The sequence below is a fragment of the Noviherbaspirillum sp. FW303-A3 genome (assembly GCF_058788695.1).
This window is the reverse complement of the sequence record NZ_JBYTAZ010000001.1, coordinates 4,872,451-4,987,793: the sequence shown is the minus strand read 5'-3', so window position 1 is coordinate 4,987,793 and position 115,343 is coordinate 4,872,451. Positions and strand designations below refer to the sequence as shown.

99 protein-coding genes, 1 tRNA gene and 1 pseudogene (2 of these 101 only partly in view) are annotated in these 115,343 nt (G+C 60.7%); 29 read left to right on the top strand and 72 right to left on the bottom strand.

Going from position 1 to position 115,343, the window contains the following annotated elements; translation table 11 throughout:
• From hemE to AC3WOY_RS23835, 25 genes are all read right to left on the bottom strand, one after another.
• Nucleotides 1-864 carry the 5' portion of a uroporphyrinogen decarboxylase gene (hemE, locus tag AC3WOY_RS23955; protein ID WP_492428380.1) on the bottom strand. The gene continues 246 nt to the left of window position 1, outside the view, so 864 of the gene's 1,110 nt are visible here — the first part of the coding sequence; its start codon is at nt 862-864; its stop codon lies beyond the left edge, outside the window.
• Nucleotides 865-1,007: 143 nt separating this feature from the next.
• On the bottom strand, nt 1,008-2,264 hold the full coding sequence (locus AC3WOY_RS23950) for a ligand-binding sensor domain-containing protein (protein ID WP_492428378.1): 1,257 nt from the start codon (nt 2,262-2,264) through the stop codon (nt 1,008-1,010).
• A gap of 11 nt (nt 2,265-2,275) precedes the next feature.
• Complete coding sequence (locus AC3WOY_RS23945; protein WP_492428376.1) at nt 2,276-3,376, bottom strand: ligand-binding sensor domain-containing protein; 1,101 nt, start codon at nt 3,374-3,376, stop codon at nt 2,276-2,278.
• Nucleotides 3,376-3,681, bottom strand: a complete 306-nt coding sequence (locus AC3WOY_RS23940; RefSeq protein ID WP_492428374.1) for a c-type cytochrome — start codon at nt 3,679-3,681, stop codon at nt 3,376-3,378. Before AC3WOY_RS23940 ends, AC3WOY_RS23945 begins: the two co-directional genes overlap by 1 nt.
• 82 nt (nt 3,682-3,763) lie before the next feature.
• Entirely contained in the window at nt 3,764-4,324 is a 561-nt protein-coding gene (locus AC3WOY_RS23935) for a tetratricopeptide repeat protein (RefSeq protein WP_492428372.1), read from the bottom strand.
• A gap of 40 nt (nt 4,325-4,364) precedes the next feature.
• Nucleotides 4,365-5,762 (bottom strand): sigma-54-dependent transcriptional regulator, encoded by a 1,398-nt coding sequence (locus AC3WOY_RS23930; RefSeq protein ID WP_492428370.1) that lies wholly within the window; start codon nt 5,760-5,762, stop codon nt 4,365-4,367.
• Between the two features lie 10 nt (nt 5,763-5,772).
• Nucleotides 5,773-7,314, bottom strand: coding sequence for a HAMP domain-containing sensor histidine kinase (locus tag AC3WOY_RS23925; RefSeq protein WP_492428368.1), 1,542 nt, complete (start codon nt 7,312-7,314; stop codon nt 5,773-5,775).
• Nucleotides 7,315-7,356: 42 nt separating this feature from the next.
• Nucleotides 7,357-7,938 carry a TlpA family protein disulfide reductase gene (locus AC3WOY_RS23920; RefSeq protein ID WP_492428366.1) on the bottom strand — a complete coding sequence of 194 codons (582 nt, stop codon included), beginning with the start codon at nt 7,936-7,938 and terminating at the stop codon, nt 7,357-7,359.
• Between the two features lie 27 nt (nt 7,939-7,965).
• Nucleotides 7,966-9,087 carry a cytochrome c biogenesis protein CcsA gene (gene ccsA, locus AC3WOY_RS23915; protein WP_492428364.1) on the bottom strand — a complete coding sequence of 374 codons (1,122 nt, stop codon included), beginning with the start codon at nt 9,085-9,087 and terminating at the stop codon, nt 7,966-7,968.
• 170 nt (nt 9,088-9,257) lie between these two features.
• The gene (locus AC3WOY_RS23910; RefSeq protein WP_492428362.1) at nt 9,258-11,225 is read right to left on the bottom strand and encodes a tetratricopeptide repeat protein; all 1,968 of its coding nucleotides are present in this window, start codon (nt 11,223-11,225) and stop codon (nt 9,258-9,260) included.
• A 48-nt stretch (nt 11,226-11,273) separates the two neighbouring features.
• Entirely contained in the window at nt 11,274-12,086 is an 813-nt protein-coding gene (gene ccsA, locus AC3WOY_RS23905; protein ID WP_492428360.1) for a cytochrome c biogenesis protein CcsA, read from the bottom strand.
• The gene (locus tag AC3WOY_RS23900) at nt 12,087-13,055 is read right to left on the bottom strand and encodes a cytochrome c biogenesis ResB family protein (RefSeq protein WP_492428358.1); all 969 of its coding nucleotides are present in this window, start codon (nt 13,053-13,055) and stop codon (nt 12,087-12,089) included. It abuts the gene before it with no gap.
• A gap of 22 nt (nt 13,056-13,077) precedes the next feature.
• Nucleotides 13,078-15,681, bottom strand: coding sequence for a cytochrome c3 family protein (locus AC3WOY_RS23895; protein WP_492428356.1), 2,604 nt, complete (start codon nt 15,679-15,681; stop codon nt 13,078-13,080).
• The gene (locus tag AC3WOY_RS23890; protein ID WP_492428354.1) at nt 15,681-16,805 is read right to left on the bottom strand and encodes a 6-bladed beta-propeller; all 1,125 of its coding nucleotides are present in this window, start codon (nt 16,803-16,805) and stop codon (nt 15,681-15,683) included. Before AC3WOY_RS23890 ends, AC3WOY_RS23895 begins: the two co-directional genes overlap by 1 nt.
• On the bottom strand, nt 16,747-17,727 hold the full coding sequence (locus AC3WOY_RS23885; RefSeq protein ID WP_492428352.1) for an NHL repeat-containing protein: 981 nt from the start codon (nt 17,725-17,727) through the stop codon (nt 16,747-16,749). Before AC3WOY_RS23885 ends, AC3WOY_RS23890 begins: the two co-directional genes overlap by 59 nt.
• Before the next feature lie 3 nt (nt 17,728-17,730).
• Complete coding sequence (locus AC3WOY_RS23880) at nt 17,731-18,141, bottom strand: c(7)-type cytochrome triheme domain-containing protein (RefSeq protein ID WP_492428350.1); 411 nt, start codon at nt 18,139-18,141, stop codon at nt 17,731-17,733.
• 8 nt (nt 18,142-18,149) lie between these two features.
• Entirely contained in the window at nt 18,150-18,728 is a 579-nt protein-coding gene (locus AC3WOY_RS23875) for a c(7)-type cytochrome triheme domain-containing protein (RefSeq protein ID WP_492428348.1), read from the bottom strand.
• Between the two features lie 3 nt (nt 18,729-18,731).
• Entirely contained in the window at nt 18,732-19,658 is a 927-nt protein-coding gene (locus AC3WOY_RS23870; protein ID WP_492428346.1) for a hypothetical protein, read from the bottom strand.
• Nucleotides 19,655-20,593, bottom strand: a complete 939-nt coding sequence (locus tag AC3WOY_RS23865) for a hypothetical protein (RefSeq protein ID WP_492428344.1) — start codon at nt 20,591-20,593, stop codon at nt 19,655-19,657. Before AC3WOY_RS23865 ends, AC3WOY_RS23870 begins: the two co-directional genes overlap by 4 nt.
• Entirely contained in the window at nt 20,590-21,585 is a 996-nt protein-coding gene (locus AC3WOY_RS23860; protein ID WP_492428342.1) for a c(7)-type cytochrome triheme domain-containing protein, read from the bottom strand. Before AC3WOY_RS23860 ends, AC3WOY_RS23865 begins: the two co-directional genes overlap by 4 nt.
• An 8-nt stretch (nt 21,586-21,593) precedes the next feature.
• The gene (locus AC3WOY_RS23855; RefSeq protein ID WP_492428340.1) at nt 21,594-22,046 is read right to left on the bottom strand and encodes a c(7)-type cytochrome triheme domain-containing protein; all 453 of its coding nucleotides are present in this window, start codon (nt 22,044-22,046) and stop codon (nt 21,594-21,596) included.
• Between the two features lie 41 nt (nt 22,047-22,087).
• A complete protein-coding gene (locus AC3WOY_RS23850; protein ID WP_492428338.1) occupies nt 22,088-24,130 on the bottom strand; it encodes a hypothetical protein in 2,043 nt (680 codons plus the stop codon).
• Nucleotides 24,131-24,177: 47 nt separating this feature from the next.
• On the bottom strand, nt 24,178-25,236 hold the full coding sequence (locus AC3WOY_RS23845) for a peptidylprolyl isomerase (RefSeq protein WP_492428336.1): 1,059 nt from the start codon (nt 25,234-25,236) through the stop codon (nt 24,178-24,180).
• 158 nt (nt 25,237-25,394) lie between these two features.
• Nucleotides 25,395-26,291, bottom strand: a complete 897-nt coding sequence (locus AC3WOY_RS23840; protein ID WP_492428334.1) for a cytochrome c3 family protein — start codon at nt 26,289-26,291, stop codon at nt 25,395-25,397.
• Between the two features lie 346 nt (nt 26,292-26,637).
• Complete coding sequence (locus AC3WOY_RS23835; RefSeq protein WP_492428332.1) at nt 26,638-27,762, bottom strand: 6-bladed beta-propeller; 1,125 nt, start codon at nt 27,760-27,762, stop codon at nt 26,638-26,640.
• A gap of 204 nt (nt 27,763-27,966) precedes the next feature.
• On the opposite strand from AC3WOY_RS23835, the gene AC3WOY_RS23830 reads away from it, so the two are divergent.
• The 7 genes from AC3WOY_RS23830 (at nt 27,967) to AC3WOY_RS23800 (ending at nt 39,101) form a co-directional block, all read left to right on the top strand.
• Nucleotides 27,967-29,103, top strand: coding sequence for a c-type cytochrome (locus AC3WOY_RS23830; RefSeq protein ID WP_492428330.1), 1,137 nt, complete (start codon nt 27,967-27,969; stop codon nt 29,101-29,103).
• A gap of 3 nt (nt 29,104-29,106) precedes the next feature.
• Entirely contained in the window at nt 29,107-30,150 is a 1,044-nt protein-coding gene (locus AC3WOY_RS23825) for a c-type cytochrome (RefSeq protein ID WP_492428328.1), read from the top strand.
• A gap of 228 nt (nt 30,151-30,378) precedes the next feature.
• On the top strand, nt 30,379-30,687 hold the full coding sequence (locus AC3WOY_RS23820) for a c-type cytochrome (protein WP_492428326.1): 309 nt from the start codon (nt 30,379-30,381) through the stop codon (nt 30,685-30,687).
• Between the two features lie 145 nt (nt 30,688-30,832).
• Entirely contained in the window at nt 30,833-33,547 is a 2,715-nt protein-coding gene (locus tag AC3WOY_RS23815; protein ID WP_492428324.1) for a putative bifunctional diguanylate cyclase/phosphodiesterase, read from the top strand.
• Between the two features lie 303 nt (nt 33,548-33,850).
• A complete protein-coding gene (locus AC3WOY_RS23810) occupies nt 33,851-35,488 on the top strand; it encodes a methyl-accepting chemotaxis protein (RefSeq protein ID WP_492428322.1) in 1,638 nt (545 codons plus the stop codon).
• 239 nt (nt 35,489-35,727) lie between these two features.
• Entirely contained in the window at nt 35,728-38,925 is a 3,198-nt protein-coding gene (locus AC3WOY_RS23805; RefSeq protein ID WP_492428320.1) for an EAL domain-containing protein, read from the top strand.
• The gene (locus tag AC3WOY_RS23800) at nt 38,925-39,101 is read left to right on the top strand and encodes a hypothetical protein (RefSeq protein ID WP_492428318.1); all 177 of its coding nucleotides are present in this window, start codon (nt 38,925-38,927) and stop codon (nt 39,099-39,101) included. The genes AC3WOY_RS23805 and AC3WOY_RS23800 overlap by 1 nt, the downstream gene beginning before the upstream one ends.
• A 48-nt stretch (nt 39,102-39,149) precedes the next feature.
• Here the strand turns inward: AC3WOY_RS23800 and AC3WOY_RS23795 are convergent, their stop codons facing one another.
• The 22 genes from AC3WOY_RS23795 to AC3WOY_RS23690 all read right to left on the bottom strand — a co-directional run bounded on the left by AC3WOY_RS23795 (nt 39,150) and on the right by AC3WOY_RS23690 (nt 61,954).
• Nucleotides 39,150-40,802 (bottom strand): methyl-accepting chemotaxis protein, encoded by a 1,653-nt coding sequence (locus tag AC3WOY_RS23795; protein WP_492428316.1) that lies wholly within the window; start codon nt 40,800-40,802, stop codon nt 39,150-39,152.
• Between the two features lie 353 nt (nt 40,803-41,155).
• A complete protein-coding gene (locus AC3WOY_RS23790; RefSeq protein ID WP_492428314.1) occupies nt 41,156-41,497 on the bottom strand; it encodes a c-type cytochrome in 342 nt (113 codons plus the stop codon).
• Nucleotides 41,498-41,528: 31 nt separating this feature from the next.
• Nucleotides 41,529-42,152: a cytochrome b/b6 domain-containing protein gene (locus AC3WOY_RS23785; RefSeq protein WP_492428312.1), complete on the bottom strand. Its 624-nt coding sequence runs from the start codon at nt 42,150-42,152 to the stop codon at nt 41,529-41,531.
• Nucleotides 42,149-43,567: a cytochrome c3 family protein gene (locus AC3WOY_RS23780; protein WP_492428310.1), complete on the bottom strand. Its 1,419-nt coding sequence runs from the start codon at nt 43,565-43,567 to the stop codon at nt 42,149-42,151. The genes AC3WOY_RS23785 and AC3WOY_RS23780 overlap by 4 nt, the downstream gene beginning before the upstream one ends.
• A 121-nt stretch (nt 43,568-43,688) precedes the next feature.
• Nucleotides 43,689-45,944, bottom strand: a complete 2,256-nt coding sequence (locus AC3WOY_RS23775) for an MtrB/PioB family decaheme-associated outer membrane protein (RefSeq protein WP_492428308.1) — start codon at nt 45,942-45,944, stop codon at nt 43,689-43,691.
• 17 nt (nt 45,945-45,961) lie between these two features.
• Nucleotides 45,962-46,909 carry a DmsE family decaheme c-type cytochrome gene (locus tag AC3WOY_RS23770; RefSeq protein ID WP_492428306.1) on the bottom strand — a complete coding sequence of 316 codons (948 nt, stop codon included), beginning with the start codon at nt 46,907-46,909 and terminating at the stop codon, nt 45,962-45,964.
• Between the two features lie 393 nt (nt 46,910-47,302).
• Nucleotides 47,303-47,671, bottom strand: a complete 369-nt coding sequence (locus tag AC3WOY_RS23765; protein ID WP_492428304.1) for a c-type cytochrome — start codon at nt 47,669-47,671, stop codon at nt 47,303-47,305.
• 60 nt (nt 47,672-47,731) lie between these two features.
• A complete protein-coding gene (rquA, locus tag AC3WOY_RS23760) occupies nt 47,732-48,484 on the bottom strand; it encodes a rhodoquinone biosynthesis methyltransferase RquA (RefSeq protein WP_492428302.1) in 753 nt (250 codons plus the stop codon).
• 231 nt (nt 48,485-48,715) lie between these two features.
• Nucleotides 48,716-50,809, bottom strand: coding sequence for an MtrB/PioB family decaheme-associated outer membrane protein (locus tag AC3WOY_RS23755; protein WP_492428300.1), 2,094 nt, complete (start codon nt 50,807-50,809; stop codon nt 48,716-48,718).
• A 19-nt stretch (nt 50,810-50,828) separates the two neighbouring features.
• A complete protein-coding gene (locus AC3WOY_RS23750; protein ID WP_492428298.1) occupies nt 50,829-51,773 on the bottom strand; it encodes a DmsE family decaheme c-type cytochrome in 945 nt (314 codons plus the stop codon).
• A 74-nt stretch (nt 51,774-51,847) separates the two neighbouring features.
• Complete coding sequence (locus AC3WOY_RS23745; protein ID WP_492428296.1) at nt 51,848-52,201, bottom strand: c-type cytochrome; 354 nt, start codon at nt 52,199-52,201, stop codon at nt 51,848-51,850.
• A gap of 495 nt (nt 52,202-52,696) precedes the next feature.
• Complete coding sequence (ccmI, locus tag AC3WOY_RS23740; RefSeq protein ID WP_492428294.1) at nt 52,697-53,944, bottom strand: c-type cytochrome biogenesis protein CcmI; 1,248 nt, start codon at nt 53,942-53,944, stop codon at nt 52,697-52,699.
• Complete coding sequence (locus tag AC3WOY_RS23735; RefSeq protein ID WP_492428292.1) at nt 53,941-54,411, bottom strand: cytochrome c-type biogenesis protein; 471 nt, start codon at nt 54,409-54,411, stop codon at nt 53,941-53,943. The genes ccmI and AC3WOY_RS23735 overlap by 4 nt, the downstream gene beginning before the upstream one ends.
• A complete protein-coding gene (locus AC3WOY_RS23730) occupies nt 54,404-54,931 on the bottom strand; it encodes a DsbE family thiol:disulfide interchange protein (RefSeq protein WP_492428290.1) in 528 nt (175 codons plus the stop codon). The genes AC3WOY_RS23735 and AC3WOY_RS23730 overlap by 8 nt, the downstream gene beginning before the upstream one ends.
• A gap of 13 nt (nt 54,932-54,944) precedes the next feature.
• On the bottom strand, nt 54,945-56,924 hold the full coding sequence (locus tag AC3WOY_RS23725) for a heme lyase CcmF/NrfE family subunit (protein ID WP_492428288.1): 1,980 nt from the start codon (nt 56,922-56,924) through the stop codon (nt 54,945-54,947).
• The gene (gene ccmE / locus AC3WOY_RS23720) at nt 56,925-57,440 is read right to left on the bottom strand and encodes a cytochrome c maturation protein CcmE (RefSeq protein ID WP_492428286.1); all 516 of its coding nucleotides are present in this window, start codon (nt 57,438-57,440) and stop codon (nt 56,925-56,927) included.
• Entirely contained in the window at nt 57,424-57,618 is a 195-nt protein-coding gene (gene ccmD / locus AC3WOY_RS23715) for a heme exporter protein CcmD (protein WP_492428284.1), read from the bottom strand. Before ccmD ends, ccmE begins: the two co-directional genes overlap by 17 nt.
• A complete protein-coding gene (locus AC3WOY_RS23710; protein ID WP_492428282.1) occupies nt 57,615-58,397 on the bottom strand; it encodes a heme ABC transporter permease in 783 nt (260 codons plus the stop codon). Before AC3WOY_RS23710 ends, ccmD begins: the two co-directional genes overlap by 4 nt.
• Nucleotides 58,398-58,805: 408 nt before the next feature.
• The gene (gene ccmB / locus AC3WOY_RS23705) at nt 58,806-59,474 is read right to left on the bottom strand and encodes a heme exporter protein CcmB (protein ID WP_492428280.1); all 669 of its coding nucleotides are present in this window, start codon (nt 59,472-59,474) and stop codon (nt 58,806-58,808) included.
• Nucleotides 59,468-60,103 carry a cytochrome c biogenesis heme-transporting ATPase CcmA gene (ccmA, locus tag AC3WOY_RS23700; RefSeq protein ID WP_492428278.1) on the bottom strand — a complete coding sequence of 212 codons (636 nt, stop codon included), beginning with the start codon at nt 60,101-60,103 and terminating at the stop codon, nt 59,468-59,470. Before ccmA ends, ccmB begins: the two co-directional genes overlap by 7 nt.
• A 222-nt stretch (nt 60,104-60,325) precedes the next feature.
• Nucleotides 60,326-60,997, bottom strand: coding sequence for a Crp/Fnr family transcriptional regulator (locus AC3WOY_RS23695; protein ID WP_420477037.1), 672 nt, complete (start codon nt 60,995-60,997; stop codon nt 60,326-60,328).
• A gap of 399 nt (nt 60,998-61,396) precedes the next feature.
• Nucleotides 61,397-61,954, bottom strand: a complete 558-nt coding sequence (locus AC3WOY_RS23690; protein WP_492428276.1) for a c(7)-type cytochrome triheme domain-containing protein — start codon at nt 61,952-61,954, stop codon at nt 61,397-61,399.
• 270 nt (nt 61,955-62,224) lie between these two features.
• Here AC3WOY_RS23690 and AC3WOY_RS23685 point away from each other — a divergent pair, with 270 nt between their 5' ends.
• From AC3WOY_RS23685 to AC3WOY_RS23675, 3 genes are all read left to right on the top strand, one after another.
• Nucleotides 62,225-62,692 (top strand): hemerythrin domain-containing protein, encoded by a 468-nt coding sequence (locus tag AC3WOY_RS23685; RefSeq protein WP_492428274.1) that lies wholly within the window; start codon nt 62,225-62,227, stop codon nt 62,690-62,692.
• Between the two features lie 274 nt (nt 62,693-62,966).
• Complete coding sequence (locus AC3WOY_RS23680; protein WP_492428272.1) at nt 62,967-64,373, top strand: bifunctional enoyl-CoA hydratase/phosphate acetyltransferase; 1,407 nt, start codon at nt 62,967-62,969, stop codon at nt 64,371-64,373.
• A complete protein-coding gene (locus AC3WOY_RS23675) occupies nt 64,370-65,560 on the top strand; it encodes an acetate/propionate family kinase (RefSeq protein ID WP_492428270.1) in 1,191 nt (396 codons plus the stop codon). Before AC3WOY_RS23680 ends, AC3WOY_RS23675 begins: the two co-directional genes overlap by 4 nt.
• 219 nt (nt 65,561-65,779) lie before the next feature.
• Here the strand turns inward: AC3WOY_RS23675 and AC3WOY_RS23670 are convergent, their stop codons facing one another.
• Nucleotides 65,780-66,997: a polyhydroxyalkanoate depolymerase gene (locus AC3WOY_RS23670; protein WP_492428268.1), complete on the bottom strand. Its 1,218-nt coding sequence runs from the start codon at nt 66,995-66,997 to the stop codon at nt 65,780-65,782.
• 166 nt (nt 66,998-67,163) lie between these two features.
• Nucleotides 67,164-68,876: a methyl-accepting chemotaxis protein gene (locus AC3WOY_RS23665; protein WP_492428266.1), complete on the bottom strand. Its 1,713-nt coding sequence runs from the start codon at nt 68,874-68,876 to the stop codon at nt 67,164-67,166.
• A gap of 36 nt (nt 68,877-68,912) precedes the next feature.
• Here AC3WOY_RS23665 and AC3WOY_RS23660 point away from each other — a divergent pair, with 36 nt between their 5' ends.
• Nucleotides 68,913-69,221 carry a hypothetical protein gene (locus tag AC3WOY_RS23660; RefSeq protein ID WP_492428264.1) on the top strand — a complete coding sequence of 103 codons (309 nt, stop codon included), beginning with the start codon at nt 68,913-68,915 and terminating at the stop codon, nt 69,219-69,221.
• Nucleotides 69,222-69,366: 145 nt separating this feature from the next.
• Nucleotides 69,367-71,577, top strand: a complete 2,211-nt coding sequence (locus AC3WOY_RS23655) for a malate synthase G (protein WP_492428262.1) — start codon at nt 69,367-69,369, stop codon at nt 71,575-71,577.
• Nucleotides 71,578-71,655: 78 nt separating this feature from the next.
• Here the strand turns inward: AC3WOY_RS23655 and AC3WOY_RS23650 are convergent, their stop codons facing one another.
• Nucleotides 71,656-72,108: a protease complex subunit PrcB family protein gene (locus AC3WOY_RS23650; RefSeq protein ID WP_492428260.1), complete on the bottom strand. Its 453-nt coding sequence runs from the start codon at nt 72,106-72,108 to the stop codon at nt 71,656-71,658.
• Nucleotides 72,109-72,120: 12 nt separating this feature from the next.
• Entirely contained in the window at nt 72,121-73,608 is a 1,488-nt protein-coding gene (locus AC3WOY_RS23645) for a S8 family peptidase (RefSeq protein ID WP_492428258.1), read from the bottom strand.
• Nucleotides 73,609-74,458: 850 nt separating this feature from the next.
• On the opposite strand from AC3WOY_RS23645, the pseudogene AC3WOY_RS23640 reads away from it, so the two are divergent.
• Nucleotides 74,459-75,484 (top strand): annotated as a pseudogene (locus AC3WOY_RS23640) (malate synthase G); the annotation flags it as partial.
• Nucleotides 75,485-75,607: 123 nt separating this feature from the next.
• Here the strand turns inward: AC3WOY_RS23640 and AC3WOY_RS23635 are convergent.
• Complete coding sequence (locus tag AC3WOY_RS23635) at nt 75,608-76,816, bottom strand: cyanophycinase (protein ID WP_492428257.1); 1,209 nt, start codon at nt 76,814-76,816, stop codon at nt 75,608-75,610.
• Between the two features lie 178 nt (nt 76,817-76,994).
• Between AC3WOY_RS23635 and AC3WOY_RS23630 the strand changes: the two genes are divergently transcribed.
• The 3 genes from AC3WOY_RS23630 (at nt 76,995) to AC3WOY_RS23620 (ending at nt 79,317) form a co-directional block, all read left to right on the top strand.
• The gene (locus tag AC3WOY_RS23630) at nt 76,995-77,360 is read left to right on the top strand and encodes a hypothetical protein (protein WP_492428255.1); all 366 of its coding nucleotides are present in this window, start codon (nt 76,995-76,997) and stop codon (nt 77,358-77,360) included.
• Nucleotides 77,353-78,147, top strand: coding sequence for an alpha/beta fold hydrolase (locus AC3WOY_RS23625; protein ID WP_492428253.1), 795 nt, complete (start codon nt 77,353-77,355; stop codon nt 78,145-78,147). The genes AC3WOY_RS23630 and AC3WOY_RS23625 overlap by 8 nt, the downstream gene beginning before the upstream one ends.
• A gap of 117 nt (nt 78,148-78,264) precedes the next feature.
• A complete protein-coding gene (locus AC3WOY_RS23620) occupies nt 78,265-79,317 on the top strand; it encodes an NAD(P)-dependent alcohol dehydrogenase (RefSeq protein ID WP_492428251.1) in 1,053 nt (350 codons plus the stop codon).
• Nucleotides 79,318-79,338: 21 nt separating this feature from the next.
• Here AC3WOY_RS23620 and AC3WOY_RS23615 read toward each other — a convergent pair whose 3' ends face one another.
• The gene (locus tag AC3WOY_RS23615; protein WP_492428249.1) at nt 79,339-81,711 is read right to left on the bottom strand and encodes a DNA polymerase II; all 2,373 of its coding nucleotides are present in this window, start codon (nt 81,709-81,711) and stop codon (nt 79,339-79,341) included.
• Between the two features lie 273 nt (nt 81,712-81,984).
• On the opposite strand from AC3WOY_RS23615, the gene AC3WOY_RS23610 reads away from it, so the two are divergent.
• Nucleotides 81,985-82,269: a hypothetical protein gene (locus tag AC3WOY_RS23610; protein ID WP_492428247.1), complete on the top strand. Its 285-nt coding sequence runs from the start codon at nt 81,985-81,987 to the stop codon at nt 82,267-82,269.
• Here the strand turns inward: AC3WOY_RS23610 and AC3WOY_RS23605 are convergent.
• The 12 genes from AC3WOY_RS23605 to AC3WOY_RS23550 all read right to left on the bottom strand — a co-directional run bounded on the left by AC3WOY_RS23605 (nt 82,249) and on the right by AC3WOY_RS23550 (nt 93,588).
• The gene (locus AC3WOY_RS23605) at nt 82,249-82,833 is read right to left on the bottom strand and encodes a DedA family protein (RefSeq protein ID WP_492428245.1); all 585 of its coding nucleotides are present in this window, start codon (nt 82,831-82,833) and stop codon (nt 82,249-82,251) included. The two genes, AC3WOY_RS23610 and AC3WOY_RS23605, sit on opposite strands and share 21 nt — an antisense overlap.
• 117 nt (nt 82,834-82,950) lie before the next feature.
• Nucleotides 82,951-83,106, bottom strand: coding sequence for a hypothetical protein (locus AC3WOY_RS23600; protein ID WP_492428243.1), 156 nt, complete (start codon nt 83,104-83,106; stop codon nt 82,951-82,953).
• A 185-nt stretch (nt 83,107-83,291) separates the two neighbouring features.
• On the bottom strand, nt 83,292-84,035 hold the full coding sequence (locus tag AC3WOY_RS23595) for a hypothetical protein (RefSeq protein WP_492428241.1): 744 nt from the start codon (nt 84,033-84,035) through the stop codon (nt 83,292-83,294).
• Nucleotides 84,036-84,194: 159 nt separating this feature from the next.
• Nucleotides 84,195-84,908: a response regulator transcription factor gene (locus AC3WOY_RS23590; protein ID WP_492428239.1), complete on the bottom strand. Its 714-nt coding sequence runs from the start codon at nt 84,906-84,908 to the stop codon at nt 84,195-84,197.
• A gap of 195 nt (nt 84,909-85,103) precedes the next feature.
• Entirely contained in the window at nt 85,104-86,657 is a 1,554-nt protein-coding gene (locus AC3WOY_RS23585; protein WP_492428237.1) for an SET domain-containing histone-lysine N-methyltransferase, read from the bottom strand.
• Nucleotides 86,658-86,744: 87 nt separating this feature from the next.
• Nucleotides 86,745-87,422: an SETD3 family histone-lysine N-methyltransferase gene (locus AC3WOY_RS23580; RefSeq protein ID WP_492428235.1), complete on the bottom strand. Its 678-nt coding sequence runs from the start codon at nt 87,420-87,422 to the stop codon at nt 86,745-86,747.
• A gap of 76 nt (nt 87,423-87,498) precedes the next feature.
• Nucleotides 87,499-87,909, bottom strand: a complete 411-nt coding sequence (locus AC3WOY_RS23575; RefSeq protein ID WP_492428233.1) for a TetR family transcriptional regulator — start codon at nt 87,907-87,909, stop codon at nt 87,499-87,501.
• Nucleotides 87,896-89,767, bottom strand: coding sequence for a hypothetical protein (locus AC3WOY_RS23570; RefSeq protein ID WP_492428231.1), 1,872 nt, complete (start codon nt 89,765-89,767; stop codon nt 87,896-87,898). Before AC3WOY_RS23570 ends, AC3WOY_RS23575 begins: the two co-directional genes overlap by 14 nt.
• A complete protein-coding gene (locus tag AC3WOY_RS23565; protein WP_492428229.1) occupies nt 89,764-91,377 on the bottom strand; it encodes a site-specific integrase in 1,614 nt (537 codons plus the stop codon). The genes AC3WOY_RS23570 and AC3WOY_RS23565 overlap by 4 nt, the downstream gene beginning before the upstream one ends.
• Before the next feature lie 20 nt (nt 91,378-91,397).
• On the bottom strand, nt 91,398-92,537 hold the full coding sequence (locus AC3WOY_RS23560; protein WP_492428227.1) for a tyrosine-type recombinase/integrase: 1,140 nt from the start codon (nt 92,535-92,537) through the stop codon (nt 91,398-91,400).
• Nucleotides 92,482-93,147, bottom strand: coding sequence for a response regulator transcription factor (locus AC3WOY_RS23555; protein ID WP_492428225.1), 666 nt, complete (start codon nt 93,145-93,147; stop codon nt 92,482-92,484). The genes AC3WOY_RS23560 and AC3WOY_RS23555 overlap by 56 nt, the downstream gene beginning before the upstream one ends.
• A 364-nt stretch (nt 93,148-93,511) precedes the next feature.
• A tRNA-Arg gene (locus AC3WOY_RS23550) sits at nt 93,512-93,588 on the bottom strand.
• 164 nt (nt 93,589-93,752) lie between these two features.
• Between AC3WOY_RS23550 and AC3WOY_RS23545 the strand changes: the two genes are divergently transcribed.
• The 6 genes from AC3WOY_RS23545 (at nt 93,753) to AC3WOY_RS23520 (ending at nt 102,607) form a co-directional block, all read left to right on the top strand.
• A complete protein-coding gene (locus AC3WOY_RS23545) occupies nt 93,753-95,183 on the top strand; it encodes a PAS domain-containing sensor histidine kinase (RefSeq protein WP_492428223.1) in 1,431 nt (476 codons plus the stop codon).
• 17 nt (nt 95,184-95,200) lie between these two features.
• Nucleotides 95,201-95,857: a response regulator gene (locus tag AC3WOY_RS23540; protein ID WP_492428221.1), complete on the top strand. Its 657-nt coding sequence runs from the start codon at nt 95,201-95,203 to the stop codon at nt 95,855-95,857.
• Between the two features lie 194 nt (nt 95,858-96,051).
• A complete protein-coding gene (locus AC3WOY_RS23535) occupies nt 96,052-97,833 on the top strand; it encodes a GGDEF domain-containing protein (protein WP_492428219.1) in 1,782 nt (593 codons plus the stop codon).
• Nucleotides 97,834-97,917: 84 nt separating this feature from the next.
• The gene (locus tag AC3WOY_RS23530; protein WP_492428217.1) at nt 97,918-100,098 is read left to right on the top strand and encodes a tetratricopeptide repeat protein; all 2,181 of its coding nucleotides are present in this window, start codon (nt 97,918-97,920) and stop codon (nt 100,096-100,098) included.
• Nucleotides 100,095-101,159, top strand: a complete 1,065-nt coding sequence (locus tag AC3WOY_RS23525) for a tetratricopeptide repeat protein (RefSeq protein WP_492428215.1) — start codon at nt 100,095-100,097, stop codon at nt 101,157-101,159. The genes AC3WOY_RS23530 and AC3WOY_RS23525 overlap by 4 nt, the downstream gene beginning before the upstream one ends.
• The gene (locus AC3WOY_RS23520; RefSeq protein ID WP_492428213.1) at nt 101,099-102,607 is read left to right on the top strand and encodes an O-linked N-acetylglucosamine transferase, SPINDLY family protein; all 1,509 of its coding nucleotides are present in this window, start codon (nt 101,099-101,101) and stop codon (nt 102,605-102,607) included. Before AC3WOY_RS23525 ends, AC3WOY_RS23520 begins: the two co-directional genes overlap by 61 nt.
• 24 nt (nt 102,608-102,631) lie before the next feature.
• Here AC3WOY_RS23520 and AC3WOY_RS23515 read toward each other — a convergent pair whose 3' ends face one another.
• Genes AC3WOY_RS23515 through rfbF form a run of 7 tightly spaced genes read right to left on the bottom strand, consistent with a single transcriptional unit; the run spans nt 102,632 to nt 108,892 of the window.
• Nucleotides 102,632-103,759, bottom strand: a complete 1,128-nt coding sequence (locus AC3WOY_RS23515; protein ID WP_492428211.1) for a DegT/DnrJ/EryC1/StrS family aminotransferase — start codon at nt 103,757-103,759, stop codon at nt 102,632-102,634.
• Nucleotides 103,760-103,761: 2 nt separating this feature from the next.
• Nucleotides 103,762-104,505: a cephalosporin hydroxylase family protein gene (locus tag AC3WOY_RS23510; protein ID WP_492428209.1), complete on the bottom strand. Its 744-nt coding sequence runs from the start codon at nt 104,503-104,505 to the stop codon at nt 103,762-103,764.
• The gene (locus AC3WOY_RS23505; protein WP_492428207.1) at nt 104,502-105,293 is read right to left on the bottom strand and encodes a class I SAM-dependent methyltransferase; all 792 of its coding nucleotides are present in this window, start codon (nt 105,291-105,293) and stop codon (nt 104,502-104,504) included. Before AC3WOY_RS23505 ends, AC3WOY_RS23510 begins: the two co-directional genes overlap by 4 nt.
• Nucleotides 105,290-105,820: a dTDP-4-dehydrorhamnose 3,5-epimerase gene (rfbC, locus tag AC3WOY_RS23500; protein ID WP_492428205.1), complete on the bottom strand. Its 531-nt coding sequence runs from the start codon at nt 105,818-105,820 to the stop codon at nt 105,290-105,292. The genes AC3WOY_RS23505 and rfbC overlap by 4 nt, the downstream gene beginning before the upstream one ends.
• 11 nt (nt 105,821-105,831) lie before the next feature.
• Nucleotides 105,832-107,064, bottom strand: a complete 1,233-nt coding sequence (locus AC3WOY_RS23495; protein WP_492428203.1) for a methyltransferase domain-containing protein — start codon at nt 107,062-107,064, stop codon at nt 105,832-105,834.
• A complete protein-coding gene (gene rfbG, locus AC3WOY_RS23490; RefSeq protein WP_492428201.1) occupies nt 107,061-108,158 on the bottom strand; it encodes a CDP-glucose 4,6-dehydratase in 1,098 nt (365 codons plus the stop codon). Before rfbG ends, AC3WOY_RS23495 begins: the two co-directional genes overlap by 4 nt.
• A complete protein-coding gene (gene rfbF / locus AC3WOY_RS23485; protein ID WP_492428199.1) occupies nt 108,119-108,892 on the bottom strand; it encodes a glucose-1-phosphate cytidylyltransferase in 774 nt (257 codons plus the stop codon). The genes rfbG and rfbF overlap by 40 nt, the downstream gene beginning before the upstream one ends.
• 683 nt (nt 108,893-109,575) lie before the next feature.
• Between rfbF and AC3WOY_RS23480 the strand changes: the two genes are divergently transcribed.
• The 6 genes from AC3WOY_RS23480 to fliK form a co-directional block, all read left to right on the top strand.
• Complete coding sequence (locus AC3WOY_RS23480) at nt 109,576-111,024, top strand: flagellin N-terminal helical domain-containing protein (protein WP_492428197.1); 1,449 nt, start codon at nt 109,576-109,578, stop codon at nt 111,022-111,024.
• Between the two features lie 102 nt (nt 111,025-111,126).
• Nucleotides 111,127-111,516, top strand: a complete 390-nt coding sequence (locus AC3WOY_RS23475; RefSeq protein WP_492428195.1) for a flagellar protein FlaG — start codon at nt 111,127-111,129, stop codon at nt 111,514-111,516.
• A gap of 21 nt (nt 111,517-111,537) precedes the next feature.
• On the top strand, nt 111,538-113,562 hold the full coding sequence (gene fliD, locus AC3WOY_RS23470; RefSeq protein WP_492428193.1) for a flagellar filament capping protein FliD: 2,025 nt from the start codon (nt 111,538-111,540) through the stop codon (nt 113,560-113,562).
• Between the two features lie 29 nt (nt 113,563-113,591).
• Nucleotides 113,592-114,077: a flagellar export chaperone FliS gene (gene fliS, locus AC3WOY_RS23465; protein WP_492429394.1), complete on the top strand. Its 486-nt coding sequence runs from the start codon at nt 113,592-113,594 to the stop codon at nt 114,075-114,077.
• Between the two features lie 4 nt (nt 114,078-114,081).
• A complete protein-coding gene (locus AC3WOY_RS23460; RefSeq protein ID WP_492428191.1) occupies nt 114,082-114,420 on the top strand; it encodes a flagellar protein FliT in 339 nt (112 codons plus the stop codon).
• Between the two features lie 5 nt (nt 114,421-114,425).
• A protein-coding gene (gene fliK, locus AC3WOY_RS23455) for a flagellar hook-length control protein FliK (protein WP_492428189.1) crosses the window boundary here: on the top strand, nt 114,426-115,343 show its 5' portion. The gene runs 228 nt beyond the window's last position; 918 of the gene's 1,146 nt are visible here — the first part of the coding sequence; its start codon is at nt 114,426-114,428; its stop codon lies off the right edge, out of view.

The window sequence follows — 115,343 nt, the reverse complement described above, 5'->3', positions numbered from 1 at the left end:
CACCTTGTGGCCCACGCGCTCGCGCGCCTGGCCCAGGTTGACCGTCCAGTCCAGGCCCACCGCATCGGCGCCGATGTCGGCGATCTCTTCCAGCCACAGGCCGCCACCCTTGGTGAACACGATGGCCGGGATCTTCGCGCCGTCGTGTTCGCGCTTGAGCTGCGACACCACGTCGCGCATGTAGGCCAGCGAGAAGCGCTGGTACACGCCGTCGGCCAGCGCCCCGCCCCAGGTGTCGAAGATCATCACGGCCTGCGCGCCGGCGTCGATCTGCGCGTTCAGGTAGGACGCGACCGCCGCCGCATTGGTCTTGAGGATGTGGTGCATCAGGTCCGGGCGGTTGTACAGCATCGCCTTGACCTTGCGGAAGTCGTCCGAGCCGCCGCCTTCGACCATGTAGCAGGCCAGCGTCCACGGGCTGCCGGAGAAACCGATCAGCGGCACGCGGCCGTTCAGTTCGGTGCGGATCTGGGTCACGGCATCGAACACGTATTGCAGCTCGGAGAGTTCCGGCGCCTTGAGCGCCAGCACGGCTTTCTCATCCTGCAGCGGACGCTCGAACTTGGGGCCCTCGCCTTCGGCGAAATACAGGCCCAGGCCCATCGCATCGGGCACGGTCAGGATGTCGGAGAACAGGATGGCCGCGTCCAGCGCGTAACGGTCCAGCGGCTGCAGCGTGACTTCGGTGGCGTAGTCCGGGCTCTTGGCCAGGCCGAGGAAGGAGCCGGCGCGCTTGCGGGTGGCGCAGTATTCCGGCAGGTAGCGGCCGGCCTGGCGCATCAGCCACATCGGCGTGTACTCGGTCGGCTGGCGCAGCAGCGTGCGCAGGAAGGTGTCGTTCTGGAGGGGAGCGAATTGAGGCATGGTTGAGACTTTCTCTTGATTAGCTCCCTTCTCCCGCTGGCGGGAGAAGGGTTGGGGATGAGGGTGTCAGCAAAACTGCATGTGGTCTTGGCAATCACCCTCACCCCCTGCCCCTCTCCCGCCCGCGGGAGAGGGGGGACTGATTACAGACCGCCCTTCAGGCGAGCCACGCCGCCGAAGCTGCCAACCCACAGGTTGCCGTTTTCGGCGGTCGCCATCGAGAACACGGTGTCGGAGAACAGGCCGTGCTCGGTGGTCATGACGATGAACTTGTCGCCGTCGCGGCGTGCAAGACCTGCGTTGGTGCCGACCCACATCTGGCCCTTCTTGTCGATGTGCAGCATGAACACGTGATTGCCCGGCAAGCCGTCAGACACCGTGTAGTGGCGCCAGTTCTTGCCGTCGAAACGGGACAGGCCGCCGCCCCAGGTGCCGGCCCAGACCACACCTTCGGCATCGACCACCATCGATACGATGTAGTTCGGGTTGTAGGCCACGTTGATGCCCTGCAGGCCCATTTCTTCCTTCTGCTTGGCATGGTGGACCGATTGCTGTGCCGGGTCGTTGGTGAACTTGATGTCGTTCTTCACCTTTTCATAGGGTGCGCCCAGGCCCTTGGCATGGTTCCAGTTTTCCCACTTGCCGTTGCGGAACAGCGCGAGGCCGCCTTCGGTGGCCATCCAGATGTCGCCGTTCTTGCCCTCGGCCAGGCCGTAGACCCAGTCGTTCGGCAAGCCGCCCTTGGTGTTCTCGACGGTGTAGAGGTCCCACTTGGAGCGATCGCTCAGCGCGCCGCCGCGGATGCGGTTGGCGCCGGACCAGGTCGCGACCCACACGTCGCCGTTCGATGCCTGCATCACGCGGTAGACGAAGGCGTCACCCAGGCCCTGGGGAATGTTGAAGTTCTCCCACTTGTCCTGCTTTTCGTCGTACAGCGACATGCCGCCGCCGTAGGTGCCGACCATGATGCGGCCGCCGATTTCGTCGATGCTGAAAATGCCGTTCGACAGCAGGCCGTTGCGCACGTCGAACAGGCGGTAGTCGTCGGTCTTGGTGTCGTAGCGCACGACGCCGCCGGAAGTGCCTACCCACGCGACGTCACCCTTGATCAGGATGGACTTGACGTTGCGGTTGCCGACGCGGAAATGCGTGAACTTGGCGTTCGGATCGACTTCGACCTTGCCGCCCTGGGGCGGCGCGGTCTGGCCCTGCTGCTGGAGGCCTGCATGGTTCTGTGTCTGCGGCATCTGCGCATTGGGCGAGACCGGTCCTTGCATCGGACGCACGGCCGGCGCGGCAGCCTGCTGCTCGCGGTTCTTGGCGCCCATGTAATACGCGACACCCATCAGGGCAATGAGGCCGACGGCGGCAAGCGCGCCGGATATTTTATTCAACTGCACTGTGATTTCTCCTATTTGCCTTTTGGTTGACCCAGGTGTGCGACGCCGCGTCGTGTGCCGGCCCAGATATCGCCGTTGGGGGCGACTGCCAGTGCATAGACGTTGTTATCCAGCAGGCCGGTGCGGACGTCGACCGTATTCCAGTTCTTGCCGTCGAAGCGCGTCACGCCGGCATTGGTGCCGAACCAGAGTACGCCCCTGCCGTCCTGCACGATGCTGTAGACGATGTCACCGGCAAGCCCGTCCTTGACGGAGTAGTTGTTCCATTTCTTGCCATCGAAGCGGCTTACGCCGCCGCCCCATGTGCCGGCCCAGACCTGCTGGTCCTTCGCCACAAGAATGGAAAAAACATAGTTCGGGTTGTAGGTGGCCGAGCCGTCGTCGGTGCGGAAGCCGAGGTCGTGGCGCGAACGCGTGCCCAAGCCGGTGTTCGGGCTGGTCATCAGCTTCTTGTCGTTCTTGGCGCCCATGCCGTCCTTGTGGGTCCAGGACTTCCAGACCTTGCCGTCGAACATCGACACGCCGCCTTCGGTGCCGAACCAGACGCGGTCCTGGTTATCCACGGAAATGCCGTACACCCATTCGTTGATCAGCTCCTTCACGTAGGTGCGCATCTTCAGGGTCTTGAGGTCGACCACGTTGACGCCCGCCCAGGTGCCGATCCACAGGTCGCCGTTCTTCTGGCTGCCGAAGGAATACACCCAGTAGTCGGCCAGGCCGTGCATCGGGAAGAAGGTCTTCCACTTGCCATCCTTGTAGCGCGACACGCCGCCTGCGTTGGTACCGAACCACTTGTACCCTTCCTTGTCGATGCCCACCGCGAATACGTATTCGTTGGCCAGGCCGCTGTCGCGCGTGAAGGTGTTGCGCGGCTTGCTGGCGCCAAGGTCGATCTCGTGCACACCGGTGGAGGTGCCGACCCACATGGTGTTGGTCTTGGGCTCCATGGCCAGGGCACGCACGTAAACGTGGTCGCCCACCGCGAAGGTCTCGATGACGTTCGGCTGGGTGGGGCTGGGCGCGACGGCTGCGGGCGCCTTGTTCTGTGCTGCGGATGAACCGACGAAAGCGGTAAACAGTGCGGGTAACAACAACAAGCGGGATAGATGCATCAATTCATGGTCCTTATGTAAGCGATGACGTCCATGATGTCGCGGTCCGTCAGGATGCCCTGGAACGCGGGCATGGCATTCCTGCCGGAGCGGATCGTGGCAAGCAGTGTGAAATCGGGCTTGAGTATGCCTTCCTGGCGCGCGAAGTTCGGCGCGCCGGGCATGGTGGCCTGCCCGCCCATGCCGTGGCAGAGCGCGCAGTGCGAGTTGTACAGCTTCCTGCCCTTGAACATGTCGCTGGCATACAGGTCGCCGGAAACGCTCGCGGCCACGATTGCAACCAGCAGCGTGGCAAGCGCTTTCATCAAATTGATTACCCTGGACATACGGGCATTATCCATTCCCATTTTTGAGACCATGCTGGGGAGCTTTCCTTGTGGCCCGCGCTTATTTCCTGCGTTTCTTGCGGGCTTCCTGCTTCGGCTCTTCCTTCGGGGCCATGGCGGCGGCACGCGCGGACCAGAACTCCCCTTTTTCCAGGTTCGGCTCCACGCCGAGTCCGCCCTTGGTGTAGACCGCTACCAGCGCAAAGACGGCGTCGGAATAGTCCTTCTCCGCGGCGCGCGTCACATAGTCCAGGGCCTTGGCATTGTCCTGCTTGACGCCTTCCCCCTTGCCATACATGAGGCCCAGGCCGTACTCACCGGCCGCATTGCCCTGGTCGGCCGCCTTCTGGAACCATTTGACGGCGTCTTCGTCCTGTTGCGCCTGGTCCATCAAGGTCGCCAGCCATACCTGCGAAGGCGCATACCCCTTCTCCGCGTTGGTGGTGAACTGGGTCATCGCATCGACGACATTCCCCATCTGCCACATCTTGATGGCATTGTCATGGTCTTCGGCCATATCCGCGTGAGCCGGCGCCATCGCCATCGCCAGCACGAGCGTGCCGGCCAGGCGCGGCAATACATGCCTGACGATGCGCTTCAACTGTACCTTCACTGTTGCCATTTCCCTTGAGCCTCCCGCGGACAAACCAATCGGACTTCAATTATCCCTTGCTGCCATCCTGCACCAGGCCGAGCGCTTCATACTCTTCCAGCTTGCGGTACAGGCTGGACAGGCCGATGCCGAGCTTTTGCGCCGCCGCACGGCGATCGCCGCCGGCATCCGAAATGGCCTTGTTGATGACCGATGCCTCGAAGCGGCGGACCTGCTCGCGCAGGCTGTCGCCGGATTCGGCTACCGCCGCGCCGTTTTTCCCGGCAGGCGAAGAACGCAGGATCTGCGGCGGCAGGTCCTCACGGCTAATTCGGCCTTCGTCGGCCAGGATCAATGCGCGATCAACCACGTTTTCCATCTCCCGGACGTTGCCAGGCCATTCATAGGCACTCAGGATGTCTTCCACATCCGGGTCGATGGAGATGCCTCCCGCATTGCCCAGACGCTTCGCCCCTTTCTGCAGCAAGAATCGCACCAGCCCCGGGATATCCTGGCGGCGCTCACGCAGCGGCGGCGAATGAACATGGAAAACGGAGAGGCGGAAATACAGGTCTTCGCGGAACCGGCCCTCGGCCACCATCTGCGACAGGTCGCGGTTGGTGGCGGCGACGATACGCACGTCGGCGCGCTTGGCCTGCTCGCCGCCCACCGGGCGCACGGTCTTTTCCTCGATCACGTGCAGCAGCTTGACCTGCAGCGCCAGCGGCAGTTCGCCGATTTCGTCGAGGAAGATGGTGCCTTTGTCCGCCTCGAGGAACAGGCCCTTGCGCGCCTTGTCGGCGCCGGTGAACGAGCCCTTCATATGGCCGAACAGCTCGCTCTCCATCAGGTTTTCGGGGATGGCGCCGCAGTTGACGGGAATGAAAGGACCATCCGCACGCTGGCTGTGCTGGTGGATCTGGCGGGCGATCACGCCTTTACCCGTGCCGCTCTCGCCGGTCACGAGCACGGTGCTGTCGGTCGGAGCAACCTTGGCGATCAGGCGCTCCAGCTGTTTCATGGCCGACGATTCGAACACGAAGTGGTCTTCGCGCGCGCCCATGACCAGATTTCGCAGCACCCGATTCTCAGAACTGAGACGACGCAGGTCGCGCACCTTCATCAGCCGGTGCAGCACTTCCTCGTTGCGGACCGGCTTGATCATGTAGTCGGATGCGCCGGCCTTGATCGCCTCGATGGCAGTATCGACCGAGGCGTACGCCGTCATCATGATGAAGCTCGTCTCGATGCCCGCGGCACGCGCCCGACGCACGAGCTCGATGCCGGTGAAGTCCGGCATCTTGATGTCGCTGATGGCAACGTCGATGTCTCCCTTGGCCAGGCGTTCGAGCGCCTCTGTCCCGTTGGCCGCCTGGCAGACGCTGCAGCCGGACTTGCCCAGGTGGGCGGCGAGAATCTGGCGAATAGCCGGCTCGTCGTCGACGACCAGGACTTCCAGGGATTTCATGGATGTATCGTTAGGTTTCATTTAACGGAAAATAGACTTTTACTTGTGTCCCGGCGCCCGGGGTGGAATCGATATCGATACTGCCGCCATGATTCTTCATGATGGAGTAGCACAAGGATAAGCCCAAGCCGGTACCCTTGCCAGCAGGTTTCGTCGTATAGAACGCCTCGAATACACGCTCGAGAACCTCTTTTTCCATGCCGCTGCCGTTGTCGGCAACGGTCATGCACACACGATCACCCTCTTGCCGTGTGGATATTACAACAGTCGGCGGCCTGTCCTTGACTGACTCAAGGGCGTCCATCGCATTGATCAGCAGGTTCATGATCACCTGCGTCAGCTGGTCGGCGACGCCATGGATCGCCGGCAAGTTGTGATCGAGGTCCAAGCGCAGCTCGACGCCGCGCAGGCGTTTGTCGTAGCGTATCAGGCTGGTGGTACTGCGCAACTGCGAATTCAGGTCCAGCAGCTGCGGCTCCGCCGGCTGCGGCGAGGCGAACTCCTGGATCTCGCGCGTGATGGCGGCCAGCCGGTGCGCCTGGGCCTGGATCAGGTCCGGACGGCATTCCTTGCAATAATCTGCGGCGCAGAATCCGAGGCCGGCATCGCGGCGTTCCTTCATATCCTGGGCGATGCCGGAAATGGCGGCGATCGGATTGCCGATTTCGTGCGCCACGCCCGCGGCGAGCGCGCCGATGGCAGCCATCTTCTCCTGGTGGAAGTATTTCTGCCGCTCGACGATCAGTTCCTTTTCGCGCTTGTCCAGCGCGGTGGCCATGCTGTTGACCGCCGCCATCAGCTGGCCGACTTCATCATGGCGGCGGATCGGAATCGGCGCGCCGCGATAGCCGTTGACGATTTCGATGGCGCGCTCCTGCAGGGTGCGCAAGTCTTCGGTCAGTTGCTTGAAAAACAAGGCCATGATGGTGCCCAGCAAAGCCAGTCCCATCATGCCGAGGAACATCGTGGTCATGGCCACGGAATCGGTCTGCATCCGGTAGCGTTCGGACATGCGCTCGCGCGCGTGCTGCGACTGCTCGGCCAGGTTGGTGAATTCGTTCTTGGTCTTGATCAGTTCGACGATCAACTGGCTCAGGTTCTCCCGCGAGGTGTCGCGGAAGGCCTCTTCCAGCGCAGCGTCGGCGCCGTCCAGGCGCACATCGAAACCGGGGACGGCCTGCTGGAGATCGGCATGCTTGGTGCGCAGGATCTGGTAATGCATCTGGATGCGCTGCATGCCCGCCTCGCGATCCGACGAATCGACATTGGCAAATACACCCATGACGGCGTGGAAGGCAGCGGTATCGGCCTGTTTCAGCATGCTGTCGACCTCCAGCGACTTCTGGATCACCTCGAAATCCCGCAGCAACTGGTTCTTCTGGTGGAACACGAACAGCGCGATGATCACGGCATAGGCGATCAGTGCGCCGAACACGATCAAGCCCTTTGTCCTGACGGAAAAGACGGTGGAGCCCGCCCCCCTCCCGCTCAGGGCGGTTCCCGCCCCTGCGGCTGACTCCCGTTTGAGTAGCCGGTCCTGGATTGCGTTCAAGAACTTCCGTATCGAATTCACCAGACTTGTCCGATCGATTGGTTATTTGACAAAAGACTTCGCGCCTGCCTTGCCCCGGTGCTCCTGGTACATGGACTCCAGCTCGGCGATCATTTCCGGGCTGTCCCATTCGCGCAGGCCGGGAATGCGGCGAAGCAGCGTGCCGTCGGGCGCGATCAGGAAGGTTTCGGGATAAACCTTCAGGTTCCATTCCCGGGACAGGCGCGCGTTCTGGTCAAAGAAATTGAAAAAGGTGATGCCGTTCTGCGTCAGGAACTCCGCTGCCAGCCGCTCGTCCTGGTCGGTCGACAGGCCGAGCACCACGAAGCGCGCGGGATCGAGCGCCTTGCTGAGCCGTTCCAGTCCCGGCATCTCGCGCCGGCACGGCGGACACCACGTCGCCCATACGTTCAGGATGAGCATCTTTCCGCGCAACGAGGGATCTTCCAGCGCGTTCATCGACGTATTGACCATGGCAATCGCCGGGAAGGGTTTCCCCTCAATGATTTCCGGCTTCGGCGGAGGTGCCTTGCTGCAGCCGCCCAACGCCGCCAGCACGAGCGAGGCAGCGATTACACGCCATCCGCGCGCTGCGAAAAATGAAAAAAAGCGATCAGCTTTCATGTCCTTGCCATCCCGTCAACACTGCCGCTACGGCATCATCAAGAACATCATAGCCGCCAGCCAATCCCTGGAACTGTCGTCTTGCGTCACCATCGGTACCGCTTCGTGCACGCCTGGCCAGAAGGTCCGTACCCCGATGAAGCAGAATGCCGTGATGGCAAAACCGACAATGCTCCACCACGCCATGCGGGTGCCGCTCCAGTGGTTGACGTAGTGAAAAAAGAAATAGGAAGCATAGATGAGGCACACGAACAATGCCCAGGTCTCCTTCGGATCCCAGGCCCAGTACCTGCCCCACGCCTCATACGCCCAGATGGATCCCAGCAGGGTCGCCAGGGCAAACACCGGGAAGCCAAGCATGATGGCGCGATGCATCAGCCGCTCGATCCTGTCGGGCTCGGGCAATGAGCGTATGCCGAACGCCCGCGCAAGCGCGCCAAATCCCTGCGACTGCGCTCTCACGAGGTAGGCCAGTCCCATGGCCGATGCGACGGCGAAAGCGCCATAGCCGACGAAGGAGCCGAGCACATGCGCATACATCCAGTAGGCGCGCAGGATGCGGGTATGGCTGCCGGGAATCGCGGACTCCTTGCTGGCGAGCGAAATCTGGAACAGCACCGCCCCAAGGACGATCAGCATGACGAAGGCACCGGCGGACCGGGTGCGATAGACTCGTTCCATAGCGAGGTAAATGACAACCGTCAGAGCACCGAAGAGCGCCACCATTTCATAAAGGGAATTCAGCACGAAGTGGCCGGGTCGATGCAGCCAGAAGATTTCGATCCAGCGCGTAGCGAGCGCAAGAAGGGACGCTACCGCGCCGAGACCCGCCAGCAGAGACGCCCACCGGCCGACTATTTCCGATGTGAACCAGAGGTGGCTGACGTAAAGCACCGTCGATGCAATCAGCAGCAGATTGCCGTAACCGAGCAGCTTGAAGACAAATAAATCTTCGAAAGGAATGCTGGATACCAGCACCGGCGTTTCCAGATACTCGACGACGAGCATCACCAGGGTGGCGACGACAACCAGCCCTGCCCAGTACAGCCTGTAGGGCAACCTGAAGTACTGCCCGCTACGGCCATAGCTATCCGGATCCATGATCCTCTCTTCCTCATCGACAAGCCCGACGGCGACCGGTACTTTCACTCCTCCGTACCCTGCCCCGCATTCCTTCGCCTTTGCATTCTTTCCGAACGACAGGCGATATTGAAATTGCTGCAATCCATCAGGCAAGCAATTTCGGTTCCATGTGGAAAAAGCGGAGACGGCAAGACGGCGACTCCCTCCGGAGCCGCCGACTTGAGGCAGGACAAGGACTAGTTGAGTTTTTTCTCGGTAATGGGATAGCGGACAGCACCCTTCCCGCTTTCGGGAATGGCGGCCGTTTGCGGCGTTGCAGGAGAACGCTTCTGCGCCAGGGCGGACTCCCACTCCCAGATGGCGGCATTGGCCTTCCGCACAAATGGGTCGTTCGGATCGCTGCGATGGACATAGGTACGCATCGCGCCGAGCGCACCTTCCGTATCGCCAATGCCATCGAGCGCGACAGCCAGACCGTAATAGGCGTTCATCTGCTCCGTCCGGAGCGAAATGGCGGCTTCGAAAAAGTCTCTGGCGAATGCATGGTTTTTCAGGCCGATCATCGCGAAGCCCATGTTGACATGCGCTTCCGGCATCTTTGGCGCCAGTTCCAGCACGCGGTGCAATGCGCTGGCGGCGGCCTGGTAATCCCTGGCCGCCAGCAGGCGGACGCCCTCGGCAAATTCTCGCGCGACCTCTTCCTGGCGTTTCTGCTGCACATGCCCCACCGGATTTTTCATGGCACCCGCAGCCGGTGCGGTCACGGTGCCGATCTCGTTCGGCCACCAGGCGATCAGCAGTCCCGTCGCCACGGTCAGCAGCGTGGTCAGCAGCATGGCTGCCGCCCGCACGTCGCGGCGGGCCGGATGCGGCGACGCCTGCCGCGTACTGCGCAAACGGCGCACGACATTTACAAGGAACAGCACCGCGCCGGCAATGGCGAGCAGCCCGCCGATTCCGGCCAAGCCCATAGCAGCAAAGTACGCGGGATATTCCATCACCACGTCGGCGTGCAAGGTCTTGCGCGGCACGCCGATCCAGCCGGACCAGGCGAGCGCAAGGGCAAGAATGGCAAGCCCGGTGCCGTACATCACCGTCTGCCGGCGCTCTCCGTGCTCGCTGCCGCTACCGTAGGCCTGCAGGAGCCGGTAGCCCAGCGCCATGTAGGCCAGCGTGACCGAGCCGACGGTGCCGTGGTAATGCGCAGGAACCATGGTCGACTCGCCGCGGATCAATGCCCCAAGCACGCATCCGAGCAGGAACAGCACAACCGACAGCAACAGTGCCGGCCCCAGCGGCATGCGCAACACCTGGCGCCCTGCCCCGGCCATTTTGCGCAACACGATCAGGCCGAGGATGGCAGCAGCCGGCCAGCATCCCCATGCCATCAGGAGCGTGAACCCGCGGTGGAACTCAAGGCTGCCGACAGGATGGCTGAGGTAGATGACGGGTGCCGCCAGCACCGGCAATGCCGCAAGCAGGAACAAGGCGCGCAGCCAGGAGCGTGGCGCAAGCTCGGAGCCGAACACATCTTCGCCGAGCACTGTCCATACGCTCATCATGAGCAGCACATGCACAAACTGCAGCAGGTGTCCCGGTGCCCAGGCGATTGCCTCGAACGCAGGATGCCCGGACGGCAGGCCCATCTGGCCAAGCGACATTGCCAGCGAGACAAACGCTATCGCGGCCACCCCCATCGAAAGAACTGCCCCGAGGCGCCACGGCTTGCCGTCTTTCAAACGCTGCAATGCTTCCGGTGCCGTTGCAGCGCCGCAGAACGCAATGCCGGCAAGGAACAGCACCAGCCCGGCAAGGAATATCGGGTGCTCCAGCACCGGTACATAGTTGGCCAGCACCGGTTGCGCCGCCGAGGAAAACAGCGGCAGCACCATGGCCGCCAGACCTGCGGCGGACAGGCCGAGCGCAGTCCAGCGCCCGGTGCCGGCGCCGCCGCCGGCCGCCATCACCCAGATGGCCGAAGCGCAGGACAGGAACCACACGACGACCGCGAAGGTGACATGCAGTACCAGCGCCCGGCTGAACAATTCGCCGGATGCAGCCAGGGGTCCCGGCAATGGCGCGCGCGCCGACACCAGCAGGACGGCACAGAGGGTCGACAGCGCAAGTGCCGTCAGCGCCAGGAAAAGCCAGCCTGCGGCGAGCCGGCCTGTGCCGGCGTGATCTTCACGTAATACAGAATCCATAACCGGGATTGCAGTGCAATTAGTAGGCCAAGGGAAACAGACCCAAAGTCAGAAGGTTCCCTGGTGCGGCCTGTCGGTCAGGAAAGGCACGCCGAAAAATGTAAGGAAGGCAATCGCAAACACCACGAAAGCCATGCTCGAGGACAGGCGGGGCGACGGCTTGAACGTGATCCGCACATGCAGCGCGACGGCAAGCAGCAGCCAGGTAATGAAAGCCCAGGTTTCCAGCGGGTCCCACGCCCAGTAGCGGCCCCATGCATCCTGCGCCCAGATCGCGCCGGCGACCAGCATCAATCCGTTGAAGATCAGCGCCAGCGCCATGCATCGGTACGCGAGGTCGTCCAGCCGCTTGTCATCCGGCAAACGCTGGAACCAGGCCGAACCGCGTTCCGTACGCCGCAATTGGATGACACCCGCCAGCCCCACCGCCACGAGCATCGCCCCGAGGAACACCTTGCCCAAGCCGACGTGGATGTAAAGCCAGGGGGTACGGAAGGAACGCGGAAAATGCACCTCGCCCGGACTCGACAACACCAGCCAACCCATCATTACGAAGAGGATCGGCATGACAACTGCGGCCGACGCGCGGATCTGCGGAATGCGCCAGAAGGCAATGATGAAGGCGAGCATCAGGCTCCAGACATTGCTCGAGAGGATTTCGAACATGGTCACGAATGGCCCGTGGCCCAGGCGCTCCCAGCGAACCAGCAGCGATGCGGTATGCAGCAGCCAGCCGATGGTCATCAATGCGAGCACGGTGCGCTCCGGGCGCTTCTTCATGACGACAGACCAGATGGCAATAATGCCGCCGAGCACGTAGCAAACAATGCCGGCCCAGAGTAGTTTCAGTTCGATTTCCATTCAAGCATTATCCCGGTTCCATGGGGTGGCAGCAAACTTGCGCCAGAAGTACCAGGAGAGGCTGACCACTCCCACCGCGCAAGCGGCAATCATCCATGGAATGGTCCAGTCGTGAAAGAACCTGTACCCCATCCAGGTGCGCAGCTCATGGTATTCGAGCACGCCGCCGGGAAGGCCGATGCGGTCGCCCAGCTTCATTTCCCATCGCGAAGCTGCATAACGAACCACGACGTCCTTCTTCTCCGGCAGGCGGAAGCGCGAAGCCTTGTCCTCGGAGATCAATCCTTCTTCGACATTGAGCATGACCCAGATATCATCGCGACTGCCGGCCGGACGCCAGCTCTGCGCCTGCCCTGTAGCATTGGCCGGATAGCTGGGCAAATGGACTGCCGCCAGTGTCGGTTCACCGCCGGCTGGACGCCATAGGAATACCGGCGCGAATCCTTTGTTGGAAGTCGGGTAGATACGATAGCCGGACAGGATCAGCGGCTTGTTCAGTTCGATCCCGGCCTCGCGGCCTGCGCCCTTGTCGTCCTGCCAGCGCACCCGGTTGACCATCCGGTCAAGGACAGGCCCGGGCATGTAATCAATGTCGAAGCCGCCGTTGACAAAATGTACGTCCCCGATCCGGTCGATGTGCAAGGGACCGGCATCACGCTGTTTCAACCCGTGGAACTCCACGCCTTCCGTGACCTCGGCGGTCCCCTTCAGGTACATGAGCCTGCCGGCGGCGGCCAGCAGCACAAGCGCGATCAATGCGAGGTGAAAGACCAGCAACGGCATCTGCTTGCGGAACACGCCATTGGTCGCCACGGCCGCGATCAGGTTGAGGGCAAGCAGCAGCAGCGGGCCGGATAGCCAGGGCGCAGCGCTGTCGTCGAACTTGTACACGGCAACCGAGGCGATACCGAGCAGCAAAAGGCCGACCGGTGTGAACTTGAGTGAAGCGAGGGCCAGGACGAAACGCATCAATCGAACGATGGAGCGATGGTCAAGGTGGCGTTTCGCAATTGGACTTCATGCCGTCCCGGCCGCCGTTGCAATTGCTTTCCGACCAGGAGGTGCCGCTCGGGAAGGAATTGATACGAAGGAATGCGCGGCGATAGTACGGCCCGTTGGTATAACCGACATTATTCGTATAGGAAACGGAAGTGCCTGCGGCAAGGCCGGCCTCAGGACCGACGTCGTTCAGGTTGACCAGCAGACCCCGGTTCTTCCAGCCATGCGGCACTGCTACATGGCAGTAATTACATTTCATGGGGTTGTCGATCCTGTCGGTGTGGACCGCGTGGCCGTCGCCCTTGCTGGTGCTGAATCCGGTACCGCCACCTCCCGTTGCATAGCGGCTGTAACTGTGGCACTTGAAGCACAGGCCTGTTGCCTCCTGCCCTTCGCCGGTCGAGGTGCTGTAATCCCCCTTGAGGAGGAAGTTGTTGGCCGAACCGTGCGGCCCCCAGGGATTGCCGCCTTCCATCGTCGCGGTATTCCCCGTCGGCATAGCGGTTGCCGTCGCCGTCTCCGATCCGTGGCAATCCGAGCAATACATTGTCTGGTTGCCGATCGCTCCCGCATTGTTCCATGGGGCGAGGAAGCCGCTAGCGGGCCTGCTGGTGCGGCCGGTCGGCGCCATCACCGGATGCCATGAGCGGTGATTGTTGTTGTTGGTCGCAGTCACCGCTGCCGAAGAACCCGCCCCGCCGTCGAACCCCCTGCTGACCGATCCGATCTGGACCGCGTGGGTGGACGGTGCCTGGAACTCCTTGGCCTGGTTGGTGTACCGCGTGAAGCTGGTATGTCCGTTCGCGTTCTGCGGCGTCAGGCCGGTGCCGCCCAGCAGCGGGCGATTGGTACCGTTGGGGTAGATATTGTCATCGGTATAGCCGTAATTGGAATGGCACTTCAGGCAGATCTGGTACTCGCGCGTGACATACGTGGCCGACACCAGTGTGCTGGTGTTCATGCCTGGATCACCGCGCTTGACCGTGAAGTCCGACGGCATGGACTGGAACGAGTTGTTCGGATAGATCGGCTCCACACCCCATGAGCCGCGTAGCACACCGGAGATGATGTTGCTGTGCGTATAGCCGGCGGCATTTTCATGCCGATGGGTACCTGCCTTGTCATTGGTATTGCCCGCGGCGAGCGTGCCGGGCAAGCCATTCTGTGCCTTGATTACGCGATGCGGATTATGGCAATCTGTGCATTCTGCGTGACGGTTGCTTGCGTTGCCGAAGCCAAGCTTCGCGCGGGACTCCAGGAGATCCTTGCCGCACTGGCCGTTCACCTTGTCGCAGTTGGCCTGCAGGCTGTCGTTGAACGACCCGCCGATGTCATGCACTTCGACGCCCGCCGGCGCTTCGCTGCTCTTGACCGGCATGCGCCGCGCAAGCGTCGTGAAATCCGTCTTCACATCCGGGACGGCGGTATTGGTCAAGGCCGTGTAATTCACGATGGACGCTGCGCTCGTCGTATGGCACTGGTAGCAGGTTTCCTCGATCGCGGAATTGCCGCCCGCCTTGGGAGTGCTTGTATTGTCCGTCCCCTCGCGCAGCAGGCGGCGCGCGCCCTGGACAGTATGCGTGTCGTGGCAATTCAGGCAGGAGACCTGCCAGACTTCGGGATTGGTGTTGGCCGGCGTATCGAGCGACGACGGGAATTCGCGCTGCTGCGCGGCCGCCGCCTTGTAGGTATGTGCAGCCACACTGCGGTTGGCGTGCGCCGAGAAAGCCCAGGAGATCCCGCCCTTGTCATGGCAGGCGAGGCAGACGATGTCGTTGGTGGCATTGAAGGCGCCGCCGGCCGGCTGGTCAACCTGGAAGCGGTTCAGGCGCAGGAATTTGGCATTGCCGTTGCCCGTGGCGTTGTCGCGCAGGTGCGGGTCATGGCAGGTGGTGCATTGCATCTGCCCCTTATCGAGCGGCAGCTTTGGCGGGGTGGTGCCGCCGATGCGGTTGCCGACGATGACGCCGTCCGGCACGCGCAGTTCGCCATCGGCATTGGCCAGCGCGGTATCGTAGGTAAAGGAAATCGGATGATCCGATTTCAGTTCAGTGCCGAGATTGCGTGTGAAACCGGTGGTCGAGTCGCCCGGCATCTTCACGTTGGTCGCGCCGCCGGCCATGGTGATGGTCGGGTTCTTGACGCCGTTGAGCACGCCGACCTTGTCGACGCCCATCGTGCCATCGTGGCATGACAAGCACAGCTTCGACCCGCCGCCGGGGCCGGCGCTCAATTCCGCCGACGAGGCGTTCATCGAGCTGGAGTCGTAGGTCTGGTAGGTTTCCTGGGACAGCTTGCGGTTCCAGAGGGGCGCGCTGTAGGTATTGGCGCCGCTGCCGAGTGCGCCGGATTCGGCGTTGTGCGGGGTGTGGCAAAAGACGCACACCTGCGTTTCGGAACTGGCCTTGACGTTGCGGACCGGGACTTTGCCGCCGGACGGCGTAAGGGTACCGTCGGGTGTTGCAGAAAAGTTATGCTTGGTGCCGCGCACATCCGACACCTTGTTCGTGGCCGTGATGGCCGCCTGTGCAAGGACGGTCAACAGCATCAGCAGCAGGACAAGCAATCCTGCAGCGGTGCGCTTCGGCCGCGACATTACATCCCTCCGATCAGCTGGAAAATGACGATACGTCCGTTAAACATGTCGGCCACGTAAATCCTGTTCTGCCGGTCACTCCAGACGCCCGCTGGCAAATAGAACTGGCCGATTTCCTTGCCGGTTCCGCCAATGGGCATCAAAAACTGTCCCTGATTGTTGAATACGAGGAGATTATCGTAGAAAGACTCCACCACGTAAATGTTTCCGGAGGCATCGACGGCAACCCCTTTGGGCCGCGTCATATCGCCGACGTACAGGCCGCGCCGCCCGATGGTGGTGATTACCCTGCCCTGCATGTCGAAGATCTGCACGCGCGCGTTCATGCCGTCGGTGACGTAGAGCTTGTCCTTTGCATAAGCCAGGTGCGTCGGGTAGTTGAGCGTGCCTTCATCGTCGCCGCGGTTGCCGATCGAATCGATCAGGCGGCCATCATCGTCAAAGATCTTGACGTCGTGGGCATGGGTGTCGGAGACGTACACGCGCCCTCTTTCCGGATCGCGCGCCACCCCCGTCGGCCGGTTCAGCACGTTCTTGCCGAAACTGCCCAGCGGCTTGCCGTCCGGGCTGAGGCGGAACACTTCTCCCAGTTCGGCGTCCGCCACCAGGATCTGTCCGTTCGGCCCTTGTGCAATGCCAATCGGCGTGACGAAATTGTGCCGGTCTGTCGCCCGCGTGAAGACGTGGAGTTGTGCCGCCACATTGTCGAAAACAAAAACCGCCTGGCTGCCGATATCGGTCACCAGCACGCGCCCCTGAGGATCGACCATGCCGGTCTGCGGACGCTTGAGCACGATCTTGTCTTCGGCGGAGTCGAACATGCCGATCAGCCATTTCAGTACGCCGGCCCCCAGGCCGGGATCGTCGCCGGAATCGGGGATGAAATTGTCCTCTCCGGTCAGTTGGCCGGCATAACGGAAGCGCGGTGTCTCGGGCGGAGCCGGCCAGACGAGGGTCGCGGTTTTGGCAACCGGTTCCGGCTCCAGGTGCATGCGGTATTTCGTATCCGCGCAACCGGCGAGCAGAATCGCCCCGAGTACTGCCAGCAGGGAAAGGAGGGAGAGGCTACTGGCCAGTGCGGCGCGGAGCAACCGTGGAAAGCAGGAAGGACTGGATACGGCCATTCAAACTGTCAGCGACATAAAGTGTGTTCCGGTCGAGCGACAGGAAGGCAATCCGGTTGAAGCTCGCCGGCGAGGCGCCGCTTCCGCCGATGGTCGCGATCAGCTCGCGATCCTGGAATACCTTGATGGTATTGTCAAAATCGTCGCTGACAAACACGCGATTGAAGCGGTCGACCGCGATCGCGTGCGGCATCTTCAGCACGTCGCTTCCGAACGTGTAAAGGTCCTTGCCGTCGAATGCCATGACCACCACCTGCCGTCCGATGCGATCAGCCAGGTACAAACCGTCCGGGCCGCGCGCCATCGACTCGATGCTCTGTGCTTCGTCGGGCCGGAGCACATCCAGCGCACGCCCCAGTCCGTTGAAGACCACGACATGATTGTACAGGCTGTCGGCGATGAAAACTTGCCCGCCGGATTCATCTACAACAACGGCCACAGGCTGGCGCATTGCGGTGTCGTGCCGGAACGACGGCAACGGCCGGCCGTCCCAGGAATAATGCATCACCTGCCCGGTGCCGACCTCGGCCACGTACAGCGACAAGTCCGGCCCCACCGCAAGCGCGGACGCAGTCCCGCTTGCCGTATCGGCGAAACGGAGCATGGACAGCGTCGCCGGATCGTAGCGGAACACCTGGCGGTGACCGGAATCGGCGACATAGAGGATGTTATTGCGGGCAGCCACCGCCACCGGCGAGATGAACGGCACGTATCCCGTAATCGCAGGCCGGGGCTGCTGGAAGATACCCGACGGCTCGTTGGTCAGTTGCGCGCCCATCAGCACCTGCGCGCGCGACACCAGCGGACGCTGGGCGCCGGGCTCCGCAGCCGACAGGTTGCCGGCTCCGAGCAGGAGCGCCATTGCCAGGCCCCCGGCACAGGCGCACTTGAAAACCGAGAATGTCGAGTTATTGATGCCCATGTCCTACCACTTCCCCGGTCCGGTGGTCGACGAACCGCCGTAAATCCCCGGCGGCAGCCCTTTCTTTCCAGAATGGCACAGGTCGCAATTGGCCGCGCCCCAGGCGATCTGGTCATTGTGGCACATGCCGCAGAACTTGCCGTCGATGATGTCGGCCATGGTCACGTCATTGCCGCCGGCGCGCATCTTGAAGCCCAGTTCGGAATGGCACACCTTGCAGCGGAAACGCATGCGGTGGAACCAGTGCGGGAACACGACAGGCCGCACGCCCTCCTTTTCCGCGCGGCGGTTCAGGACGACATCGGCATATTCCGCATGCGACGGCAGGGACAGCAGCGCCAGCCATACCGCAACCAGTGCGGCCAGGAGGTGCAGCAGCGTACGGCGAGGAGCGCGGGATTCGAATGCAAACATGGGCGGCCTCATTTCCGTGGCTGGCTGTGACAGCGGTTGCATTCGGTGAGCGGGAACGCGACCGCGCCATGGCACTGGCCGCAGAACTCGCCCTGCAGCACTGCGAACATGTTCAGTCCCTTGGTACCGCCCTTCTTCGATGCGAAGATCTTTTCGTGGCAATTGCTGCAGTCCAGCCATTCCGTGTGCTGCCGGTGCGGGAACACGACCAGCGGCATCTCGCCCGTGTTGGAGAGCAGGATGTCGAGGTCGAGTACCCGGATCTCGGTGCCGGGCAGGATGTTCGTGCGCGGCTGGATGATGCCTTCGCGCAGTGCCCGAACCCAATGCACGCCGTTGCCGGGATAATCCTTCGGCAACGCGGAGAGCCCCTCGCGGGGCTCCTGCAGCATCTTGATGCCCGGGGCGGCCGGATCATGCACGCCGTCCTTGTTCAGCGGCAGCTGGACAGGGTACGGCATGTTCATCGGCCGTTGCGTGGGTTGCAGGCCGGGGATCTGGGCATGCACGGCCGCCGGAAAGGCGAGCAATGCCGCGAGCGCCAGGCACAGCCATTGCAATACACGCCACTGGCTCATATTGTGCATTGATTATCCCGGGATATAGACGCCTGCGCCACGGATTGCACGCACCAGTTCCTTGGTGGAGTCTTCCAGGACCTTGATGGCGCCTTCGTAGTCTTTCTTCGCCGCCAGGCCTTCCGCATTGACGCGCAGGGCTGCGGCCTGTTCCACGTACTTCTGGACCATGGATTCGAGGTTCGGGTTGGAGGCACGCTTCTCTTCGAGCAGGACCTTGACCAGCATCTTGTGCGTGTCGTTGCGGTCGATCTCGTAATGGTACTCCTCTTCCTTGGTGGCGAAGTTCAACGAACGCACCAGGGTGTCGCCTTCGCGCATCGTTTCGATGGAAGCGCGGGTGGCGCCATACACCTTGTCCAGCGCGGCCTTGCCTTCATCGATCTTGCCGGCGGCGGCCAGTGCCTGCGCCTCGCGGATCTGCGCTTCGATCTTTGCTGTAGTTTCCGCGCCCTTGGCGCCCAGCTTCTTCTCGGCGCTGATGCGTTTCTGTGCCGACAGCAGGGCCTTCACGCTTTCCAGGCGGTTATCGAAGTCGCGCTGCTTCTTTTCCACGCTGACCTGTTCGGGCGCAGCCTGGCGCACGCCGTCGAACATGGTCTTGGCCGCTTCATCCAGCATGCGCGATGCCGTCGGCAGGTCGCCCTTCTGGTAGGCCGATTCCGCCTGCTTGTGCAGGTCGCGTGCCTTGGCGCGCTGCGCCTGTGCCTGTGCATTGCCGCTGGCTTCGATCTGCTTGGCTCCCGAGGACGATTCCAGCAGCGTGGACACGGAAGAGAGGCGGCGCTCGATCTGCTCCTTGGTCTCCGGCGCGCGTGCCGGACGCACGGACTGGCCTTCGACAGCGGGCGCATCCGCGGCGATGGCGGCGCCGGTGTGCAGGAAAAGCGCGCCGACCAATGCGGCGAGGACGGTCTTCGTAGTACGTTGGGTAGTCATGGTTTGCTTTCGGTAGTTTGCGGCACAATCACGCCAGCCACGCGCAGTGAGCGCTGCAGGTGGAGTGTCGCATCCTGGATGGTTTTCAATGCATTCTGGTAGTTGCCCGACGCCGCGTGTTTCTGGGAGGCGTCGCGCAGGTGCCGGCTCTGCTGCACATAGCTTTCACTGATGGCGGCGCTTTCGCGCGGTGGGTTCAGCTGGGCAATGGCGAGCGGCACCAGTTCTTCGTAATTCTTATTCCGAGCGAGTTCGTACCTGTACTCCTCTTCCGGCGTCTCGAACTTCTGGTCGTAGACAATGGTCTCGGCCATCAGCATCCGGTTCAGCGCGCCGACGACGGCCTTGTAGGCTTCGCCGAGCACCGCATTGGCTTCCTTGTGGTTGCCCGACGCGGCGAGCGATTCGGCCTTGCCGATCGTGCCGTTGATGCCATTGACGTCGAGCGGCGCGGCTCCCCCCTTCCCCGCCATCTTCGCGGACACTCCCTTGTACAAAGTCAGGAAGGTCCGCGTCGCTTCGCTCATGCCGGCATAGCGGCCCCGCTCCTGCGCAGCAAGCTGCGCGGGGTCAGGAACCATGCGGGAAGCCGTCACGATTTCGCGCAAGGCTTCGTCGAGCATCTTGATTGCGGACGCCTGGCGCCCCGCCTCGGCTTCCGAAGTCGCCTTGGCAAAGAGTGCCTGCGCATCGGCGAGCTTTTTCTTCGCCTGCGCGTTGTTGCTTTGGGGGATGCGTTGCATCGCCGGAGACTGCGAGAGCAGGAGCTTGATGAGCCGGATCTTGCTTTCCAGCAGCGCCTGGCTGGAAACGGATGCATCGGCGCCAGCCGGCGCCTGTGCCTCGGCCAGCATCGGCACGCCGGCCGTTGTCGCGGCGCCGGCGAGCACGATGGCAGCCAGGGGCAGCCCGGATTTCCTGCCCGTCACGGTCATGGCTTGGCTTCCGCCTTCACTGGCATGGTCTTGCTCTTGGAGTGGCAGCGGCGGCATTCCGAGACCGGGAACGCGACCTTGCCATGGCACACGCCGCAAGCCTGGCCGAGGAGGATCGATGCCATGGAGATCTGGTTCGCACCTTTCTGCGGAACGAAGATCGCCGGGTGGCAGTTCGAGCAATCCAGCCATTCGGTGTGCTGCTTGTGCGGATAGACCACATCCGGCATCGTGCCCTTCACCTCGCGCACGATGTTCATGTCCATGACCATCGGCTTGGCGTTGGGATCGTTGCGGTCGAAGCGTGGCTGGATCCGGTTCTCGTTGAGCGTCTTCACCCAGTCGACGCGGTTGCCGTCATTGTTGCGCACGAAAGCATTGAACGCGGCGAGCGGCGGCTGCAGGGAATGCGTGCCGTCGTTCTCCGGATCGTGGATGCCGTCCTGCGGCGGCGGCAGGTTGCGCTGCGCGGCGGGCTTCATCAGGCGGTTGAAGGTGTTGGCGGGGCCGGACCCGGCAGCCGTTGCCGATGCCGGCGCTACCACAGCCACCGGAGCGGGTGCGGGTGCAGCAGCGGCCGGAGCCGGTGCCGGGGCAGGCGCTGCGGCGGCAGGTGCCGGGGCGGGTGCAGGAGCCGGTGCTGCCTTGGCCGTTGCCGCGCCCTTCGGGCCTTCGGACTGGCTGATCATGTAATTGACCGCAGCACGGACGTCGGCATCGGATAGGCTCGGGTTGCCGCCCTTGGCAGGCATCGCGCCCTTGCCCTTGATGGCGCTGGTGTACAGGGCCGGCGCGCCGGTCTTGACACGCGGTGCCCATGCAGCGGCATCACCGAGCTTGGGTGCGCCGGCGGCGCCGGTGCTGTGACAGGCGACACAGCTCGCATCGTAGATTGCTTTTCCGTTCGGCAGGTCGGCTGCGACTGCGGACAGCGACATGACACCTGTTGCCATTGCAAAGAGGGCGGCACGGAGCATGAGAGACTTGTTCATGATTGCTCCTATTTCTTCGGCTGTTGGGTTTGCGCTTGCTGCGGCTTGGCAGCATTCGCCGGCACGACCAGCGAATTGATGGTGCTTTCATGCACCTGCGTCGGCGTACCCGGTTTGCCGGAGTGGCACAGGTTGCAGTTCTCGATCGACCATGCGATGTTGCCGTTATGGCAGGCGCCGCAGTACTGGCCGTCGATGATCTTCACCATGTTGATGTCGTTGCCGCCGGCCTTGAACTTGAAGCCGAGGTCCGCGTGGCATACCTTGCAACGGAAGCGGATGCGATGGAACCAGTGCGGGAACACCGCGGGACGCATGCCGGCGCCATCCGAATAGTTGTTGATGACGACGTCGCCGTACTCGGCGCGCGCGTCGCGCATGTCGGCCAGACCGGCCGCCAGGACAAGTATCAACAGCAGGATCGTCCTGAAGACCCGGCTGAACTCCATTACTCTTATCATTACTCCCTACCTTTCAAACAGCGACACAAAAATCAGAAAAATCAGTACCCGAAGGTGCGCGTGACCGTGAACATGATCGACTTGTTCAGCTTCGCTTCTCCTTCCGTCAATTCAAATCCATCCGACGTGCGCCGGATGACCGGCGTCACGTTGCGCGAGATGAGCGCGTTGGCGCGCAGGATGATGCGCCCGATCGCATAGTCCAGGCGGGTGTCCCACGCCGATGTTTCGTAATCCGAGGCGCCGCCGAGCATCGGCAGCAAGGCGGCGCTGGACATGCGCACGCTCGAGCTGAACGTCAGGCGGCGGATGCCGAACAGGCGTCCCTGGCGATAGGTCACGCTGCCGTTGGACGAGAGCTTGATATCGTTCAGGTCCTGGTTCGTGGTGACGCCCCGTATCGGGACATTGCCGAGATCCTGCTTGATCGCTTGAATGGCGAGGCTGCCGTTCCACGAGCTGTCGCCGCCGGTCTGGATGCTGCCCGAGAACTGCAGGTTAAGCATCTGGAAGACTTCCGTCGGGCCTGTCAGCGCCCGGGAATCGCTGTAGCCGGCATGCACCATGGTGTTGGCCACGCCTTCGCTCGAGGTCCAGGAGACACCGACGTTGTGGGTGAGGCGCCTGCTTCCGCTCGGCGTCATGAGGCTTTCGATGTCCGGACGTTCCTGGGAGTTGCGGCGACGGCTCTGGATCGCCGCGGCGAGTGCCTGCGTAGCGCTGAAATTGAGGCGCGATCCGCCATCGAACTCATGGTTGTGGTGTAACGAATGGGTCAGCTGCAACGATAGCTGTGCGGATGCGTTGCCATCGGCCTCGGCGCTGTGTGATGCGCCGCCGGACGTCGACCAGCGATACGTAAACTCGCCGAGTTCGATACCGGCCGGCGAGTGCGTGATCGACACGGATTCGCTGGTGCTGTTGCGTTTTTCGCCGTTCGCCGTCGAGGAATTGAAGTTGATCGTGCCGTACGCATAGGTTTCCTGCGACAGCGTGTAGGTCATTCCGAGGCTGAGGTTTGTTGTCTGCAGCTTCCGGCTCTCGTTTGCGTTGCTGACGGCCGGATCGATGAGATCGGAAGTCAGTCCAAGCGCGCGCACCGAAGCCGTGACGGTGTACGGATCTTCTTCGGGACGGTAGGTCGCAACGGAGCTGAGCTGCATCAGGCGCACGTCGCTGCTCGCACGATCGAGCCGGAATCCCGAGGTATTGATGTTGGCCGTGCTGTCGACGGTGTAATACTCTTCTTCGGGTGCGTAGTTGTGCGACACAGCGACATTGGTTTGCCGCTGCCGGCTGTCGAGGCCGTCCTGCTTGATGTTGTTGGTGCCGATCGTTGCCCCCATCGTATGCTCGGGCAGGCGGTGGGCGAGCGTGAGGAGCAGTGAATCCATGCGCGAGCCGCCGAAATCGGCATTGGCACTCTGCGTGCTGCGGTTCCAGTCCAGGGAGGCGTTCGCGCCACTCTCGTGCTGGTAGCTCTGAGTGAAGCCGTAACGCATGTTCAGCGTGGCGCCGGCTACCGGCGAGAATTCGGCCGTGGTACGGCTGTAGGTCCGGTCAAAATAGGCTTCGAAGGGAAAGCGGCTGCGATACATCAGGGACAGCCGTCCGTTGCCGCTGAACAGGACGTTCCGGCTGACGGTCGACGAACCCGGCATGTCGCCCCCGCCGTTGAAGCTGTTCTGCCCCACGTGCAAACGCATGTCGCCGAAGAACCTGCCGAACCAGGGCTGCCATACGTAACTGCTGAAGCGCGCGCCGATCATGCTTGTCAGGCCCCGGCTGGTGGTGTCGAAGTCCGGGCCGGTATTGCGGAACCATTCGTAGCCGACACTGCCATACAGCGCATAGCGGGGAGAAAGCAGGCCAAGCTTCGTCCACCAGGAGTCATCCTCCTCGACGGCGCCCGCGGGATTGTTCGGGGCCGGCACGGGCGAAGCCTGACGGGGCTCGCCCTGGGAGGACGAGCCCACACTGGCGGGGGGTAGTGCGGGGAGCGCGCTGCGCGGGAAGAGCAATGCGGATAACGCCATGCAGAGCAAGGGCGAGATTCCGGCACGCTTCGCGAGCGTTGCTGCCACAGCATTCCTCACATCCAACCTTGTTCACCCGGAAGAGCGAGCCGGCCTTATTTTGGCGCGGCGTTGTCTCCGGCACCATCTGCCGCAAGCGGCAGGAACTTCGACTCGTCGACCTGCGCCGGCGTAGCCTTGCGCAATTCAGCAATCAGATTGCTCCATGCAACGTTCGAATTGTCACGCTTGAGCAGGTCGCGGGCGCGTTGTTCGACGCGCTCGAAGTCATGTTTTTTCGGCTCGATGCGATCGGTCAGCTTCAGCAGGCCCACGCCCTCCAGAAGGCGAAGCACTTCGGAGACGTCGCCCGGCTTCATGGTGCCGAGAAGGTCCTGGACCGGTACCGGCAACATGCCCTTGTGCAGATAACCCATATCGCCGCCTTGTTCAGCCGACGGCGCCTTGGAATGCTTCTTGGCGGTTTCGGCAAAATCGGCGCCGTCACGGATCAGCTTGAGGACGGCGCTGAGGCCTTCCGCGGCCTTGTCCCACTCCTCCTGGGGCGCGATCGGTGCGACCGGCGCAAGGATGACGGACACGCGCACACGCTCGGGTTCGGTGAACTTGTCGAGGTTGGCTTCGTAATACGCCTTGACTGCAGCGATATCCGGATCCGGAATTGCGCGCACGGACTTCTCCAGCAACGCGACAATGCTGTCCTCTTCCAGGCGCGCGGTCAGGCCCGGCAGGATGTTTTCCTTGTTCTTCTTCCAGTGCTCGCTGTTGCCATAGCGCTGTTCGTAACCATCGAGCGTCTTTTTGATCTCAGCCTGGTCGGGCTGGATACCGCGGCGGTGTGCTTCGCGCAGGATCAGCACGCGGTTGACGAGATCGTCGGCCACGGTGCGCTGCAGTGCGGCCACATCCTTTTCAGGTGCCCGGCCATGATAGAACTTGTTGCGCGCCGCATTGACGAACGCAGCGTCATATTCCGCAAAGGTGATCACCGTGTCGCCGAGGCGGGCAAAAACGGCTTCCTGCACTGCGGCTGCGGGGGCAGCAGCTGTTGAAGGTGCTACCGTGGGTGCTGCCTGTGCCACTGCAGACGCGCCCGCCCCAAGAAGCGCGGACATCAGGACCGTGTGGCAGGCGAAGTGAATCGACTTTTTCATGGCGGCGCTACCTTTCAATTTTGATGGCGGAGCATCTCCGCCGGATCCATTCCAGGAATAACGGCAAAAACCGTCATTCCTGGAATGCCCCTTTGTGCGATGGGGCAGGCAAGTCAACCTTGCCTGCCCCTCTCGTCCAACCCTGCTGAAATCAGCCTTTACTTGATATGGCAGGTCAGGCAGATTTCACTACCGGCAACCGGCACGCGCATGAAGAGTTCTGCGTTGGCGTGCGGATCGTGGCAGCTTGCGCACTCGACGTACGGCTGGTAGTTGCCGCCGCCGGTGGAACGCGTGTACAGCTGGATGTCGTTCTTGTCACGGCCTGCAGCATTGCCCGTTGCCTTCTCGACGTACCAGACCGGCACGTTGTTGATGACGGTTGCGGACGTTGCACGGAATGCGGTGTCGGCAAAGGCGTTGTTGGTCACCACTGCACCTGCCACGCTGTACGTAAAGCCGCCTGCGTACTTGATACCGATCGGGTGATCGTTCTGCAGGTCCTTGCCGTCGCCGCCGACCGTGCCACCACCGAGGTTGGTCATGGCGGTAGTGGAGAGGCCTCCGTTGACCAGGTTGTTGCCTGCCGCCCAGGCACCGCCCAGAGCTGCGTTGCCGGAACCAGGAGCGTTGGCCATCGTGTTGATTGCCTGCGTACCGTCGTGGCAGGACAAGCAAGCCAGGGAGACGGAACCGACGGTCACGCCAGTCTGCTCAGCTTCCATGGTCGGCGAAGCATTGACGGAACCATAGGTCTGATAGTAGTTGGCGGCCTTCACTTGACGCTGCCAGAGCGGTGCTGCTGCGGAGGCTGCGCCGTGAGGCGTGTGGCAGAACACGCAAACCTGCGTCGTTGCGCCGGCACCGGTGTAGTAGTTCACGCGGGTTGCGCCTTGCGAACCGGCCGCCGGCGTGGTGGCGGACAGGTTATGCTTGGTGTCCACGACCTGTGCGTCCGCGCCTTGCATCAGGCCCAGCGCACCGACAGTCAAAACCGCTGCGTATGTGGCGCGATGAAGATAGTGCGCCAATCCCTTTCCAAATTTGTTTCCCATGATTGAATACCCGCCTTTCTTTTATTAGTGACCGAGAGGAAGATTCCCGATTAAAACGTTTAGTGCAATCAACATGTAGCAAAAGCAGTGCCAGATAGTGAATTGACCCGTATCAGGAATTCCATTTCCGTCCGTCAGTGATTTATTGCCTTTACAAACAGTTTCTGGCATCAAAAACAACGGAACTTCCATTCTCGACACCTCCCCGTATAGGAATTGCGCCTACCCAACCGCCTTTCGCCGCAAAACCGCCTTTTTACTGCTTTGCGGCACATTCCCGCTTGCAGGAATAAGTTCTTAGCTACAAGAAACCTATTAACAAACCAGCATCGAGATCAAGTCCGCGTCAATTGCCCGACGCGCCCTTTGCTGCAGGCCCTTTTGGGGCGGTGAATCCCGCCCCCTCCGCCAGCTTGGCAGGACGATAGATTTCCAGCTTCCGGAAATACTGGTCGACCATGTAGACACGGCCGTCGCCGTCAACGGCGATACCCGACGGAAGCATGTACTTGGCAGGGGCATCGTTCTCGGAACGGCCGCCGACGGCCAGCAGGAGCTGACCTTCCGGATTGAAGATCTGGAAGTTGCCGAAGGCGGCATCGACCACATAGATATTGCCGTCAGGGTCCACCGCTGCTTCCTTCGGACGGGAGAACTGGCCGCCCTGACGGCCGATGGAGCCGAACACGCGCACGAAGGTGCCGTCCGGCTTGAACACCTGGACGCGGAAATTGCCGCCGTCGACGACGTACAGCAATCCGTCGGTGCCGATGGTGATATCGCGGGGAAGATTGAACTCGCCGTCGGCGGCGCCGCGCTTGCCGATGTCGAACAGGTGCTTGTTGGCGGCGATGTCGAACACCATGATGCGGTGCTTTTCATTGGTCACCGCGCCGGTGTCGACCACATACATGCGGGCACCCTCGGAGTCGACGGCAATGCCCGAAGGACGGGACAGGCGCGCCCCCGCAGCCAGGGTCTTGATGAACTTGCCATCCTTGTCATACATCTGCACCAGCTTCGCGGTGCCATCGACGACGTATACATTCCCCTTGCCGTCCACGTCGATCCCCAGCGGCATGCTCAGGGGGCCGTCGCCGCCGTCGCCGACGCGGAACGTCTTCTGGGTCGGAATATCGAAGGCGACCACGGAGCGTCCGCCCGAGTCGGTAACGAACACGCGGCCATGATAGGCTGCCACGCCGTACGGCTTGGTCATGCCCTCTCCGGATTCGGTGGAACCGGTCAGCATGCGCTTCAGGTCAGCGTTCTTGTCTTCCTTCGAGACGTCGGCCGTGGAATAGATGGTGCGCTCATAATAGAAGCGCGGCTCATCCGGAGGAGGCGGGAAAATGGGAAACTGGGCGTCGCCGCGCTTGGTTGGCGCGCCGCATGCCGCAACCATCAGAACGGCTGCCACCTGGATGGCGGTCAGCAACCCCTTGCGGGAAACCAGCGATTTCATGCTCATCTTTGCATCCTTCAATGAAAGCGTCCCGGCGGGACTGAACGCAAGTTGCGTAATCGAATCTGGTTAGCAAGCAACGTACCACCTTCATTCCGGCAGGAAAAGCAGCAAGAGATTTACAACAGGCATCATTCTTGCTCATGGGCACACCGTTCCTTCGATATATAGTGCTGCGGTTGACGACAGCACTTCGCATTCCTACCAGACATGACAAAACACACCATGCTCGCCGGACACTTCCTCATCAGCGCAGCCAGCCTGCTCCTCCTCGGCCTCACAGGCATTTCGCAGGCCGTTGCCGCGCCGTCGGGCGACAAGAGTGGAAAAGCGATGTCGCCGGCGGCGATCTATCACAACTACTGCTCCGTCTGCCACGGCGACCGCGGTGACGGCGACAGCCGCGCCAAGGGCAGCATGGTTCCGCCGCCGAAGGACTTCACGAACCCCGGTGTCGCCCACATGCTGACGCGTGAACAGATGATCGCTGCGGTGGCCAACGGCAAGTCGGGCACTGCCATGACTCCGTGGAAATCGCAGCTCACGCAAAAGGAAATCGAAGGCGTGGTCGACTATGTCCGCGCCACCTTCATGCCGGCGGCATCCTCGGATACCAACAACCGGGGCCGCAAAATCTACGCCGAATACTGCTCCGTCTGCCACGGCGAACGCGGCAACGGCAAGAGCCGCGCCTCGGGCAGCCTCATGCCCCCGCCGCGCGACTTCACCAACGCCGCCGCGCGAGCCGAACTGTCGCGCGAACGCATGATCAAATCGGTCACCTTCGGCCGCCCGGAAACGGCAATGGTCGGCTTCAAGTCGCAGCTCAGCGAAAAGGACATCCAGGCGGTGGTCGATTACGTCCGCACGGGTTTCATGGCATCGTCGAACACGGCCGGCATTTCAGGCACCACCTCGGGCAACCGCGGCCACCTGCCGGCAATGGATGCAGCCGCACCACAGGCCGCAGCCGCAGCACCGGCGCCCGCAGCCAAGCCGGCCGCGCCGGTCAACATGAACGCCCCGATGCCCAAGGGCCTCAAGGGCGATGCCACCAAGGGCGCTGCCTTCTTCATGAGCAACTGCTCGACCTGCCATGGCGCTACCGGCGACGGTCGCGGTCCGCGCGCCTACTTCATCAATCCGAAGCCGCGCAACTTCCTGCATGACGCCGCCCGCGCCGACCTCAACCGTCCGGCGATCTTCAAGGCGACGAGCGAAGGCAAGCTGGGTACCGAAATGCCGGCATGGGGCAAGGTGATGACCGACCAGGAAATCGCTGACGTGGCAGAATTCGTGTTCACGCGCTTCATCAAGCCGGCAGATACCGCAAAGGCGGCGAAGTAAAGAATGAAATTACTGGCATTGCTTGGGCTGCTGCTGTCGCTGGCAGCCTGCTCCGACCGGACCGCCTCCCAAGGGGCGGCAACGACAGAGGGCGAGATCGCGCCAAAGGCAGAAGTCCTTGAACTCGGCCGCAAGGTGTACAATTTCCGTTGCTATTTTTGCCACGGCTATTCCGGGGATGCCCAGACGCTTGCCAGTACCTATCTGTCGCCGCGCCCGAGGGATTTCACCAAGGTGTCGCCGGCGCAGCTGAGCCGCGAGAAGATGCTGGAGACCGTCACGCACGGCCGTCCCGGCACCGCGATGAAAGGCTTTGCGGACATCCTTCCGCCGCACGAGATCGCCGCCGTCACCGACTTTGTCCGCCAGGAGTTCATGATCTCCAAGGCACGCAATACGGCCTATCACACCAAGGAAAACGGCTGGCCCGACCATGAACGCTACGCCGCCGCCTTCCCGTTCGCCACCGGCCAGGTCACCCTGGACACGCCGGCAGACAAGCTGACGCCCGAGCAGCGCGCCGGCCGCAAGCTCTTCATGACCGCCTGCATCAGCTGCCACGACCGCGCGAAAGTCAACAATGAAGGCATGCCGTGGGATTCGCGCGCACTGTCCTACCCGCGCATGGGATTCCAGCCGGGCGACTGGCCGCCGAAGCAGGTGGACGGCGTGTCGAGTGCGACGCCCTATCACATCCACGACCGCGCACCGAAGATTGCCGGCCTGACGGCAAAGGAAAAGAAAGGCGAAGGGCTGTACCAGCAGAACTGCGCCTTCTGCCATGCGGCCGACGGCACCGGACGCAACTGGATCGGCACCTTCCTCGAGCCGCATCCGCGCGACCTCACGGCGCCGGAATTCATGTCGGCCATGACCGCCGAACGCCTCACCGGCGTGATCAAGGACGGCCTGCCCAACACATCGATGCCGGCCTGGAAGTCCGTCCTGAGCGACAGCGACATCGATGCACTGATCGCCTACATCTCGCGCGCCTTCCATCCGGTCGGCGGCAATCCGACCCAGCCTTCCGCTCCGCAGAAACCCTGATTCCGGGCGGCTCCGGCCGTCCGGCCATTTCCTGTAATTGGAAATATTCCACCAAGCAATTATCGTTTTTGGGAATCAATTGATCCAGACAAGGGTCATTGCCGCGCAGCCTCACGTTTCCATATAGCAATGTCATTGGCATATTTATTGCGTTTAAGCAAGCGCAGAGTACCCGCTGTTTCCCGCTTTGCAATACCCCTTTTTTTGCTTTAATCCCTAGGAGAAGATATGAAACTGAGTTTTGTCGGTACCGCCGTTGCCGCTGGCCTGCTGGTCGTGGCTGGTCATTCCTTTGCCGCTGACGGCAAGGCAGTCTACGATGCCACTTGCGCAGCATGCCACGGTACCGGCGCAGCCGGCGCACCGAAGCTCGGCGACAAGGCAGCCTGGGCACCGCGCATCGCCGCGGGCAACGCTGCCATGAACGCTGCCGCCATCAAGGGCAAGGGCGTAATGCCGGCCAAGGGCGGCAACAGCGGCCTGTCCGATGCAGACGTGACTGCAGCCGTCGCGTACATGGTTGCCCAGTCGAAGTAATTCGGCACAGAGGAAAGCGCAACGCGCTTTCCTCCCCCTCTCACGGCCATGCGTTCCGTCCTTTTACGAACCGGCATTGAATTCTCAGTACCGGTCCGCAAGAGCATCAAGCAGCCGCACGACGCTACACACCATGGGAACCACCATGCGCAAGCTGATCGTATCAAACCTCCTCCTGATCATGTTCCTGGTGGGCGCGGCGTCGGGCTTCTTCATGAGCAACATCGGCTGGTGGGGCCTGTACCAGGGTGAACAAGATCTCGAGCAGCTCTACCGCAGCAGCGGTTCCGTGCTCAAGGACGTGTCCGAGGTCGAGCGCCTGATGCTGCGCTGCCAGGCCGTGTTCGTCGATGCACTGAAAAAGCAGCAACTGACCGCCGGGGACAAGGCAACCCTCCACCAAGTCGACACCGGCCTCAATACGCTGCTGACGCGCCTCCAGCGGGATTCGAAACACAGCGAGCATTGGGCCCATGTCGCCCATCTGCATTCCCGTGTGATTTCCAGCAGGCAGCACGCGATGACCCTGATGGCGACCGATCCCGCAGAAGCCTACCGTTTCCACACCCACACCACCCTGCCGCTGTACAACCAGCTGATCTCGACGCTGCACCAATTCACTCCTGCAGCCATCCAGGCCGAACAGCAAGCCTACGAAAAAGCCGTCGCCGACAACCGCCTTGCGCGCAACACGCTGCTGGGCATGTCCTTGCTGGCAACGGTCTTCTTCTGCTTCACCGCCTGGCTGACCTATCGGGAATCGATGGAAAGGCGGCGCAAGTCGGCAGAGCTCAACCGCGAGCACACGCTGTTCCGCACCCTGTTCGAAGCCAGCAACGACGGCGTCCTCCTGATCAGCGCCGGGCGCGTTACCGACGTCAATCGCGCGGCGCTCAAGCTGTTTGCGCTGCCGCCCGTTCCGGTCGAGTCCGACGTCGAGCTGGAACGTCTTCAGCCCGAGCGCCAGCCCGACGGCACGCTCTCCGGCCCCGCACTGCGCACCCGCCTGGAAGGCAGCCTCAAGTCCGGATCGCAGCGTTTCGAGTGGCACTTCAAGTCTGCCGACGGCCGCGAGTTCCCCGCCGAACTGGCGATCGACGTCGCCCTCCTCGGCGAACGGACCACTGTCCAGCTGACCATCCGCGACATTACCCGCAGGAAGACCGCCGAGACATCGATGCGGCTGGCCAACCAGGCTTTCGAGAATTCGCTCGAAGGCATCGCCATCACCGACGCCCACGGCGACATCCTCACGGTCAACAGCGCGTTCACAGTCATCACCGGCTATACGCGCGAAGAAGTCCTCGGCCGCAATCCCCGCCTGCTCAGCTCAGGCCGGCAGTCGCGCGAGTTCTACGACGAAATGTGGCGCTCGATCCACGAAACGGGCAAATGGCAGGGCGAGATCTGGAATATCCGCAAGAACGGCGATATCTATCCGCAATGGCTCAATATCAGCCGCGTCGTCGACGATCACGGCAACGTCTGCAATTACGTGGGCGTGTTCAGCGACATTTCCGAGCGCAAGTCGGCCGAAGAACGCATCCTGCACCAGGTGTACTACGACCAGCTGACCGACCTGCCCAACCGCGTGCTGTTCACCGACCGCCTGAACCAGGTGCTGGGCATGGCCAAGCGCCACAAGGATGTCCACTTCGCGGTGATGTTCCTTGACCTCGACCGTTTCAAGCTCATCAACGACAGCATGGGCCACGACGCCGGCGACCAGTTGCTGCAGCAGGCGGCCCACCGGCTGCGCGGCAGCGTGCGCGAGTCGGATACGGTGGCGCGCATGGGCGGGGACGAGTTCACCATCGTCCTCTCGGAAATCGCCGACGGCAAGGATGCCGGCAACGTCGCGCAAAAGATCCTGGACGCCTTCCGTCCGCCCTTCTCCCTGAACGGTGAAGAAGTCTTCGTGTCGGTCAGCATCGGCATCAGCGTCTATCCGGAAGACGGCAACAACATCGAGATCCTGCTCAAGAATGCGGACATGGCGATGTACCGGGCCAAGGGCGCCGGCGGCTCCTGGTTCGAGCTGTATGACGAAGGCCTGGGTAATGCCGCCAGCCAGCGCCTGACGATGGAAACGGCGCTGCACAAGGCGCTGGAACGCGACGAGATGGAGTTGCATTACCAGCCGCAGTTCGATTGCGACAGCGGCAAGCTTCTCGGCTTCGAGGCGCTGCTGCGCTGGCGCCATCCGGAGCGCGGGCTGCTGGCGCCGGATGCCTTCCTCAGCATTGCGGAAGAAACCGGCCTCATTGTCCCGATCGGCGACTGGGTCCTGCACACGGCATGCGCCCAGGCGCAGCAATGGCGGCACGCATTCCCGGGCCACCGCTTGATGGCGGTGAACCTGTCCGGCCGCCAGTTCCAGTCTGCGGACCTGGTCAAGCAGGTATCGGCCGCGCTGCAGCAAAGCGGCCTGCCGCACTTCTGCCTCGAGCTGGAAATCACCGAAACCGTGGTCATGCAGAACCTGGAAACGAGCATCGCGATCATGCACCAGCTCGCCGAGCTGGGGGTACAATTCTCGATCGATGATTTCGGTACCGGTCACTCCTCGCTGGCTTACCTGAAGAAGCTGCCGATCCATGCGCTCAAGATCGACCGCACCTTCGTGCGCGACCTGGCGACCGACCAGGACGATGCAGCCATCGTCGGCGCCATCGTTGCCATGGCCAACAAGCTTGGCCTGCGCGTGGTGGCAGAAGGTATCGAGGATAAATCACAGTTCCATCTGCTGAAGCAATACAAGGGCATCGTCGGCCAGGGATACCTCCTCGGCCGCCCGGTTCCCGCAGAAAGCGCGACAAAACTGATCGCGGAAGGCAAACCCAAGGCGGTACCCGCATAAGCGGGGCCGCTCCAGCTTCCGCCGGCACGCAGCCCCGCCCATGCTGCCCCGGCGCGTCACATCTGGCCTGTTTGTTGCATGACAAGCAAAGATTCGCCCTGCGCGCCCCCCCGCGCGTGGCACAGTCGCATGTTGCTGCCGCTGCCAGCGGCCTTCATCGGGAACGCACAGCTGGGACGGCGTTCCATCCGGCTGCTGGATGCACGCCGGCTGATGAACGATCTTGAACCCGTACCAACCGAAAGACTCGCTGCATGAAGTAACTCCCACATCGAAGTACAAAAACAAGGAAAAACAAGAACCATGGCAAAACTTGAGAGACTGCTGCAACTGAACATTGCAAAAAAACTGTGGCTGCTGGCCGCCTGCGCCACGCTGGGCATCGTCATCCTGACGGCGGTATTCCTCCAATCCGAGCGCAAGCTCATCGTGAGCGAGCGCGAGGCCAGCGTCCGCCAGACAGTGGAGACGGCCCACGGCATCGTGGCGCGTTTCCATGAACAGGCCGCCAAAGGCGCAATGAGCGAAGAGGACGCCAAGCGCGCGGCGATGGACACCATCAGGACGCTGCGCTACAGCGGCAAGGAATATTTCTGGATCAACGACATGCATCCGCGCATGGTCATGCACCCGTTCAAGCCCGAACTGGACGGCGCCGACCTCTCCGCCAACAAAGACCCGACCGGCAAGCTCCTGTTCCAGGAAATGCTCAAGGTCGTCAAGGCCGACGGCGCCGGCTTCGTGCCCTACATGTGGGCCAAGCCGGGCAGCGAGGAACTCGGAAACAAGGTCTCCTACGTCAAGGGTTTCGCTCCCTGGGGCTGGGTCATCGGTTCCGGCATCTACATGGACAACGTGCAGGAAACCTTTGTCAGCCGCCTTGCCTCCTTCTCTGCCGGCGCGATGTTCCTGGCCGGCATCCTGCTGACGATCTGCGTGCTGATCGCGCGCAGCATCACCCGGCCGCTCGAACGTGCGGTCGCCATCGCCAACACCGTCGCATCCGGCGACCTCACCAGTAACATCGAGGTCAAGACCACCGATGAAACCGGCCAGCTCCTGCGCGCCTTGCGCGAGATGAACAATGGCCTGCTCGGCATCGTCAGCCAGGTGCGCCAGGGGACCGACACGATCGCCTCCGCTTCCAGCCAGATTGCCGCCGCCAACATCGACCTGGCCGCGCGCACCGAAGAGGAAGCCAGCTCGCTGGAGGAAACGGCGTCGGCGATGGAAGAGCTGACCAGCACCGTCAAGCAGAACGCCGACCATGCCCGCCAGGCCAATCAACTGGCGGCATCCGCCTCGGAAGTCGCGGTCAAGGGCGGCAACGTGGTTTCGCAGGTGGTGGGAACGATGGGCTCGATCAACGACTCGGCGCGCAAGATCGTCGACATCATCGCGGTCATCGACGGCATCGCCTTCCAGACCAATATCCTCGCGCTCAATGCTGCCGTCGAGGCGGCGCGCGCTGGCGAACAAGGCAAGGGTTTCGCCGTGGTGGCGGCCGAGGTGCGGCAACTGGCCCAGCGTTCGGCGGCGGCGGCAAGGGAAATCAAGGACCTGATTTCGGATTCCGTCGACAAGATCGACCACGGCGCGCGCCTTGTGGATCAGGCCGGAGAGACCATGAACGAGATCGTGGCCAGCGTCAGGCGCGTGACAGACATCATGGGCGAGATCACCACGGCCAGCCAGGAGCAAAGCTCGGGTATCGAGCAGGTCAACCAGGCGATCGCGCAGATGGATGAAGTCACCCAGCGTAATGCCGCCCTGGTGGAGGAAGAGGCATCGACCGCCGAATCGCTGCAGAACCAGGCGGCCAAACTGGCACAGATGGTCAGCGTGTTCCGCCTGCGCGAGGTGTCGAACGGCCTGCCGCCGGATGGCCGGAATGTCATGGCCATTCCGGTCAGGCCGGAACAGCCGCGGCTGGCGGCATAAACCCGGCTGAACGTGGCGCCTGCCGGCGGGTAAACATTCCGGCAGGCATGAACTATGCTTTAAAAAGAGCCACCTTTTGCATGAATAAAAGATAGGCTGCCACGTTTCGTGGAATGTTCAGGGAATGACCGGAATTTGAACGACCTCCCCCTGCCCTCCCGGGCTCGGGGTTGCCAGTTTTGCACAGCCTGCAGTACGCCACGGAGCCTGGAAGAATGAATGGAATAGTAAATGCTCTGATGGGCCAAACCAGGGACGAGGCCAAGCTCGGCTTCCGGCTGCGCATGTTCACCGCTCTGTCGTTTGTCTTTTCAATGCTCCTCGGCCTGACCTTCTTCCTGCTGTATTCGCATCTGCATGTCGTCCAGCAGCACAAGGAGGCCGAAGTCATCGCGGCCAACCATGCCTCCGCGTTGCAGGAACGCCTCAACCACTGCCTGTCCAGCACCTACGCCCTCGCCTCGGTCCTCCGCCAGGGAGGCGGCACCATCCACAACTTCGATGCGCTGGCGTCCGAGATGCTGAAGATGTATGGCGGCATCAGCAGCCTGCAGCTGGCCAAGGGCGGCGTTGTTTCGCACGTCGTTCCCTTTGTCGGGAATGCGCAGGTCATCGGCCACGACCTGCTGAAGGATCCGAACCGCAACAAGGAAGCGTTCCTCGCAGTCCAGACCCGCAAGCTGACCCTTGCCGGCCCGGTCGAACTCCTGCAGGGCGGCCATGCCGTCATCGGCCGCCTGCCGATCTTCCTGCAGGAGAGCAACAGCACGGAGCAGTTCTGGGGATTTGCCACCACCGTGATCGGCGTGCCGGAACTGATCGAGCGCAGCGGCCTGTCCGAACTGGCCAAAGCCGGCTACGAATACGAACTGGCCCAGGTGCGCTCACCCAATGGGGCGCTGCACATCTTTGCGCGCTCCGGCAACACCGTTTTCAATGATCCCGTCGTGCGCGAGCTCGATATCCCGAACAGCAAATGGCTGCTCCGCATCGCTCCCACGGAAGGCTGGCTGGAGCCATCCCTGACCTGGCTGCTGATCGGCGGTGTACTGCTGGCAAGCACGCTCGTGTCCATGTTCACCCATGCCACGTTCAAGCAACCGCTGCTGCTGCGCCGCGAAGTCGCCGAGCGCACGCAGGACCTCGCCGAGGCGAACCGCACCCTGACCAATGAAGTCGCCGAGCGCGAGCGTGCCCAGCATGCCCTCGCGCACATCAACCGGCTCTACAGCGTGCTCAGCCATACCAATGCCGCCATCGTCCGGATTGCCGATCGCGACAAGCTGCTCGACGAAATCTGCCACGTCGCCGTCGAACTCGGCGGCTTTCCGCTGGCACGGATCGCGCTGATCGACCCGGTGACCGGAGGCTGGCACTGGACCGCGAAATGCGGACAGGACATGCTCCTGCCCGAGTGCGACGAAACCATCCACGCCTGCCTGTCCACCAAGTTCGACGCCCTCAACGGCGCGATTTTCAAGGTGTGCAGCAGCGTCGTGCAGGAGCATGCCCATTGGTCGGCCATCTGCCCCCAGTCACAAGCCGCCGGCTTCCATTCGCATGTGTTCCTGCAGCTGCGCACCGGCGGGCAAGTGGTCGGCATGTTCAGCCTGTATGCGCGCGAAGCCGACTACTTCGATGAAGCGCAGCTGCGCCTGCTCGAGGAAATGACCGAGGACGTCTCTTTCGCGCTGGAGAACATCGAACGCGAGGCACAGCGCAAGAAGACCGAGGATAACCTGCGCAAGCTCTCCCGCGCCGTCGAACAGAGCGCGAACGCCGTCATGATCACCAACCGCTTCGGCATCATCGAATACGTCAATCCGTGGTTCACCAGGATCACCGGCTATACCGCGGCGGAAGTGATCGGCAAGACGCCGCGCGTGCTCAAGTCGGGCGAAACCCATCCGGAAACCTACAAGCGCATGTGGGAAACCATTACCTCCGGCAAGGAATGGACCGGCGAGCTGCACAACACCAAGAAGAACGGCGAAATGTACTGGTGCCTGGAAGCGATCTCGCCGCTCAAGGACGAACAGGGCAACATCACTCACTTCGTCGCGGTCACGGAAGACATCAGCGAGCGCAAGCAGACGGAACAGACCATCCGTCACCTCGCCTTCCACGATCCGTTGACCGGCCTGCCCAACCGTCGCCTGTTCAACGACCGCCTGCACCAGGCCGCCGCCCTGCGCCATCGCAAGGACAATGCCTTCGCGCTGATGCTGCTCGACCTCGACCGCTTCAAGACGGTCAACGACACGCTGGGCCACGAGATCGGCGACGCGCTGCTCAAGGCCGTGGCCGCACGCCTGCTCAACAGCACGCGCCAGGGCGACACGCTGGCGCGCATGGGCGGCGACGAATTCGCCCTCATCGCACTTGAAGTGCAGCAGCCGGAAGACATGGCGCGCATGGCGGAAAAACTGCTCGACGTGCTCAAGGAGCCGTTCAACCTGTTCGGCCATGAGCTGTATGTCACCACCTCCATCGGCGTGACGCTTTACCCGAACGATGCCGCCGACGCCGAGGCGCTCATCAAGAACGCCGACATCGCGCTGTACCGCGCCAAGGACCTGGGCCGCAACAACTTCCAGTTCTTCACCGACGACATGAACGCCGCAATGATGAATCGCCTGCGCCTCGAAAGCGCGATGCGCTGGGCGGTCGATCGCAACGAGTTCATGCTTCAGTACCAGCCGCAGGTCGATGTCGTCACCGGTTGCATCCATGGCACGGAAGCGCTGATCCGCTGGCGCCATCCGGAATTCGGCATGATTTCACCCGCCCAGTTCATCCCGCTGGCGGAAGAAACCGGCATGATCGTGCAGATCGGCGAATGGATTTTGCGTACCGCGTGCACACAAGCCAAGGCGTGGCAGCAGGCGGGCATGCCCATGCGCGTCGCCGTCAACCTCTCTGCGCGCCAGTTCCACCAGGGCGATCTGGCGGAAACGATCGCCGACATCCTGCGCGATCTCGACCTTCCATCGGAACTTCTCGAGGTAGAACTGACCGAAGGCATATTGATGGAAGACACGTCGCAGACGGCCGCCATCCTCGACAAGCTGCACCGGATGGGCGTACAGATCTCGATCGACGATTTCGGTACCGGCTACTCTTCGCTGTCCTACCTCAAGCGCCTGCCGATCCAGATCCTGAAGATAGACCAGTCCTTCGTGCGCGACATCCACACCGACCCCGATGACCGCGCAATCGTCACTGCGGTCATTGCGCTGGCCCACAGCATGAAGCTCAAGGTGGTCGCGGAAGGCGTGGAAACACAGGAGCAGCTGGCCTTCCTGAAGGAATATGCATGCGACATGATGCAGGGCTATCTGTTCAGCCGTCCGGTGAGCGGCGACGACGTGCTTTCGCTGCTGACTTCCGACACACGGCTGCAGCCTGCAGCAGAACATCAGATCAAGGAAGCGTAATGATCCCGATCCAGACTCTCGATACCCCATCGGCATGCCGCCCTGAATGGGTGAAACTGAATCATCTTCTGTCTTACTGCACGCGTCCGCTGCTTCCGGCCGGCGGACAGGCTGACAACCAGGCCCTGCCGCGCTGCAACCACCAGGGCTGCCTGTTCAGCGCGACAAAACTGTAAAAAAGCCCGTCTCCCTTTCGGGAAACGGGAAGAACTGCCGGGTATTCCTTATCCGTTTGCGATCCGGCGCAGACTGCCTGCGTCGTTCTTCACAAGCTGCCTCGACTCGGCCTGGCGCAAGGGTGTGACGACCGCAGTTGCGTGCGCCGTACCATCGCCGAACTTGAACACATTGATCAGTCCGGCAAGACTGCCCGCCTCTTCCTGCATGCTTTCGGCGGCGGCGGCAGCCTGTTCCACCAGCTGCGCGTTCTGCTGGGTGACCTCGTTAATTTCGGCGACCGCACGGTTGACCTGCTCGATGCCGTTGCTCTGCTCCTGGCTGGCGGCCGTGATCTCGCTCATGATGTCGGTCACGCGCCTGATGCTGGCGACAATCTCATCCATCGTCGCGCCGGCCTGATCCACCAGCCGGCTGCCAATATCGACCTTCTCCACCGAGTCGCCGATCAGCGCCTTGATTTCCTTGGCGGCGGCGGAACTGCGTTGCGCCAGGTTGCGCACCTCGGTCGCCACCACCGCGAAGCCCTTGCCCTGCTCCCCTGCCCTCGCCGCTTCGACGGCGGCGTTGAGCGCAAGGATATTGGTCTGGAAGGCGATACCGTCGATGACGCCGATGATATCGACGATCTTCTTGGACGAATCGTTGATCGACCCCATGGTCTCGATCACCTGCGTGACCACCGAGCCGCCCTTGATCGCCACCTCGGACGCGGACGCCGCGAGCTGGTTCGCCTGCCTTGCGCTGTCGGCATTCTGATCGACCGTGTCCGTCAGATGCTTCATCGTGGAGGCGGTATCGGCCAGCGCCCGCGCCTGCATGTCGGTGCGGGCCGACAGATCGAAATTCCCTGCCGCGACTTGGCCGGAGGCGGCGGCGATCGTGTGGGCGCCGGTGCGCACCTGCTCGACCGTGCGCGCCAGGCTGGCGTTCATGTCCTTGAGCGCCTGCATGAGCTGGCCGGTTTCATTGCGGTTGCGCACCTCGATCTTCGTCGAGAGGTCGCCTGCCGCAACCGATTGCGCAACCCGGATCGCATGTCCCATCGGACGGGTGATGCTGCGCGACACGAAATAGCAGATGACGAGCAGCACGCCCATGATGATGAACGCGAAGATCAGGAAACTGAATGAACGCTTCACCACCATGGCATTGATCTTGTCCAGGTAGACACCCGAGCCGACCACCCAGCCCCAGGGCGAAAATCCCTTCACATACGACACCTTCTCGACATCCACGTCGCTGCCCGGCATCGGCCACATGTAGAACACGAAGCCCGCTTCGCGCTTCTTCACCGTGTCGACGAACTCCATGAACAGGAGCTTGCCCTTGGGGTCCTTGTTCTGCGACAGATCCTTGCCATCCAGCTCCGGCTTGATCGGATGCATGACCATTTTCGGCTGCATGTCGTTGATCCAGAAGTATTCGCCATCGCCATAGCGGAAGGCCTTGATGGTCGCCATCGCATTGCGCTTGGCATCCTCCTCGCTCATGACGCCTTTCGCCGCCAGGCTATGGTTGTAGACAAGGATGTTGTGCGCCGCTTCAACCGCCTGGCGCACGCTGGCCTTGCGCTCTTCCAGCACCAGCGCGCGCTCGGTGACGACAAAGAAGGCAATCAGCGAAAGAATGCCAAACGCCGCAGTGGCAGCCAGCACTCCGAGCTTTTTGCCGATAGTGAAAGTCATGTTGGTAAGCATCGTCTCCTCCTTGTTTGTGCTGCGAAGTCTTTGTCTCATCACACATGCTGCAGAAGACAAAAAATGCTCGCAGGGGCAGAAAAATATTGCCCATGAACAAGTTATGGGTATTAGCTTACGGCTGGATTACGGAAAAAACGGTTTCCACACGGCAATTTGATTCAGCTCAGGAAATTTGCAGTTGGCAATGCCAACCATGCATCGCGGCCGAAAAATGAAAAAGGACCGGCACGCCGGTCCCGAACGCTGCTATCGCTGCGGTTCTTGTGCGGGTCTGTTGACCTTCTTTTTGTCCAGGTTCCGCCGTGGGCGGAAGCCGGATCCTGCCCTTTAGAGCCGGGCAGGAAGGTCAATCAGCGGGTCATGATCCAGTTGGCGATGGCCTTCTGGTCACCCTTGTCCTTGGTTTCGATTTCCTTGTGTTCTTCCTCGGTGCCGTCTTCCAGCTTCACCGTCGGGCTGGTCGTCAGGTTCTTGATGATCTTGGCTTCGCCGTCCGGCTTGCCTTTGAACTTCTCGGCGAGCTTCTTGAAGGACGGGCCTTTCTTGGTCTTGTCCATCGCGTGGCACTTCATGCAGCCCTGCTTCTTCAGGTAAGGCTCGACATCCGCTTCGGACATCGCGGCGAAGGCCGGCGCGGACAGCGCGGCGCTGAGGGCAAACACTTGGGCCAGTTTCATGGCGATCGATTTCATGGCGTTACTCCTAAAAAAATCAAACACTGAATCAATGATGCTCGCTGTGTTCGTGCCAGCCGGTGAGCATCATCTTGATCATCGAGGTCGGCTTCTCGCCGGTAGTGGCGAGATAGAGATGGCCGATCAGGAACAGGAAAATCGCGGCGCTGCTCGCGTAGTGCAGGAACGCCACCGGCAACAGGCCGTCCATGCCGAACAGCTTGTCCGGCGCGACGCTCGGGAAGAAGTAAATCAGCCCGGTGATGATCACGACCGGCAGCACCATGTACATGATGATCCAGTACAGCAGCGCCTGCAGCGGATTGAACTTCGTTTCCTTCGTCACGGCATACGGATGCGGCTCGCCCTTGAAGATGCCCCACATGTAGAACCTCGCCTGCTTGATGCAGCCCGCGATCACCGGCGAGCGCGGGAAGTACTGCAACCCGTTGCCGGTGAAGATGTTCATGATGAAGTAGAACGAATACGCGCAGGCCAGCGCGATGCCGGCGATGTCGTGGATGCGCGCCGCGAGCGAGAACTCCACCAGGAAGCGTCCCGGCGCCGCGAAGTGCAAGCTGATGCCGGTGATCGACAGGGTGATGATCAGGAAGGCGTTCGTCCAGTGCCAGAGCCGCAGCCACAGCGGCAGCAGATAGATGCGTTCACTCATTTTGTGTTGTTCCTTCTTTTCTTTGCACCCAGATAGCGGATCAGGCCGTGGCCGAGGACGCCGAGGAAAGTCAGCGCCGCCATGGCGAGGATGAGCGTGTCGAGCAGCGGGTGGCGCGTCGCGCCGATGACATACGAGTTCGACAGGATGACGCTGTTGGCGAAACCGTACTTCTGCTTTTCATCGTCCGCGAGGTGACGGTACAGGCGCGTTGCCAGCTGGGAATCCTTGGTGTGGCAGGTCACGCACATGCGCTCGGCTTTCTTCTCGCCGAGGATCTCGTGCGACAGGCCCGGCTCGGCCGAGGTGTGGCAGTCGATGCAGCGCACCGATTGCCAGTGCAGCTTGGTGTTCGGCAACCACTTGTGCTGTTCGTCCAGGTCGGGACGCTCGACCTTCTCGCCCGCCTTGCCACCCGTCTTCATCGGCGCGAACTTTTCAAACTTCTTGTCCGAGGTATGGCAGGAGATGCACATCTTGTTGTCCTGCGCGACCATCTTGCGCGGGTCCTTCAGCTTGGTCACCAGGAAGATGCCGTGGCTGCCGTGGCAATCCATGCAGCGGACGGTATTGCCGCCTGCGTGGGTGGCAAGCTTGCCGTGCTGGGTGCGCTCGTAGGACTTGAACTGGTCGTCGTGGCAATCACCGCAGGACTCCAGCACTTTCTGCTTGAAGGTCACAGCCGAGGTATTGCCGACGGAATGGGCGGTATGGCAGTCCGAGCAGGTCGCGGCCTTGCTTTCGCCTTCATCGATCAGCTTTTCGCCGTGGATGGAGCCTTCGAATTCCTCAAGCTGGTCGTCGTGGCACCCCTTGCCGCATGAGGCCGGCTCGGTCTGGCGCCATTCCTTGCGCGCTTCCGTGTCCTTGGGGGGAATGTCGAAGGTATGCGTGTTGTGGCACTGCGAGCAGGTCGCGTTGACCTTGGTCTCGTCGTCCTGGTTTTCCTTCGCGTGGAAAGATTTCTTGTAGGCGTCGATGTTTTCGACGACCGTGCCCAGGCGCGCTTTCTCCTTGGCCTTGTTGTCTTTCTTCGCCTTGGCCCACAGGTCCTCGTGGCAGCTTGCGCAGTCGGGCTTCCTGGCCTTGGGATCGATCTTGTGGTTGGCCTTGCTGTCGACGATTTCGGTGTGGCATGCCACGCATTCCATCTTCGCGTGGACGCCTTTACCGAATTTCTCATTTTCGATAACGAACAATTCCCGCTTTTCGCCATCGGCGCCTTTGGCTTCGAGCTTGCCTTTCTTGCCACTATGACAATCCTGGCAGCTGGCGTTGTCCATCTTGTGGGAAGCGGCTTCAGCCGGCACGACAGCAAGCGCGCCGGCCGTACAGACGGCGGCGGCAACCATCCATGCTTTCAGGGTGCGAAGCGGCCCCGTGATTTTTTTTCGGAGTGCAGACAGGGTATTCATGATGTCCTGGGTGTGGCCGGTATGCTTTTGCCGCCCGGGATATGCAAATTTCGCGCCAGAAATTGACGCACATCAAGTGGGGGGCATGACGGGTGCGGCCAGTGGCCGCACCCGAGCCGGGTTAGAACTGATAAGAAAGCGATACGCCGACGAAATGCACGTTGTAGTTCGGGCTGACTTCGTTGGTCCCGATGACGTTGGCCATCGTGGCCGGCGCCACCTGGTCGATCGACCAGTCAGCCGAGCTGTAACGCTCGAAGATGTACTTCACCTTGACCGCGACATCCTTCTGCAGCTTGTAGGTGCCGAAGAGATCGAGGCGGCGCAGGCTGGTCTTCAGGTCGGGCAGCGGGGTTGCCTGCTGCGCGGCCGCGATCGACGGGCCGGTCCAGACGGTGACGCTACCGGTGGAGTTCGCACGCACCAGGTCGCCGCCGACTTCATACTTGCGAGCCGGTGTGTAGCGCACACCCGCGCCGAAGGAGACCGTACGGTCGACGATGCCTGCCGTCCAGTCGAAGCCGGGGTTGGTCACGTTGGCGCGATTGCCGCCGAGCGCGATGGAACGCTGACCGGTGCTGTAACGGTCGAACGAGGTGAACACGTGGCCGGAGAGCGCATCGGTCGCACGGAACGAGGCATCCAGGTTGACTGCCCAGCCGGTCGCGCGCTGCAGGCCATACTGCGACGCATGGTAGTCGTCATCCTTGTAGTCGACGTCCATGTGCAGGTCGATGTTCTCGGCCGGCGTGACGTTCAGGAAGGCCTTGATCTTGTCGCGCTTGCGCGGCGCCATGAAGAACTTCTTCTGGGCCGGGACGTTGTCCCACAGGCCGTTCAGCGGCAGCGCAGCGTTGAACTGCGTTGTCACGTAGGCCGGCGAGAACCCCGCGATGAACGGCGCGGATGCGTCGTACTCGGAGGTCTTGCGGTCGGAGTACGCGTAGCCGAAGCCGCCGGACACCATGTCGTTGAAGTGCTGGTGCACGTCCGCCTTGATGGTGTGCTCGCGCTCGTCCTTGATGGCCTCGAAGGTTTTCTTCGCCCATTCGTAGTCATAGCCGAGCTTGAACGTGGTGCTGGTGCTGTAGTGGTAATCCAGCTCCGCATCGATCTGCTGCTTCCTGCTGCTGCCCGGCAGGTTCGTGCGCACCTTGCCCAGGCCTGCGGCTGCCTGGCTTTGCGAGTCACCGCCGATATAGGCGTACTGCGCCTGCGGCGTCTTGTTGTCGCGCTCGTCATAGCGATACAGCGCGTGGAAGCCGAGCTTCGGCATCAGCTTGGACGTGATCTTCATGTCCAGGTGCGTGGTGTCGATGCGGCCGTCCAGCGACGAACGCGGCAGCGGCGTCGCCGTTGCTGCAAGCGCCGGGTTGACGGTGTACGGCAGGAAGGCGTCGTTTTGCAGCATGCGGCCGAGGCTGAAGCTGCCGGACACACGGGTGTCCTTGGTCAGCGTATAGCCCGCGGACGCGCTTACCTGGTGGAACTGATTGTCCGGCGGCAGGCCGAGCGAGCCCTGGTTGTAGGCGGATACGCCAGGCGTCGTGGCGGCGACCCACACCGAGGATGCAAACGGATTGGCCCAGGTCAGGCTGTTGTTCTGGTTGCGGAAGAACGAGCCGTAGTAGCCGAACTGCATCTGCAGCTTCTTGTCGACATAACGTGCCAGCGCCTCGATCTCGTCGGTCGTGTAATTGACCGGTTCCGGAACGATGGCCGCGCGCGGATTGCCGCCGCTGTTGCCGATGACGGCCGCGGTAAAGCGGTTGCCATCCTTGTGCTCGCGCTTGACGCGCAGGTCCACGTCCCAGCCCTGCGGCAGCTGCTTGCCGAAGCCGAGGCCGATCGCTTCGCGCTTGGACTCGACGGTGAAGGGACGCATGCTGGCGTTCAGCGTCGACATCGCGGCCGTGGTCGCGCCGCGCACGAAGCCGGTCGGCAGCGTCAGGTTGGTGCTGCCCGGGTTGGTGAACGGGGTCTGGTAGCTGTCCGAGAACAGCTTCGGGATCTCGTCATAGGACAGGCGGAAGCCGTAGTTGCCCTGCTCGCCCGTCTCGATGTCGAGGCTGCGCGAGTTGAGGCCGAGATCGCGGGCATTCAGCATGAAGTAGCCCGGGCCGTCGTTGAAGCGGCGGTTCAGCTCGATGTTGCCGATCAGGTGCGCGCCGGAGCGGTTCAGGCCGGTGTAGTCGCCGAACTTGTAGCTGCTGTCGGACACCCAGCCCATGCCGACTTCGACGGTGCTGGTCGGGGTGATCAGTTCACGGACTTCGTCATCTTCGGCCCACGCTGCCGATCCGATGGATGCAATGGAAACCGCGAGGATGGTGCGTACGAATTTCGTCCGATTATGCGGTTCAAACTTGGTAAACATGTCTTTCTCCTTCGCGATTAGCGTGTGTAGCGTGCGCCGGACGGATGATTCGTGCCGTGGACCTGCGTGTGGCAGCTTGCGCAGCTGCGGAGCAGGAGTTGCTGGGCCGGCGCAGTGCCGCCTGCGGTGGTCGGCAGGCCGCGGCCGCTGTACGGGTTGCCAGGGTGCTGGGTGAAGTCATGGCACTGGCTGCACAGGTACGGCTGGCGGGCCTTCAGCAGGGACGGATTGTTGGAGCCGTGCGAGTTGTGGCAATTCATGCAGTTGTCGCTGGCGACCGGGTGTTCGAACAGGAACGGACCGCGCTTCTCGGTGTGGCAGGTGTAGCAGGTCTCGTTGACGGTGTTCTTGATCAGCTGCTTCGGACCGGTGGAGCCGTGGGTGTTGTGGCAGCTGGAGCAGGCGACCTTGCCTTCCTTCATCGGATGATGGGAAGCCTTGTGCGATTCGGCGCGCTGGGTCTTGTGGCAGGAGAAGCACACCTCGGTCTGTTCCTTCTTGTCGCGCACCTTGTCGTGCTGGGTGTGGACCTTGTGGCAGGAGGTGCAGGTCACGCCGTTGGCGGAGTGGGCGCTGCTTTCCCAGTGCATGCGGTTGCCGCCCTGGTGGCAGGACTGGCAAACGGCATCGCGATCCTTGACGGGAACGGTGGAATCCTTGGAGAAGTAGATGTCGGTCTTGGGCGGCTTGTCCTTGCCCTTGTAGTCGGCGTGCTTGTCGCTGTCCTTGTGGCAGTCGCGGCAGGTCGGGGTGCGCGGGTCGCCCTTGATGCCGTGCTTGCCCTTGCCGATGGCAAGCAGCTTCGGTTCGTCAGCCTCGTCGTGGCAGGCGGTGCAGCGGGCATCGCCCTTCAGGACCAGGTCCTTCTGCGGCTTCTTGGCATCATCGGCCGCAAAGGCCGGTCCGCCTATCCCCATTCCCAGTGTCAGCGCCGCGAGGGCTGCTGCTTTTTGCCATAGTTTCATCTTGGATCCCCTTAAATTTCCGTTCTAAACCCCGAAGACATCGCGTCGATACTTCGTGTTGCCATGCCTCTGATGCAGCGAAACCACACTTCTTCAGCCTGGTCTTGCAGCAATTTCCTTGCCCATCGCCTCTTCGCCATGCATTTGCAGTAAAGCAGTTCAGGCTCCACGCATGGAGCCGTTCTGATTCATCGAATCCTGCGGGATAAATACTGCGGACAACTGGGAGGCGAGGTGTTGTGCGATCTCTGTTACTTGACCCTAACGCTTATAAGGGTATCCCTCTGGAAACTGCTACACAACCACAAGAAGGCAGTTCGTTGCAGCCCCGGTAATCGGATTAGGCTTTCATTGATCCATGTCAACGATGGCAGACACTCACCGCAAGGAGCATCAACGCGACAGAATCCAACGAATGAGGTTCTTCAGTTCCTTCTCGTCCTTTGTCTTGGGAATCCGGTGTTCGTCCTCGTCCCCTGCCGCTGTCTTTACCACCGGTCCGGTGGTGAGGTGCTTGGTCAGCTTGTCCTCGGCATCGGGCTTGCCCTTGTACTTGGCTGCGATCGATTTGTACGAGGGGCCATCCTTCTTCTTGTCGACCGCATGGCACTTCAGGCAGTCTTCGCGGCGCGCGAGCCCGAACGCCGCCTCCTCGTCGACAACAGCGGCCGGCTCTGCATCGGCAGCGATCGCTTCGACAGACATCAACATGACAGCGGCCGCGGCTGCGGCGGCCATACGCTTTGCAATGGCAATACTCATGACACTTCCTTGTGCTTCCATGGTTGCATGGGGCCGCGTGTGCACGGCCCCTCTCTATGACTAGCGGGTCAACACCACTTTCTGGTAGAGCCCGCCAAAATAAGTCGTTTTCTCGATGGTTGAAAATGCGATGTCCTCCGGGAGATACGAAGTGATCTCGTTCTTCCACAAGTCGTCGGCGTACGGTTCGAGCCTGCGCAGCAGCGCGCGCAGCGGATGGCGCACCGGGTTCCAGTCGTCCGGACCGTGGTAATCGACGATGATGACCTTGCCGCCCGGCTTGACCACCCTGCATGCCTCTTCCAGGGTGCGGCGGCGCACGGCCTCGGGCTGTTCGTGCAACAGGAAGAACACCAGGACGCGCTCATAGCTCGCATCGGCGAAACCGAGCGCAGCCGAATCGCGCTGGAACAGAGAGATGCGCGTGTCGGGCGGCAGCTTGCGCTTGAGGTTCTGCAACTGGATCGGCAGCACGTCGATCACATGCAGCTGGCCGTCGTCCGCGATGCGTTCGCGCAGCGTCGGCGTGAGGTCGCCGTAGGCGCATGCCACCTGCAAGGTCTTGCCTTCCGCCTGCATGCCGATGTCCTCCAGGGCGGCGTCGCGCAAGCCGGAGTAATTACCGAAGAGAATCAGGTTGACCAGCCATTCCCGCTCGAACACCTTGACTGCATTCGGGTGGACATAGGCCCACCAGTAGATCTTCTGCAGATAGGCCGGCACCGAAACCCGCACCGGCGTCTTGTCGAACTCGACCGGTTCTGAATGCGCGATATCAGCCATATCCACCTTGTCCGTTACCAAATCAGTCATCCGAAGTCTCCTTGAAATGGGCTGGCAGAACGGGTCGTTCCGCTTGGTTAAATGCTCTGCATTTCCAAAACCGCTGCGGGCCGGCAACATAAAACGCCGGGTCAAGACAAAAATTGCAATATCCGCCACTTTCCCGCAAGCAAGAATTGCACCAGATATTTTCTGCGCTCGAGATGAAAAAAGCGGGGCGTCTCGCGACTGCCCCGCTCTTCTTTGTGTGCCCGAGGGGTTTCAGTAGAACCGGTAGATATAGGTGATTCCAACGAAATTCACGTTCTGGCGAGGACGCTGGGCGAGGAACGTGCCGTCCGTGTAGACCCACTGCGACCAGGTCCAGTCATTGGTGGAGTAACGGTCAAAGATGTAGTCCAGGCGCAGGCTAGAGTTCTTTTCCAGCGCATAGATGCCGAACAGCTTGAAGGTGCTCTGGCGCGTGTAGAAGCTCGGCAGCGAGGCGATTCCGGTGCCCGTGACCGCGCGCTGTTCGTAAACATCGTTGATGTCCGAATGGCTCACGTCGGCGCCGATTTCCAGTTTTGAGAATGGCTTCCCACGAACGCCAAGACCGAAGGACTTGCCGTCGTTGACCAGGGTCGACGCCCAAAGCTGCGTTGCCCCGGCCGGACCATTGCGGCTTGCGCGGTTGGCCACCGTCTCGTTCTGGGATACCCAGGCATTGGCCTGCCACTCGTCGGTGATGGTGTACGCGACATCGATCGAGTGGTTCTTCGACGTGCCGTCGCGCAGGCCGAACTCGTCCACCGTGCGGTGCGCATAGTCGTCACGCGTCTGCTCGGTCTGGAACTGGATGGAGAACGCTTCGACCGGGTTCCAGCTGAGCGACAGGCGCAGCTTGTCGCGCTTGCGGTCGGACAAGTGCAAGGGCGCGATCAGGTTGAAGGCCGACGCCGTCGTCGCGCCGTTGGTACAGGTCACCGCGCCGCAGTTGAGCACGTTGGTGCGGAAATCCGAACCGTCGCGGTCACTGTGGATGTAGCCGATGGAGCCGGTGACCGTATCGGAGATCGAACGCTGCAGCACGGCACGGTACGAGACTTCCTCGGTCTTGTCGCGGAAGCTGACCGCACGGATCGCGGAGGTGTTGCGCTCCTTCTCCACGTAGTCGATGCCGCCGGTGACGCGCAGGTCCATGGGCAGGCGGTAGCTGGCTTCCACCTTGCTGTTCAGGGTCTTGATCGAACGCGGCTCGTTCTCGCCGTTGAAGCTCGACGTCGGCGTCACGCCCGCATTGGTGTACAGGCGGATGGGCGTCTTGTCGTGGCGGTTCTCGTAACGTGCGTCAGCCAACAGGTACAGCTTCGACGTGGGACGCGACGTGATACCCGCCTGCAGCTGGGTCGTGTCCATGCGTCCGTCGAGGTTGCCGGTGGGCGAAATGCCGGGTGTCACCACGACGCCGCTGAGGAAGGTGTCGTCCTGCGTGGCACGGCTGTACGCGGCCTTGAAGGTTGCCTTCGTCGCCGGCGTGAAGGTGTAGTTGCCGCTCAGCGCGAGCTGGTGCGATTGCGAGTCGGGCGGCAGGCCGATGACATTGAAGGTGGACAGGGCGGCGTTGCCGCCGGCAATGTTCAATGCAGTGTTGTGGTTGTTGTACCAGGTGCCGTAGTAGCTGCCGGCGAGATAGAGCTTCTCGGTGGTGTAACCGAGGATCGCATCGAGCTGACGGGTGGTCGAGTTGATTGGTTCCGGTGCGAACTCCCACGCGGACACCGCGCCGGCAGTACCGCGTGCGAACACGCGCGCGCCGTCCTTTTCCTCGTTGCGCACGCGCACCAGCAGGTCGAAGCCGTTGCCGAGGATCTTGCTGTAGCCGAGGCCGAGCGCCTCGCGCTTCATCTTCAGGTGCAGCGGCACTTCAACTGCGGCTGCCGTCGAAGGAATCGTCAGGTTCGGCGTGCCAATGCCGGTGACCGCCGTGTTGACCGTGTACGGCTCGAAGCGCGGCATTTCGCTGTAATCCAGGTAATACGCCCAGTCGCCCTGGCGCTCATGCGAGAGACGCATGTCCCGGCTTTCCAGTCCGAGATTCCTTCCCTTGAACTTGATCCACGTGCCGGTGCTGTCGTCGCGCTTGATCAGGTCGACATTCAACAGGCCATAGGCGCCCTCTTCATCCAGTCCGCTGTAGATGCCGAAGCGCGGTGCGTCCTTGGTCAGATAGCCGGCGCCGATGGCGATCGTGCTTTGCGGTTTCGTGAGCTGGTCGATTTCCTCGTTGGCATGGGCGGCAACGGGCATGTATGCGCCGATGACCGCAGCCGCGATGGCGGAAAGAGGAAATCCAAATTGCGTTTGCTTCTTCATGTTCATTTCCCCTTCTGCATTAACGACGCTGCGTGCGCTCGTTGGCGAGGTTGGCCGGGTTGTTCGTGCCGTGCGTATTGGTATGGCAGTTCACGCAACCGCGTGCAAGCACGTTGTTGGCGGTGCCGGCGCCGTTGAACGTCGCATTGCGTCCCTGGTGGGTGGCCGGCTCGTGGCACTGCTGGCAGAGGAACGGCGGACGTGCCTTCAGGAGGTTGGGCTGTGTACTGCCGTGCGGGTTGTGGCACAGCGAGCAGTCTTCCTGTGCCGGCTGGTGGCCGCGGATGAACGGGCCGCGCTTCTCCATGTGGCAGGTGTAGCAGGTCGCATTCACGCTGTCGCGCTGCATCAGGCGAGGACCGGCGGAACCGTGCGGGTTGTGGCAGTCGGAGCACACCATCTTGCCGTCCTTGGTCAGGTGGCGCGACGGGCGGCTGTATTGCGCGCGCTGCTCCTTGTGGCAGGTGAAGCAGACTTCCGGCTGGGTGTTCTTCTCGCGCACCTTGTCCTGGTGGGTGTGCATCTGGTGGCAGTTCGTGCACAGCACGTCGGCGGCCTCGTGGGCGCTGCCGGACCAGTGGGAGCGGATGCCGGACTTGTGGCAGCCGACGCAGGATTCCACATCCTTGGTCGTGGCCTTGCCCTTGGCGCCGAGGAAATCGACCGGGGGACGGACCGGGGTATTGGCGGTGTTCTTGACGTGCGCGTCGCTCGTGCCGTGGCAGGACTGGCAGGACGGCGTGCGCTGGTCAGCCTTGACGCCGTGGCGGGTCTGGTAGATCGACAGCACGGGGTTCTTTTCGGATTGGTCGTGGCACCGCGTGCAAACGGCGTCTTCCGCGCGCAGCTCGCGCATCATGTCGGCCTGCGAGTGCTTCCTGCCTTCGGCCGCCTGTGCCGGTAGTGCCGCCGCCAGACCGGCGAGCATCGCCAGCGACGTGGCGATCTTCTGCCAGAATTTCATTGTATTCTCCCTGATTGTGCTTGATGCGGGGCGGGTGCTTCCCTCACCTCACCGCCGTCGTGGCATTACCTTGCTTACTGCGAAAGAATCCACTGGACCAGATTCTTGATCTGCTCCGGGTCCTTGGTCTTCGGAATCTTGTGGTCTTCCTCGTGGCCGTCTTCGAACTTGACCTTGATGCCGCTGGAGAGGTGCTTGATCAGCTTCGCCTCCGCATCGGGCTTGGTCTTGTGCTTGGCTGCGAGTTCCTTGTACGAGGGACCGTCCTTCGCGCGGTCGATGCCGTGGCAACGCAGGCAACCTTCCTGTCGCGCGAGTTTTTCCGCAGCGGCGGCATCCACCGCATGGACGGACGGGGAGATTGCCAGCGCAATGCCCGCCATCATGCCGGATGCAAGCAGCATCCTGGTTGTGCTTGTCAATTTCATCAATGTGTTCCTTCCTTCAAAAGGGACTGGAATGGATTTGCTCTTTGTACTGCACAGGGACACATGACTTGCAGGGAGAAAACGCGGAGACGAAGAGAGGTTCTGCTGCTCGTTTCGACGACCTGCTGCGGATGTATGTGGCGTTCACAGATAAATCCCCAACAGATGGAAGGTTATATGCTGAAGTTAGTTCTCACAATGAAATATGTTGCGTCGTCGATGCATGATTCCATGTAATTTTCGTATTCATTGACATGAATCAACCGTCACAAAAAGCGGATGTCGATTGCGTCAAAACGTGCAAAAAAACATCACATTGGAAAAGCACATCCGTGCGTGCGGAAAAGGGAAATTGCAGAGGAAAAAGCAGCGGCGCAGACCGTCATATTCACACTGTCACGGCACCGTCCGCGAGAGGAAAAGCACCATCGTCCACGACAGCGGACGCAAAAAAAAAGCGCCGCTACAAGGCGGCGCTTTTCGTGGTGCGGTTGATCAACCGTTCTTCCTGTTGATCGTGATCTTCAGGTTTGCAGCACCCGGCGCAACCGGAGAGGTCACACCCTCAAGGTCGCCGGGGGCCGGTGTCGCGCTGCCGTTCTTCGACACGCGCGCACCGACAACGACCATGGGCACGCTCGACAGTTTTGCTTCAGGCATCATGCTCATGCTGTCGTTGAGCTCGAAGCTGGTCGGCAAGTCCTTCACCTGCTTGCGCAGCACGGCCAGCGGGAAACGCGGGCCCTCGGCGGCACGGGCGAAGATGAACACCGTGTCGGTGTCGGCAACCTGTGCACGCAATGCCGGGTCGATATCCACCGTTCCCGTCACCTTCGCACCGCCTGCGGCTGCCTTCGGCGCTTCGGGTTTGGCCTGCGCCACCGGTGCGATACCGCCCAGTCTCTGCGCCTCGGCGATGCTGCCGGAGACGGAGCGTGCGACGTCGGAATCCGCGGGAACCTGCGCCATGATCTTCTGCCAGCGCTCGGCGGCGACCGCATAATCCTTGCGTTCGAACGCAGCACTTCCCCACAGTGCGATGGCCTTGACGTTCTGCGGATCGATCTGCACTGCCTTGGCGGCGAGATTTTCCGGCTCGCCGACCAGCGTGCGGCCCAGCGCCATGGCGAGGGTATCGGCGTAATCGGCCAGCAGGTTGGAGTCGTTCGGCACGAGCTGCACCAGGCGGCCGTAGGCATCCGCTGCCTCCTTGTAGCGTCCGATCGCGTTGTAGGAGCGTGCCAGCATATGCCAGCCTTCGATATTGTCAGGCTCGTTCTTCAGGCGCTCCGCCAGGCTGGCGACCATGCCTTCGATCTGCTCTGCCGTCACCTCATGCGAATTCTGCTGGTGGGCGGCCGCGACCTGCTGCTGCGCCGGATCCATCGCCTCGGGCGAGCCGACCAGCAGGTAGACCGAGATGGCGATCACAGGGACCGCCACGCCTACCGCGCCGGCGGCCCAACGCTTGCCGCCGTCGATCGCGGGTGCTGCCTGCTGCGGCAGGACTTCCTCCGCCACACGGCGCTCCAGTTCATGGCGCGCGCTTTCGTACGCCGCCTGTTCGATCAGGCCGGCCTCACGGTCGGCTTCGAGTTCGCGCAGCTGGTCGCGCAACACGGCCAGGTTGAGCTGGTCGCGCTGCACGTGGTCGACCGCCTGCTCCTTGCGCAGCAGCGGCGGCAGCAGAAACGCGAGCGCCGCTGCCATCATCAGCCCGGCGCCAATCAGAAATACTGTCATGCTTTATCCTTCGTATCGTTCGCGCCTTCGAGCAGGGAGGCTGCGCGCTTGAGTTCGGTGTCAGGCATATCGGCCTGCGGAACCTGGCGGCGCGACAGCTTGCGCACCAGGATCAGGATGCCGCCGATCAGCAGGACGAACGGACCGAACCACAGCAGGAAGGTCGTGCCCTTCATCGGCGGGCGGTACATCACGAAATCGCCGTAACGCTCGACCATGTAATCGACGACGTCCTTGTCGGACATGCCGCTGGCCAGCTTCTCGCGCACCTGCTGCTTCAGGTCCATCGCAAGTTCGGCATGCGAATCGGCCAGGGTCTGGTTCTGGCACACGAGGCAGCGCAGCTCTTCGGACAATGCCATCACGCGCTTTTCCAGTTCGGGATTGGCCGTGGCAAGCGGTGCTTCCTTGACCTGCGCGGAGGCAGCCGATGCCGCCAGCAGGAGGGTGAACAATAATTTACGCACTCTTCAACTCTTTAATCAAAGGCATCAGCTTCGTGGTGATCGCTTCCGGCGTCAGCGGGCCGGTGTACTTCATGCGGATCACGCCCGTCTTGTCGATCACGAAGGTCTCGGGAACGCCATACACGCCGTAGTCGATGCCGACGCGGCCGTCATTGTCGAATGCCGACAGCGCGTACGGATTGCCGAAGTCCTGCAGCCACTTGATGCCGTCGATGCGGCCATCCTTGTAGTTCAGGCCGATGACCGGCACGACGTTGGCCTTGGCGAAATCCATCAGGTAGGGATGCTCTGCGCGGCAGGACACGCACCACGATGCCCATACGTTGAGGATCCATACCTGCCCTGCCATGTCCTCCGGCGAGATCGTCTTGTCCGGCTGGTGCAGCTGCGCCAGCTTGAAGGCGGGCGCCGGCTTGCCGATGAAGGGCGACGGGATTTCACGCGGATTCAGCCGCAGGCCGACACCGAGGAAGACCAGCAGACCGACGAAGAGTCCGAGCGGTAGCAAAAAGCGTTTCATGTTTTCCTATCGATTAAACCGGTTTCGCCGCGAGTTGCGCAGCCGCCTCTTTCTTCTGGCGGGCTGCGACGCGGTAACGGCGGTCGGATGCAGCGAGCAGGCCGCCGATTGCCATGATGATGCAGCCGCCCCAGATCCAGCCGACGAAGGGCTTGTGCTGCACGCGCACGATCCATGCGCCGTCCTGGGTCGCCTCGCCGAGCGAGACGTACAGGTCGCGCGTGAAGCCGCGGTCGATGCCGGCTTCGGTCATCGGCATCTTCTGCACGAGGTACATGCGCTTTTCCGGATACAGCGTCGTCACCGGCTTGCCGTCCTTCACGATGTCGAAAGTGCCGCGCGCTGCGATGTAGTTCGGCCCCTTCACTTCGCTCAGATCCTTCATCGTGAACACGTAGCCGTTCACGGTGGCGGTTTCGCCGACGCGCATGTTCACGTCCTTCTGGTCGTCGAAGCCGTTGACCATGGTCACGCCGACCACGAACACGCCGATACCGGCATGTGCCAACAGCATTGCCCAGTAGCTGCGCGGCTCGCGTGCGAGGCGCTTCATCAGCGGCATGGCAGCCGGTGCGTGACGCACACGTTCGACCACATGCGAGACGGAAGCGAATACGATCCAGATCGCAAACGCAAGGCCTGCCGTCACCATCGGCGACGCAGCCAGCACGACGGCCAGCGCAATCGCAACGCCCACGGAGGCCAGCGCAACCCAGCGCAGGCGGCGCAGCAGTTCAGGCAAGGAAGCTTCCTTCCAGCGTACGAACGGACCGGCCGCAACCAGTACCAGCACCGGGATCATCAGCGGCACGAAGACCGACTCGAAGTACGGCGGGCCGACGGAAATCTTGCCAAGGGCCAGCGCGTCAAGGAACAGCGGATACAGCGTGCCGAGCAGCACGGTACCGGAAGCGACCAGCAGCAGCACGTTGTTGACCAGCAGCGCGGACTCGCGGGAAACCAGCGAGAAGCTGCCGCCCAGGCCGACCGAGGGGGCGCGCCATGCGTACAGCAACAGCGAGCCGCCGATCACGATGGCGAGGAAGATCAGGATGAACAGGCCGCGCTCCGGATCGGTCGCGAACGCATGCACCGAAGTCAACACGCCGGAACGAACGAGGAAGGTGCCCAGCAGCGACAGCGAGAAGGCGATGATCGCCAGCAGCACGGTCCAGTTCTTGAAGCTGCCGCGCTTTTCCGTCACCGCCAGCGAGTGGATCAGCGCGGTGCCGACCAGCCACGGCATGAAGGAAGCATTTTCCACCGGGTCCCAGAACCACCAGCCACCCCAGCCCAGCTCGTAATACGCCCAGAACGAGCCCATGAAAATGCCCAGGGTCAGGAACATCCATGCGACCGAGGTCCAGGGACGCGACCAGCGCGCCCATGCAGCATCGAGCTGTCCGCCCATCAGTGCGGCGATCGCGAATGCGAATGCAACCGAGAAGCCGACATAGCCCATGTACAGCAGCGGCGGATGGATGATCATGCCGAAGTCCTGCAGCAGCGGGTTCAGGTCGCGGCCATCGGGCGCGCCCGGCAGCAGGCGGTCGAACGGGTTCGAGGTGAACAGCAGGAAGGCGAGGAAGCCGACGCCGACCAGGCCCATCACGCCGAGCACGCGGGCAACGGTCTGGTCCGGCAACTGGCGGCTGAACAGCGCAACCGCGAAGCCCCACATCACCAGCATCCAGATCCACAGCAGCAGCGAGCCTTCGTGGCCGCCCCATGCGCCGGCCACGCGGTAATACACCGGCAGCGAGGAGTTGGAATTGGACGCGACGTAGGTCACCGTGAAGTCATTGTTGACGAAGGCATAGATCAGGCACGCGAAGGCGACCGTGATCAGCAGGAACTGCGCCGCAGCGGCCGGACGGGCAATCGCCATCCATCGCTGGTTGCCGTTGAATGAGCCGGCGATCGGCACGATACCCTGCACCAGGGTCACGGCCAGCGCCAGCATGCAGGCGAAATTGCCAAGTTCTGGGATCATTTATTTCACTTCCTTTGCGTCCGGCACGGCCGGCGTTGCGGACTGGGGCGCTGCAGCGGCGGACTGTTCGCCAGCCTTTTGCTTGGCTGCGTCCTCATGCGCCTTCTTCACTGCGTAGGCCGCTTCGGAAGGCATGTAGTTCTCGTCATGCTTTGCGAGAACTTCATCAGCGACAAACTTGCCGTCCTGGCCGAGCTTGCCCTGCGCCACGACGCCCTTGCCTTCCTTGAACAGGTCGGGAAGGATGCCCTTGTAGGTCACCGGGATTTGCTTCGCCGTATCGGTCACGACGAAGGCGACGGTCACGCCGTCGGACTGGCGCTTGACACTGCCCTCCTCCACCATGCCGCCGATGCGAAAGCTGCGGCCCTTGGGCGCTTCGCCGGAGAATACCTGTGTCGGCGTGAAGAAGAACACCATGTTCTGCTGGAATGCAGACAGGACCAGCCACGCTGCCAGTCCCAGTGTGCCAAGCCCTGCCGTGATCAGGATCAGGCGCTTATGCCTCGTTTTCATTGCTTTCCCTCCGGTTACTGCGTACCCAACGTCCATACAACTTCATGACGGTATTGCGGCGCATGCGCACCGCAATCACCTCCCCCGCGACCAGGAGCACCGTCATCAGGACGGAACCCCACACGTAGAGCGCATATCCGCCCATCGCGAAGAAGTCGCTCCAGCTATTCCAGTTCATGTATTTTTCTCCACGTATTCCTTGACCCAGTCCGTGTGACGCTCGCGCTCGAGCACGATGCAGCGGACGCGGCACAGCGCGACCGCAATGGTATAGGCCCAGGAGGCCAGCGCCATGATCAACATCCCCAGCAACATGGTCATTGCCATGCTCGGCGCCTTGGTCAGGCTGACTGACGAACCCTGGTGCAGGGTATTCCACCACTGCACGGAAAAGTAGATGATCGGGATGTTGACGACGCCGACCAGTGCCAGCACAGCACCCGCCTTATCGGCGCGGCGCGCATCGTCGATCGAAGCCTGCAGGGCCATGAAACCGATGTACAGGAACAGCAGGATCAGTTCGGAAGTCAGGCGCGCATCCCATACCCACCACGCGCCCCAGGTCGGCTTGCCCCACAGGGCGCCGGTCCACAGCGCGAGGAAGGTGAACATTGCGCCGGTCGGTGCAAGCGCGGTGGCCATCATGGATGACAGGCGTGTGTTCAGTGTCAATCCGACAACCGACCAGAATGCCATCACGAGATAGATGAACATCGACATCCAGGCCGCGGGCACGTGGATGAAGATGATGCGATACGACTCACCCTGCTGGTGGTCGGTCGGTGCGACGACGAAGCCGATGTACAGGCCGACAATGGTGAAGATGACAGCCGCTGTCGCAAACCAGGGAATCATCTTTCCCGCAAGTGGGAAAAAGGTCTGCGGCGATGCATATTTGAAAAACCCCGAGCCGCTGGATTCGGCTCTGCTGGCGAAGGTTTGGTTGGCAGTGGACACTACGGCAATGCTCCAAGAAAAGTTTCGATGTCAGCCGGACCCTGTTCAAGGTCAAGAACCCCTCCGGCAGCTTTCCCAGTTTCAGGAATTTCGCTGACAGCATATCGCTGTCTGCCTTCGGATTCCACCGGATTCGCATTTTCCCGGGGGACCGGGCGGGATTTCGGCGTCTGACACTCTGCTGGTACAACCTGGCTATGCTAAAGCAATCGTTGTGCCACAGAGTTTCCGGTAGTACTTGTTTCACTCGGACAGTACATCCCGTGAACAGTTGCAACACGTACGGTTCGTGAATTATTTTGCAACAGCTGAACGAGGCGGCTGTGGGCGATGCGGGAACCGTTGGAACGGACGGACTCCTACACACCGGCAGGCGGGCAATGCCCTTTCCTGCCGGCCTGGCGCCGTTTATTCAACCGCAATCCGCAGCCCCGCTGCCGTAGCCCAAGGGGCCAGCGCAGCCGCACCGGCAAGTGCTCCACCCAGCAACAGCAGATGGGCAGTTGCGCCGACACCCGAGACTTCGGCGCCGACAGAGCCCGCACCGAAGATCAGGACCGGAATGTACAGTGGCAACACCAGCAGCGACACCAGCACGCCGCCGCCGCGCACGCCCAGGGTCAGCGCCGCGCCGATGGAGCCGACCAGGCTGAGGACCGGCGTTCCGAGCAGCAGGCTCACGAACAGCACCGCAACCGATGACGACGGCAGGTCGAACTGCACTGCCAGCACCGGGGCGAGAAACACGAGGGGCAAACCGGACACGATCCAGTGCGCGATTACCTTGCCGATGACGATGATGGTCAGCGGCTCGGAAGACAGCACCATCTGCTCCAGCGTGCCGTCGGCATAGTCGAGCGCAAACAGCCGGCCCAGCGCCAGCATCGATGCGAGCAGTGCGGCCACCCACAGGATGCCGGGCGCCATGGTGCGCAGCAGTTGCGGTTCCGGCCCGACGCCGAGTGGAAACAGGCTGGCGACGATGATGAAGAAGAACAGCGTGGTGAGCACGTCCGAGCGGCGGCGGAACGCCAGCAGCAGGTCGCGCCGGATGACGCAGATCAGGGCATTCAGCATATCCGCCCCTCGTTCATGTCCAGGCGCAGCGCGCGCTTTGCCGAAAGGTCGATCTCCTGGTGCGTGGTGTAGATGACCATGCCGCCGCCGGCGAGATGCTTGCTGATTGTGCCGCACAGTGCCGCCACGGCGCTCTTGTCGAGAGCGGTGAAAGGTTCGTCCAGGATCCAGAGCGGCATGCCCAGTCCGAGCGACAGCCGGGCGAGCGCCACGCGCTTGCGCTGCCCTTGCGACAGCGCGCGCGTCGGCAGGTCCGCGGCACGGCCCAGGCCGAGCTGCTGCAAGGCCGCGTGCGCCTCGTCTTCGGTGACCGGCGCGCCGGCCAGCGTCGTGGAGACGACCAGGTTTTCCCACGCCAGCAGGTCGTCCTTCACGCCGTTGGCATGACCGATGTAGACCAGCTTGCTGCAGAACTCGTCGCGCAGGCTGCGGATGTTGCGGCCATTCCAGCGCACTTCTCCGGCCGCCGGCACGGCCAGGCCGCACAGCATGCGCAGGAGGCTGGTCTTGCCGCTGCCATTGGTGCCCGACACCCACAGGGCATCGCCGGGCTGGATATCGAAACTGAGATCGGCAAAAAGCTGCAGGTCGCCGCGAACGCAGGTAAGGCTATGGGCCTGCAGGCTCATGCGCGGCCTTTCCCGTGCCGGAGGACACGAAGTATCGAGAAGGACATGGATGGGTATTTGTTAAGCGTATTGCCGGAATGCATGCACATTACATGCCACGGCTCGCAATTATATGCGCAGACCAAAAGCGCAGCCCGGATGCAGCGAAGCGGAATCCGGGGGAAGTGCGCCATGCATTCCCCGGATTCCGCTTCGCTGCATCCGGGCTACGGGTGGTGAAGCTTACGCGCTCAGCAGCGCGCCAAGCTTTTCATAATCGAGAATCTTAATGCGGCGCCCCATCACCGTGATCAGCCCTTCAGAAGAGAAGTCGTGCAGCAGGCGCGACAGCGTCTCGGGCGTGAGGCTCAGGCGCGATGCGATGAGCGTCTTGCTGGCGATGAGTTCGACCGTATCCCCGGCCTGGTACTGACTCTGGCGCAGCAGGTAGCCGGCGAGGCGCTGCTTGGCCGTCTGCAGCGAATAGCTTTCGATGTCGCGCGTGAGCGTATAGAGCTGGCGGCCGACGCACACCATGAGCTCCTGCGCGAAGGTGAAATTGTCCTTCGCTACTTCGAGGATTTTCTCGCGCGTGGTGTGGACCAGCATCGAGTCGGTGGTGGTCTTCACGAAGGCGAGATGCGCGCGGTCGAGCAGCATTTCGCCCAGGCCGAAGCACTTGTTCTGCCCCAGGATCGCGAGCGTTTTCTCGCTGCCGTCCTTGCGGTCGAAGCCGATCTTGACCTGGCCGTAGACGACGACGTACACGCCCTTGGGCGCATCGCCCTGGTTGATCACGCAGGTGTTCGTCGTCGCGCGTATCGGTTGCGTTGCCGACGTAACCTCGTCCAGCTGCCGCTCATCCAGCATGCGGAACAAGGATGTGTTGGCAAGAATGCGTTTCAGGTTTTGCATGGAATCTTCTCGCGGCGATCGAGCACGTTCAAGTCTCATTCTCGGTCCTGCATCAGTTGAGTAATGTGTTGTTTCGCCATTTAGCTGCTGCATCGCTCCCTCCCTCTTCCGCGGGTATTTCACACTGCTGCTGGCGTCCTTTCCTACGGGAACCACAATGCAAGATGCGGGCCAGCTCCAGGAGAAAAAAAGTGTCGATATCGGGTGCCGCGCATGTCATCAGAAGCACAACGAGGCTTGTCGCATATCAACGTGAAGGCAAGGATATCGATCCCCTTCGGTTTTTTAATGATCTAGATCAATTTTCCCCAACTGCGCTTTGCGTCTGGGAATTTCGCGTAAAAACCCGGGAAAAAACACGCGATTTTCGTAAGCCTCGCGTAAGCAACCGCACATGGATTACCACCACTGCTTGCTGTTCGCGTGAGGAACACTGTGGCAACGTTCGCAGGAGTTGTGGGTGACGAATGCGACGCGGTCGTGGCATACGCCGCAGTACTGCCCACGGAAGATCTTTTCCATCGAAATCTCGTTCGCCCCCGCCTTGGGAATGAACAGGCTGTCATGGCAATTGCTGCATGCCAGCCATTCGGTATGCGAGTTATGCGGAAAGCGCACCCACGGCATTTCCTTCGTGTTCTTGAGAATGATGTCGAGGTTCAGCACCTGGTGCGGCTTGCTGTTCGTGAGATCCGTCCGCGGCTTGATCGCACCGCTGCGCAAGGCCCCCATCCAGTCGACGGCACCGCGCTTGTCCAGGGGAAGCTGGGCGCGCATTTCATCGCCCTTCTGCAAGGTGGCGTGATCGGGATTGCGCGGGTCGTAGAAGCGATTCTTGTCCGCGCCCTCGTCCGCCGTGATCGGCGGCGCCTCGTCGGCCGCCTCCTCCTCGATCCTCACCGTCGGCTCCACCGTCGCCTTGCGGAATTGAGAATGCGCCCCTTTCTGCACGGACATCACAAGCAGGCAAGCAAGGAACAGCAAGAGGAGGTGGCGAATGCGGGGCATGAGAGGGAAGAAAGACAGCGATATCCGTCCAGACTATATCGATGCCCATCGGCATTTCATTTGATTTGCATCAACGGCGACCGGCTTCCCGAAACCGGCAATCATCGCTGCCGCCTTGCAACAATCCTGTCAATGGCAGCGAGTTCGAAAATACCTATCCTGGATCAAGGAATCCGAACTTCGCATGCGAAAAAATGCAATGATCACGGAGCCTCGACCATGGACACCATTTGCGCTTACCTTAAACATGACCACCAGCGTTGCGACGACCTGTTCGACCAAGCGGAGAACAGCGTTGCGCAGCGCAACTGGAAGGGGGCTATCGACAACTTCCGCAAGTACCAGGATGTGCTGCGGCAGCACATCCGGATGGAAGAAAAAGTCCTGCTGCCGACCTTCGAGCAAACCCTCCAGGGAGGGGCCGAACCGGTTGCCATGCTGCGCTCGGAGCACCGGCAGATCAACGGCATCGTCAACCGCATGTGGGAGGCGATACAGCGCTTCGATCCGACCGACTATGCGCTCCATGCAGAGACCCTGACTCTCCTGATGCAGCAGCACACGCTGAAGGAAGAAGAGATGCTCTATCCCCTGCTCGACCGCGCCCTGGCGTGCAAGCGGAGCAAGATCATCAGCGCCATGGCCGAGTACCTGCAGCCTGCCGCCCCCGACTTCGCCGCAAGCTGACACCGCAGCCTGCCAGGTGGCGAAGATTCGTTTGAACTTCGCTCGCCCGCCAACCTCTATGCATCGGCTCTTGCCGCTGCACATCATTCGGCATGCTCCTTGCTTGAATGCCGTCTGGAATCGCACCACGACAATGCAGTCATGAAGCGGTCACTGTTGAACGACATGATGTGCGATCGCCATGCCAATTGCGCATCTCGTCCATGAGACGGGAACCGGCATGTTGCCGAATGCATGCGACACCATCGCATACAGTAAATCACCATTGAAACTTATGAACGACTTATCTTTGCAATACATCGAAAACGTCACCTACGATGAACTGACCATCGGCCAGTCCGCCCGTCTCGTGCGCACCCTTGCCCTGACGGACATCCAGGCGTTTGCCGCCGTTTCCGGCGACTACAATCCCACCCACCTCGACGCCGAATACGCCGTACAGACCCTGTTCCATGGCGTCGTTGCGCACGGCATGTGGGGCGCCACCCTGATTTCCAGCCTGCTGGGCACGCAATTCCCCGGCGCCGGCACCGTCTATGCAGACCAGTCCCTGCACTTCATCCAGCCGGTACGCGTCGGCGACACGCTGACGGTGATCGCCACCGTCACCGGCAAGGAAGACGCGACCAAGCGCGTCACGCTCGACTGCCAGGTCATCAACCAGAACGGCACCGTCGTGCTCTCCGGCACGGCAATCATCCTCGCCCCGACGCAGAAGATGCGCCGCAAGGCGGTGAACGTGCCCCAGGTGCGGACTTTCGATCCGCAGGCGCGCTTCGACGCCCTGCTCTCCAGCGTGAGCCACCTGTCCGCGGTTCGCTGCGCGGTGGTCCATCCCTGCGATAAAGAGTCGCTGCGCGGTGCGTTGAATGCTGCGCACTTCGGCCTCATCAATCCGGTGCTGATCGCCCCGGAATCGAAACTGCGCGCCGTTGCCGAGGAAGCCGAACTCGATCTCGGCGGCTTCGAGATCATCTCGGTCGAACACAGTGTCGCCGCCGCCCAGCGTGCCGCCGAAATGGCCGCCGGCGGCGAAGTCGAAGCCCTGATGAAAGGCAGCCTGCACACGGACGAACTGATGAGCGCCGTGGTCACCACGCGCGCGCTGCGCACCAAGCGCCGCCTGTCGCACGTCTTCCGCTTCGATGTGCCGATGTACGACAAGCCGCTGCTCATCACCGATGCGGCGATCAACATCAAGCCGACGCTCGAGGAAAAGGCAGACATCATCCAGAACGCGATCAACCTCGCGCACGCGCTCGGCACCGAACGCCCGAACGTGGCGATCCTGTCGGCGGTGGAAACGGTCAACATCAAGATGCAGTCCACGCTGGACGCCGCTGCCCTGTGCAAGATGGCTGATCGCGGCCAGATCAAGGGTGGCGTGCTCGACGGCCCGCTGGCCTTCGACAACGCAATCTCGATGGAAGCGGCGCGCATCAAGGGCATCGAATCCTCCGTGTCCGGCAATGCCGACATCCTCGCCGTGCCGGATCTCGAATCCGGCAACATGCTGGCCAAGCAGCTCGAATACCTGGCCGGCGCCACGACCTGCGGCATCGTGCTTGGCGCCCGCATTCCGATCGCCCTCACCAGCCGCGCGGACAGCGCCAATGCCCGCGTGGCATCCGCTGCGCTGGCGCTGCTGCTTGCACACCAGAACAGGAAGGTGCAGCCATGACGAACGACGCCATCCTGGCGGTCAACGCCGGCTCCTCTTCCCTGAAGTTTGCACTGTATCCGCAGAACGGCACCGAGATCGGCCCCGCTCCCTTGTCCGGCAACATCGAAGGCCTGGAAGCCGGCGGCTCGCCGCTGGTCAAGATCTCGAGCAAGGATGGCAGCAGCAGCGAGACGCTCGACGCCGGTGAAGGCACGCCGCACGAGCGCGCGCTCTCCGCCCTGCATGCGGTGCTGGAGCTCCATGCCAAGGGCATCCGCATCACCGCGGTCGCGCATCGCATCGTCCACGGCGGCGACCGTTTCGCGGAATCCGTCGTGCTCGACGGCGACACACTGGCCTATCTCGACACCCTGTGCTCGCTCGCACCACTGCACCAGCCGCACAACCTGGCCGGCGTGCATGCCTTCCGCAAGCACTTCCCCGACCTGCCGCAGATCGGCTGCTTCGACACCGCGTTCCATGCCACGCTGCCGGAGACGGAATACACCTTCGCGCTGCCGAAGGAACTGCGCGAAGAAGGCATCCGCCGCTACGGCTTTCACGGCCTGTCGTATCGCTACGTGACCGACCGCATGCTGGAAAAGACGCCACGCGCCAAGGAGCGCATGATCATCGCCCACCTCGGCAACGGCGCCAGCGTCTCCGCAGTCAAGGACGGCAAGAGCGTTGCCACCACCATGGGCTTCTCGGCGCTGGACGGCCTGATGATGGGAACCCGCTGCGGCACCATCGATCCGGGGGTGCTGCTGCACCTGCTGCGCCAGGGATGGAACTGGGAAAAGCTGGAGCGCACGCTGTACCGCGAATCCGGTCTGCGCGGCGTCTCCGGCGTGTCGGCCGACATGCGTACGCTGCGCGCCAGCGACGATCGTGGTGCGCAACTTGCCATCGACATTTTTACCCACCGCCTCGTGCGCGAGTGCGGCGCGCTGAGCGCATGCTTGCGCGGGCTTGACGTGCTTGCCTTCACCGGCGGCATCGGCGAGCACGACACCGCGCTGCGCCAGCAGGCCTGCGATGCGCTGTCGTATCTCGGCGTGAAGATCGATGCGCAGGCGAATCAGGAAGCGACGCGCGATGCGATCATGCCGATCCATGCGAAGGACAGCACTGTGGAGATCTGGGTGGTGCCGACGGATGAAGGCCGGGTTGCGGCGCAGGATGCGGCGCGGCTGATCCGCTGACCTTATTTTTTCCTTGCGAATGCATGGTGCGCGAGGCGCACCCTACTTCTCCCGGCACAACTCGTAGGGTGCGCCTCGCGCACCGTGGCACCAGAAGAGAAAACGGCGACACAATGTGTCGCCGTTTTTTCGCGCCTTCCCCAGATCAGCCGGGGAGCCCTGCCGCACACGTCCTCTCGCACACAGCCGACACCTCCCGCCGCAGCGGAACCAGGCCCCTTACCCGTTATGGGCGCGAATGAACGATGAAACGATCGGGCAGATGTTCTCGCGCCAGCGGCGGCCGGAGAAGATGCCGTAGTGGCCGCTGTCCGGTTCCACGTGGTGCTTGCGATGCGCCTCCGGAATCGACGAGCAGAGCTTCTGCGCCGCCTCGGTCTGGCCGATGCCGCAAATATCGTCCTTCCCGCCTTCGACCGTCAGCAACGCGACGTTCTTGATGTCCTGCGGACGCACCAGCTTGCCGTCCACTTCCCATGTGCCGTTAGGCAGCGAGAAATCCTGGAAGACGGTCTTGATCGTATCGAGGTAGAACTCGGCGGCCATGTCGAGCACCGCGTTGTATTCATCGTAGAACTTCACATGCGCGTCGACGGGATGTCCGTGTGCGCGGTCTTCATAGAAGTGCAGGTAGCTTTCCATGTGCTTTTCCGGATTCATGGCAATGAATCCGGCATGCTGCAGGAAACCCGGGTAGACACGGCGCCCGGCGCCCGGATAGTTGAACGGCACGACATCGATCACGGTGTTTTCGAACCAGTCGTACGGACGGTCGTGTGCGAGCTTGTTCACTTCGGTCGGGGAGAGGCGTCCATCGATCGGACCGCCCATCAGCGTCATGGTGCGCGGCTGGATATCGCCTGCGGTCGCCATCAGCGACACCGCCGCCAGCACCGGGACGGTCGGCTGGCAGATCGCCATCACATGCACGTCGGGGCCGAGCATGCGGATGAAATCCTGCACGTAATGTACGTAGTCGTGCAGGTGAAATGCCCCCTCGGAGAGCGGCACCATGCGGGCATCGACCCAGTCGGTGATGTAGACGTCCTGCTCATGGAGGAGTACGCGCACGGTGTCGCGCAACAGCGTCGCATGGTGGCCGGACAGCGGCGCCACGAGCAGCAGCTTGGGCTGGTTGAGCGGCGTGCGCGTCTTCTTCGCGAAGTGCAGCAGCTTGCAGAACGGCTTGTTCGCAACCATCGTTTCGTCGATCTCGACAAAGTGACCGTCCACCGTGGTGGATTCGATATTGAAACTCGGTTTCTTGTAGTCCTTGCCGATGCGGTGGAACAGTTCCGCGCCTGCCGCGATGTTTTGCGCGAACGGCGTGTAGGCAAATGGAGAAACCGCGCTCGTGAACAAATGAGAAACGGCGTCAGCCCATTGCGCCATCGGGCTGATTGCAGCGTGTTGCAATTCATGGATCTGGTACAGCATTTTTATGTCCTGACGTATTCAGTACTTCATTCAAGGATTTGCCATCAGGAAAATGCAAGGAGCATGCCACCCGGCAAGCATGGATCGCCGCCATGAAAAAAAAAGGCCGCCTGCGAACAGGCGGCCAAAGGGCTTTCCCTACAGGAGGGAGAGGAGACAACGGGTATTAGAACTCCATCCAGTCGTCGGTGCCGGTACGGCCGACAGCGGCAAGCTTGGGATGGCGCGGCGCGATAGCAGTGCCGCCGGCAGGGGCGGACACCTTCAACGGCGCTACGGTGCTGGCAGCAACCGGCTCTTCAGCCGCCGGGATTTCCAACGGTTCCGAGAACTGCTCGAGCTTGAATACATTGACGACCTGGGCAAGGTTGGAAGCCTGTTCCTGCATCGCTTCCGCAGCAGCCGCCGACTGTTCGACCAACGCAGCGTTCTGCTGCGTAACTTCGTCCATCTGCGTGATCGCCTGGTTGATCTGTTCGATGCCGGCGGTCTGCTCGTTGCTGGCGGAACTGATCTCGTCCATGATGTCCGTCACGCGCTTGACGCTGGCGACAACCTCATGCATCGTCGCGCCGGCCTGGTCGACCAGTTTCGAACCAACGCCGACCTTGTGCACGGAATCCTCGATCAGTGCCTTGATTTCCTTGGCAGCACCGGCGGAACGCTGCGCGAGGTTGCGCACTTCTGCTGCCACCACTGCAAAGCCTCGTCCCTGTTCGCCTGCGCGTGCCGCTTCCACGGCGGCATTGAGCGCCAAGATGTTGGTCTGGAAGGCGATACCGTCAATGACGCTGATGATGTCGGAAATCTTCTTTGCAGACTCATTGATCGAGTGCATGGTCTCGACAACCTGCTCGACCACTTCGCCGCCCTTGACCGCGACTTGCGATGCGGACTGCGCCAGCACATTGGCCTGGGCGGCATTGTCGGCGTTGGCCTTCACGGTGGACGTCAGCTCTTCCATCGACGATGCGGTTTCCTGCAGCGAGCTGGCCTGCTGCTCGGTGCGCGAGGACAGGTCCAGGTTACCACTGGCGATCTCGATCGATGCGGTGGTCATGGTTTCCGTACCCGAACGCACTTGCGACACGATGCTCACCAGGCTGCCGTTCATTTCCTTGAGTGCCTGCATCAGCTGGCCTGCTTCATCCTTCGACTTGACCTGCACGTCGCCGGTGAGGTCGCCCTGCGCCACGCGGCGTGCGACATCGACCGCTTCGTGCAGCGGACGGGTAATGCTGCGAGTCACCAGCCATGCGGCGCCAAGGCCGAGCACGAGTGCCGCGCCGCCCAGCGCCCAGGTCAGGATCAGCGCGCTCTTGTAGGAGGCATGCGCTTCCGTCACCGCAGTGTCGGCCATCTTGTCCAGCATGCGGACCAGTTCGTCCATCGCGCCCAGCCACTTGCGCTGGTTCGGCCAGACTTCATTCACGAGCACCTTGACCGCTTCTTCCTGCTTGTCGTCATTCAGCAGCTCGACCACCTTGTCGGTCAGCGGCTCGGTCGCGTCCTTGGCGGCGGCGATCTTGGCCAGCACTTCCTTGCCCTTTTCATTTGCCGCCATCAGGCGGTCGAGGTTCTCGACATAGGAGGCGTATTCGTCGCGGTCGTCGAAGATGCGGTCGGATTCGCGTTCCTTCTGCTTCTCGTCCGTCATCAGCGCGAGGTTACGTGTGGCGAGACCGATGGAAAGCACCGATTGACGCATTTCGAACGCAGCCTTGGTCATCACATTATTCTCGTTGACGATGCCATCGAGACTGCGCTCGATGGACGCCATGCGCGAGATACCAATCAGCGCCAATGCGATCATCAGCACCAGCACCAGGCCGAAACCCAGGCCCAGGCGTATTCCGATTTTCAGATTGGAGATTTTCATTTTCCTCATCCCTGTAGATGAAATCCGTCGTCGATCTTGATGGTTGTCAACTTTGATCATGGGAAAGCAAATAGTCTGCCAACCGACAAAATTGATCTCGGAACAAGGCAGGACTGTGGAATCCACAAGATTTGGGGAAGATTTTGTCTGACAGTTTCCCGAAAGCAGGAAATCCATCCTGATTGCGAGAAACAACGCGCGAGAATCGTCTCATTGGTGAAAAACCGCTTTGAAATCATGTCTTCACGCTCCAAGAGCGCAGTTTCCATGAGGAAACTTTTGACGGATAAAGCCTGTCAGGCGGACGAGTTTGTGGCACTGGAAGACCTTTCCAGCGATTTGTGACAAAAACGCATAAATCAAGTGACTAAACATTGCGTTCATACACTTTTTGCTCGCATATACTTCGATCCAGTCTTGCTTACAGCTATAACAATTGAAGAAGCGCCCGCGCGCCGATTCATGACAACTTCACACGAGGATGCACTCCATGACCGCACGTACTTCCGTCCATCGCCTCCAGGTTGCCACCGTCCTGTACCGCTTCATTGAAGACAAGGTCCTGCCCGGCACCGGCATCGACAGCGCCACCTTCTGGAAGGGCTTCGACGCCATCGCCCACGACCTGGCCCCGAAGAACGCCGCCCTGCTGGCCGAACGCGACCGCCTGCAACTGGAACTAGACAAATGGCACCGTGCCAATCCCGGCCCGATCCAGGACATGGGCGCCTACCGCGGCTTCCTGCAATCGATCGGCTACCTGCTGCCGGCGCCGGGCGATGTCAAGGCGACCACGACCAACGTCGATGCCGAACTGGCATTGCAGGCCGGCCCGCAGCTCGTTGTGCCCATCCTCAACGCCCGCTACGCGCTGAACGCCGCCAACGCGCGCTGGGGTTCGCTGTATGACGCCCTGTACGGCACCGACGCCCTGCCCGAGACCGACGGCGCGACGCGCACCGGCGGCTACAACCCGGTCCGTGGCGCCAAGGTCATCGCCTTCGCCCGCAACTTCCTCGACCAGACCGCAGCGCTGGCCAAAGGCTCGCACGCCGACTCCACCGGCTACCGCGTGGACGGCGGCAAGCTCGTTGTCGCACTGAAGGACGGCAGCACTACCGGCCTGGCGGATGCGAACAAGTTCATCGGTTTCCAGGGCAAGGCAGAGGCGCCCTCTTCCGTCCTGCTGAAGAACAATGGCCTGCACATCGACATCCAGATCAACCGCGACACCAAGATCGGCAGCCAGGATGCCGCCGGCGTCGCCGACGTGGTGGTCGAAGCAGCACTGTCCACGATTCTCGATCTGGAAGACTCCGTCGCCGCCGTGGATGCGGACGACAAGGTGCTCGCCTATGAAAACTGGCTGGGCATCCTGCAGGCCACGCTGGTGGAAAGCGTCAGCAAGGGCGGCAAGACCTTCAACCGCACGCTGAACGCCGACCGCAAGTACACCGCCGCCGCCGGCGCGACCGATGCCAAGGATGGCGTGGTCACCCTGCACGGCCGCTCCCTGCTCTTCCTGCGCAACGTCGGCCACTTGATGACCAATCCGGCCATCCTGCTCGACGGAGGCAAGGAAATCCCGGAAGGCATCATGGACGCGGTCGTCACCGTGACCATCGCCCTGCACGACTTGAAGCGCAAGACCGGCCAGGAAATCGGCAACTCGCGCACCGGCTCGGTCTATATCGTGAAGCCCAAGATGCACGGCCCGAAGGAAGTCGCCTTCGCCAGCGAACTGTTCGGCCGCGTCGAGCAACTGCTCGGCCTGCCCAACGAGACCGTCAAGCTCGGCATCATGGATGAAGAGCGCCGCACCAGCGTCAACCTCAAAGCGTGCATCAAGGAAGCCGCCGGCCGCATCGCCTTCATCAACACCGGCTTCCTCGACCGCACCGGCGACGAGATGCACACCGCGATGCATGCCGGCCCGATGATGCGCAAGGGCGACATGAAGACCAGCAAGTGGCTGTCCGCCTACGAGCGCAGCAACGTGCTGACCGGCCTGTCTTCCGGCCTGCGCGGCCGCGCCCAGATCGGCAAGGGCATGTGGGCCATGCCGGACCTGATGGCCGCGATGATGGAACAGAAGATCGGCCATCCGAAGGCCGGCGCCAACACCGCCTGGGTGCCGTCGCCGACCGCCGCCACGCTGCACGCGCTGCATTACCATCAGGTCAGCGTCGCCGACGTGCAGAAGGAACTGGAAAAGATCGACGCTCCGGCCGAGATCGAGCGCCTGCTGGGCGAACTGCTGCAGATCCCGGTGGTCGCCAAGGCTGAATGGTCCGCTGCCGACATCCAGCAGGAACTGGACAACAACTGCCAGGGCATCCTCGGTTATGTGGTGCGCTGGGTCGACCAGGGCGTGGGCTGCTCGAAGGTACCGGACATCCACAACGTCGGCCTGATGGAAGACCGCGCCACGCTGCGCATCTCCAGCCAGCACATCGCCAACTGGCTGCTGCACGGTATCGTCACCGAAGCACAAGTGACCGAGACCATGCAGCGCATGGCCAAGGTGGTGGACGGCCAGAATGCAGGCGATCCGCTGTACAAGCCAATGGCGCCGAACTTCGAGGCATCCTATGCGTTCCGCGCGGCACGCGACCTCGTGTTCAAGGGTCTGGAACAGCCGAGCGGGTATACCGAGCCGCTGCTGCATGCATGGCGATTGAAGGTGAAGGCGAACGCCTGATCCACGACAGTAGTGAAATGAAAACGGGCCGGTCTACAGCAGACCGGCCCGCTTTCTTTTCGGAGGCAAACTGTTGAATTACCCATCCACTCTTAAAAACTCAACTGGGCGCGAGTCCCGTGAAATGACTACGAAATGAGCAGGACTAGTAAAACTATAGGTACAAAAATCGCCAGCCATCGGGCGTGTTTCACTAAATTCGGCCACAAGTTTCTCGGCTGTTGCACGAATTGTACCGATAGAAACTGAATAACATCCGTTTGGGCGCTCACCTAAGATGACAGCCAAAACCATGTCTTGGGAAAAATCGACGAGAGGTCGTGATTCTAAAGCTCCATTCTTCGCCATTTCCTCCCATAGCCTTTCCCAAGTAGCTTCGTCACGCACTGCAACGGCCCGATGAGTTGAGATTTGAGAATATTGAGTCCGATAAAGCGTACTGGTAAGTATCTTGTCACTATCCCTATGAAGCAATGACTTGCTGCAGGCTCCCACCAACAGCAATCCCAACAATCCGACGACTATTTTCATCAGTTCGATATCCTATTCAGCCGTCAAGATGCTGTTAATGATCGTTTGGACAGTAGCAGCTGGATAACCAGTTGAAGTGGGTGTAAAGGAAACCGCTCTGTTGAGCTCAAGGAACGGAATTGTTACGCCGTTCCACTTATCCACTAATCGCCGCCCGCTACTTGTTAAACGAAGAATTGTTGTGTCGACATCCTCATTTGGAAACCCATTGGGAGCGCGCAATACTGCGATTGCACCAGAAACATGGGGTGCCGCTTGCGATGTCCCTCTAATTCCGATTCCGCGTGCATCAATGAAATCACCTGGTGCGAGTAACTTCACGTTTGAATTGCTGTTTGCCCAGCATGGAACCTCTAAGGCTTTAACCGAATAGGTGGAGCCGTCGCCATTGCAAGAAAGCACCCACGAAATGTCTTTGTCATATATTGCGCTCACACTGACTACATTGGGTGCACACGCAGGCTCTGGGAGCCTCGATTTGTCTCGATCATTACCGGTGGCCGCAACAGGTATAACGCCGACTTCCCGGAGGCGGTTGAAATAAGGTACGAACCTGCTGTCAAAACACACAGCCGAGGTAATTGGACTCGTGGTGCCAAGGCTAAAATTCGCTGCAGTGATGTTGTTTGCCTTTGCGTTTGCTATCACCCATTCCATTGCTTTTGACAGAGTATCAAAATTGCTAGCTGCTTTTCCATTCACTAAATAGAACACCTGAAGAAAGATAAGCTTGGCACCCGGCGCCACTCCTTCAACGATGCCCGTAACATTAGTCCCGTGAGAACCATCAAACCATTGGTCTGAATATGGCACCGAGGGGCCAAAATATCTATAGGTGGATACTTTGCATGCGCTAGTGCCAACAAGTGGCAAACCGTTCATCTCACCCGGTGCTCTACACCCGAATGCCGACGGCGTGATCGACGCATCAAGAATCGCCACTGTAGTACCAGTACCAATTCGGCCCGAGGAGCCAACGGCGGGCTGTCCAATCATAGGCAAGCTTTCTCTGAGGTAAAGAACATAGTCTTGCTCACCATACACGGCTTTGACCTTAGGATGGTTCAATAATCGTTGAAAAGATGCCGTATTGGGAACGTGTACTTTCACAATCGGTACAACATCGGAAGCACGAATGATGCTGGCTGCTTCAAGCTTCCCATTTGGGAAGACCATCTCCTGCAGAACTTTGTATTTTCGGCGGCTTTCACTCTCAATTTCATCATCGTTTTGATGTAGACCTTTGCTCCTACGCTTGGTGTCTATTTCCCGCAGTATGTCATCATGTTCGAGTTCGACATACACGTCCTGTGCGATATTAGAAAGCCCTTTTTCTGCCACCAACGGCTCCGCTTTTTCTACCGGCATTTTTATTTTTGGCGACTGAAGCACGAATGGTAAAACTTGGGACCATACCGAAAAAGAGAGCAGTAGTGACATGAATAGCGTTAACTGGGCTATTGTGTGAAAAAATAAGGATGAGTTGGTATTTTTCACCATGTGCCTTTCATAATTTTCGCTGCATGAATTCGACGCTGTTTAATTCAACTGCGATTCCCATAAATGTATTGTTCCAATTTGACTTTGCAGAATAAGCAGATGGTTTAAGGTATAACTCCACGTCGCTCAATCCGAACTATGTTTAGACGCGGCAAATAGACGCCTGCATGGAAGGCAATCAAACTCTATCGAGTCCTTGCCGTGGCGTAGTCTTATTGAATCCCGAAACTGGAGATCGGGCATCCGACTTGCGTATTATCGTAGACAACGAAAGCCTTTAGATTTCCCGCTTTGGCCGACATGATCGTGGCATAAAGCCGTGAATGGTCTTGAGTCGTTGCACCAGGTGGTAATGTCATCTGGCCATTTGCGCACGCCGATCCAGTAAACCAAAGTACTACGTTTCCTGCAGGAGCATAATTCTCCACCCGCCACCCCGTCGGCACCACAGGTCCAGTCAACACAAGAGCTGCGTGCGCAACCTGTGTAGCCAGCATAACTGCAAGAACGATCAAATTTCTCATGAATCTCCCCTATAAGATTGAGCTCACTCAGCTCTGGTTAATTTGCATCCAACTCCAAGTTGAAACTCGTTTACTTTCACAAATTAATAGCAACATTGCTCTCCCCGCACTTCATTGATGGTGGACGTAGACATGCATCTCAATTGGTCAGTAGCGATGGTTCTTGCACGAATACGAAATTGCCGCTGTTGAAGAAGACTCGGGCAACCATCCTTTCATCGATACGACTCAGATCTACATCGTCAATTGAAAAGACCATCGGAACCATTATTGTAATAATGACAAGTATGCTGGTTAAATTATTTTTTTGTCAATGCTTCTGAAGCACCGGCCCCGTCTACATCGTGAAGCCCAAGATGCACGGCCCGAAGGAAGTCGCCTTCGCCAGCGAACTGTTCGGCCGCGTCGAGCAACTGCTCGGCCTGCCCAACGAGACCGTCAAGCTCGGCATCATGGATGAAGAGCGCCGCACCAGCGTCAACCTCAAGGCGTGCATCAAGGAAGCCGCCGGCCGCATCGCCTTCATCAACACCGGCTTCCTCGACCGCACCGGCGACGAGATGCACACCGCGATGCATGCCGGCCCGATGATGCGCAAGGGCGACATGAAGACCAGCAAGTGGCTGTCCGCCTACGAGCGCAGCAACGTGCTGACCGGCCTGTCTTCCGGCCTGCGCGGCCGCGCCCAGATCGGCAAGGGCATGTGGGCCATGCCGGACCTGATGGCCGCGATGATGGAACAGAAGATCGGCCATCCGAAGGCCGGCGCCAACACCGCCTGGGTGCCGTCGCCGACCGCCGCCACGCTGCATGCGCTGCATTACCACCAGGTCAGCGTCGCCGACGTGCAGAAGGAACTGGAAAAGATCGACGCTCCGGCCGAGATCGAGCGCCTGCTCGGCGAACTGCTGCAGATCCCGGTGGTCGCCAAGGCTGAATGGTCCGCTGCCGACATCCAGCAGGAACTGGACAACAACTGCCAGGGCATCCTCGGTTACGTGGTGCGCTGGGTCGACCAGGGCGTGGGCTGCTCGAAGGTACCGGACATCCACAACGTCGGCCTGATGGAAGACCGTGCGACGCTGCGCATCTCCAGCCAGCACATCGCCAACTGGCTGCTGCACGGCATCGTCACCGAAGCGCAAGTGACCGAGACCATGCAGCGCATGGCCAAGGTGGTGGACGGCCAGAATGCCGGCGATCCGCTGTACAAGCCGATGGCGCCGAACTTCGAGGCATCCTATGCGTTCCGCGCGGCACGTGACCTCGTGTTCAAGGGTCTGGAACAGCCGAGCGGGTATACCGAGCCGCTGCTGCATGCATGGCGATTGAAGGTGAAGGCGAACGCCTGATCCACGACAGTAGTGAAATGAAAAAGGCCGGTCTGTTGCAGACCGGCCTTTTTCATTGCAGGTGGCGCGCGAACGTCAGCAACAAAGGCTCATGTTTCAGCTGACCGGATATGAGTTCGACTATCAATAGGAAAAGTTGCCGAGTGTGCCGTTGATGATCTGTGCCTCTTTGAACGGCAGGCTGCTCCAGTTGGAGAAGTTGAACGGCTGGCTATCGGTGATTTTGCGTACAGTAATGCCGCGCATTGTCAGCGGTTTGCCCGACAGGCAAATCTCGGGTGCGATTGACGGTTGCACCAGATATGCCGCGTTCGAACCGGGAGCTCCGGGATTGCTCACGCGTTTCGCCGTTTGCGAACCTGCCGGACCTTCAATCAGGAGCGCGGTTTGTATTGCCAAGCCAATTGCGCGCGCGACGTCCGCCGAGCCGGCCATGCCGGACAGGATGCCACCGGTGCAGCCAGTAGCGCCGTCAGATCTGATGAGGCGCGCCATGAAGGCCATCAGGCGCCCCATACGGTCGCGCTCGTCCAGGTGCGCGTCGACGATCGACGTCTCCAGTCCCGGCGAGACGATGAAACCGACGCTTGCCAAAGGCTGCGGTTCGATTGTCATGTACTTGTTGAAAGGGTCGGCCAGCGCTTGTGCCGAAGTCACAGAACCACGCAGCGCAGCAAAGTCAAAGCGGGGCAGCACCATCATGCCGGCTGATGTGCCGCCGACCGGCACATTGCGCGTACGCGCTTGGATAAGGGTCTGCTCAAGAGCCGTACCGCGCCAGTTCTTGTAATAGTCGGACTGGTCGCCGCCGGCAATCCAGATTACGTCGGCCCGGCCAACGATTTCATTGACCTTGGTATCGTTGGCGGCGGTTACAGAGGGGATGACCAGTGTCTCCACCGACGACAGCCCGAGTGTGGCACCGCCGACTGAGCCCGGCTGAACCGAGCCAGTGGAGTTGCAGGTCGGGTAGTTCGAGTAATACACATAACAGTTGTATCCATCGGCGCCGGTAGCGCGGATGATGACAAAGCGTCCGCCGGAGGTTGCAGTAATGCCGGCACGGGTAATCATCCAGCGAAATGCCTCGTCGACATCGTTGTCACCGCCCATCAGGACCGTTGATGGCGAACGCGGCCGATGTCGAATGTCCGGAATGCGTTCAGGGTTGCCGGTCACATAGTAGGCATAGGAGGCCTTGCCGCTAACATTGGCCCCTCCGCCCGAATCCTTGTCAGAGCCGGCCTGCGCCGGCAGGCAGGCTATGGAGAAGGCGGCGATGAGCGCATGGACCAAGCGACGAGCGCCTTGGCGATAGATTGAAAACTGCATTGTGCATCCTTGATCTTGTGGTGCCCGCAGGCGCTCTTGCAATATGCCTTGACCCGGCCCGGGGTATCTTGCGACACACTCATCTTTTGAGAAGAATCAAAAAGATTGCTTATCGAAAAGAATTGACCGCGTTGGATTGCCATTGAAGGGAGATCAATGTGCAAGCGCATAGGAACGCATGAAGACCATTGACGGCATTCACAACATCCGGTTTCGCAGGGTTGCGGAGCGTCAATTCACTTCACAAGCCTGGCTCAAAATGCATTCAAGAAACAGGACAAGAGCCTACGATTTTACGGGTAGATTCCGGCCTCGTTATTCCGATATTCATACACTAAGATGCAACATGAACAGCCAGCTGGAGGCGGATGTCATGCGGTCCTTTGGTGACGTATGTCCATTTGCCGATCCAATCAAACGCAGCGGCGCCCTCCTGATCTGCCAGGTGCAATCCCTTGCCCTTGCTAAACTTGAAGAAGCGGTTTTCAGAAAATACCGATCTCACCCTCGCGTCGCTCTGAACACGGAGAAGCAAAGTGCCTGACGTAACGTCCGACGGTGTTTCGATCCACTATGAGGTCAAAGGCCAGGGTTCGCCCGTGCTTCTTCTGGCGGGGCTTGCGGGAGTGGGCGCATCCTGGGGCCCGCAGATCGATCTATTCGCCGAGCATCACCAAGTGATCGTGCCCGATCACCGCGGCACCGGCGCGTCCGAGCATACCGCGCGCGATATGACGATTGCGCAACACGCGCGGGACATGGCGCGGGTCATTGAGGCGGTTGGGTGCGGGCCGGTCCACGTGGTCGGTTCCTCCACCGGTGGGGCCATCGCGCAGTTGCTGGCGATCAATCACCGCGAACTATTGCGCAGCGCGACAATCATCTCTTCGATTGCACGCGCGGACGCGTTCTATCGTCGCCAGTTCGACATGCGGCGACGCATGCTGGCCGATTCCGGCCTGCGCGCGTCCGCCGAGGCAAACGCTCTATTTCTCTTCGATCCGAAATTCATTCGCGAGCACCCGGAGAAAGTGCAGGCGTGGGTGAACACGGCATCGTCTGGCACATTCGAACCGGAGATCGGCTTTGCCCGGATCTGCATGATCGCAGGGCACGACGCCTTCGACGATCTTCAGTCGATCACGACGCCGACGCTGGTGCTGGTGGGCGAGCGCGACTTCTGTGCCCCGCCGTACTTCTCCGCAGAGCTTGCAGAGCGGATTCCGGGAGCCGAGTTTGCCACCCTGGACGGTGGTCACTTCATCTTCCTGGAGAAGCCCCTGCTCCTGCACGACAGTGTCGAAGCCTTCATTGCCAGGCACGAACAATGATCAGCCAGGTACGCCTTGCCTCCATCCAATGTCGGTCAGCGCCGCGCGCCAGCGGAACTCGCTTCCCGCATGCCAGTCCATCAAGCTTCCCTGCGCTATTCATATTGGAAGCTTGCAATGATTACGTCGACTGGATACGGGGCGACCAGTGCCCATGAACCGCTCAGCAAACTGGACTTCACGCGCCGCGACCCGGGACCGGAGGACGTCCGGATCGATATCCTGTACTGCGGGGTCTGTCACTCGGATCTCCATACGGCCCGCAACGAATGGGGAAACACGGTGTACCCCGTTGTACCCGGGCATGAAATCATCGGCCGCGTAGCGGCGGTCGGCGACAAGGTGACGCGCTTCAAGCAAGGCGACGTCGTCGGCGTCGGCTGCATGGTCGATTCCTGCCAGCACTGCCACGCCTGCGCCGAGGGGCTGGAGCAATATTGCGAGAACGGTTTCGTCGGCACCTACAACGGCGAGGAAATGCACAGCGGCGGCATGACGTATGGCGGCTATTCCAGCAACATTGTCGTGCGCGACAAGTTCGTGCTGCGCATTCCCGGCAACCTCGATCCGGCGGCGGCCGCTCCCCTGCTGTGCGCCGGCATCACCACCTGGTCGCCTCTCAAGCAATGGCGGGTCGGGCAAGGGCAGAAAGTGGGCATCGTGGGACTCGGCGGCCTGGGCCATATGGGCATCAAGCTGGCGCATGCGATGGGCGCGCGGGTGGTGCTCTTCACTACGTCACCCAACAAGCGGGAAGATGCTTTGAGACTGGGTGCGCATGAAGTGGTGGTGTCGAAAAATGCGGCCGAAATGGCGGCGCACCGCGACTCGTTCGACTTCATCCTGAACACGGTCGCCGCGCCGCATGCGCTCGATCCGTTCATGGAATTGCTCAAGCGCGACAGCACCATGACGCTGGTCGGGGCGCCCGCTTCGCCACATCCCTCGCCGCAGGTTTTCAACCTCATCATGAAGCGCCGACGGCTGGCCGGCTCGCTGATCGGCGGGATTGCCGAGACGCAGGAAATGCTCGACTTCTGCGGTGACCACGACATCCTTTCCGACATCGAGATGATCCGCATCCAGGACATCAACGATGCTTATGAACGCATGCTGAGGAGCGATGTGAAGTACCGTTTCGTGATCGATATGGCATCGCTCAAGGGATGACCGTGGTCCTTCCGCCGGTCTTCAAAACAGGGCCTGCTGCCGGCTGGTGAGGGAAGCAAAATCATCATCCAGGAAAGGCAGGATGCCATCCGCCACCGGCTGCAGCTGCCGCGTGAGGTAATGCTCGTAATCGATGGGTGAACGGCACGTCTCCAGCGGCTCGGGGCCGGCCACCGTCATCACGTAGCGGATCCAGCCCCGGTTCTGGTACTGCAGCGGACGCCCTTGCTCGCGGTTGTATTCATCGGCGATGCGCGCCGCACGCACATGCGGTGGCACGTTACGCTCATACTCGTCCAATGGGCGACGCAACCGCTTGCGGTACACCAGCAGCGCATCGAATTCGCCGCCCAGTGTCCGGTCGACATAGTCGCGCACATAGTCACGGTACGCCTCCCCCTTGAAGATGCGCAGGTACAGCCCCTGCTGGAACTGCTGCGCCAGCGGCGTCCAGTCGGTGCGCACCGATTCCAGGCCCTTGAAGATGACTTCCTCGCTACCGTCCTGCTTCCTCACAAGGCCGGCGTAGCGTTTCTTGCTGCCCTCTTCCGATCCGCGGATGGTCGGCATCAGGAAGCGGCGGTAGTGCGTGTCGAATTCCAGTTCCAGCGCGCACTCGAGGTCAAATTCCTCTCGCAGGTGGCGCTGCCACCACCGGTTGACGTGGTGCACGAGCGACTCGCCGATTTCCATGGCCCGTTCCTCCGTCTGCGTGTGCTTGAGCCAGACGAAGGTGGAGTCGGTGTCGCCGTAGATGACGTCATACCCCTGCGCTTCAATCAGCTCGCGCGTGCGGCGCATGATTTCGTGTCCGCGCATCGTGATGGACGACGCAAGGCGCGGGTCGAAGAAGCGGCAGCCGCTCGATCCCAGCACGCCGTAGAAGGCATTCATGATGATCTTCAGCGCCTGCGACAGCGGCTGGTTGCGCTCGCGCTTGGCCGCCTCGCGTCCCTGCCAGACCTGCGTGACGATCTGCGGCAGGCAGTGCTTCTCGCGTGAAAAGCGCGCGCCGCGAAAGCCCGGTACCGTGGCAGCCGGATCGGGATTGCCGCTGCCTTCCACCAGTCCGACCGGGTCGATCAGGAAGGTGCGGATGATCGACGGATACAGGCTCTTGTAATCGAGCACGACAACCGAATCGTAGAGGCCGGAGCGGGAGTCCATCACGAAACCGCCCGGACTGTTCTCTCCCTCCACGTCGCCGATATTGGGCGCGACATAGCCCTGGCGGTGCATCATCGGCATGTACAGGTGTTCGAACGCGGCCACCGATCCGCCGCTGCGGTCGGCGGCCAGCCCGGTGACGCTTGCCCTTTCCAGCAGGAAGGCCATCAAGTCGGTCTTCGCGAAAATGCGCGTCACCAGCTCGCAGTCCTTCAGGTTGTAGCGCGCGAGTGCGGGCTTGTCCTCGGCAAAGCGACGATTGATCTCCGCCATCCTGTCGTACGGGTTGTCGATGGATTTGCCTTCACCCAGCAGCGTCTGCGATACATGTTCGAGGCTGAACGAGGGAAAGTTCCACGTCGCCGACCGCAGGGCTTCGATGCCGTCGATGATCAGGCGCCCGGCGGCGGCGGCAAAGAAATGCTGGGACCTGCTGTGCTCGCGCCACTCCATCGCGCTGCCGTCCCTGCCGAGGCGCAAGGGCACGCGATAGCGGTCGGCATGCTCCTGCAGCACACGAAGGTCGAACTGCACAAGGTTCCAGCCGATGATGGCATCGGGATCGTGACGTTCCAGCCAGGCATTCAGCCTCTCCAGCATCTGCGCGCGGCTGTCGCAGTATTCCAGATCGAAATCGAGTGTTTCTTTGCCGCCGTTTGCGGGTCCGAGCATGTAGACCTGGCGCTGCCCGCATCCTTCCAGCGCAATCGAATACAGCTCGCCGCGTGCGCTGGTTTCGATATCCAGCGAGACCAGCCGCAGCCTCGGCCGATAGCCGTTTGCAGGCTTCAGCTGGCCATCGGCCAGGGTGCGATCCATGGCGGGATCAGGGCGGCCATCGAAACATACCGGCGCGGTAATGAAACGCTCCATCAGGTAGCGTTCCGGCGGACGCACATCCGCTTCATAAACGTCGACGCCGTTTTCCCGCAGGCGCTTTTCAAGTTTCAGCAACTGGCGGTACTGCCGGCAGTACAGTCCCAGCACCGGGCGGCGCTGGAAATCGTTCAGTGCGAGCGGACGCAGCTCGCAGCCCCGTTCGCTGCGCAATACCGCTTCGGCCTGCTCGCGCTGATCCGCCGGGATGAACGCGACCGAAGGCTGGGGCGGCAAGCAGAGACGGCGCGGGCCCTCATCGGTCGCCAGCCAGAATGCGACTTCCGTGCCGGCCGCCGTATCGTGCCAGTGCCTTGTCAGGAGAAAACCTTGCTTGAGTTGATCCAACATCTGCCTTTTTTGCGCCCGCCAGGCGATTGATCGAATGCCAACGCACCGGCCGCCTAGTGCATCGCAAAGGTAATTTTAGGTCAATGTATTGCCGTCTCGCCAAGCCTGCCGAATGCCGGCGATGGTCTGGACGCGAAGCAATCGTGTCCTTGCATCAACCTTTTTATGACTTGAATCAAAGTAATGCATATGAGCGCACAACTGCCCTTCCCCCCTGAATTCCGGCTTCTATAATTTCCTTAATGCATCTATGAGTGTAAATGGAGTATTGAAATGAGCATCACAGCAGAATTCAGGCACGACTATGCCGCAGCGCTTCGCAACATGCATCTGAACGAATCCGATATCGCACGCCACACGGAAGGTTTGATGTCGACGGAAGGTTTGCCGCCGGACTTGCTGGCTGAAGCGCATTTCGAAAAGATCATCAGCGAGCGCAATACGCGCGTGAGCGCCAAGGTGCGTGCCACGGCCCGCCGGCTGGTTTGCGGTGTAGGAATGATTGCGCCCGTTGCCGCAGTACTTGCAGGCGCGTTCCTATTTATCGTTGTGCTCTGATTCCAGCGCGCCGGCGGTCACCCGGCGAAAGACGATCCAGAGGAGTATCGTACTTGCCAGCACGGCGGCAAAAAGTGTGATCTGCCCCGGCGTTGCTCCATCGCCGGTCAACCGGTTGAAGACGTTGCCTGCGCCGTAGCCGGCAATGCATATGACGGATGACCACAGGAGTGCGCCGGCGAAATCCAGCACCAGGAAACGCCACGCCGGCATCCTGCTCATTCCCAATGCCAGCAGGCCGGCGATTCGCATTCCATAGAGAAATCGCAAGCTCAGCAAGAGCACGACATGGTGCCGATGCATCATTTTTTGCAGCCGCTTCCGTCTGCTGCGTATTGAAGAAAAGCGGCGCATCACGCGCAGCCCATAGCGTCGCCCCGCAAAGAAATACGGCACATCGCCCAGGAAGCTGGCGACCGCGGCGATCACCATCACCAGCGGTAGCGCGAGATGTCCATGATAGGCCGCAAAGCTGCCGGCAAGCAGGACGGCCTCTCCCTCCAGGAAACATCCGAGGGCGACGGCAAAATATCCATAGGCCTGTACGAGATAGGCAATATCCATGCGTCCGGTATCGAAGAATCGTTACGCAGGCGAAATCCTGCCGTAACGGCACACCTATAGAGCTTCGAACACTGGAAAAAGTTGCCTGCCCCGGGCAAAGGGCAACCCGCTGTCAGGTCAGCAACGGCCCTTTTTGGCCTGTCCGGGCGGGCAATGGTGGCCGCCGTGGCCGCCCCCGGTGATAACGACCGTTGCCGCCGGATACTCCGGCACGACGACGCAGCCGGACAGGCCTGCGGTGACAGCAACGAGGACGAGGAAAAGCGATTTCATGTCGGAATAGTGAACAAGGATTGTGATGCATCTACCTTAGGCCGGGGATTTCTTCCGGTCAATCGCAGTTATTGAAAGTTACATCTCGGCACGCGTGACACCCGTAAACAAAAAGACCGCTCCGTGCTTGCACACGAAGCGGTTGAATGCGCCGCAGTACGCACGGCGCAGGAGACACTTTGAGATCAATCGGTCGATGTTTCGTTTGATGGCGGAGCTTCTTCGTCCGAAGGCGGCGCCGGCGGCTCGGGCAGCGCGTTGGGGCCATCCTTGGGCAGGTTCTTCGGCAAGCGCGGATCGTTGGGATCGTCGATCTTCTGACCGGTCTGGCGATCGTAGTAGTGGTCCTTGCCTTCCTTGTCGGTGTAAACCGCAACCGGCGTTCCCGGGCCGTTCTGCGGGATTTCCTTGTTCTCCTTGTCGTAGAACGTGGTCTTGCCGGTCTTCTCGTCGGTGTGATGCTTCGGATAATCCGGGCTGTTCGAGTCGGTCGTCTTGACGTTCGGGTCCGGCTTGATCGAATCCGGCGCGTCACCCGGCTTGCCGTTCTCGTCGAGGACGACCGGGTTGCCGGTCTTGGGATCCTTGACCGGCTCGCCGTTCTTCGGATCGGAGGCGACGTTCACGCCGTTCGCGTCCTTGATGACCGGGTTGCCATCCGCGGTCTTGACCTGCTCGCCCTTGGCATCCTTGACAGGTTCCTGCTGCGGCGCCTTCGCGTCAGATGCCTTGGGCGCATCCGGCGCCTTCGGATCATTCTTCTTCGATTGAGGATCCGGCCGGTTATAGATGTGCTCCGGCTGGTTCTTCCCGCTGCCTTTCGGCTGGTCCTTCGGTTGCTGCGGCGAAGGATTCTTTTTCGGCTCGTTTTTCGGCGGCTGCGGCGGCTGCGGTTTTGGCGATGACTTCGGTCCGCTGACTGCTGACATGATTGCTCCTCTCGGTTGGGTGACGTCTGCAACGTCTGTAAGGAGCACTTAGGCCAGCCACAATGCCTTTTCAAGCCCGCCCGGGTCAATGATGCGATGCGCACTACATCGTTGATTCAACAGGAAAATCCGGACAGCAGGTCGACCATTGACAGTCGATCAACAGTCCGCAGATTCCGGAGAAACGAGCGGGTCTGCCGATGCGACTTCAAGGCAATAACCACGGTTGTATGCGGCGCGGATCTGCACGCCGCGACCGGCATTCAGGTTCAGCTTCCTGCGCAGTTTGTAGACGTGCTGTTCAAGCGTGCGCCCCGTAATATCGCCGCTCCGCCCCCAGACGCCGAGGGAGAGAAAATCACGCGACAGATACTGGCCCGGAAAGGAAAACAGGATCCACGCCAGCGCAAATTCGGTCGGCGTCAGTTCGACAATCCTGCCGTTGTCCAACGCAATGGCGGATTCCAGGTCGAGTTCGAAACCCGCCAGTTCGATGGCTCGCTTCGGCACACCCATCCTGTACCGGCGCAGTATCGCCTTCAGGCGCGCGGCGAATTCCCGGGATTCGGTAGAGATGACTATGACATCGTCCGCGCCAGCATCAAGCGCTCGCACGGTCACGCGGTCGTCGGATGCGGGCGACAGCAGGATGACGGGAATGGGTTCGGGAGCGCGGCAATTACGCCAGGCGGCAATCGCATCGCCGTCAGTGTCTTCGACATCGGCAAGGATGAGGTTCGCCACGCCCGCGCAGAGCGCCTGCTTCAGCACCTGCTCATCCGTGAATCGCGTCCCGTGAAAGCCGTGGCGCACGAGCACGTCCAGCACCTGCTGGTACATGCTGTCGCTACGAATAAAACAAGCAATGCTCAATCTGGTCTCCGGCGGCTTCAGTGGCGAGCTTCAATACGATACCGGAGACGTGCAATCGTTGCATATTCCTGCATGGTGTGCGTTCATCCGGCATCAGCCGTGGAGATATTAGGTGCGATAGACACCCGCAGACATTGTGGCAATCACCTACTTCCGCAAGTCTCACATCTACGCCAACCAGCGGTTACATGCGCATCATGCGAAGGCTGCGTGGGAAACCTTTTTCGATGTCTCGTGCTTGCGGTGTCCGGGACGGTGCTTCTTCACCGGCAGACGCGAGACGTGCCAGAATGCGCTGAACCCGTCGAGATGCTCCTGCAGGTGCTTGAAATATTTCTCGTAAGGCTTACCCTTGCGCGCCTGTTCGCCGACGGCGCGCGCAAGCTGGAACGGTGAGCTTTGCAGCACGGCAATCGCCGTGTTCGCCATGTCAAGGTACCACTTGGCCAGCCGCTTTTCCGACACCGCCGCCATCGTCGCGAAGCGCATGGTCCAGATCAGGTCGGGATCCTTCAGTGTTTCCTCATCCTGCTCCAGCGTGGTGGTGTAGCGTGCGAACGCATGCTCGCATGCGGCGGCCAGTGCCCGCATGGCGGCGATTTCGTTCTTCACGCTGATCGGCGGCACCTTCTTCTGGTCCTTGACCTTCTTTTGCTTGTCTTTCTTCGACTCCTTGCCGGTAGATTCTTCCGGGTCGGGCCGCCCGAGCTCGGTCACGATATTTCGCGTCCGTTCGATGTCGGTACAGTTCGCCAGCCGGAGGTAGGTGAACATGTGCCGCACATCATCGCTGTCGTAATCGTTCGTCACCAGGAAATGACGCAGCTTGCGCGAGACCCAGCCCAACTTGCGGGTGTAATGAAAGAAGGGATGCTTCTTGCGGATTTCCGGAATGTCGAACTCGATCAGGTTTTCCGGATTCACTTCCATGCACAGGCCGTGGCTCATCAGCCACCGGCCATTGCTTCGCTTGCCGTAGCTTTCCAGGATCTCGCCTTCGGCGGCAAGGTCCTTGAGCGCCATGATCGTGAAGCCATGCGTGGCGCGGCCGGTCCAGTGCGTCGGCGACGGCGAAGTATGGTTCAGCATGTCCGCCAGCGGCACCATGCCCAGCGTCTCGTAGCCGTCGACCATCAGTTTGTACACGCGCGTCGTGACCGCCATGCGGGCCAGCGAGAATTCATGCAGCGTCAGTCCGGGCATGAAATCCTTGACGACCTTGTAGTCATCGAACATCAGCGCCTTCGCGTCGAGAAGCTGCTGCCAGATGTGGGTGCCCCGGAGCATGGTCAAATGTTTCTGGTCGTAGAACAAGGGCATGCCGGGGAACTTGCTCGGCACGACATCGAAATACGGCTTCCAGAAGCCTCCGTCACGCTTTGTCTCGAGCAGGAAGGCGGCAAGATAGCCGTAGGGACTGAGCCAGCGGCGGCTCTGCTGGATCGCCCTGCCCACCTTGCATGCCTTGGCCACCTCCGTCGTCACGATCAGGCGTCGCGGCACGTGCAGCACCACTTCACCTTCCACGATTTTCTCGGTCGCGTACACGCCGCGAAGGCCGTTGACAATCTTGATTTCCAATGAGGGATACAGGACGCCGTTGTCATCCAGGAACTGGATCAGGCGCTGCATCTTCAGATCATCGGCATCCTTGTACTGTCCAAGGTCGTCTGCCTTTTCCGCCGCTTCCGCGACGGCCAGGGACTTCAGCTCTTCTTCGTACAGCTTGTCGGCTTCTTGCAAGCTCATGTGCGTTTCTCGCTCCGTGGAATGGACAGGCGCACCGGCGCCCGTCCATCAGATAGGACACTTCCTGCGAAATTACAACTGCCTCGATCAATCCATCGATTGGGACAGGTTGTCGTGCAGTGCCTGAAAGTATGCGCCGAACTTGGCGTCCGACTTGGCGTAGTCGCGCAGGTCGCAGAACGGGTTCTGCAGTACCGAGGTCGCCGTCTGGGCCAGCTCCTGGTAATGACGGAGGATCTTCTTCTCGCCCATGCGCACGGCGACTGCGTAGCGCAGTTTTTCCGGCACCGTATCGCCGGCCAGCAGCGCTTCATCTTCTTCGAGCGTGGTCGAGAACTTGGCCAGGCGGCGCTGGCAGGCGCCAGTGAGCGCGGTCAGTGTGGCGATCTCGTTCTTGCGGCTGATCGGCGGCACATCGTTGACCTTGGCGCCGTTGACCATGGTGCGGAACACGCCGGGCATGTCTTCCAGGACGCCCAGGCGCAGCATCGAGAACAGGGCCTTGGTGTTGGCTTCGTCGTACTGCAGGGGTACCTTGAATACGCGGACGTCTTCATTCAGCGTGCCGAGGTCCTTGGTATAGGTTGCAAACGGGTGCGCAGGCAGCAGCGCCGGCAGTTCGATCTCGGCTTCGTTGGCATCGTTGTCATCGAGGCAGAAACCGTGGTGCACGAACAGGCGTCCATTGCAGCGGCGGCCGTAGCTTTCGTACACATGGTAGCCGGCAGCGATATTCTTGGTAGCGTACAGGCTGTTAGGATTCATTAGCAACTGTTGCTTTCTTGAAGTTGCTGATTCCTTTTGCACCTTGAGGATGCAACACTTTTCCGCGTACAGGACGCTATTGGTTGGCTGGTTTGAACTGCGGCAGGAGCCGCACGTTTTCTGCCCGCAGGATCGCTTTCAGCTGCAGATTTTCCATCGTCAGCGTCGCGTTTTGCGACGCCAGGGAACGCAGCAGAGCCTCCGTTTCTGCCAGTTGGCGCCGTAATGCTCGGTTGCTTTCGCGCGCCGCCTGCAATTCCTGTGCTTTCACGTCGCGCTGCACTCGTCCTGTCCGGGCCGTCCGTTTCCTAACCTGCTCGGCGATATCCGGGTAGCGGGTATGGATTGTCGTAGCGTGTACGCCCGCTTCTTCCGCTACTGCCGCGATCGACAGCTTGCGCTTGGGATCCACAGTGCGCGGTGTCCCCCGCTCAATCCGGTGTAATGCCAGCAGCAATTCCTGCTGGGTCTTGTCACGACGCGACATAGGGTTCCTTTCCCGGGGCGTCGGCTACGCCGGGATCCAGTTTTCTTAGAATCTGCTTCACGGTCTCAATGCTTTCCTCGATCTTGGCCTGCGCCGCCGGGCCGATATCGTTGACATCACGTAGTTCGAGCTGCTGCAACCACAGTCCATGCCAAGTGTCCCGCTGCGTTTCATCGATCACTCCATGGCTGCAGTCCGCACATTCCATTGCGTCGTACAAGCCGCGGCCTCCACAACTAAGTGCATCGGCCATGCACCAGCTGTGACCGGTACTGCGCAACAGGATCCCCTGGCCTGCACGTTCGGCCATCTCCTTGCGACTGACCATGTTCATCGACTTCATGTGCACCCGCTGACGCATGATGCGTTCGCCAGCCTTGCCCGCCAACCGGACGGACGGATCGAGCCAGCTGGCAATCCGCACAGCCTGCTCCTGTTCCATCTTTTCCAGGATCTCCGCGTACAGGTCGACATCCTGGGTCTCGTTCAACGCATACAGCGCCGTCATGTCCAGCGACCAATGCTTGAAGTGATCGCGCAGGTACAGCAGATTGCCTCTGCCATGGGCAGCGACGAACACCGCAAAGGTGCGACGTAGTTCATGCGTGGTTGGTTGCCAGGGGATGCCGCAGTTGCGCGCAAATAGCTTGAGTTCGGAGTTCCAGCTGAACAGGCTCAAGATCGCAATATTGCCGCTGGCTACCGTTTTGCCAAGGAACAGCCCGTGTTGATGCTGGCGCAGCGCCATGCGCCGTGCCAACAGGGCCACCCGGTGCGCGTCGCTGGCAGCCGCATTCGCCAACTGGCCATCGATGGCTGCCAGTTCCGCCTGCAATTCTTCCCGCAGCGGCTGCGACAATCGCTCCAGCAGCGCAATCACGTGCGCCGCATACGGCGGAATCATCCATTCGGTCGCCCCCTCCCCGGTCTTGCGGCTCACGCTGCGCAGCCAGCCGTAGGTGACGCCGTCCACCTCGGTTTCGTAATAGCAGCCGACCCGGATATCCGCCAGTTCCTGGTTGCGCATCCCGCTCAGCAAGCCCAGCACGATGTAGCCGGCAATGCGCACATCGATCAGCGCGCGCTGATACGCCTGCAACGGCGGCAACCCGCGTGAACGCAGATGCCGATTCTTCAGCACAAACATCCGTTTGTAGCCCACCGTCGCCCGGCGTTCCAGGTCCTTCAGTTCGTCCCGCACCTGAAGCAGCAGCGGTGCCTTTTGCAGGGCGGCGTCCGCGTGCCGGAACAAGGCCGACGCAATTTCCAACGGAATCGCTTGCGTGCCCGAGACCGGCTTGCCGCGCGTACTCAGACCGGCGACATCACGGGCAGAGCTGTCCGGCCATGGATGGGCCGGCAGGTGGTCCTGCAAGTGATCCCTGAGGGTCCACGCCAGTTCCAGCACCACGTATTCGTGCACCGTATGCAAGACGCTGTTGCGCGCACGGAGGCGCTGCACATACGATTCGATATGCAGCGGCCGGACATCCGCAAACCGCTGCACACCGAGCGTATCCAAGTAACGCACCAGCCGTTGCAAGCGACGGAACACATTGGACAGAGTCAAGGAGCCCGGGGCTTTCCATCCCGGGCGCCCATGCACCCAGTATGCATACAGCAACGCCTTGGCACTGTCGCGCCACGCTGGCGGCAGGCGATCGAAATGCAAGCGCCGCATCCCGGGCGTCGCATTGGAGTTCGGTATTAGCGGCGTCAAGTCCCACACCATGTCGCCATACCGGCACAACACCTGGCGTCCGCCATCCGGATCGGATACGTATGCGATCGGCCACTGGTCGCGGTCTGCGGGCGCGGGTGCCGGCGCCACCGCGGCGCGCTGCATGGCGCCGCTCATGCCAGCGCTCCATGCGGCAAGCCCAAGCGGTCGCGCGTCTGCCAGTACGGGTGCGGCTCGTGCCGTGCCCGCTCGCGCGCTGCCCGCACCACGTCCGCCGGGAAGTCCGGCGCGATCTCGGTATCGATGATGTCCCGCACGTGCCCGTACCACTGTTCCCAGTCGCGCGCATTGAGGATGGTGCGCTCGCTGTCGATCAGGTAATAAAAGCTGAACAGTCGCCACAGGTCTTCGGTGGTAACCACCATGCTCTTGCACTGGAAGCAGCTGAGGAAGTCGGTGCAGAGCCGGCCCGGCTGTTGCGGCGCGCGTTCCCCGTGCACCGGGTCGGCACAGTGTCCGATCGGCGTGGCGGCCGCAGGCGCAACCACCTCCGGCCCTGACGATGGGGTTTGCAGCGTCGATAGCAGGGTCTTGCCGGCGAAGTGGAACGCACGCTTGGCTTCCGGCGATATTTTCAAGTAATGACTTTGGGAGACTTGCACCGAATGACCGGCCAGACGCGCCGTGACCAGCATGTCCCGGCCGCTCAGCTCGTACAGCCGGTTGACGAAGGTCTTGCGCAACGTCGCCACATTCACCCGTAACGGCTCCCCATCATCACCAACAAGGGCGTGACGCCGTACCAGCCGTTGCGCGGCAAGAATGAGCTGGCTGACGGTGAGCGACAGCACCGAGCGTGGGCGCCCCACCTGTTCATGGCGATACAGCCACAATCGCTGCTGCAAATCGGACGACGCCTCGGCAACCAGCGGGGCCGTCTTTTGATTGACCCATTCATACCACCACACCACATCAGTCTGCGCCGATGCGGTCTCCGCCAACTGGTCGCTCCAGCGCATGGACTGCACATGGGTGGCATTACCGCGCCGCTTGTGGGAGACCAGCATGCGCCAGTTCGGCTTGAGCGGATGCGGCAGCAGCGCGTCGCGTGACAGCTCCAGCAGCGGCGTGGTATTGAGACCGGTCCGCAACGCAATCAGCAGGCATACCAGCGCGAGCGCCTGGCCGTCGGTACCGTCGAACTCATTCCTGGCAATAGCAGCCAGTTCAACGCGTAATGCTTCCGCAAACCGTCGCCTCGCCTCCAGCGATAACGGCTGCTCGCCCTGGTAATGCCGGTTTACATTGGGGAAGGGATTGACCGGGAACAGTTGCCTGCGGTCCGGCAACCGCCCCTGCCGGCAAGCAGGTACCAAGACCGATTTGGTCTTGGTGTAAATCGACTTTTGCGCCACATAGCTGAGCGCTTCCCCATCGTCTCGCAGTTGGCGTCGGATCCAGGCGATGTAATGGTCGATGAACGGACGGTCAATCTCTTCGGTACGCAACTCCCGGCCTTGTGCCTGCGCTTGTTCAATGCAATAGGACAGGAACTTGCGTATCCCGCCATTGAACAATGACGTCATCGACGTCTCTTGGTAAGTTCTGGCCACGCGCAGCTGCTGCAGGGATTGCGCGAGCAGGTCGGTGATCGCATCGATGCCTTTTCCGTACCACGGCGAGAAGTCGAAGCGGTCCCGCTCTTCCGCCAGGTCGTCGCCCGCCATCGTTCGACCGGCAGCTGCGCCCGTCTGATCGACCACAGATTCCCTGTCTGTCTCCGGCACGTCAAATCGTTTGCGCGGCTTCAAGACGTCATGCCCCCGGCAAACAACTGGTCGACCTCACGCTGGTAATCGTTGAGCACCCCGTCTTCAATCTGTTCCAGGTAATGCAGGTATTTTTCAGTGGTGCTGATATGGCTGTGTCCCATCCGTTCCCGCAGGTAGAGCAGCGCATTGCCGATATTCATCGCACTGCGCAGTGCATGCAGCGTATGCGTCGCATAGGTATGGCGCAGCATGTGGCAATGCACCTTGTATCCAACACGCCGCGATATCGCCTCGAAGATTTTTCCCATGCCACCATTCGTAAACGGCCCGCCATCCGCAGTCAGAAACAGCGTCGCCGGTTCTGCCGCGCCGTGGCGTCTGGCCAGCATCGGCCGGTACGTGTGGCGATACTGCCAGAGCTGGTCCAGCAAGTGCCGCGTCAGATGAATGGTGCGCTTTTGCCGCCCCTTGATTTGCACGTGCGCTGGGTCGAGCAACACAGGAAACACCCGGCGCTCTGAACTCTGCATGCCACCATTCATGACATAGTGCGCAGGGAACGTGGCGAGCTCCATGCGGCGCAATCCCGTCTGCAACCCCAACAGCACAATCAGATAGTGCGTCGGGTTGCCCGCTACTGCATGCAGCACTTCTGCCACCTGCCCCTTGGACAGGACCGGCAACACTTCTCGTCGTTGCTTGAGCAAGATATCGGGCGACGTGGTGCTGGTTAAGCGCTGTGCGTGGGCCAACATGCCGCCACTGGCACGCCGCACGACCGCCTCATCGTCGAACGGCAGTTCGACAATCAAGCCCCGATCGCGCGCCCATCGGTAAAAGCGCACCACCAGCCGCAGCCGGAAATTGACTGTGCTTTCCTTGTTGCGCTTGAGGGCCCAATCACGGTAGCGGGCAAGGATGGAGGGAATGCCAGCCTTTTGGCGCTGCTCCCAAGCGTGGCCTGAGCCCTCGAGATACCCAAAATAGTCGTACAGGGCCTCGCCATAGGCGGTCCATGTGGCAGCCGACTGTACGCGCCCTCGATGCAGGCATTGATGAATCAGAAATTGCAGTGCCGGAACAACAATTGCTCCGTTCCGATCAAGCAGGATGGGAATGTCAGGATAAGGCTGTTGCGAAAGCTGGAATTCGTCTGTGCTGTGGATGAGTCTCACGTCCCCCTGTCTCGCTATCTGCTTGATTTAAATATAGATATTTCGGCAACAATGGCGACGGACTATAACAGATCGCGACGCTGATAGAATCGCGCGAAAGGTAGATGCCTGGAGAGGAAAAGAACAGCCACGCCATCATGAACTCGCGCGGCGTCAGCTCGACCGGCATGCCGCGGTCAAGGAACAGGCAGGAATCGCGGTCGAGGGTAAAGCCCTGCATTTCGATGACGCGGCGGGTGTTGCTGCGGTTGCAGCGGCGAAGGATCGCTTGTAGGCGAGCCACCAGGACAGCAGGATCGACGGAACGGCGCATGACGTCGTCCACGCCGGCTTCGAGCGCGGCGGCGACCTGCGCCGCACTCGCGTTTTCGGACAGCATCACCACCGGTGTGCTTTCACCGGTCCGGCAATTCAGCCAGGAATAGGCACTGCGGTCTTCGTGCGCTTCGGCGGTGGTTTCAACAAGGATCAGATCAAAATGGTCACGGCGCAGCGCCCTGATCATCGCGGTCTCATTGGAAAAGCGGTCACAGTCAAAGCCAGCCCGTGCCAACACTTCCTGGACTCGACGAAAAGCCGAGTCACAAACGATATTGCAAGCAATACGCATCTCTCTCTCCGTTGTATAGGTAGTCTTTTGCGGGAATCCTCCAGCCGTGCTCTGCGGCAGAAGTTGCATCATCCCGTCGGTGTTGTCCGCGGCTGCGCTGCAATGGCGCAAACGCTTATAGTTGGCACGTGCTCCCGAGACTGCGCGTCTCGTATGGCCCGCATGATGTTGTGTGTGGTTCGAAGGCCTCCCGGTCCCTCGATGGAATCACTATACGGAATCAGTCTTACAATTGCCTTACGTCAATACTTACAAAAGCAGAATATTCCCCGGCTGAAAATACCGACGGAAAGCAGGAAGGAAAGCAGGAGCCCGTAAACCAGAAAAGGGGTCAGACCTTTCGATCTGACCCCTTCGGTAATACTGGCGCGGCCGGCAGGAATCGAACCCACGACCCCTTGGTTCGTAGCCAAGTACTCTATCCAGCTGAGCTACGGCCGCGAAAAACGTAATTATAGCACCCCTTTTTGGAAAAATGGAACCCCCTCGTTGAATAGCGGCAAGTCCCGTCAAAAAACGTGCTTTCAGGTATCTATCTCAGCCACAATAGATGGCTGTTCCCCCTCCTGCCGAACAACCAACGTACCAGTGAAAGAAGACCAGACATGCTGCAACCGGAATGGCTGCCGATCGTCATGCAGGGCTCGTTCAGCGAAATCTACGTCGTGGATTGCGACACGTTCCGCTTCGTGCACACCAACCAGGCGGCCCGCAAGAACCTGCACTACACCACCAGCGAACTGGCCGGCATGACCCCCCTCGACGTTGCCCGCAGCGTCTCATTCGAGGTGCTCCAGAACATCCTGATGCCGCTGGGCTGCGGGAAATCCAGCCGCGCGTCCCTCGACACCGTGCACACCAGGAAGGACGGGTCCACCTATCCCATCGAGTTCCGCCTGTTCTACTGTGGCTCCCGGGAGCCGGTCTATATCATGATCGGCAACGACATCAGCGCGCGGCACAACTCTGCCAAGGCACTGCGGCTGAGCGAGGCGCGCTTCCGCGCCATTGTCTCCAACACGCCGGGCCTGTTCTTCCAGATCCAGCAGCGTCCGGACGGCGCCCTCTCCTTTCCCTACCTGAGCGACGGCTGCCACGCCCTGCTCGGGATCGCGGCCGAACGCCTGCGCGCCGACTCCAGCCTGTTCCTGAACCTGATCCTGCCCGAGGACCGCCCCTCCTTCCTGAAATCCATGGGGGAGTCCGCTTCGGCATGGAAAACCTGGAATTGGGACGGCCGCATCTGGGTCGACAAGTGGAAAGATGTCAAATGGATCAACCTGCGCTCCACGCCACGCGCCCTGCCCGGCGAAGGAGTGCAGTGGGAAGGCATCATGACCAACATCACGGAAAGCAAGCTGGAAGAGGAAGAAATCAAGCGTTCGCGCGCCCAGCTGGCCGAACTGTCCGCCCACATCGAAACGGTCAAGGAAAAGGAACGCACCCGCATCGCCCGCGAAATCCATGACGACGTCGGCGGCAACCTCACCGCCATCAAGATGGCGCTGGCGCTGGTCAAGAAGCGCCTGCCGGCTGACGACACCTCGCTGGCCGACAAGGCGGTCTATGTCGAATCGCTGGTCGACCGCACCATCGAGGCGATCCACAGGATCTCCGCCGACCTGCGTCCGGGCATCCTCGATTTCGGCATCGTGGCCGCCATCGACTGGCAGGCCAAGGAATTCGAGAAGCAGCTCGGCATCCCCTGCGAGTTCACTTCCAACAAAAAGGAAGTCGATCTCCACCCCGACCAGGCGACCGCACTTTTTCGCATTTTTCAGGAAGCGCTTACCAATATTGGGAAACATGCGCGGGCCACGAAGGTCACGGTGCGCCTGGCCAGGACCAACCGCAGCGTACGCCTGGAAATCGCCGACAACGGCCGCGGCATCGAGGCTACAGAGCGGTTGAAGCCAAAATCCTTCGGCATCCGCGGTATGACAGAACGTGCCAATGCCCTGGGTGGGCAACTGTCCGTCAGCGCAATTCCGGGGGGAGGCACGGAAGTTGCTCTGCGGATACCTCTAACGGAATAACAACCTGAAGACTTGCCATGATGACAGCAGCCCAAGAGACCATTCGAATCCTGATTGCCGACGACCACGCCATCGTGCGCGAAGGCCTGAAACAGATCCTCGCCGACACCAAGGACATGGTGGTCGCCGGCGATGCGGAAAACGGCAATGACGCCATCAAGCTCGCCCGCCGCGGCGACTCCGACGTCCTGCTGCTGGATATCTCCATGCCGGACAAGAGCGGCATCGAAGTCCTCAAGCAGGTCAAGAAGGAAAGCCCGAAGATCGCCGTGCTGATGCTCTCCATGCACCGCGAAGACCAGTACGCGATCCGCTCCCTCAAGGCCGGCGCTTCCGGCTACCTGAACAAGCAGAGCGCTCCTGCCGAGCTGGTCGACGCCATCCGCCAGGTCGCCGCCGGCCGCAAATACATCAGCCCGGCGCTGGCGCAGGAACTGGCCAACCAGGTCGGCGACGAAAACCGCGAGACCCCGCCGCACGAAACCCTATCCGACCGCGAATACCAGACGCTGGTCATGATCGCGTCCGGCAAGACTGTCAGTGACATCGCTGCTGAACTGACCCTGTCGGTCAAGACCATCAGCATGTACCGTTCGCGCCTGTTGCAAAAAATGAAAATGCGCCATAACGCCGAGCTGACGCATTACGCCATCAAGAACCATCTGGTGGAATAAGTCTCGATGCCCGCTCACTGAAGCATGGGCGGGCATTGACAAAACCATCACTGCCGAGCTGGACAATTTCAAACTGTCTCGTTCCATCTTTCCTTTTTACTCATTCCCACCTAAAGTACCGGGATTCCCGGCATCCACACTCTCGCGAAGAGGCTTCCAGCGCGCCGGCCACGACTGCACTCCAAGACGAAAACATGGAACAACAGAGTCCTGCCGATATCGCACGAGAGGCGTTCAAGCGCCTTGCGGTGCGGCGCATCGCACCGACCCCCGAGGCATACCGGGAAATCTATGAAGAGATTGCCGGCGCAAAGAGTCTGCCCGGCGCCGAAAAGGTACTTGCCGACTTTGCGGCAAGCTTGGCCGACGTATCCGGCGAAGTGAGCCTGTTCGCCGCGCATTTCCGCCGTGCGCTGGAAAAGCGCGACTGGGAGACATACGGACGGGAGCTGAACGAACTGTTCGACAAGCATCTCGTCGCGATGACCGAGGTTGCCAACGCCAATGCGAAGAAAGCGCCCGCCCTTGCTGCCGCCAAATCTACGTCGATCCCGCTGGTCGACCCGGTCGAACCGGCGCAACCGCGCTCGATTTCCCTTGTCGACGATGTGCCGCCCCCGGCATTGAAATCGCATGGCATTTCGCTTGTCGACGATGCCCTGCCTGTTGCATCGAAATCGCACGACTTTTCACTCGTCGACGACGTCCCGCTGCCCGCAGTCGTCAAACCAGCCAAGGCGGACAAATCGGTACTGCCTGTTGTCGGCGAGACGCGCCAGATGCAGATGCTGCGCGACCTGCTCGTGCGTACACTGACGCTCGCCGTCGGCTCGCTGCTGCGCGGCACCCCTGCCCTGGTCGAGGAAGCCGAACAGCTTGCCGTCATCATCGGCAATTCGCATTCCGAACAGGACCTCGCCGACGTCGGTAACCGCCTGAAGCAGATGTGCTTCAAGATCGAACTGAAGGCCGAGGACATGGCCGAAGAGCATGAACTGCTGCTGCGCCTGTTCAAGCTCCTGCTCGAAAACGTCAGCGAACTGCTGGAAGACGATTCCTGGCTCAGCGGCCAGATCGCCAGCGTGATGGACCTGCTGTCCGGCCCGATCAGCCACAGCGCCCTGATGGACGCCACCCGCAGCCTGAAGGAAGTCATCTACAAGCAGAGCCTGCTCAAGCACAGCCTCACCGAAGCCAAGGCGACGGTGAAGAACATGATGGTGACCTTCATCGACCGCTTGGGCGCGGTCGCCGCCAGCACCAGCACGTATCACCAGAAAATGGACCAGTACGTCCACAAGATCAGCGACGCCAAAGGCATCCCCGAACTGAACAGGATCCTGCAGGACGTCATGCAGGACACCAAGACCGCCCAGACGGAGGCCCTGCGCTCGCGCGACGAGATGCTGGCGGCAAGGCAGGAAGTGCAGGATGCGGAGACACGCATCCTCGAACTGGAAGGCAAACTGGCAGAGCTGAGCGAACTGGTGCGCGAGGATCAGTTGACGGGCAGCCTGAACCGGCGCGGCCTGGACGAAGTGTTCGAGCGCGAAGTGGCAAGGTCGGAGCGCAGGAAGGCGCCGCTCTGCATTGCGATGCTGGACCTGGACGATTTCAAGAAACTGAACGACACCCACGGCCACACGGCAGGCGACCATGCCCTGATTCACCTCGTAAAAGTGGTCAAGGACACCTTGCGCACCATGGACGTTATTGCAAGATTCGGCGGCGAGGAGTTCATGATCCTGCTGCCGGAAACTCCGCTCGAAGACGCCATCCAGACGGTGACGCGGGTCCAGAGGGAGCTGACAAAGCAGATTTTCATGTACGAAAACCAGAAGCTACTCATCACCTTCAGCGCCGGCGTCGCACTCCGGGCTCCCGGTGAAAACCAGGAATCCATCATCAAACGGGCAGACGAGGCCCTGTATAAAGCGAAGAAGGCGGGAAAGAACCGCGTTATTGCCGCCGCTTAAATCCCCGCGGCTCGTGTATAAAGGGCGATATCCTGGACCGATCCGGCACGGGTCGACCGCAGACTTCTTCGAGACCAGCCCTGCATGAGCCAAGCAAAGCGTCAGCCTACGCCTCCCGCCCTTCTCCAGACCGCGCTCCAGCACCACCAGGCCGGCCGCCTTTCCGAGGCTGAAGCGCTCTACAAAAAAATGCCGAACAACCCCGAGGCGGTCAACCTCCTCGGCGTCGTCGCCCACCAGACGGGCGACAACCTCAAGGCAGCCGAAATCATCGGACGCGCCATTCGCCTCAATCCGAAAGCGCCGTCATTCCACTACAACCTCGCCGTTGTCTATCGTGCATTGAACGATCTCGACAAAGCGGCGGCAAGCTACCGGAAGGCAGTCGCCCTCCAGCCGAACTACGTCGACGCGCACAATAACCTCGGCGTCATCCTCCAGGCACAAGGCAAGCTGGACGAGGCTGTGCAGTGCTACCGGAAAGTCATCACGCTCAACCCGAACTATGCAGAGGCTTACAACAACCTCGGCGCGGTCCTCAGGGAACAGCAGAAGCATGAAGAAGCCATTGCGTTCTGCCACAAGGCGCTCCAGCTGAACCCGCAGCATGCCGCGGCATGCAACAACCTCGGCACCGCTTTGAAGGAACAGGGCAAGCTCGACGAGGCGGCCGCCTGGTTCAACAAGGCACTGGCGCTGAATCCCGGATACATCGAGGCAAGAAGCAATCTTGCCGGCGTGTTGAAGGACCAGGGCAAACTCGACGAAGCGATCGCGCTTTACCGTGCTGCGCTTGCCCTCGCTCCCGGACATGGCGACCTGCACTACAACATGGGCGTCGCCTTCAGGGAACAGGAAAAACTGTCGGAAGCCGCAATGCACTTTCGCGAGTCGATCCGCCTCCGCCCCGGCTTCGCGAGCGCGCACAACAACCTCGGCATTGTCTTGCAGAGCATGGGCAAGCTGGACGATGCGATCGCCAGCTTCCGCCGCGCACTCGAACTCGATGCCGAAGCGCGTGGTGCGCACAGCAACCTCCTGTACTGCCACAATTATCATCCGACGCTTTCCGCGGAAGAGATCTTCGGCGAGTACAAGGACTGGAACGACAGCCATGCCGCAAAGCTCGCTGTCGATGTCCCTCCGCATGCGAACAAGCGCGAGCGCGAGCGCAAGCTGAAAGTGGGCTACGTCTCACCGGACTTCCGGACGCACTCGTCCGTCAATTTTTCCCTGCCGCTGATCGAGGGGCACGATCGCTCCCGCTTCGAGGTGTACTGCTACTACAGCCACTTCCGCCATGACATGTTCACCGAGCGTTTTATCGCCGCGGCGGATCACTGGGTACCCTGTCTGAGCATGTCCGATGAGCAACTGGCAGAGCGCATCCGCCAGGATGAAATCGATATCCTCGTCGACCTGGCTGGCCACACCTCGGGGCACCGGCTGCTCACATTCGCCCGGCGCCCTGCCCCCGTCCAGGTTTCATGGATGGGATACGGCTATACGACGGGCCTGACGGCGATCGATTATTTCGTGGGTGACGCCGTCTTCACTCCGCCCGGATCGGAATCGCTGTTCGGCGAAAAAATATATCGACTGCCGAAGGTCGCGTGGTCTTACCTCCCGCCCAAAGACACGCCCGAACCCGGTGAGCTTCCCGCGCTGCGCAACGGTCATGTCACCTTTGCCTGCCTCAGCCGGACCGAGCGCATCAATGCGCGCATGATAGAAGCGTGGGCCGCGATTCTGCACCGTCTGCCGAATGCCCGTCTGCGTCTCGACAGTCGCAACTTCGGCGACCCATTGCTGTGCGACGACATGGCTGCGCAGTTCGCCGCGCGTGGCGTGCCGCGAAGCCAGCTCCTGATGGGATTCACGTCGCCGGTCTGGTCGGTATTCCAGGACGTCGACATCGTTCTGGACTGCTTCCCCCACAATTCCGGCACGACGACATTCGAGGCATTGTGGATGGGCGTCCCGGTCGTGACCCTGGCCGAGCGGCCCTCGGTGGGACGACTCGGCGCAAGCGTCCTTTCCTGCATCGGCAGGCCCGAGTGGATTGCGACGGATACGAGCGACTACATCGAACGCGCCGTGGCACTGGCAACCGACATGAACCGCCTTGTCGAGGAACGAAGCAGCCTGCGCCGTGCGATGCTGCAGTCCCCACTCATGAACCACACCGCCTTTGTAAATGACATGGAAGCGGCTTACCGCGATATGTGGCACACCTGGTGCGAAAATACGTCGAGCGATACATGAAAAAGACTGGCCGTAACGACCCATGCCCATGCGGCAGCGGCAAGAAATACAAGCAGTGCTGCGCAGACGCGGCATCGTCCAGCACGCCTGCCGCGGAAATACAGGAAAACGCCCCCCGCCCCGTTCATGACCTGGTGCAGGAAGGACTTGACCATCACCTTGCAGGACGTCTCCCACAGGCGGAAGCGATTTATCGCCAGATCCTCGCCGTTACCCCGAACCACCCCGACGCCCTGCACCTGCTGGGAATGATCGCCCACCAGGCAGGCCAGAATGACGCCGCTGTGGAACTGATCAACAAGGCGATTGCCGTCAACCCTACCGGGGCAATGTACTGCAACCTCGGCAATGTCCTGAAGGTACAGGGAAAGCTTGCAGAGGCAGTACAACGCTACCGGAGCGCCCTTGCCCTTGTTCCTGCCTACTTCGACGCGCATCTGAATCTTGGTCTGGCGCTTCAGGACATGGGCAACTTCGATGGAGCGATCGAAAGCTACCGGAACGCACTCGCGCTCCAGTCCGACTCCGCAAAGGCGCACTACAACCTCGGACTGGTCCTCCATGTAAAGGGAGACCTGGCGTCGGCAGCCGTGCATTACATGCAAGCGCTCGGCAGCGCACCGGCATTCGCCGAGGCCCACAACAACCTGGGCTTGATTCGACAGACGCAAGGCAAGTTCGACGCAGCAATCGATCACTATCGCAAAGCGCTCGCGTCCCGGCCGGAGTTTGCGGAGGCGGAGAACAATCTGGGCAATGCATTCGAGGGGCATGGGAAACTTGATGCAGCACTGGAACATTACCAGCGAGCGCTCGCGTTCAGGCCAAACTTCGCCGAAGCACACTACAACCTGGCCAACGCCCTTCGAAAAAAGAACATCCTGACGGACGCGATCACGCACTATCGCACGGCCATTGCACTCGCGCCGCAGTATATCGATGCCTATATCAATCTCGGAAACGCATTGCAGGAAGCCGGCCAGACTGAGGAAGCCGCCGCATGCTTCCGACAAGTACTGGCGTGGAAACCCGATCATGCTGCCGCCAAGCCATTGCGCTGAGGCCGGACCATGCGGAAGCACTCCACAACCTGGGTGTCATCCTGCACAACCAGGGCCTGTTGAGCGAAGCGCTCGCCTGTTTCGACCGCGCCATTACGCTCAAGCCCGGCTACGCGGAGGCACACAACTGCCGCGGAGTCACCTTGCAAAGCTGCGGCAAGCTCGGCGACGCTATCCAGAGTTTCCGCAAGGCGTCAGCACTTGCACCGCTGGACATGAAGGCGGAAAGCAACCTGCTGTTCTGCCACAACTATCATCCGGCACTCGCACCCGAGGAGGTTTTTGCGGCCTACTGTGCCTGGAATGACAAGTACACGCGCAGGCAGCATGCGCACGCCCCATTCTCCAATTCGCCGGACCCAGAACGCCGTCTTCGCATCGGCTATGTATCGCCGGATTTCCGCAACCATTCCGTTATCCATTTCGCCGCACCCTTGATCGAGGCGCACGACAGGTCCGGCTTCGAGGTTTCCTGCTACTACAATCACTCGGCGAAGGATGCGTATACCGAACGCCTCATTGCCTCCGCCGATCACTGGGTGCAATGCGGAAAGATGAGCGATGAGGACCTGGCGCAGCGGATTCGAAGCGATGGAATCGACATCCTGGTCGACCTTGCCGGACATACCGCGGGAAACCGCTTGCTGGCCTTTGCACTCAAGCCCGCGCCTGTTCAGGCAACCTGGATGGGATACGGCTACACGACAGGAATGGATGTCATGGACTATTTCATCGGCGATCATGCCTTTACCCCACAGGGATGCGATCACCTGTTCAGCGAGCGGATCTGGCGTCTTCCGCACACGTTTGCCACATACCTGCCGCCCGCAACGCCGGAACCCGCGCCCTCGCCCGCACTCCGCCGTGGCTACGTGACGTTTGCCTGCCTGAGTCGAAGCGAACGCATCAATGACAGGATGATCGCGGCCTGGGCGGAGATTCTTTGCGCCGTGCCGGACGCGCGGCTCCGGCTGGACAGCAGGAACTTCAACGACAAGGCGATGCGCGACGACTTCGCATCGCGCTTCGCCAAGTTCGATATCTCCCCCAGCCGGCTCGAAACGGGATTTACCTCGCCGGTATGGCAGGTATACAACGAGGTCGATATCGTGCTGGACTGTTTCCCGCACAATTCGGGTGCAACGACCTATGAGGCCTTGTGGATGGGAAATCCGGTGGTGACACTGGCCGGTCGGCCATCTGTCGGCCGGCTCGGATCAAGCGTCCTGTCCTGCCTTGGCCGGACAGAATGGATCGCGACTGACGTCAGCGAATATGTTGCATGCGCCGTTTCGCTTGCGTCGAACCTCCAGGACCTTGCACGCATCCGGAGTTCGCTCCGGGGCGACATGCTTGCATCGCGCCTGCTGGACCGTACGGCATTTGCACGCGATATGGAAGCCGCCTATCGCGGCATGTGGAAAGACTGGTGCGCGAAGCGGGACTGAGATCCCGCCTCGCGTCCTTGCAGTTCAGCCGAAAAAGCTGGTCACCCCTTCAATCACCCGCTCGACGAATTCGGGTTTCATGTTCGAATGCAAAGGCAGGGTCGTCACTTCCTGGGTCACGCGGTCCGTAACGCTCATGTCGCCGTGTCGCGCCCCTGCAAAATAGGTGTGCTTGTGGACCGGGACGAAATGGACTCCTGCGTCGATGTGACGGTCCTGCAGGTGTTTGATCAGTGCATCCCGCCGTCCATTCAGCACGCGCAGGCTGTAGATGAACGGCGATACGCCGGCAAAGTCGTTTGACAGGACTTTCACTCCATCCAGCTTGCTGAACGCGGCCGAGTAGGCACGGCATACCCGCTGCCTGCTATCGATGAACTCATCGACCCGTTTGATCTGGGATACGCCGACCGACGCCATGATGTTGGTGAGGTGGTAGCGATACCCTTCGCTGATGACGTCGTAATCCCACGCCCGCTTGTTCGCGTAACGCAGCGACGTCTCCTTATCGACGCCGAGAAAGCGCATGTTGCGCAACTGCTCGCGTTCCTCTTCGGAATTCACGACGACACAGCCGCCGTCAATCGAAGTAATGATCTTCACCGGATCAAAGCTGAAGCAGGCGATGTCGCCACCGCTGCCGATCTTTTGCCCATTGATCGTAGTCCCGAAGGCGTGCATGCCGTCTTCGATCACCCGCAGGCCATGCTTTTTCGCCAAGCGGTACACGCCCTCCTGGTCGCAGGGAATGCCGGCAAAGTGCAACGGGATGATTGCCTTGGTCTTGCCGGTAATCAGCGCCTCTGCCTTGTCGACGTCGATGCCGAGGTTGTCTTCACGGATATCGCACATCACGACGTCGGCGCCCGCCATCCTGATTGACTGATGGTCGGCCACGTAATTGAACGACGGGGTAATCACCTCATCGCCTTCGCCCACACCGGCCGCCCGCAAGGCGATATGCAGGGCGGACGTTCCCGTATTCGTCGCGACGACATGGCGCCGGCCTGTCAAACCGAGATAATCCGCGATGCGCTCCTCGAAGTCCTTGGTGGACGCTCCCATGCCAAGCCAACCCACATCGAACGCGTCCGTGATGTGCTTGAGCGTATCCACGCCGATATGCGGCGCAAAAACAGGAATTTTTTCCACGGTCAATCCTTCACGCATTTCAGGAAACCGTCCGGTGCGACAGTGATCTGCAGCTTGTGCTGCATGGACTTGTCGATCACGAATCGATCATTGTGTTTCAGGAACTCATGCACCGCCGTTTTCGGGTTGTCGCCCTTGCCCCAGGGCCGCTCGTTGAAGTAGCCGTCGGGGAAATCCTCAACGACCGTATCGAACACGATCAGGCTCCCGCCTTTTTTGACAAACGTCGAATACAGCATCAACTCCTGCAGGACGTGGTCATGCGTATGGTTGGAATCGAGGATGACCAGCGGATTGCGGCGACCTTCGACCAGCGCCTCGACCCTGGCAACAATGCCGGCATCGATGGACGATCCCTCGATCAGCCGGATCCTCGGCATCATCGGATGCGCCTCCAGCGCCTCCCGGTTGTGCTTCCGGATATCGATATCGATGCCCACGACGAATCCGTCCCCTCCGAGGAGGGTGAGCATCGCCGCAGAAAAAACCAGCGAGCCGCCGTGCGCGATCCCTGTTTCGATCACCACATCCGGCTTCATGTCCCAGATGATTTCCTGCAGCGCGACGATATCCTGCGGAAACTGGATGATCGGCCGTCCCATCCAGGAAAAATTGTAGGAGTAGCCATGGCGGGAACTATGCACCATCCAGTCGAGCGACTTGCGCTGGATTTCCGTATCCGCACCAAGTGCGGAAATATTCCCTGCAACCTGTTCGCCGTGCGTAATCTCGTTTTTTTTGTTCATTGTCCTTTCCTCCTGAGCAGGCATGCGCAAATCGGTCCGAAATTCCCCAGCGGAGGAAGCATCGCCGCCACCTTGTAGATGGGATGGTCATAGTCGGGCTGTCTGCCCTCGATCTCGCACAGCTTCGAATACACGACCCGCGTCACCAGGTAGTAAAGACTGCTGATACCCTCGAATCGCTCGACATCGAAATGGTTTTTCGTCGCATCCTGCAGCTCTCGGCGCGTGAAGAACGAGTTGTGCCAGCGGACGCTGATTTCCTCAAGTCCCACGTGCTGGCGAAGTTCGTTCAGCTCGCCCTGTCCTTCCATGAAGTTCTCGATCATGAGATATTGCCCACCCGGCATAAGGCACTTCGCGATCTCTTTCAGTGCAGCTTTCCGGTTGGCGGCGCTACCGAGATTGATCAGGCATCGGTCCGAGATGATCACGTCGTACTTTCCGCCGTACTCGGACAAACGCAGCACGTCCATGACCTCGAACCTGACACCTTCGATGGACTCCGCGCTTACCCGATCCCTGGCGACGCGGATCATCTCGTCCGAATAGTCGCCGCCGACGTAGTCATGCCGCGGCACCTTCTGCTTGTACATGATTGTGCTGTAGCCATTGCCGCATCCGATATCAAGCACTCGTAACGGCCTCTCCTGTGCATCGAGAAAATCCGTGATGTAGTCGATCTCGATCTGGCGCATGTAAACATCCTGCGTCGTCGCCCTCGGATCATTCTGCAGCGTGCGCGCCTGATCCTCCCAATACTTCTTGATTTTCTCCAGATCATCCATCATGCATCCCCTCTCATCTCTTCCAATAATGCGTACTGGCGGTCCCTGTCCGAAATCACGGAAGGCGACATCCCCCAGTCTATGCCGATTGCGGGATCGTCCCAGCGGATCCCCTGTGCAGATTCCGGATGAAAAAACTCTGAAATCTGGTAAAACACTTCAGTATCGTCCTCCAGCGTGATGAACCCGTGGGCAAAACCCTTGGGGACATAGAGCGCCGCACGCGACACCGCACTCAATTCAACGCCCGTCCACTGTCTGCTCGTCGGCGACCGTTCCCGCATGTCGACGATGACATCGAAAATGCGGCCGCGCGTGCAGCGGACAAGCTTGTCTTCCTCGTGTGGTTTCTTCTGAAAATGCAGGCCGCGCAAGGTTCCCTTCTTCCGGTTATAGGAAACACTGCACTGGACCAGCTCCGGGTTCAGGCCATGCGCGGCAAACTCGTTCCTGCAGTACGTCCGCGCAAAGAACCCGCGGTCATCCTCGAAGCGATCGGGCTCGATCAGAAACGCCCCCTGCAATGGCAAAGGAAGGAATCTCAATCCAGTACCTCGACGCGCGGAATCGGCACAACGAACTTTCCACCCCAATCGCGGATATAAGCGTTCTGCGCCATGATTTCGTCCCGCAAATTCCAGGGCAGGATCAATACATAGTCGGGTCGGGTTTCGCGCAACTTCTCGGGTGAATGGATCGGGATGTGCGTGCCGGGAAGGTACAGCCCCTGCTTGTGCGGGCTCCTGTCGACTGTGTAGTCAAGGAAGTCCTGCCTGACGCCGCAATAGTTCAACAGCGTATTCCCTTTCGCCGGGGCGCCGTATCCGGCAATGCGCTTCCCTTGCCGCTTTGCCGAGATCAGGAAATCGAGCAATGCGCGCTTGGTTTCCCGCACCTGCTCGGCAAATGCAGAATAGGCAGCCAGTGTCCCAAGTCCGTGTCCGGCTTCACGCGCGACCAACGCGGCAACGTTCTGCGATATCGCTCGGGTTCCATCCTCCTGGTGGCACCCGTAAATGCGCAGCGATCCTCCGTGTGTCGGGAGTTCCTCGACGTCGTACAGCACAAGGCCATGCCGCTCGAACACCTCCTGAACCGTGGTAAACGACAGATAGGAAAAATGCTCGTGGTAGATGGTGTCGAACTGGTTTTCCTGCATGAGGCGCAGCAGGTGCGGGAACTCCATGGTGATCACGCCTTGCGGCTTCAGCAGGATCTTCATCCCCGCGACAAAATCATTGATGCCGGGAACATGGGCGAGGACATTATTGCCAAGCAGGAGATCCGCCTGCCGGCTTTCCCTGCGCAGTTCCGTCGCAGTGGCAACGCCGAAAAACTGCACGCGTGTCGGGATGCCTTTCCCGCACGCCACTTGCGCGACATTTTCCGCCGGCTCTATGCCGAGAACGGGAATACCTTTTTCCTTGAAATACTGGAGCAGGTATCCATCATTGCTTGCAATTTCAACCACCTGCGAACGTCCATCCAGTCCGAGGTACGCGGACATCTTGTCGGTATAGCGGCGAGCATGCTCAAGCCAGCTGTCCGAATAGGATGAAAAATAGGCATAGTCGCTGAAAATGCGCTCCGGACTTTCGAACTCCGGAAGCTGGACCAGGAAGCACTTCGTGCAGACATACGCCTGCAACGGATAGAAGGCCTCCTTGCGCTGCAGCGATGATTCATCGAGGTAAGCATTCGAGAGCGGCGACATGCCGAGATCGCAGAACGATTCCTTCAGCTCTTCGTTGCAAAAGCGGCAATTGTGCGTCATTCAGCAGCTTTCATCAGGTTGATGTACTGGTCGATCTGACGCTCGGTGAACCTTCTCATGTCCGCCCCATCCTTGTATGACTTGTACCAATGGGTTGTCCAGGCGAGCGCATCCGCGAGCGGCAACCTGGGCGACCAGCGAAGCAGCGCACGCGCCTTCGAGCAGTCCAGTTTGAGGTAATGCGCTTCATGCGGATGGAGATCGTTGTCTTTTTCCCACTCCAGGCCGTCCCAGAGCGAAGCCACTTCATGCGCGATCCACTCGACCGGCCTGGCATCCTCGTCCGCCGGACCGAAATTCCAGCCGTCGGCAAAATTGCGCTCCCCGTTGTACAGCCGCTCGGCAAGCAACATATAACCGGAAAGCGGTTCCAGCACGTGCTGCCACGGCCGAATGGCGCCGGGATTCCGGAGCCTGACCCGCCGTCCATCCATTGCGGCCCGCATCATGTCGGGAATCAGCCTGTCCTGCGCCCAATCGCCGCCGCCGATGACGTTGCCGGCGCGCGCGGTTGCAAGGGCGACATCCGACTGGAAGAAGGAGCTGCGATATGCGGCACTGACGAGTTCCGCGCAGCCCTTGCTGTTCGAGTAGGGATCATGGCCGCCGAACGGCTCGCCCTCACGATACCCCCACACCCATTCGCGGTTCTCGTAACACTTGTCGCTGGTGACAACCACCACGGCGCGAACTCCCTTCGCCTGCCGCACGGCTTCCAGCAGGTGCACGGTCCCCATGACATTGGTGGCATAGGTGTCGACCGGCTGTGCGTAACCTGGACGAACCAGTGCCTGGGCCGCCATATGGATAACGATGTCGGGAGAAGCGGATACCAATGCTGACTGGAGCGAAGCGAGATCGCGAACGTCGCCGCGCATGTCGGTAACGCACTGGCCGATTTGCGCGATGTCGAAAAGGCTGGGTTCGGTCGGAGGCGCCAGGGCATAACCCGTGACCTGCGCCCCCAGTCGCTGCAACCACAGTGCCAGCCAGCTGCCCTTGAATCCGGTGTGCCCGGTCAGGAATACGCGCTTGCCATGCCAGAACCCCGGATTCACGCCCACACCTTCCAGGGTGCGCGGCCGGAATTCCATAGCGATTCGAGCTGGTTCTTGTCCCTCAGCGTATCCATAGGCTGCCAAAATCCGTGATGCTGGAACGCCGCAAGCTGGTTTTCGCTTGCCAGGACCTCAAGCGGGCCGACTTCCCACGAAGTCTGATCGCCCTCGATATAGTCGAAGACCTTAGGCGACAGCACAAAAAAGCCTCCATTGATCCAGCCGCCGTCGCCCTGGGGCTTTTCGACAAAGCTCTTGACGAAGCCACCGCTGGTTTCCAGCGCACCGTAGCGCCCCAGCGGCTGGACAGCCGTCACTGTCGCGGCAAGCCCCTTCGCCTTGTGGAAGGCCACAAGCGCAGTGATATCGACGTCCGCGACCCCATCACCATACGTGAAGCAGAAGTCCCCGCCCCCCTCCAGGAACTTGCGGACGCGCTTCAGGCGTCCACCCGTCATCGTGCTTTCACCTGTATTGACCAGCGTGACTTTCCAGGGCTCGGCACTGTTCTGATGGACTTCCATCTGGTTGGATGCCATGTCGAACGTGACATCCGACATGTACATGAAATAGTTGGCAAAGTATTCCTTGATCATGTTCCCCTTGTATCCAAGGCAGATGACAAAGTCATTGATGCCATGATGGGAATAGATCTGCATGATGTGCCAGAGGATGGGCATTCCACCTATTTCTACCATCGGCTTTGGCCTGGAGCTCGTTTCTTCGCTGATCCGGGTGCCGAGGCCGCCCGCCAGTATCACTGCTTTCATGATTCCTCGCCTAATATATAAGTGGAACAAATACAGCCGGACACCCCGGGCATGGCTGCCTTTGGCGGGTCGAGCCCCCCTCGCAGACAAAATGACTAAATGTCAACCGCGTGGCACTCGAACCTTACCCCGCCCAAGCGACGTCCGCTTGCCGGCCACACCATGAGCCAACAGTAGCGCCATCTCATGCTAAAGCACGTGCACGACGGTCAATTTCAAGAAAAGAATGGAACTTGCCCGGCGCTTCGACAAATATGAAAGGGCATTGCCCACAAATCACGAAAAGGGGGATTGAAACCGGTCTATGCTTCATTTTGAGGTCGAAAGCGATCACTTAGAATTCGGAAACTGAAAATTTAAAAAAAAGTTCCGAAAACCTGCCACAGATCAATAGAATCGAAAGCAAGTAACTGAATTTAAAGCGTTTTTACAAGAAAAAGAGCAGCATGAAAAATAACGAAGCAACACCTAAAGTTTTTTGAAAAGGAGCCGACTAAGGGCCAATGAAGGATCAATGTTCTACGGAAGATATCGAAAAAAATGCACTGAAGAAATTAAACTTTCCGGCGCACCTTCCGATAAGAACTCATGACAGCGGTCTGCGCAGTACAAAAAGCGAGACAGACCAAAGTTCAAATGGCACTTAGGCCAGAAGTCCTCGGACCCAGTAAAGGAGAAACAAAATGGCTTCCTATATCAACACCAACATTTCGTCGCTGACCGCACAACGTAACCTGACCACGTCGCAGTCTTCCCTGACGACCTCGCTGCAGCGCCTGTCTTCTGGCCTGCGCATTAACAGCGCCAAGGACGATTCCGCAGGTATGGCGATTGCCGACCGCATGACGTCCCAGATCCGCGGCTCCAACCAGGCAGTTCGTAACGCAAACGACGGCGTGTCCCTCGCCCAGACGGCTGAAGGCGACCTGGCCCAGATCACCAACAACCTGCAGCGTATCCGCGAGCTGGCTGTCCAGGCTGCCAACGCCTCCAACAGCTCGTCCGACCGTACCGCACTGAACAACGAAGCATCGCAGCTGATCTCTGAAATCGACCGCGTGGCATCGAGCTCCCAGTTCAACGGCGTGAAGCTCCTCGACGGCACCTTCACTTCGCAGGCCTTCCAGGTTGGCGCAAACGCCACCTCGAGCGACCGCATCACGATTACCTCGATCAACAGCGCACGTACCAACAGCCTCGGCGTCGGTTCCGGTTCGAGCTACTCCGCCAGCCTGACCGCACTGACCGCTACGACGTCGACCGCGCTGACCGCTGGTGGCCTGGTCATCAACGGCTACAACGTCGGCGCAAGCTCTTCCGACGGCGTGTCCACGAGCGAAGGTACTTCCAGCGCGATCGCCAAGGCTGCTGCAATCAACGCAGTGTCCGCACAAACAAACGTCACGGCAACCGTTGACGCAACGACGTTGGCCGTAACGGCGACGGCAGCCGGCGTCGACACCGTAGGTGCCGCAATCAACGGCGTGCAGATCGGCAACGCAGGTGCAGTTGCTCTCTCCGCCGACGCGACTGTCGCCGCATCGGAAATGGCCGCAGCGATCAACGCAGTCAGCAGCCAGACCGGCGTGACCGCAACAGCCTCGGGTGCAACCTATACCCTGACCGCAGCCGATGGCCGCAACATCAATGTCGCAGGCACCAGTGCAGGCGACTCCGGCCTGGTCACCGGCGCAACGACCCACGCAGCGATCAACCTGAGTACGACGTCGTCCGCTGGCATTACGCTGGGCGGCGCGCAAACCGCGGCAATCGGCGGCACGATCGGCGTAACCGCAGCAACCGCAACCGCAGGCGCAGGCGTCTCCTCGCTCGACCTGACCACGATTGCAGGCGCACAGTCCGCGCTGACAACGATCGACAATGCGCTGACCACGGTCAACAGCACACGTGCTTCCCTCGGTGCGATCCAGAACCGCTTCACTTCGGCGATCAGCAGCTTGCAAACCACGTCGGAAAACCTGTCCGCATCGCGCAGCCGCATCCAGGATGCTGACTTCGCATCGGAAACTGCGAACCTCACCCGTGCGCAGATTCTGCAACAGGCTGGCACCGCGATGCTGGCGCAAGCGAACGCAGTGCCTAACGGTGTTCTGTCCCTCCTGAGGGGCTAAGCAGTAATTAAATGAAGTACGGGAAGCGCCTTAACGGGTACTTCTGACAGGACGGAAGGCGGGAAAACCCGCTTTCCGTCTTCCCACTAAAAGGGGAAAAAAATGGATATCAATCGCATCTCGGGGGTAGGCCAAGGGTTAACCGGACTGAATGCGCCCCAACCCAACAGGACAGAGCTTCCGCAAGCTCCTGCCGCCGCAGCCCCAACTGTTCCTAACAACGGCCAGCGCGTTACAGCGCCTGAAGCCACCAAGACAGTTGCGATCAACGAAGCAGAACTGAAGCAGTCGATTGAAAAAATCAATAAGTTCCTGCAGCCGACCAATGGCGATATCGAGTTCACCGTAGACGAAGAAACCAATCGCACGCTGATCAAGATCATCGACAAGAAAACAGATACCGTACTCCGCCAGATTCCCTCCAAGGAAGCCCTCGCCATCGCCAAGGAACTGGACAGATTGCAAGGCTTGCTGGTCAGGGACAAGGCCTGACGTTAAGGGAGGTACGAAATCATGGCATTGTCTTCTGCAGGCATCGGCTCCAATCTGGACATCAACAGCATCGTTAACCAGTTGATGTCTATCGAGCAACAACCCTTGGTTTCCATTGCCAAGAAGGAAGCCAGTTTCAACGCCAAACTGACTGCAATGGGCACCCTGAAAGGCGCCCTCTCCGCCTTCCAGTCTTCCGTCCGCTCGCTTTCCGATGCAGCGAAATTCCAGGCAATGAAGGTTTCATCTGCGGACGCCACCATTGTTTCCGCAACCGGTGGAGCATCGGCAGTCCCCGGCACCTTCGCCCTGGAAGTGACGAAACTGGCGCAGGCCCAGAAGCTGACGACGGCGGGCCAGGCAAGTTCGACCACGGCCATCGGGAACGGCACACTGACCTTCGATTTCGGAACCATCGGCAACGTCCCGCCGGGATCATTCAACAGCACGACGGGCAAGTACACGGATGCCACGTTTGTCAGCAACGGATCGGGCACCAAGACCGTCACGATCGACGCAACGAACAATACCTTGTCCGGCATTCGCGATGCCATCAATTCCGCAAAAATCGGTGTCACTGCAAGCATCGTCAATGATGGCGGCACCTCGCCCTATCGCCTGGTACTGACCGAAACCAGCACCGGCAAGACGAACAGCATGAAGATTTCGGTGTCGGGCGATGCCGCGCTGTCGACGCTTCTTGCACACGACCCGTCGGCCAACGCCGGCCAGGCGCTGTCGGAGACCGTCACCGCGCAGAATGCCGAACTGAAGGTCGACGGCATTTCGGTATCGAAGTCGACCAACACGGTAAGCGATGTCATCGAAGGCGTGACCCTCAATCTGCTGAAGACCAATACCGGCAGCACAACGAACATCGCAGTCACCAATGACACCAGCACAGTCGTGGGCAACGTCGGGTTGTTTGTCAAGGCGTTCAATGACGTAACAAAGACCCTGAAGGATCTGTCGGCGTACAACACGACAACCAAGCAAGGCTCGGTTCTCACCGGTGACGCCGCAGTACGGACAGTCGAGACGCAAATCCGCAGTGTGCTGAACCTGGCCGTATCGGGCGGAGCCAGCACTTTTACGCAGTTGTCGCAAGTCGGCATCACTGTGCTGAAGGATGGCACCCTGTCGCTCGACAATGCCAAGCTGCAGACAGCCATGGATAGCAGTTACAAGGACGTGGCAGGCCTTTTTGCGACGTTAGGCAAGGCAACGGACAGCCTGGTTTCCTATTCCTCGTCCACGAGCAAGACCAAGGCAGGCGCCTATGCGGTCAACATCACGCAGCTTGCAACAAAAGGAAACGCTGTAGGCGAAGCGGCCGTGACGTCGCTGACGATTGACGGGACAAACGATACCCTCAACGTCACCCTGGACGGAAACACATCCACGATCCAGCTGGCGCAAAAGACCTATGCGAGCAACGCCGAACTTGCTGCTGAAATCCAGGCGAAGATCAATGGCGTTTCGACTTTCGTATCCGCGAGCTCGTCGGTCACCGTCACCGAATCGGCTGGTGTGCTGACCCTCACGTCCGCGCGCTATGGATCTGCATCGAATATCAGCATTACCGGCGGCAACGGCAAGAGCAACGTGGTCGGCGCCAGTCCTGTCAATACGGCGGGACTGGACGTTGCAGGCACCATCAACGGAGCAGCCGGCTCCGGTTCCGGGCAATTCCTGACCGGCGCGGTGGGAAACAACTCGGAAGGCCTGAAGATCAAGATCGCCGGCGGCTCGCTGGGCGCGCGCGGCACGATCAGCTTTTCGCAGGGATATGCATCGCAGTTCTCCGTTCTCGCAGAACAGATACTCGGCACCGACGGCCCGGTCAACGCGCGTACCGACGGCCTCAACGGCTCGCTGAAATCGCTCGCGAAAGAGAAACAACGCATCGCCGACAGGCTCACCGAAGTGGAAAAGCGCTATCGCGCGCAGTTCACGGCCCTGGACGTTGCGATCAGCAACATGAACAAGACTAGTTCGTATCTGACCCAGCAGCTCAGCATCCTGAACAAGCAGGCTAGCAGCTAGGTCACAAGGAATTAAAAACGGAGGTAATGATGTTTGGATCACCGCACAGTGGAGCAAGCGCGTACGCAAAAGTCGGTGTCGAAACCGGCGTCGTGGCGGCTAACCCGCACAAGCTGATTGTCATGCTGTTTGAAGGTGCAATGGTTGCCATTGCATCGGCAACCCAGCATATGCAATCCGGCGACATTCCAAACAAGGGACTCGCCATTTCCAAGGCAATCACGATTATTGAAGACGGCCTTCGTGCAAGCCTCGACAAGAATGTCGGTGGCGCCATCGCCCTCAACCTCGATGCATTGTATGAATACATGAGTACCCAGTTGCTCCTCGCAAATGCCAAGAACGACCCAGCCATTCTTGATGAGGTGTACCAATTGCTGAAAGGCTTGAAGAGCGCCTGGGAAACAATTGGTGCAACAGCGAACTCAGCAAACGCACAGGAAGTCGCTGCTCCTGCCAAAACATCGGGTTACGACTCGCTTTCCCCACAAACTTCCAGCCTTGTGAAAGCCTGACCACATGAACAGCCTAGAAGTCATTTCTCTTTACGAAACCGTCGCGGATATTACCGACCAGATGCTTGCCGCAGCACGCGTCGGCGACTGGGAATTGTTGGCACAGTTGGAAAGCCGCTGCTCCAGTCAGGTCGAGTTCATCAAGAACAATGAAGAGCCACGGCAGCCTCTGTCGCCCACCGCACGGGAACGCAAGGTCAAGATCATCAAGAAGATCCTTGAAGACGACCGCCAGATCCGCGACATCACGGAACCATGGATGGCTCGACTGTCCGCGATGATCAACAGCGCCGGCACCGAACGTAAACTCTCCCAGGCCTACGGCGCGAGCCAGACAGGCTAACCATCATGTTGCCGCGGGCCGATCTCAATCCCACCCGGCCCCTGGCCTCCCTGGAGGCCACCACCACCGTTGTTTCATCAACGGATGCGCGCCTCGAAGTATTCAGCAGGCTGAACCAGATCGCCATCGGTCGCGAACTCCAGGCGACCGTGGACGCGATGCTCGACGACGGCACCTACCTGGTGAAGGTCGCCGATACAACCGCCCGCATGGCCCTTCCCGTGGGGGCCAAGGTCGGCGATACGCTGTCCATGGTATTCATCGCCAAGGATCCGCGCCCCACCTTCCTGCTGACGCAACAGCAAGGCAGCACACCCGCTTCGCTAAGCACCACCGCGCGCCTGGTCGATCATCTCCTGCATGCGGCGGAACAAGAAGGCGCCCCGAGCGCCGTCACCACGCGAATCCCGCTTGTCCTCTCCCCTGCGGCGCTGGAGCCGAAGCAGGTGGCCATGGCATTGCAGAACGCGCTGTCGGCAAGCGGCCTCTTCTACGAGTCCCATCTCCATGATTGGATCAGCGGCACAAGACCGGTCGCGGAGCTGGCCCGTGAACCGCAGGCCCAGCTTTCAGGAAGCCTGAAACCCGCACAGGCAGTGCCGGCGCAGGACGCGAACAATGTCGATCTCGCCCGCCTTGCGGCTAATTTGCGCGAAGTGGGAGAAGGAGCGCATAAACTGCTGAACCTGATCCGCGAAGCGCAGATCCAGCCTGCGAACGCGGCCGCAATTGACGCCGACCTGATCGCCCCAACCCAGTCCGCACTGCCCACGGTGGAACCGGAAGCCGCGCGCATGATCAACCTGCAGCTGAATGCGCTCGAGCACCAGATGGTCCGCTGGCAAGGCCAGCTCTGGCCCGGCATGCCCATGGAGTGGGAAGTGCAGGAAGACAAACCGGAAGGCGGCCGCTCGCAGGGCGAC

Bases quoted from the DNA above. Each gene is read 5' to 3' on its own strand.
- AC3WOY_RS23900 (WP_492428358.1), bottom strand. From the start codon at position 13,055: ATGCGTTTCGTCCTGGCCCTCGCTTCACTCAAGTTCACACCGGTCGGC.
- AC3WOY_RS23670 (WP_492428268.1), bottom strand. From the start codon at position 66,997: ATGCTGTACCAGATCCATGAATTGCAACACGCTGCAATCAGCCCGATG.
- ccmB (WP_492428280.1), bottom strand. From the start codon at position 59,474: ATGCTGAATGCCCTGATCTGCGTCATCCGGCGCGACCTGCTGCTGGCG.
- AC3WOY_RS23675 (WP_492428270.1), top strand. From the start codon at position 64,370: ATGACGAACGACGCCATCCTGGCGGTCAACGCCGGCTCCTCTTCCCTG.
- AC3WOY_RS23765 (WP_492428304.1), bottom strand. From the start codon at position 47,671: ATGAGTATTGCCATTGCAAAGCGTATGGCCGCCGCAGCCGCGGCCGCT.
- AC3WOY_RS23780 (WP_492428310.1), bottom strand. From the start codon at position 43,567: ATGAATACCCTGTCTGCACTCCGAAAAAAAATCACGGGGCCGCTTCGC.
- AC3WOY_RS23730 (WP_492428290.1), bottom strand. From the start codon at position 54,931: ATGAAACGCTTTTTGCTACCGCTCGGACTCTTCGTCGGTCTGCTGGTC.
- AC3WOY_RS23685 (WP_492428274.1), top strand. From the start codon at position 62,225: ATGGACACCATTTGCGCTTACCTTAAACATGACCACCAGCGTTGCGAC.
- AC3WOY_RS23880 (WP_492428350.1), bottom strand. From the start codon at position 18,141: ATGTTTGCATTCGAATCCCGCGCTCCTCGCCGTACGCTGCTGCACCTC.
- AC3WOY_RS23725 (WP_492428288.1), bottom strand. From the start codon at position 56,924: ATGATCCCAGAACTTGGCAATTTCGCCTGCATGCTGGCGCTGGCCGTG.
- AC3WOY_RS23895 (WP_492428356.1), bottom strand. From the start codon at position 15,681: ATGTCGCGGCCGAAGCGCACCGCTGCAGGATTGCTTGTCCTGCTGCTG.
- AC3WOY_RS23580 (WP_492428235.1), bottom strand. From the start codon at position 87,422: ATGAATCCTAACAGCCTGTACGCTACCAAGAATATCGCTGCCGGCTAC.
- AC3WOY_RS23630 (WP_492428255.1), top strand. From the start codon at position 76,995: ATGAAGACCATTGACGGCATTCACAACATCCGGTTTCGCAGGGTTGCG.
- AC3WOY_RS23945 (WP_492428376.1), bottom strand. From the start codon at position 3,376: ATGCATCTATCCCGCTTGTTGTTGTTACCCGCACTGTTTACCGCTTTC.
- AC3WOY_RS23620 (WP_492428251.1), top strand. From the start codon at position 78,265: ATGATTACGTCGACTGGATACGGGGCGACCAGTGCCCATGAACCGCTC.
- AC3WOY_RS23745 (WP_492428296.1), bottom strand. From the start codon at position 52,201: ATGAAATTGACAAGCACAACCAGGATGCTGCTTGCATCCGGCATGATG.
- AC3WOY_RS23840 (WP_492428334.1), bottom strand. From the start codon at position 26,291: ATGGGAAACAAATTTGGAAAGGGATTGGCGCACTATCTTCATCGCGCC.
- AC3WOY_RS23795 (WP_492428316.1), bottom strand. From the start codon at position 40,802: ATGCTTACCAACATGACTTTCACTATCGGCAAAAAGCTCGGAGTGCTG.
- AC3WOY_RS23750 (WP_492428298.1), bottom strand. From the start codon at position 51,773: ATGAAATTCTGGCAGAAGATCGCCACGTCGCTGGCGATGCTCGCCGGT.
- AC3WOY_RS23475 (WP_492428195.1), top strand. From the start codon at position 111,127: ATGGATATCAATCGCATCTCGGGGGTAGGCCAAGGGTTAACCGGACTG.
- ccmE (WP_492428286.1), bottom strand. From the start codon at position 57,440: ATGAAAACGAGGCATAAGCGCCTGATCCTGATCACGGCAGGGCTTGGC.
- AC3WOY_RS23665 (WP_492428266.1), bottom strand. From the start codon at position 68,876: ATGAAAATCTCCAATCTGAAAATCGGAATACGCCTGGGCCTGGGTTTC.
- AC3WOY_RS23595 (WP_492428241.1), bottom strand. From the start codon at position 84,035: ATGTCAGCAGTCAGCGGACCGAAGTCATCGCCAAAACCGCAGCCGCCG.
- ccsA (WP_492428360.1), bottom strand. From the start codon at position 12,086: ATGGAAATCGAACTGAAACTACTCTGGGCCGGCATTGTTTGCTACGTG.
- AC3WOY_RS23610 (WP_492428247.1), top strand. From the start codon at position 81,985: ATGAGCATCACAGCAGAATTCAGGCACGACTATGCCGCAGCGCTTCGC.
- AC3WOY_RS23525 (WP_492428215.1), top strand. From the start codon at position 100,095: ATGAAAAAGACTGGCCGTAACGACCCATGCCCATGCGGCAGCGGCAAG.
- AC3WOY_RS23615 (WP_492428249.1), bottom strand. From the start codon at position 81,711: ATGTTGGATCAACTCAAGCAAGGTTTTCTCCTGACAAGGCACTGGCAC.
- AC3WOY_RS23940 (WP_492428374.1), bottom strand. From the start codon at position 3,681: ATGAAAGCGCTTGCCACGCTGCTGGTTGCAATCGTGGCCGCGAGCGTT.
- AC3WOY_RS23920 (WP_492428366.1), bottom strand. From the start codon at position 7,938: ATGAAAGCTGATCGCTTTTTTTCATTTTTCGCAGCGCGCGGATGGCGT.
- AC3WOY_RS23545 (WP_492428223.1), top strand. From the start codon at position 93,753: ATGCTGCAACCGGAATGGCTGCCGATCGTCATGCAGGGCTCGTTCAGC.
- AC3WOY_RS23655 (WP_492428262.1), top strand. From the start codon at position 69,367: ATGACCGCACGTACTTCCGTCCATCGCCTCCAGGTTGCCACCGTCCTG.
- AC3WOY_RS23835 (WP_492428332.1), bottom strand. From the start codon at position 27,762: ATGAGCATGAAATCGCTGGTTTCCCGCAAGGGGTTGCTGACCGCCATC.
- rfbG (WP_492428201.1), bottom strand. From the start codon at position 108,158: ATGGAATTCCGGCCGCGCACCCTGGAAGGTGTGGGCGTGAATCCGGGG.
- AC3WOY_RS23775 (WP_492428308.1), bottom strand. From the start codon at position 45,944: ATGTTTACCAAGTTTGAACCGCATAATCGGACGAAATTCGTACGCACC.
- fliD (WP_492428193.1), top strand. From the start codon at position 111,538: ATGGCATTGTCTTCTGCAGGCATCGGCTCCAATCTGGACATCAACAGC.
- AC3WOY_RS23460 (WP_492428191.1), top strand. From the start codon at position 114,082: ATGAACAGCCTAGAAGTCATTTCTCTTTACGAAACCGTCGCGGATATT.
- AC3WOY_RS23930 (WP_492428370.1), bottom strand. From the start codon at position 5,762: ATGAAATCCCTGGAAGTCCTGGTCGTCGACGACGAGCCGGCTATTCGC.
- AC3WOY_RS23540 (WP_492428221.1), top strand. From the start codon at position 95,201: ATGATGACAGCAGCCCAAGAGACCATTCGAATCCTGATTGCCGACGAC.
- AC3WOY_RS23805 (WP_492428320.1), top strand. From the start codon at position 35,728: ATGGGCCAAACCAGGGACGAGGCCAAGCTCGGCTTCCGGCTGCGCATG.
- AC3WOY_RS23690 (WP_492428276.1), bottom strand. From the start codon at position 61,954: ATGTCCGTGCAGAAAGGGGCGCATTCTCAATTCCGCAAGGCGACGGTG.
- AC3WOY_RS23600 (WP_492428243.1), bottom strand. From the start codon at position 83,106: ATGAAATCGCTTTTCCTCGTCCTCGTTGCTGTCACCGCAGGCCTGTCC.
- rquA (WP_492428302.1), bottom strand. From the start codon at position 48,484: ATGACTGATTTGGTAACGGACAAGGTGGATATGGCTGATATCGCGCAT.
- AC3WOY_RS23890 (WP_492428354.1), bottom strand. From the start codon at position 16,805: ATGGCCGTATCCAGTCCTTCCTGCTTTCCACGGTTGCTCCGCGCCGCA.
- AC3WOY_RS23855 (WP_492428340.1), bottom strand. From the start codon at position 22,046: ATGATAAGAGTAATGGAGTTCAGCCGGGTCTTCAGGACGATCCTGCTG.
- AC3WOY_RS23535 (WP_492428219.1), top strand. From the start codon at position 96,052: ATGGAACAACAGAGTCCTGCCGATATCGCACGAGAGGCGTTCAAGCGC.
- AC3WOY_RS23870 (WP_492428346.1), bottom strand. From the start codon at position 19,658: ATGACTACCCAACGTACTACGAAGACCGTCCTCGCCGCATTGGTCGGC.
- AC3WOY_RS23875 (WP_492428348.1), bottom strand. From the start codon at position 18,728: ATGCACAATATGAGCCAGTGGCGTGTATTGCAATGGCTGTGCCTGGCG.
- fliS (WP_492429394.1), top strand. From the start codon at position 113,592: ATGTTTGGATCACCGCACAGTGGAGCAAGCGCGTACGCAAAAGTCGGT.
- rfbF (WP_492428199.1), bottom strand. From the start codon at position 108,892: ATGAAAGCAGTGATACTGGCGGGCGGCCTCGGCACCCGGATCAGCGAA.
- AC3WOY_RS23495 (WP_492428203.1), bottom strand. From the start codon at position 107,064: ATGACGCACAATTGCCGCTTTTGCAACGAAGAGCTGAAGGAATCGTTC.
- AC3WOY_RS23635 (WP_492428257.1), bottom strand. From the start codon at position 76,816: ATGCAGTTTTCAATCTATCGCCAAGGCGCTCGTCGCTTGGTCCATGCG.
- AC3WOY_RS23680 (WP_492428272.1), top strand. From the start codon at position 62,967: ATGAACGACTTATCTTTGCAATACATCGAAAACGTCACCTACGATGAA.
- AC3WOY_RS23520 (WP_492428213.1), top strand. From the start codon at position 101,099: ATGCTTCCGACAAGTACTGGCGTGGAAACCCGATCATGCTGCCGCCAA.
- AC3WOY_RS23505 (WP_492428207.1), bottom strand. From the start codon at position 105,293: ATGATGGATGATCTGGAGAAAATCAAGAAGTATTGGGAGGATCAGGCG.
- AC3WOY_RS23530 (WP_492428217.1), top strand. From the start codon at position 97,918: ATGAGCCAAGCAAAGCGTCAGCCTACGCCTCCCGCCCTTCTCCAGACC.
- AC3WOY_RS23770 (WP_492428306.1), bottom strand. From the start codon at position 46,909: ATGAAACTATGGCAAAAAGCAGCAGCCCTCGCGGCGCTGACACTGGGA.
- AC3WOY_RS23785 (WP_492428312.1), bottom strand. From the start codon at position 42,152: ATGAGTGAACGCATCTATCTGCTGCCGCTGTGGCTGCGGCTCTGGCAC.
- AC3WOY_RS23695 (WP_420477037.1), bottom strand. From the start codon at position 60,997: ATGCAAAACCTGAAACGCATTCTTGCCAACACATCCTTGTTCCGCATG.
- AC3WOY_RS23865 (WP_492428344.1), bottom strand. From the start codon at position 20,593: ATGACCGTGACGGGCAGGAAATCCGGGCTGCCCCTGGCTGCCATCGTG.
- AC3WOY_RS23825 (WP_492428328.1), top strand. From the start codon at position 29,107: ATGAAATTACTGGCATTGCTTGGGCTGCTGCTGTCGCTGGCAGCCTGC.
- AC3WOY_RS23555 (WP_492428225.1), bottom strand. From the start codon at position 93,147: ATGCGTATTGCTTGCAATATCGTTTGTGACTCGGCTTTTCGTCGAGTC.
- AC3WOY_RS23845 (WP_492428336.1), bottom strand. From the start codon at position 25,236: ATGAAAAAGTCGATTCACTTCGCCTGCCACACGGTCCTGATGTCCGCG.
- AC3WOY_RS23570 (WP_492428231.1), bottom strand. From the start codon at position 89,767: ATGAGCGGCGCCATGCAGCGCGCCGCGGTGGCGCCGGCACCCGCGCCC.
- AC3WOY_RS23575 (WP_492428233.1), bottom strand. From the start codon at position 87,909: ATGTCGCGTCGTGACAAGACCCAGCAGGAATTGCTGCTGGCATTACAC.
- AC3WOY_RS23585 (WP_492428237.1), bottom strand. From the start codon at position 86,657: ATGAGCTTGCAAGAAGCCGACAAGCTGTACGAAGAAGAGCTGAAGTCC.
- AC3WOY_RS23480 (WP_492428197.1), top strand. From the start codon at position 109,576: ATGGCTTCCTATATCAACACCAACATTTCGTCGCTGACCGCACAACGT.
- AC3WOY_RS23800 (WP_492428318.1), top strand. From the start codon at position 38,925: ATGATCCCGATCCAGACTCTCGATACCCCATCGGCATGCCGCCCTGAA.
- AC3WOY_RS23830 (WP_492428330.1), top strand. From the start codon at position 27,967: ATGACAAAACACACCATGCTCGCCGGACACTTCCTCATCAGCGCAGCC.
- AC3WOY_RS23605 (WP_492428245.1), bottom strand. From the start codon at position 82,833: ATGGATATTGCCTATCTCGTACAGGCCTATGGATATTTTGCCGTCGCC.
- ccmI (WP_492428294.1), bottom strand. From the start codon at position 53,944: ATGACAGTATTTCTGATTGGCGCCGGGCTGATGATGGCAGCGGCGCTC.
- ccmA (WP_492428278.1), bottom strand. From the start codon at position 60,103: ATGAGCCTGCAGGCCCATAGCCTTACCTGCGTTCGCGGCGACCTGCAG.
- AC3WOY_RS23650 (WP_492428260.1), bottom strand. From the start codon at position 72,108: ATGAAAATAGTCGTCGGATTGTTGGGATTGCTGTTGGTGGGAGCCTGC.
- AC3WOY_RS23815 (WP_492428324.1), top strand. From the start codon at position 30,833: ATGCGCAAGCTGATCGTATCAAACCTCCTCCTGATCATGTTCCTGGTG.
- AC3WOY_RS23935 (WP_492428372.1), bottom strand. From the start codon at position 4,324: ATGGCAACAGTGAAGGTACAGTTGAAGCGCATCGTCAGGCATGTATTG.
- ccmD (WP_492428284.1), bottom strand. From the start codon at position 57,618: ATGAACTGGAATAGCTGGAGCGACTTCTTCGCGATGGGCGGATATGCG.
- AC3WOY_RS23810 (WP_492428322.1), top strand. From the start codon at position 33,851: ATGGCAAAACTTGAGAGACTGCTGCAACTGAACATTGCAAAAAAACTG.
- AC3WOY_RS23860 (WP_492428342.1), bottom strand. From the start codon at position 21,585: ATGAACAAGTCTCTCATGCTCCGTGCCGCCCTCTTTGCAATGGCAACA.
- AC3WOY_RS23910 (WP_492428362.1), bottom strand. From the start codon at position 11,225: ATGGATTCTGTATTACGTGAAGATCACGCCGGCACAGGCCGGCTCGCC.
- AC3WOY_RS23645 (WP_492428258.1), bottom strand. From the start codon at position 73,608: ATGGTGAAAAATACCAACTCATCCTTATTTTTTCACACAATAGCCCAG.
- AC3WOY_RS23510 (WP_492428209.1), bottom strand. From the start codon at position 104,505: ATGAACAAAAAAAACGAGATTACGCACGGCGAACAGGTTGCAGGGAAT.
- AC3WOY_RS23790 (WP_492428314.1), bottom strand. From the start codon at position 41,497: ATGAAATCGATCGCCATGAAACTGGCCCAAGTGTTTGCCCTCAGCGCC.
- AC3WOY_RS23820 (WP_492428326.1), top strand. From the start codon at position 30,379: ATGAAACTGAGTTTTGTCGGTACCGCCGTTGCCGCTGGCCTGCTGGTC.
- AC3WOY_RS23755 (WP_492428300.1), bottom strand. From the start codon at position 50,809: ATGAAGAAGCAAACGCAATTTGGATTTCCTCTTTCCGCCATCGCGGCT.
- AC3WOY_RS23885 (WP_492428352.1), bottom strand. From the start codon at position 17,727: ATGGGCATCAATAACTCGACATTCTCGGTTTTCAAGTGCGCCTGTGCC.